This is a genomic window from Geodermatophilus sp. URMC 65 (assembly GCF_053502545.1).
Window position 1 is genome coordinate 1,200,852 of the sequence record NZ_CP199954.1, and the last position, 112,965, is coordinate 1,313,816.

At 73.3% G+C, this 112,965-nt stretch carries 110 protein-coding genes, 3 tRNA genes and 4 pseudogenes (2 of these 117 running past the window's edge); 60 read left to right on the forward strand and 57 right to left on the reverse strand.

The window, feature by feature from the left end; all coding sequences use genetic code 11:
- Positions 1-151: the 5' portion of an energy-dependent translational throttle protein EttA gene (gene ettA / locus ACWIX7_RS05670; protein ID WP_448620580.1), read on the reverse strand. It extends 1,520 nt beyond the left edge of the window; only the first 151 of its 1,671 coding nucleotides appear in the window; it begins with the start codon at positions 149-151; its stop codon lies off the left edge, out of view.
- A gap of 101 nt (positions 152-252) precedes the next feature.
- Positions 253-744 carry a single-stranded DNA-binding protein gene (locus tag ACWIX7_RS05675; protein ID WP_448620581.1) on the reverse strand — a complete coding sequence of 164 codons (492 nt, stop codon included), beginning with the start codon at positions 742-744 and terminating at the stop codon, positions 253-255.
- A gap of 242 nt (positions 745-986) precedes the next feature.
- Here ACWIX7_RS05675 and ACWIX7_RS05680 point away from each other — a divergent pair.
- The 3 genes from ACWIX7_RS05680 (at position 987) to ACWIX7_RS05690 (ending at position 3,766) form a co-directional block, all read left to right on the forward strand.
- Positions 987-1,059, forward strand: a tRNA-Arg gene (locus tag ACWIX7_RS05680).
- Between the two features lie 86 nt (positions 1,060-1,145).
- A complete protein-coding gene (locus ACWIX7_RS05685; RefSeq protein WP_448620582.1) occupies positions 1,146-2,255 on the forward strand; it encodes a tyrosine-type recombinase/integrase in 1,110 nt (369 codons plus the stop codon).
- A 1,229-nt stretch (positions 2,256-3,484) separates the two neighbouring features.
- Positions 3,485-3,766 carry a hypothetical protein gene (locus tag ACWIX7_RS05690; RefSeq protein WP_448620583.1) on the forward strand — a complete coding sequence of 94 codons (282 nt, stop codon included), beginning with the start codon at positions 3,485-3,487 and terminating at the stop codon, positions 3,764-3,766.
- Positions 3,767-4,204: 438 nt separating this feature from the next.
- On the opposite strand, the gene ACWIX7_RS05695 is transcribed toward ACWIX7_RS05690, so the two are convergent.
- From ACWIX7_RS05695 to ACWIX7_RS05715, 5 genes are all read right to left on the reverse strand, one after another.
- Positions 4,205-4,765: a hypothetical protein gene (locus ACWIX7_RS05695; protein WP_448620584.1), complete on the reverse strand. Its 561-nt coding sequence runs from the start codon at positions 4,763-4,765 to the stop codon at positions 4,205-4,207.
- 1,455 nt (positions 4,766-6,220) lie between these two features.
- Positions 6,221-7,033, reverse strand: coding sequence for a calcium-binding protein (locus ACWIX7_RS05700; protein WP_448620585.1), 813 nt, complete (start codon positions 7,031-7,033; stop codon positions 6,221-6,223).
- A gap of 333 nt (positions 7,034-7,366) precedes the next feature.
- A complete protein-coding gene (locus ACWIX7_RS05705) occupies positions 7,367-8,164 on the reverse strand; it encodes a response regulator transcription factor (protein ID WP_448620586.1) in 798 nt (265 codons plus the stop codon).
- Between the two features lie 714 nt (positions 8,165-8,878).
- Positions 8,879-9,517, reverse strand: a complete 639-nt coding sequence (locus ACWIX7_RS05710; protein ID WP_448620587.1) for a hypothetical protein — start codon at positions 9,515-9,517, stop codon at positions 8,879-8,881.
- A gap of 396 nt (positions 9,518-9,913) precedes the next feature.
- Positions 9,914-10,951 (reverse strand): LLM class flavin-dependent oxidoreductase, encoded by a 1,038-nt coding sequence (locus tag ACWIX7_RS05715; protein WP_448620588.1) that lies wholly within the window; start codon positions 10,949-10,951, stop codon positions 9,914-9,916.
- Between the two features lie 216 nt (positions 10,952-11,167).
- Here ACWIX7_RS05715 and ACWIX7_RS05720 point away from each other — a divergent pair, with 216 nt between their 5' ends.
- On the forward strand, positions 11,168-13,093 hold the full coding sequence (locus ACWIX7_RS05720; RefSeq protein WP_448620589.1) for a putative bifunctional diguanylate cyclase/phosphodiesterase: 1,926 nt from the start codon (positions 11,168-11,170) through the stop codon (positions 13,091-13,093).
- A 54-nt stretch (positions 13,094-13,147) separates the two neighbouring features.
- Here the strand turns inward: ACWIX7_RS05720 and ACWIX7_RS05725 are convergent, their stop codons facing one another.
- Positions 13,148-13,942: an SGNH/GDSL hydrolase family protein gene (locus tag ACWIX7_RS05725; RefSeq protein WP_448620590.1), complete on the reverse strand. Its 795-nt coding sequence runs from the start codon at positions 13,940-13,942 to the stop codon at positions 13,148-13,150.
- A gap of 155 nt (positions 13,943-14,097) precedes the next feature.
- Here ACWIX7_RS05725 and ACWIX7_RS05730 point away from each other — a divergent pair, with 155 nt between their 5' ends.
- The 7 genes from ACWIX7_RS05730 to ACWIX7_RS05760 all read left to right on the forward strand — a co-directional run bounded on the left by ACWIX7_RS05730 (position 14,098) and on the right by ACWIX7_RS05760 (position 21,926).
- The gene (locus ACWIX7_RS05730; protein WP_448620591.1) at positions 14,098-14,625 is read left to right on the forward strand and encodes an NUDIX domain-containing protein; all 528 of its coding nucleotides are present in this window, start codon (positions 14,098-14,100) and stop codon (positions 14,623-14,625) included.
- A gap of 129 nt (positions 14,626-14,754) precedes the next feature.
- Positions 14,755-15,267 carry a flavin reductase family protein gene (locus ACWIX7_RS05735; protein ID WP_448620592.1) on the forward strand — a complete coding sequence of 171 codons (513 nt, stop codon included), beginning with the start codon at positions 14,755-14,757 and terminating at the stop codon, positions 15,265-15,267.
- A 210-nt stretch (positions 15,268-15,477) separates the two neighbouring features.
- Positions 15,478-16,098, forward strand: a complete 621-nt coding sequence (locus ACWIX7_RS05740) for an RNA polymerase sigma factor (protein WP_448620593.1) — start codon at positions 15,478-15,480, stop codon at positions 16,096-16,098.
- Entirely contained in the window at positions 16,082-17,161 is a 1,080-nt protein-coding gene (locus ACWIX7_RS05745) for a hypothetical protein (RefSeq protein WP_448620594.1), read from the forward strand. The genes ACWIX7_RS05740 and ACWIX7_RS05745 overlap by 17 nt, the downstream gene beginning before the upstream one ends.
- The gene (locus ACWIX7_RS05750; RefSeq protein WP_448620595.1) at positions 17,158-18,162 is read left to right on the forward strand and encodes an ABC transporter ATP-binding protein; all 1,005 of its coding nucleotides are present in this window, start codon (positions 17,158-17,160) and stop codon (positions 18,160-18,162) included. Before ACWIX7_RS05745 ends, ACWIX7_RS05750 begins: the two co-directional genes overlap by 4 nt.
- Positions 18,159-19,016 (forward strand): ABC transporter permease subunit, encoded by an 858-nt coding sequence (locus ACWIX7_RS05755; protein WP_448620596.1) that lies wholly within the window; start codon positions 18,159-18,161, stop codon positions 19,014-19,016. The genes ACWIX7_RS05750 and ACWIX7_RS05755 overlap by 4 nt, the downstream gene beginning before the upstream one ends.
- 306 nt (positions 19,017-19,322) lie before the next feature.
- Positions 19,323-21,926, forward strand: a complete 2,604-nt coding sequence (locus tag ACWIX7_RS05760; RefSeq protein ID WP_448620597.1) for a bifunctional FO biosynthesis protein CofGH — start codon at positions 19,323-19,325, stop codon at positions 21,924-21,926.
- Between the two features lie 60 nt (positions 21,927-21,986).
- Here the strand turns inward: ACWIX7_RS05760 and ACWIX7_RS05765 are convergent, their stop codons facing one another.
- Positions 21,987-22,832, reverse strand: a complete 846-nt coding sequence (locus tag ACWIX7_RS05765) for an ATP-grasp fold amidoligase family protein (protein ID WP_448620598.1) — start codon at positions 22,830-22,832, stop codon at positions 21,987-21,989.
- An 85-nt stretch (positions 22,833-22,917) separates the two neighbouring features.
- Between ACWIX7_RS05765 and ACWIX7_RS05770 the strand changes: the two genes are divergently transcribed.
- From ACWIX7_RS05770 to ACWIX7_RS05785, 4 genes are read left to right on the forward strand one after another with little or no spacing between them, the layout of a single operon-like run.
- Positions 22,918-23,517 (forward strand): hypothetical protein, encoded by a 600-nt coding sequence (locus tag ACWIX7_RS05770; protein WP_448620599.1) that lies wholly within the window; start codon positions 22,918-22,920, stop codon positions 23,515-23,517.
- 36 nt (positions 23,518-23,553) lie between these two features.
- The gene (locus ACWIX7_RS05775; RefSeq protein WP_448620600.1) at positions 23,554-23,949 is read left to right on the forward strand and encodes a VOC family protein; all 396 of its coding nucleotides are present in this window, start codon (positions 23,554-23,556) and stop codon (positions 23,947-23,949) included.
- A gap of 42 nt (positions 23,950-23,991) precedes the next feature.
- The gene (locus ACWIX7_RS05780; protein WP_448620601.1) at positions 23,992-25,005 is read left to right on the forward strand and encodes an NADPH:quinone reductase; all 1,014 of its coding nucleotides are present in this window, start codon (positions 23,992-23,994) and stop codon (positions 25,003-25,005) included.
- Positions 25,006-25,017: 12 nt separating this feature from the next.
- Positions 25,018-26,151, forward strand: a complete 1,134-nt coding sequence (locus ACWIX7_RS05785; protein WP_448620602.1) for a glycerate kinase — start codon at positions 25,018-25,020, stop codon at positions 26,149-26,151.
- 27 nt (positions 26,152-26,178) lie between these two features.
- Here the strand turns inward: ACWIX7_RS05785 and ACWIX7_RS05790 are convergent, their stop codons facing one another.
- The gene (locus ACWIX7_RS05790; protein ID WP_448620603.1) at positions 26,179-27,033 is read right to left on the reverse strand and encodes a cyclase family protein; all 855 of its coding nucleotides are present in this window, start codon (positions 27,031-27,033) and stop codon (positions 26,179-26,181) included.
- Between the two features lie 120 nt (positions 27,034-27,153).
- Here ACWIX7_RS05790 and ACWIX7_RS05795 point away from each other — a divergent pair, with 120 nt between their 5' ends.
- The gene (locus ACWIX7_RS05795) at positions 27,154-27,510 is read left to right on the forward strand and encodes a TetR/AcrR family transcriptional regulator (RefSeq protein ID WP_448620604.1); all 357 of its coding nucleotides are present in this window, start codon (positions 27,154-27,156) and stop codon (positions 27,508-27,510) included.
- A 136-nt stretch (positions 27,511-27,646) separates the two neighbouring features.
- Here ACWIX7_RS05795 and ACWIX7_RS05800 read toward each other — a convergent pair whose 3' ends face one another.
- From ACWIX7_RS05800 to ACWIX7_RS05810, 3 genes are read right to left on the reverse strand one after another with little or no spacing between them, the layout of a single operon-like run.
- The gene (locus ACWIX7_RS05800; protein WP_448620605.1) at positions 27,647-28,801 is read right to left on the reverse strand and encodes an acyl-CoA dehydrogenase family protein; all 1,155 of its coding nucleotides are present in this window, start codon (positions 28,799-28,801) and stop codon (positions 27,647-27,649) included.
- 2 nt (positions 28,802-28,803) lie between these two features.
- Positions 28,804-30,786 (reverse strand): ATP-binding protein, encoded by a 1,983-nt coding sequence (locus tag ACWIX7_RS05805; RefSeq protein WP_448620606.1) that lies wholly within the window; start codon positions 30,784-30,786, stop codon positions 28,804-28,806.
- Positions 30,787-30,829: 43 nt separating this feature from the next.
- Positions 30,830-31,015 carry a hypothetical protein gene (locus tag ACWIX7_RS05810; RefSeq protein ID WP_448620607.1) on the reverse strand — a complete coding sequence of 62 codons (186 nt, stop codon included), beginning with the start codon at positions 31,013-31,015 and terminating at the stop codon, positions 30,830-30,832.
- A 98-nt stretch (positions 31,016-31,113) separates the two neighbouring features.
- Here ACWIX7_RS05810 and ACWIX7_RS05815 point away from each other — a divergent pair, with 98 nt between their 5' ends.
- Positions 31,114-31,638 carry a ferritin gene (locus ACWIX7_RS05815; RefSeq protein ID WP_448620608.1) on the forward strand — a complete coding sequence of 175 codons (525 nt, stop codon included), beginning with the start codon at positions 31,114-31,116 and terminating at the stop codon, positions 31,636-31,638.
- Positions 31,639-31,660: 22 nt separating this feature from the next.
- On the opposite strand, the gene ACWIX7_RS05820 is transcribed toward ACWIX7_RS05815, so the two are convergent.
- Entirely contained in the window at positions 31,661-33,274 is a 1,614-nt protein-coding gene (locus tag ACWIX7_RS05820) for a carboxyl transferase domain-containing protein (RefSeq protein WP_448620609.1), read from the reverse strand.
- 56 nt (positions 33,275-33,330) lie between these two features.
- Between ACWIX7_RS05820 and ACWIX7_RS05825 the strand changes: the two genes are divergently transcribed.
- Positions 33,331-33,951, forward strand: coding sequence for an SACE_7040 family transcriptional regulator (locus ACWIX7_RS05825; RefSeq protein WP_448620610.1), 621 nt, complete (start codon positions 33,331-33,333; stop codon positions 33,949-33,951).
- 83 nt (positions 33,952-34,034) lie between these two features.
- Here ACWIX7_RS05825 and ACWIX7_RS05830 read toward each other — a convergent pair whose 3' ends face one another.
- A complete protein-coding gene (locus ACWIX7_RS05830) occupies positions 34,035-35,855 on the reverse strand; it encodes a hypothetical protein (RefSeq protein ID WP_448620611.1) in 1,821 nt (606 codons plus the stop codon).
- A gap of 109 nt (positions 35,856-35,964) precedes the next feature.
- Positions 35,965-37,176: a hypothetical protein gene (locus tag ACWIX7_RS05835; RefSeq protein WP_448620612.1), complete on the reverse strand. Its 1,212-nt coding sequence runs from the start codon at positions 37,174-37,176 to the stop codon at positions 35,965-35,967.
- A 149-nt stretch (positions 37,177-37,325) separates the two neighbouring features.
- Here ACWIX7_RS05835 and orn point away from each other — a divergent pair, with 149 nt between their 5' ends.
- Positions 37,326-38,003 carry an oligoribonuclease gene (gene orn / locus ACWIX7_RS05840; RefSeq protein ID WP_448620613.1) on the forward strand — a complete coding sequence of 226 codons (678 nt, stop codon included), beginning with the start codon at positions 37,326-37,328 and terminating at the stop codon, positions 38,001-38,003.
- A 67-nt stretch (positions 38,004-38,070) separates the two neighbouring features.
- Positions 38,071-38,146: transfer RNA gene (locus tag ACWIX7_RS05845), tRNA-His, on the forward strand.
- Positions 38,147-38,273: 127 nt separating this feature from the next.
- Here the strand turns inward: ACWIX7_RS05845 and ACWIX7_RS05850 are convergent.
- The 3 genes from ACWIX7_RS05850 to ACWIX7_RS05860 all read right to left on the reverse strand — a co-directional run bounded on the left by ACWIX7_RS05850 (position 38,274) and on the right by ACWIX7_RS05860 (position 40,882).
- Positions 38,274-39,005, reverse strand: coding sequence for a GAF and ANTAR domain-containing protein (locus ACWIX7_RS05850; protein ID WP_448620614.1), 732 nt, complete (start codon positions 39,003-39,005; stop codon positions 38,274-38,276).
- 62 nt (positions 39,006-39,067) lie between these two features.
- On the reverse strand, positions 39,068-39,772 hold the full coding sequence (locus tag ACWIX7_RS05855; protein ID WP_448620615.1) for a GAF and ANTAR domain-containing protein: 705 nt from the start codon (positions 39,770-39,772) through the stop codon (positions 39,068-39,070).
- A gap of 126 nt (positions 39,773-39,898) precedes the next feature.
- Positions 39,899-40,882 (reverse strand): ATP-binding protein, encoded by a 984-nt coding sequence (locus tag ACWIX7_RS05860; protein WP_448620616.1) that lies wholly within the window; start codon positions 40,880-40,882, stop codon positions 39,899-39,901.
- Between the two features lie 557 nt (positions 40,883-41,439).
- Between ACWIX7_RS05860 and ACWIX7_RS05865 the strand changes: the two genes are divergently transcribed.
- The 4 genes and pseudogenes from ACWIX7_RS05865 (at position 41,440) to ACWIX7_RS05880 (ending at position 44,628) form a co-directional block, all read left to right on the forward strand.
- On the forward strand, positions 41,440-42,486 hold the full coding sequence (locus tag ACWIX7_RS05865) for a zinc-dependent alcohol dehydrogenase family protein (RefSeq protein ID WP_448620617.1): 1,047 nt from the start codon (positions 41,440-41,442) through the stop codon (positions 42,484-42,486).
- Between the two features lie 59 nt (positions 42,487-42,545).
- Positions 42,546-42,632, forward strand: a pseudogene (locus ACWIX7_RS05870) (hypothetical protein); the annotation flags it as partial.
- Positions 42,633-42,657: 25 nt separating this feature from the next.
- Positions 42,658-42,921, forward strand: a complete 264-nt coding sequence (locus ACWIX7_RS05875) for a hypothetical protein (RefSeq protein ID WP_448622209.1) — start codon at positions 42,658-42,660, stop codon at positions 42,919-42,921.
- 624 nt (positions 42,922-43,545) lie between these two features.
- Positions 43,546-44,628, forward strand: a complete 1,083-nt coding sequence (locus tag ACWIX7_RS05880; protein WP_448620618.1) for a heparan-alpha-glucosaminide N-acetyltransferase domain-containing protein — start codon at positions 43,546-43,548, stop codon at positions 44,626-44,628.
- A gap of 5 nt (positions 44,629-44,633) precedes the next feature.
- On the opposite strand, the gene ACWIX7_RS05885 is transcribed toward ACWIX7_RS05880, so the two are convergent.
- From ACWIX7_RS05885 to ACWIX7_RS05900, 4 genes are all read right to left on the reverse strand, one after another.
- On the reverse strand, positions 44,634-44,894 hold the full coding sequence (locus tag ACWIX7_RS05885; RefSeq protein WP_448620619.1) for a hypothetical protein: 261 nt from the start codon (positions 44,892-44,894) through the stop codon (positions 44,634-44,636).
- Between the two features lie 192 nt (positions 44,895-45,086).
- A complete protein-coding gene (locus tag ACWIX7_RS05890; RefSeq protein ID WP_448620620.1) occupies positions 45,087-45,872 on the reverse strand; it encodes an ANTAR domain-containing protein in 786 nt (261 codons plus the stop codon).
- Between the two features lie 286 nt (positions 45,873-46,158).
- A complete protein-coding gene (locus ACWIX7_RS05895; RefSeq protein WP_448620621.1) occupies positions 46,159-47,397 on the reverse strand; it encodes a globin domain-containing protein in 1,239 nt (412 codons plus the stop codon).
- A gap of 120 nt (positions 47,398-47,517) precedes the next feature.
- A complete protein-coding gene (locus ACWIX7_RS05900) occupies positions 47,518-48,855 on the reverse strand; it encodes a methyl-accepting chemotaxis protein (protein ID WP_448620622.1) in 1,338 nt (445 codons plus the stop codon).
- A gap of 159 nt (positions 48,856-49,014) precedes the next feature.
- Between ACWIX7_RS05900 and ACWIX7_RS05905 the strand changes: the two genes are divergently transcribed.
- Positions 49,015-49,260: a hypothetical protein gene (locus tag ACWIX7_RS05905; RefSeq protein ID WP_448620623.1), complete on the forward strand. Its 246-nt coding sequence runs from the start codon at positions 49,015-49,017 to the stop codon at positions 49,258-49,260.
- Positions 49,261-49,341: 81 nt separating this feature from the next.
- Here ACWIX7_RS05905 and ACWIX7_RS05910 read toward each other — a convergent pair whose 3' ends face one another.
- The 4 genes from ACWIX7_RS05910 to ACWIX7_RS05925 form a co-directional block, all read right to left on the reverse strand.
- A complete protein-coding gene (locus ACWIX7_RS05910; protein ID WP_448620624.1) occupies positions 49,342-49,623 on the reverse strand; it encodes a ubiquitin-like small modifier protein 1 in 282 nt (93 codons plus the stop codon).
- A gap of 2 nt (positions 49,624-49,625) precedes the next feature.
- The gene (locus tag ACWIX7_RS05915) at positions 49,626-50,705 is read right to left on the reverse strand and encodes an exo-alpha-sialidase (RefSeq protein ID WP_448620625.1); all 1,080 of its coding nucleotides are present in this window, start codon (positions 50,703-50,705) and stop codon (positions 49,626-49,628) included.
- Positions 50,706-50,774: 69 nt separating this feature from the next.
- Positions 50,775-51,248 carry a hypothetical protein gene (locus ACWIX7_RS05920; protein ID WP_448620626.1) on the reverse strand — a complete coding sequence of 158 codons (474 nt, stop codon included), beginning with the start codon at positions 51,246-51,248 and terminating at the stop codon, positions 50,775-50,777.
- A 62-nt stretch (positions 51,249-51,310) separates the two neighbouring features.
- Entirely contained in the window at positions 51,311-52,486 is a 1,176-nt protein-coding gene (locus ACWIX7_RS05925) for a L,D-transpeptidase (RefSeq protein WP_448620627.1), read from the reverse strand.
- 176 nt (positions 52,487-52,662) lie between these two features.
- On the opposite strand from ACWIX7_RS05925, the gene ACWIX7_RS05930 reads away from it, so the two are divergent.
- From ACWIX7_RS05930 to ACWIX7_RS05955, 6 genes and pseudogenes are all read left to right on the forward strand, one after another.
- Positions 52,663-52,735 (forward strand) — tRNA-Lys (locus tag ACWIX7_RS05930).
- Positions 52,736-52,927: 192 nt separating this feature from the next.
- A complete protein-coding gene (locus ACWIX7_RS05935; RefSeq protein ID WP_448620628.1) occupies positions 52,928-53,164 on the forward strand; it encodes a hypothetical protein in 237 nt (78 codons plus the stop codon).
- Positions 53,161-53,571 carry a type II toxin-antitoxin system VapC family toxin gene (locus ACWIX7_RS05940; protein ID WP_448620629.1) on the forward strand — a complete coding sequence of 137 codons (411 nt, stop codon included), beginning with the start codon at positions 53,161-53,163 and terminating at the stop codon, positions 53,569-53,571. Before ACWIX7_RS05935 ends, ACWIX7_RS05940 begins: the two co-directional genes overlap by 4 nt.
- Positions 53,572-53,955: 384 nt before the next feature.
- The gene (locus ACWIX7_RS05945; RefSeq protein ID WP_448620630.1) at positions 53,956-54,294 is read left to right on the forward strand and encodes a hypothetical protein; all 339 of its coding nucleotides are present in this window, start codon (positions 53,956-53,958) and stop codon (positions 54,292-54,294) included.
- 94 nt (positions 54,295-54,388) lie between these two features.
- On the forward strand, positions 54,389-54,751 hold the full coding sequence (locus ACWIX7_RS05950; RefSeq protein WP_448620631.1) for a hypothetical protein: 363 nt from the start codon (positions 54,389-54,391) through the stop codon (positions 54,749-54,751).
- Positions 54,752-54,938: 187 nt separating this feature from the next.
- Positions 54,939-56,142, forward strand: a pseudogene (locus tag ACWIX7_RS05955) (IS30 family transposase).
- Between the two features lie 86 nt (positions 56,143-56,228).
- On the opposite strand, the gene ACWIX7_RS05960 reads toward ACWIX7_RS05955, so the two are convergent.
- Positions 56,229-56,894, reverse strand: coding sequence for a DUF6875 domain-containing protein (locus ACWIX7_RS05960; protein WP_448620632.1), 666 nt, complete (start codon positions 56,892-56,894; stop codon positions 56,229-56,231).
- Positions 56,895-57,371: 477 nt separating this feature from the next.
- Between ACWIX7_RS05960 and ACWIX7_RS05965 the strand changes: the two genes are divergently transcribed.
- Complete coding sequence (locus ACWIX7_RS05965) at positions 57,372-58,598, forward strand: epoxide hydrolase family protein (protein ID WP_448620633.1); 1,227 nt, start codon at positions 57,372-57,374, stop codon at positions 58,596-58,598.
- 263 nt (positions 58,599-58,861) lie between these two features.
- Positions 58,862-60,118 carry an IS110 family transposase gene (locus ACWIX7_RS05970; RefSeq protein WP_448617358.1) on the forward strand — a complete coding sequence of 419 codons (1,257 nt, stop codon included), beginning with the start codon at positions 58,862-58,864 and terminating at the stop codon, positions 60,116-60,118.
- 225 nt (positions 60,119-60,343) lie between these two features.
- On the opposite strand, the gene ACWIX7_RS05975 is transcribed toward ACWIX7_RS05970, so the two are convergent.
- Both ACWIX7_RS05975 and mobF read right to left on the reverse strand, forming a co-directional pair.
- Entirely contained in the window at positions 60,344-60,559 is a 216-nt protein-coding gene (locus ACWIX7_RS05975) for a helix-turn-helix transcriptional regulator (RefSeq protein ID WP_448620634.1), read from the reverse strand.
- 204 nt (positions 60,560-60,763) lie between these two features.
- Positions 60,764-64,437: pseudogene (gene mobF / locus ACWIX7_RS05980) on the reverse strand (MobF family relaxase).
- A gap of 311 nt (positions 64,438-64,748) precedes the next feature.
- Between mobF and ACWIX7_RS05985 the strand changes: the two are divergent.
- The 5 genes from ACWIX7_RS05985 (at position 64,749) to ACWIX7_RS06005 (ending at position 67,395) form a co-directional block, all read left to right on the forward strand.
- Entirely contained in the window at positions 64,749-65,021 is a 273-nt protein-coding gene (locus ACWIX7_RS05985) for a thioredoxin family protein (protein WP_448620635.1), read from the forward strand.
- A 169-nt stretch (positions 65,022-65,190) separates the two neighbouring features.
- Entirely contained in the window at positions 65,191-65,580 is a 390-nt protein-coding gene (locus tag ACWIX7_RS05990) for an ester cyclase (protein ID WP_448620636.1), read from the forward strand.
- 82 nt (positions 65,581-65,662) lie between these two features.
- On the forward strand, positions 65,663-66,052 hold the full coding sequence (locus tag ACWIX7_RS05995; RefSeq protein WP_448620637.1) for an ArsR/SmtB family transcription factor: 390 nt from the start codon (positions 65,663-65,665) through the stop codon (positions 66,050-66,052).
- Positions 66,049-66,759, forward strand: coding sequence for a cation diffusion facilitator family transporter (locus tag ACWIX7_RS06000; RefSeq protein ID WP_448620638.1), 711 nt, complete (start codon positions 66,049-66,051; stop codon positions 66,757-66,759). The genes ACWIX7_RS05995 and ACWIX7_RS06000 overlap by 4 nt, the downstream gene beginning before the upstream one ends.
- Entirely contained in the window at positions 66,760-67,395 is a 636-nt protein-coding gene (locus ACWIX7_RS06005) for a methyltransferase family protein (protein ID WP_448620639.1), read from the forward strand.
- A 230-nt stretch (positions 67,396-67,625) separates the two neighbouring features.
- Here the strand turns inward: ACWIX7_RS06005 and ACWIX7_RS06010 are convergent, their stop codons facing one another.
- The 6 genes from ACWIX7_RS06010 to ACWIX7_RS06035 all read right to left on the reverse strand — a co-directional run bounded on the left by ACWIX7_RS06010 (position 67,626) and on the right by ACWIX7_RS06035 (position 73,297).
- Entirely contained in the window at positions 67,626-67,907 is a 282-nt protein-coding gene (locus ACWIX7_RS06010; RefSeq protein WP_448620640.1) for a hypothetical protein, read from the reverse strand.
- A complete protein-coding gene (locus tag ACWIX7_RS06015) occupies positions 67,904-68,203 on the reverse strand; it encodes a hypothetical protein (RefSeq protein WP_448620641.1) in 300 nt (99 codons plus the stop codon). Before ACWIX7_RS06015 ends, ACWIX7_RS06010 begins: the two co-directional genes overlap by 4 nt.
- 395 nt (positions 68,204-68,598) lie before the next feature.
- Positions 68,599-69,648, reverse strand: coding sequence for an alcohol dehydrogenase catalytic domain-containing protein (locus ACWIX7_RS06020; protein ID WP_448620642.1), 1,050 nt, complete (start codon positions 69,646-69,648; stop codon positions 68,599-68,601).
- A 39-nt stretch (positions 69,649-69,687) separates the two neighbouring features.
- Complete coding sequence (locus ACWIX7_RS06025) at positions 69,688-70,974, reverse strand: four-carbon acid sugar kinase family protein (protein ID WP_448620643.1); 1,287 nt, start codon at positions 70,972-70,974, stop codon at positions 69,688-69,690.
- Complete coding sequence (locus ACWIX7_RS06030) at positions 70,974-72,236, reverse strand: RuBisCO large subunit C-terminal-like domain-containing protein (protein ID WP_448620644.1); 1,263 nt, start codon at positions 72,234-72,236, stop codon at positions 70,974-70,976. Before ACWIX7_RS06030 ends, ACWIX7_RS06025 begins: the two co-directional genes overlap by 1 nt.
- A gap of 38 nt (positions 72,237-72,274) precedes the next feature.
- A complete protein-coding gene (locus tag ACWIX7_RS06035; protein ID WP_448620645.1) occupies positions 72,275-73,297 on the reverse strand; it encodes a 2-keto-3-deoxygluconate permease in 1,023 nt (340 codons plus the stop codon).
- A 159-nt stretch (positions 73,298-73,456) separates the two neighbouring features.
- Here ACWIX7_RS06035 and ACWIX7_RS06040 point away from each other — a divergent pair, with 159 nt between their 5' ends.
- The 5 genes and pseudogenes from ACWIX7_RS06040 to ACWIX7_RS06060 all read left to right on the forward strand — a co-directional run bounded on the left by ACWIX7_RS06040 (position 73,457) and on the right by ACWIX7_RS06060 (position 75,818).
- Positions 73,457-74,329, forward strand: a complete 873-nt coding sequence (locus tag ACWIX7_RS06040; protein ID WP_448620646.1) for a GntR family transcriptional regulator — start codon at positions 73,457-73,459, stop codon at positions 74,327-74,329.
- Positions 74,330-74,346: 17 nt separating this feature from the next.
- Positions 74,347-74,973, forward strand: coding sequence for a 3-oxo-tetronate 4-phosphate decarboxylase (gene otnC / locus ACWIX7_RS06045; RefSeq protein WP_448620647.1), 627 nt, complete (start codon positions 74,347-74,349; stop codon positions 74,971-74,973).
- Between the two features lie 30 nt (positions 74,974-75,003).
- A pseudogene (locus ACWIX7_RS06050) lies at positions 75,004-75,135 on the forward strand (glycosyltransferase); the annotation flags it as partial.
- A gap of 16 nt (positions 75,136-75,151) precedes the next feature.
- Positions 75,152-75,433 carry a glycosyltransferase gene (locus ACWIX7_RS06055; protein ID WP_448620648.1) on the forward strand — a complete coding sequence of 94 codons (282 nt, stop codon included), beginning with the start codon at positions 75,152-75,154 and terminating at the stop codon, positions 75,431-75,433.
- A gap of 172 nt (positions 75,434-75,605) precedes the next feature.
- Positions 75,606-75,818 carry a hypothetical protein gene (locus ACWIX7_RS06060; protein ID WP_448620649.1) on the forward strand — a complete coding sequence of 71 codons (213 nt, stop codon included), beginning with the start codon at positions 75,606-75,608 and terminating at the stop codon, positions 75,816-75,818.
- Positions 75,819-76,096: 278 nt separating this feature from the next.
- Here the strand turns inward: ACWIX7_RS06060 and ACWIX7_RS06065 are convergent, their stop codons facing one another.
- From ACWIX7_RS06065 to ACWIX7_RS06075, 3 genes are all read right to left on the reverse strand, one after another.
- On the reverse strand, positions 76,097-76,450 hold the full coding sequence (locus ACWIX7_RS06065; RefSeq protein WP_448620650.1) for a hypothetical protein: 354 nt from the start codon (positions 76,448-76,450) through the stop codon (positions 76,097-76,099).
- Between the two features lie 11 nt (positions 76,451-76,461).
- Positions 76,462-77,244, reverse strand: a complete 783-nt coding sequence (locus ACWIX7_RS06070; protein ID WP_448620651.1) for a GAF domain-containing protein — start codon at positions 77,242-77,244, stop codon at positions 76,462-76,464.
- Positions 77,245-77,331: 87 nt separating this feature from the next.
- Positions 77,332-78,090, reverse strand: a complete 759-nt coding sequence (locus ACWIX7_RS06075) for an ANTAR domain-containing response regulator (RefSeq protein ID WP_448620652.1) — start codon at positions 78,088-78,090, stop codon at positions 77,332-77,334.
- A gap of 343 nt (positions 78,091-78,433) precedes the next feature.
- Between ACWIX7_RS06075 and ACWIX7_RS06080 the strand changes: the two genes are divergently transcribed.
- Positions 78,434-79,150 (forward strand): Crp/Fnr family transcriptional regulator, encoded by a 717-nt coding sequence (locus tag ACWIX7_RS06080; protein WP_448620653.1) that lies wholly within the window; start codon positions 78,434-78,436, stop codon positions 79,148-79,150.
- A gap of 681 nt (positions 79,151-79,831) precedes the next feature.
- Here ACWIX7_RS06080 and ACWIX7_RS06085 read toward each other — a convergent pair.
- The 5 genes from ACWIX7_RS06085 to ACWIX7_RS06105 form a co-directional block, all read right to left on the reverse strand.
- On the reverse strand, positions 79,832-81,100 hold the full coding sequence (locus ACWIX7_RS06085; protein WP_448620654.1) for a PP2C family protein-serine/threonine phosphatase: 1,269 nt from the start codon (positions 81,098-81,100) through the stop codon (positions 79,832-79,834).
- A gap of 148 nt (positions 81,101-81,248) precedes the next feature.
- Positions 81,249-81,485, reverse strand: a complete 237-nt coding sequence (locus ACWIX7_RS06090; RefSeq protein WP_448620655.1) for a hypothetical protein — start codon at positions 81,483-81,485, stop codon at positions 81,249-81,251.
- A 315-nt stretch (positions 81,486-81,800) separates the two neighbouring features.
- Positions 81,801-82,235 carry an ATP-binding protein gene (locus ACWIX7_RS06095; protein ID WP_448620656.1) on the reverse strand — a complete coding sequence of 145 codons (435 nt, stop codon included), beginning with the start codon at positions 82,233-82,235 and terminating at the stop codon, positions 81,801-81,803.
- Positions 82,236-82,905: 670 nt separating this feature from the next.
- Entirely contained in the window at positions 82,906-83,658 is a 753-nt protein-coding gene (locus ACWIX7_RS06100; protein WP_448620657.1) for an ANTAR domain-containing protein, read from the reverse strand.
- A gap of 226 nt (positions 83,659-83,884) precedes the next feature.
- Positions 83,885-84,628 carry a transposase gene (locus ACWIX7_RS06105; RefSeq protein WP_448620658.1) on the reverse strand — a complete coding sequence of 248 codons (744 nt, stop codon included), beginning with the start codon at positions 84,626-84,628 and terminating at the stop codon, positions 83,885-83,887.
- A 20-nt stretch (positions 84,629-84,648) separates the two neighbouring features.
- Between ACWIX7_RS06105 and ACWIX7_RS06110 the strand changes: the two genes are divergently transcribed.
- The 3 genes from ACWIX7_RS06110 to ACWIX7_RS06120 all read left to right on the forward strand — a co-directional run bounded on the left by ACWIX7_RS06110 (position 84,649) and on the right by ACWIX7_RS06120 (position 86,697).
- Positions 84,649-85,149, forward strand: coding sequence for an STAS domain-containing protein (locus tag ACWIX7_RS06110; RefSeq protein WP_448620659.1), 501 nt, complete (start codon positions 84,649-84,651; stop codon positions 85,147-85,149).
- Between the two features lie 279 nt (positions 85,150-85,428).
- On the forward strand, positions 85,429-85,860 hold the full coding sequence (locus ACWIX7_RS06115; RefSeq protein ID WP_448620660.1) for an ATP-binding protein: 432 nt from the start codon (positions 85,429-85,431) through the stop codon (positions 85,858-85,860).
- Between the two features lie 594 nt (positions 85,861-86,454).
- Positions 86,455-86,697, forward strand: coding sequence for a hypothetical protein (locus ACWIX7_RS06120; protein WP_448620661.1), 243 nt, complete (start codon positions 86,455-86,457; stop codon positions 86,695-86,697).
- 394 nt (positions 86,698-87,091) lie between these two features.
- On the opposite strand, the gene ACWIX7_RS06125 is transcribed toward ACWIX7_RS06120, so the two are convergent.
- A complete protein-coding gene (locus tag ACWIX7_RS06125) occupies positions 87,092-88,225 on the reverse strand; it encodes a tyrosine-type recombinase/integrase (RefSeq protein WP_448620662.1) in 1,134 nt (377 codons plus the stop codon).
- A gap of 943 nt (positions 88,226-89,168) precedes the next feature.
- Between ACWIX7_RS06125 and ACWIX7_RS06130 the strand changes: the two genes are divergently transcribed.
- The 3 genes from ACWIX7_RS06130 to ACWIX7_RS06140 all read left to right on the forward strand — a co-directional run bounded on the left by ACWIX7_RS06130 (position 89,169) and on the right by ACWIX7_RS06140 (position 92,083).
- Positions 89,169-90,341 carry an IS701 family transposase gene (locus ACWIX7_RS06130; RefSeq protein WP_448620663.1) on the forward strand — a complete coding sequence of 391 codons (1,173 nt, stop codon included), beginning with the start codon at positions 89,169-89,171 and terminating at the stop codon, positions 90,339-90,341.
- Positions 90,342-90,579: 238 nt separating this feature from the next.
- A protein-coding gene (locus tag ACWIX7_RS06135) for an IS5 family transposase (protein ID WP_448620664.1) occupies positions 90,580-91,385 on the forward strand; the annotation gives its coding sequence in 2 pieces (ribosomal slippage) (positions 90,580-90,919 and positions 90,919-91,385; 807 coding nt in all).
- Between the two features lie 35 nt (positions 91,386-91,420).
- On the forward strand, positions 91,421-92,083 hold the full coding sequence (locus ACWIX7_RS06140) for a GAF domain-containing protein (protein WP_448620665.1): 663 nt from the start codon (positions 91,421-91,423) through the stop codon (positions 92,081-92,083).
- 338 nt (positions 92,084-92,421) lie between these two features.
- On the opposite strand, the gene ACWIX7_RS06145 is transcribed toward ACWIX7_RS06140, so the two are convergent.
- Positions 92,422-92,745, reverse strand: coding sequence for a hypothetical protein (locus ACWIX7_RS06145; protein ID WP_448620666.1), 324 nt, complete (start codon positions 92,743-92,745; stop codon positions 92,422-92,424).
- Between the two features lie 222 nt (positions 92,746-92,967).
- On the opposite strand from ACWIX7_RS06145, the gene ACWIX7_RS06150 reads away from it, so the two are divergent.
- Positions 92,968-93,708, forward strand: a complete 741-nt coding sequence (locus ACWIX7_RS06150) for a GAF and ANTAR domain-containing protein (RefSeq protein ID WP_448620667.1) — start codon at positions 92,968-92,970, stop codon at positions 93,706-93,708.
- Between the two features lie 419 nt (positions 93,709-94,127).
- Here ACWIX7_RS06150 and ACWIX7_RS06155 read toward each other — a convergent pair whose 3' ends face one another.
- Positions 94,128-94,904, reverse strand: coding sequence for a glycerophosphodiester phosphodiesterase (locus ACWIX7_RS06155; RefSeq protein ID WP_448620668.1), 777 nt, complete (start codon positions 94,902-94,904; stop codon positions 94,128-94,130).
- Positions 94,905-95,105: 201 nt separating this feature from the next.
- On the opposite strand from ACWIX7_RS06155, the gene ACWIX7_RS06160 reads away from it, so the two are divergent.
- Together ACWIX7_RS06160 and ACWIX7_RS06165 are read left to right on the forward strand one after the other, a co-directional pair.
- The gene (locus tag ACWIX7_RS06160) at positions 95,106-95,561 is read left to right on the forward strand and encodes a hypothetical protein (protein ID WP_448620669.1); all 456 of its coding nucleotides are present in this window, start codon (positions 95,106-95,108) and stop codon (positions 95,559-95,561) included.
- 306 nt (positions 95,562-95,867) lie between these two features.
- Positions 95,868-96,848, forward strand: coding sequence for a patatin-like phospholipase family protein (locus ACWIX7_RS06165; protein ID WP_448620670.1), 981 nt, complete (start codon positions 95,868-95,870; stop codon positions 96,846-96,848).
- Here the strand turns inward: ACWIX7_RS06165 and ACWIX7_RS06170 are convergent.
- From ACWIX7_RS06170 to ACWIX7_RS06195, 6 genes are all read right to left on the reverse strand, one after another.
- The gene (locus tag ACWIX7_RS06170; RefSeq protein ID WP_448620671.1) at positions 96,825-97,556 is read right to left on the reverse strand and encodes a GDSL-type esterase/lipase family protein; all 732 of its coding nucleotides are present in this window, start codon (positions 97,554-97,556) and stop codon (positions 96,825-96,827) included. The two genes, ACWIX7_RS06165 and ACWIX7_RS06170, sit on opposite strands and share 24 nt — an antisense overlap.
- Positions 97,553-98,659 (reverse strand): glycosyltransferase, encoded by a 1,107-nt coding sequence (locus tag ACWIX7_RS06175; RefSeq protein WP_448620672.1) that lies wholly within the window; start codon positions 98,657-98,659, stop codon positions 97,553-97,555. The genes ACWIX7_RS06170 and ACWIX7_RS06175 overlap by 4 nt, the downstream gene beginning before the upstream one ends.
- An 11-nt stretch (positions 98,660-98,670) precedes the next feature.
- A complete protein-coding gene (locus ACWIX7_RS06180; RefSeq protein ID WP_448620673.1) occupies positions 98,671-99,798 on the reverse strand; it encodes a glycosyltransferase family 4 protein in 1,128 nt (375 codons plus the stop codon).
- A gap of 123 nt (positions 99,799-99,921) precedes the next feature.
- On the reverse strand, positions 99,922-100,143 hold the full coding sequence (locus ACWIX7_RS06185) for a three-helix bundle dimerization domain-containing protein (protein WP_448620674.1): 222 nt from the start codon (positions 100,141-100,143) through the stop codon (positions 99,922-99,924).
- A gap of 188 nt (positions 100,144-100,331) precedes the next feature.
- Positions 100,332-100,460 (reverse strand): hypothetical protein, encoded by a 129-nt coding sequence (locus ACWIX7_RS06190; RefSeq protein WP_448620675.1) that lies wholly within the window; start codon positions 100,458-100,460, stop codon positions 100,332-100,334.
- An 88-nt stretch (positions 100,461-100,548) separates the two neighbouring features.
- Positions 100,549-104,880 (reverse strand): HAD-IC family P-type ATPase, encoded by a 4,332-nt coding sequence (locus ACWIX7_RS06195; RefSeq protein ID WP_448620676.1) that lies wholly within the window; start codon positions 104,878-104,880, stop codon positions 100,549-100,551.
- 727 nt (positions 104,881-105,607) lie between these two features.
- Between ACWIX7_RS06195 and ACWIX7_RS06200 the strand changes: the two genes are divergently transcribed.
- Positions 105,608-105,835: a hypothetical protein gene (locus ACWIX7_RS06200; RefSeq protein ID WP_448620677.1), complete on the forward strand. Its 228-nt coding sequence runs from the start codon at positions 105,608-105,610 to the stop codon at positions 105,833-105,835.
- A gap of 78 nt (positions 105,836-105,913) precedes the next feature.
- Here ACWIX7_RS06200 and ACWIX7_RS06205 read toward each other — a convergent pair whose 3' ends face one another.
- On the reverse strand, positions 105,914-106,435 hold the full coding sequence (locus ACWIX7_RS06205) for a hypothetical protein (RefSeq protein ID WP_448620678.1): 522 nt from the start codon (positions 106,433-106,435) through the stop codon (positions 105,914-105,916).
- A 488-nt stretch (positions 106,436-106,923) separates the two neighbouring features.
- On the opposite strand from ACWIX7_RS06205, the gene ACWIX7_RS06210 reads away from it, so the two are divergent.
- From ACWIX7_RS06210 to ACWIX7_RS06235, 6 genes are all read left to right on the forward strand, one after another.
- Positions 106,924-107,523: a hypothetical protein gene (locus ACWIX7_RS06210; protein WP_448620679.1), complete on the forward strand. Its 600-nt coding sequence runs from the start codon at positions 106,924-106,926 to the stop codon at positions 107,521-107,523.
- A 372-nt stretch (positions 107,524-107,895) separates the two neighbouring features.
- Positions 107,896-108,330, forward strand: coding sequence for a hypothetical protein (locus ACWIX7_RS06215; protein ID WP_448620680.1), 435 nt, complete (start codon positions 107,896-107,898; stop codon positions 108,328-108,330).
- A gap of 787 nt (positions 108,331-109,117) precedes the next feature.
- The gene (locus ACWIX7_RS06220) at positions 109,118-109,864 is read left to right on the forward strand and encodes a DUF2182 domain-containing protein (protein ID WP_448620681.1); all 747 of its coding nucleotides are present in this window, start codon (positions 109,118-109,120) and stop codon (positions 109,862-109,864) included.
- Between the two features lie 11 nt (positions 109,865-109,875).
- Positions 109,876-110,349 (forward strand): DUF1326 domain-containing protein, encoded by a 474-nt coding sequence (locus ACWIX7_RS06225; RefSeq protein WP_448620682.1) that lies wholly within the window; start codon positions 109,876-109,878, stop codon positions 110,347-110,349.
- Between the two features lie 130 nt (positions 110,350-110,479).
- Entirely contained in the window at positions 110,480-111,307 is an 828-nt protein-coding gene (locus ACWIX7_RS06230) for a helix-turn-helix domain-containing protein (RefSeq protein WP_448620683.1), read from the forward strand.
- Positions 111,304-111,720 (forward strand): VOC family protein, encoded by a 417-nt coding sequence (locus ACWIX7_RS06235; RefSeq protein WP_448620684.1) that lies wholly within the window; start codon positions 111,304-111,306, stop codon positions 111,718-111,720. The genes ACWIX7_RS06230 and ACWIX7_RS06235 overlap by 4 nt, the downstream gene beginning before the upstream one ends.
- On the opposite strand, the gene ACWIX7_RS06240 is transcribed toward ACWIX7_RS06235, so the two are convergent.
- From ACWIX7_RS06240 to ACWIX7_RS06250, 3 genes are all read right to left on the reverse strand, one after another.
- Positions 111,705-112,421, reverse strand: coding sequence for a hypothetical protein (locus tag ACWIX7_RS06240; RefSeq protein ID WP_448620685.1), 717 nt, complete (start codon positions 112,419-112,421; stop codon positions 111,705-111,707). The genes ACWIX7_RS06235 and ACWIX7_RS06240 overlap by 16 nt on opposite strands.
- Complete coding sequence (locus ACWIX7_RS06245; RefSeq protein WP_448620686.1) at positions 112,418-112,588, reverse strand: hypothetical protein; 171 nt, start codon at positions 112,586-112,588, stop codon at positions 112,418-112,420. Before ACWIX7_RS06245 ends, ACWIX7_RS06240 begins: the two co-directional genes overlap by 4 nt.
- A gap of 76 nt (positions 112,589-112,664) precedes the next feature.
- Positions 112,665-112,965, reverse strand: partial view of a potassium channel family protein gene (locus ACWIX7_RS06250; RefSeq protein WP_448620687.1) — the 3' end only. It continues 1,544 nt past the right edge of the window; only the last 301 of its 1,845 coding nucleotides appear in the window; its start codon lies beyond the right edge, outside the window; it ends in the stop codon at positions 112,665-112,667.

Consider the following 112,965-nt stretch of genomic DNA (forward strand, 5'->3'; position numbering starts at 1 on the left):
TGATCTGGAGGACGGTCGACTTGCCGGCGCCGTTCGGGCCGACGACGCCGATCTTGGCGCCGGGCAGGAACGACAGGGTGACGTCGTCCAGGATCACCTTGTCGCCGTGCGCCTTGCGCGCACGCACCATCGTGTAGATGTACTGAGCCACTGGGCTTCGAGGCCTTCCGTCGGTTCGCGAGTGGCGGGCGGGCCGGCAGACTGCCGGCCCGCCCCCGTGCGTTCTCTCCCCGATCCTCCCAGCCCGGGCGCTCAGCCGTGCACGGGCTCCGTGGCGAGGTCGGCAGGATCCACCGAGTGCAACGTCCCGGGACCGTCCTCGTAGTCCCGGCCGCGCACCAGCTCCTCGTTCCCCGCGTGCGCCGGCACGGGTTCGGCGGGGCGGGCCGACCGGCTCCGCTTGAACACCCCGATGCCGCGGGCCAGGTTGTGGCCGACCGCGGCGGCGCGGATGCGGGGGGTACTGCGCCGACCGTTCTCGGTCTCCCAGCTGTGCGTGGTCAGGGTGCCCTGGACGATGACCGGATCGCCCTTGCTGACGCTGCCGGAGACGTTGCCGGACAGGTCGTTCCAGCACTCGACGTCGACCCAGAAGGTTCCGGCGTCGACGAACTCCTGGGTCTGGGGGTCGAACCGACGCGCGGTGGAGGCCAGGCGGAAGTTGGTGACCGCGCCGTTCTCCAGGCTGACGCGGCGGGGCGAGTCGACGACGTTGCCGACGACGGTGACGTGGGTGTCGTTCACGGTGCTCCTCAGGGGCTGTCCGCCTGATCCGGCGGGGACCGGCGCGGTGCCGGTGCACCGAGGACCCTGAGCCGCCGTGGACCCACGCACAGTGCCGGAGAGCGATCTGTGGACGGTCCGGCGCGCTGTGGACGAGCAGCGCGTGGGTGTCCGGCCCGGCCGCTCGAGTGCTCGGCATGACGGACCCCACCTCGCCGCGCCGATCGGACCAGGACGGCGCGAGTGCGATGATCGGAGTGCGAGCGCCCGTAGCTCAGCGGATAGAGCAGGTGCCTTCTAAGCACTTGGTCGCAGGTTCGATCCCTGCCGGGCGCGCATAGAGCCTCTGAGCTGCAGGGATGTACGAATCAGGGCCCTTGGACTCTTAGCACAGCGCTCGGACACCAGATGTTTTCATCCCCATGCAGGAGGTCTGGGACGGCCTGGTCCGTGACTTCGTGCGCCACCTGAAGGGCACCAACCGGTCGGAGAGCACGCAGCGGATCTACCGACGTGCGGCCGAGGGGCTCGTCAGCTTCCTGCAGGAGTCCGGCCAGCTGGGCTCACCCACCGAGCTCTCACGCCGGCACATCGAGGCCTACATGGCCCACCTGATCGAGACCCACTCCGCCTCGACGGCCCACGTCGTCTACCGGGCGCTGCAGCAGTTCGTGAAGTGGCTGCAGGACGAGGAGGAGATCGACCGCTCCCCCATGGAGCGCATGCGCCCGCCCATCGTCCCGGAGAAGCCTGTTCCGGTCCTCACTGAGGTCCAGCTGCGGACACTCCTCGCTGGCGCCAAGGGCAACAGCTTCGTCGACCGCCGGGATAACGCGATCCTGCGCCTGCTCCTGGACACAGGTGGCCGTCTGTCCGAGGTGGCGGCCCTGACCGTCAGTGATGTCGACTTCGACAACGACGTCGTCCATGTGATCGGCAAAGGACGGCGTCCTCGAGCCCTCCCGTTCGGTCAACAGACCGGTCTTGCCCTGGGTCGCTACCTCCGTGCCCGAACCAAGGAGAAGCTCGCTGCACGTCCCGAGCTGTGGCTTGCAGAGAAGAACCGGGGACCGCTCGGGTCCAACGGCATCCACCAGATGCTTCGTCGTCGAGGGGACGCTGCCAGCATCCCCGGCCTGCACGCTCACCAGTTCCGCCACACCGCTGCTCATGAGTGGGTGTCCCACGAAGGCGGCGAGACCGACCTCATGCGCCTCATGGGATGGAAGTCCCGCAAGTGCTCCGACGCTACGGCTCTTCGATGGCTGACCAACGAGCCCGTGAAGCACACGGCAAGCCGGTCCCGGAGACCGTCTCCAGCGCGAGGACGTGGCTGCACGCTACTTCAGACACAGATCCGCCTCCGCCCTCCTGCTGTGGAGGGCGGAGGCCTGCGCTCTCGTGGGACCCGTCGGCTCAGTAGGTCCCAGGCTTGCCCGGCTCACTACAAGCCATACAGGGAGCCTCGGCGACGGCTGTGTTCGCAACACCGCCGCCCAGCAACGTCAACGTCAGCAGCACGGTCGCGATGACCCTGCGCAGGAGACCCGACTGCTTGCCTCTCATCTGGCCCTCCTTGGTCCGACGCGGTTCAGTGCAGTCGATGCTCCGGTGGAGCCTCGCTAGGCACCAGAGCAGAAGGCCCCGCCTCCTAAGGAGGACAGGCCCTAGCTGCCGATTACGCCGTCAGAAAGTTGTGCAGCGGTTGCACAGTCATCTGGGGCGGCTCGACTCCTCCTGGCATAGCCGGCAGCACTACTTCTCTAGCCCACGAGTCGTGATCAGCCTCAGACGCCCAAATCTCCATCACTTGCCAGCCGCCCGCAACCGGCCAGGCCGCATGAGCCATGAAGCCTGGCCTCTGAGCGAGAAGCGGGAGTAGTGCCGACGCCATCCCGTCGTACATGTCCTCGGTCATCCCTGGCTGGTTTGCGGTGATCATGACCGGCATTGCTGCCTCCGTGCCATCCGAGATGAGACGTCAAGCGTGGCACGGGTAAACCTGCCGCACTAGCCGTGGCGCTGCCACGCCGTGGTGCCTTGCAGAAGTCAGGGATCGCCAGGACAGGCCCAAGTCCCAGGAAGCAAACAAGCACAGGGTGTGGACAAGCCTGTGCAGCTGACCCCTGCCGGGTTGCAAGACCCCGGTGGTGATCAAAGCCGGTCGTTTCATCACTCCGTCAATCCCAAGAGAATAAGGGACCACTGCCACCGTCACTGCGACGTCGCGACGTCCGCTCCGGGGCGGAGGACATGGCCGGCTGGCGCTCCGGCGGACGTGCTGCGTCGATGTACTTCTGCAGCGCGGAACGCAGCAGTAGCCGCCACAGCCCGAGCCTGCGCAGCGGAGGCCTTCGCGCCTCAGCGCCCCCTGATCGCTACGTGAGCGGGTAACACCTGCGCCCTAATGTAAGCGAGTCGGAGGGCGGCGCCGGCCCGCGGTACGGAGAGGAGCTAGACATGGGCACCCAACCTGAGAAGGTTCGCTTGGATCAGCACGAGGGTCGGTCCGGCGCCGGTGACCTCAAAGGCGATGGGCGTGCCGTCCGTCGAATCTTCTCACGATCCTATGACGCCAAGACCCCAATATCGGTGCTCGATCCTAAGCACAACGGGGCTGTTGCGTACGACGTTTTCGCTGACTGGCTCATCAAGTACAACGATGACCAGAGGTAGATGCTGAAAGACTATGAGAAAACCAAACCTTGAGGATTTTGATCCCAACGCAAGAGTACGGAGCCTGGGCTTCCCACTCGACGGGATGCCCCAGATCGAGAAACCGCAGCAGGTCCAGACTGTCGTACCGCCGGCAACAAAGCAGTCAGCTGCAGTCGTACCCGAACGGCCGAACGCCTCAACGGTCGTTCGGGCGAACGGGAAGCGGATTATCACTAGAAACTCGTTCGAGATTTACGAAGACCAGATGGACTCCCTCCGTGAGCTCTCCTTCCAAGACAAGCGGCAGGGGAAGCTGGGGAGCATGAGCGCCATGGTGAGAGACGCCATCGACGAATACTTGAGAAAACACCGCATCAAGGACTAGACCCGTTCGGGCGAACGGGCGTTCGAGCGTTCGGGGAGTGTATGAGTGTAGACACTCATCGCTATAAGCCCTTCGCTACCCAGGCGTCCCGTACGGGGTCCTTCTGCCCTAGCTCGCCTCTGATCCCAGACTAACGATAGACCCGCACCACAGAACCACGTCGCACCAGGGGGAATGAGATGCAACGAAGCCGATCAGGTCTGAGGCGCAGGGTCATCGCTGGTGTACTGCTGGCGCTGACCATCTTCGGTGCAGGGGTTTCGACTGCGAGTGCTGCTGAGGCACGTCCATGCGATGCCTGCAGCTCCCGCGCCGGCTCGAGCTTCCCTGGTTCCGATTGAGCGGCTGACACCACCTGGAACTTTCGTGGCGCCCTCGGGCTCAACCCGGCTTGGGGGTGTCGCGTCCTGTGTGCTTAGCCCGAGCGCCTGGCGCCACTCAAGGCTGTGTGGCGTGCCTCCGTCTTCGAGCAAAGTAGGCAGACACGTCTCCTCGCAGTGCCCACAACCCCGTCCTCCGGCCCAGGATCATCGGCCGATACCAGCGCCGCCGGTCGGACAGGATCTCATCTAAGAAGACTGTCCCATCCATGGTCCGTGTCCGGAAGGCGAGCTCGCCGGTGCGGGATCTCTCGAGATGCGCGATCGTCCCGAACACCTGCAGTCGCGCCTGATCAAGGAGATCTTGATTGTCAGGCTCGTCCCACGGTGTGATCAGTTGTCCTGGTTCACTTCCGTCGACTACCCGGAAGCGAACAGCCGGCAGGCCGAACAATGCCTTGCGCGCCTTCTCTGTGTTCAGTCCTTCCCGGATGAACCAGCAGACCCGTGCCCCTTTGGCCTCGCGTTGGGAGGTGCGCTGGCGAAACTGTGTCGGTCGCAGCTGCACCTCCAGGCAGTACGAGCACTCATGGACGAACACGTCTGCTCTAGTCGGGGGGTGTTCTGGTGTGGCGGTGTATCCGAGGCTTGTCGCGACGCGGGTGAGGTACAGCTGCATTCACGCATGCTCAGGACTCGGCGGCCCGCCACCGCCGTGAGCATCCGGTCTCCAGTGGTTGCAGGAACTCCCGACGTGCTTGAACTTGAAGATCCGCGGGTTGTACTGGTTCTGAGGATTCTCGTAGGAGATCAGCTCAACGTCGCAACTCGGCTCGGGACAGACCAGCGGGGGACGCGGCTGCTGCCGGACAAGCGCCCAGTCGTCAGGATCGCCGACCCACAGCGGCGTCGCCCTCGGTTGGTGACGTAACTGGGCATGCCGCTTCAGCGGTTGATGAGTGCATGCCTCCATGTCCCCTCATCCCAACGACACAAAGATCACTCGAACGCTTGTACGAGGAGGTGTCCTCGTTGGGGTAGATCTCTCCTGTGCGTGCCATCGTCCGACTCCTGAATGAGCACCGGTACGACCCGCCGCGCCCGGTCGAGGTTGAGCACAGGGTCAGTGGTGGCAGGGCTTCCAGTCAGCCTGGCGGCTGTGCGACGACGGCCGGGGCTACATGGCACAGGTCGACTACTCCGTCCAGCACGAGTGGGGCATGGGCCAGCACCTGCAGACCGTGCCGCCGGAGCGCATCCGGCTCGTCTAAGGAGCTAGCGAGCTAGCCTGGTTTCGTCACGGCTTCTTCCCGTCGGGCTGGTGCAGGACACAGCTCGTCCCGTGAGCGCCAGCTCAGGGAGGACTCGTAGTCGTGGGTGTCGACAACCGGCTCTCTGCCGAGCAACTCGCTGCTCTCATGCCAGGGGACACCGTGACCATCGAGTCAGGTGCGGAGTTCAGCCGGCGGAAGTACCGCAGCGGCCAGGTGGTGCGGCTCGATCCGTCCTACGTCGTCGTGAAGGCCGCCGGTACCAGAGGTGGGAAGTTCATCGAGCGCTACAGCCTCCGGGACGGCGTCCGCGTCGGTGGTGTCAACCGAGCTGAACTCGTAAACGCTGACCCCACGATGGTGGAGCTCCCCGAGGCTCGACGTCGTACCTCACAGATCGACAGCCTGTTCCGTGAGTGGGCGAGGAACCGGACGGACACAGACAGACTCCGCCGACTTTACGCTGCTATCGGAGAGTGTCTGGACGGTGCGGACAGAGACGCTGCAGTGACCAGGCAACTATGGCACCTACGCTCACGTCTGAGGTGCAAACATGCAGGTCAGCACAGCATTTCGGCCCGGACAGCTTCTAAGCACTTGGTCGCAGGTTCGATCCCTGCCGGGCGCACTGCCTGCGGGAACGTGGTTCCCGACACGGCCACAGGGCTCAGCCAGCAGGTGCTTGCTCACCCAGCGGTCCGACAAGACCCGAGGAGACCTCGGGGACGCCTGGACGATCCCGCCGTCCACCACGAACTGGTCGCCGACTCCCACCAGCGGGCTCCGGCACCCCGACCGGGATGCCGGAGCCCGCTGCTCGGGCCGGGTCCCCCCGTCGCCCGGCCGTCTGGAGACCTGCTCGGTCAGAGCTCGCAGTTCACCTTCGTGTCGTTGCCGTTCTGGCACCTGTCCGTGCCATTGCCGCCGTCGAGGCGGTCCCAGCCTGGGCCTCCGATGAGGTGGTCGTCATGGTCGTCGCCGTTGATCGTGTCGCTGTGGGCGCCGCCCTCAAGGCGGTCGTTGCCGGGGCCGCCGTCGAAGGTGTCCCGTCCGGAGCCGCCGATGAGGTGGTCGTTGCCGAACACGCCGCCCGCGTCGTCACCGCCACGGAGGATGTCGTGGCCGTCGCCACCCTCGCCGTAGTCGTCGCCGTCCCCGGTGTTGAGCTCGTCGTCGCCGCTACCACCGAACGTGCGGTCCCTGCCCGCGTCACCGTTGAGCATCGGGTCGTTGCCACTGCCGCCCTCGATCCGGTCGTCGTACGAGCTGCCCATGAGGGTGTCTGCACCCGAGCCGCCCCTGATCGTCGCGGATGTGTCCCCCTGACTGACGTCGACCGTGTCGTCGCGGTTTCTGGTTTCGACGAGGACGTGGGTGATCCCGGCTGCCGAGCAGCGGACCATGTTGGGGTTCGGGGGGACAACAGCCGTGCATCCCGCGCCGGCGCTGACCGTGTCGACGTCGCTGACGAAGAAGTCAGCGGCATTCCTCCCTACCAGGATTTCGTTCTGCACGTTGTAGTCGGCCGAGACGCGCAGCGTGTTCCCGTCCTTCCAGACCGACGTGGTGTTCGCGTCCGCCTGGGCGGCACCGGCGACGCCGCACACCGCCACAGCCAAGGCACCCGCACAGCCGATCGCCAGCTTCCTCGTGGTTCTCCTGGTCCCGGTACTCATGTCGATCCTCCTCCTGGAGACCCTCACTCCGGTGCCGCGAGCAGCGGCACCGTCCTCCTCCACCGGCTCGCGTCGACCACCGGGATCCCCACCGGCCGGTCGTCGTCACGGCGGCGTCCCCGTGAGCGGCCTCGTCGGACAGGCGCTGACAGATGGAGCGCATCGGTGATCAGCTCTCTCGCTGAACGCTGGCAGGAGGACGGCGAGCCCGGTATCGGAAGGAGTACCGAGGGCATTGGTCCAGGGCCCGTGGTCCCCGGCGCGAGCTCTGCGCACCCACACGTGGCCTCGGGGCCGATCTCACCCGGTCGTCGTCGAGACGATCCGCGCCGCTCAGGCGCCGGGGCCCTGGCCCACCAGGAGGCCGCAGCGTTGGGCGCGCAGGACCGTGGCGAGCCGGTCCCTGGTGCCGAGCTTGCGGTACAGGTTCTCGAGGTGGGTGTTGACGGTGCGGACCCCGATGCCCAGGCGCCGGCTGATGGCCGTCGCGCTCAGGCTCTCGGCGAGCAGCTCCAGGACCGCGAGTTCGCGTCCGGTCAGCCGGGTCTCGTCGACGGCCGCCCGTCGGACGGCCTCAGCGAGGGCCCGGTCGTCGCGAGACCGCCACCGGAGCAGTTCGGTGACCTGTCGGTCCAGGCCGATCAGCACGGGCTGCACCAGCCGCGCCAGCTCCAGGTCGGCGTCGGTGAAGTCCCGGTCGGGCCGACCGGCGACGAAGATGCGATGTTCGTCGGCCGCCACGTGCAGCGGGAGGCAGAGCAGCTCGGTGATCCCGTAGGGGCGGCTGATCTCCACCCACGCCTGCACGCACCGCTCGTCGGCGATGGTGCGGGGCACCCGACCGGAGGTGTACGGGGCGGGCGACCGGGTGGTCCGGTACCACCGGGCGATGGGCTGGGTATCGACGGTCGCTCTGAGCCCCTCCATCCGCGCCTTGCAGAGGTCCTCGGGCCAGGCACGGAGCGAGTGCACGCCGTCAGGGGCGCGGCAGTGCAGAGCGGCGCCGTGGGCGTCGAACGTGGCGAGCAGTTCGGCGTTGATCGCGTCGATCGGCAACTCGACCAACGGCTTTCGGAGGAGCTCACCCAGCAGGTCCAGCCAGCGCGCCAGGCGCATCTCGGGCGTCTTCACACGGCCTCCACCACAGGAGCGGACGCGGCGTACCTCCACGAGACTGCTCAGGAGGATAGCGAGGGGCCGCTCCCCGACGGAACCGGCGCGGGCCCCCAGACCCTCCGTCGATGGAACCAGACCCGGCCTCCGGGTCCGGGCGACCACGAGGCCGACGTCGGCGCTGGTCTGGCTCAGTCGGGGTGTGCGGCCAGGAAGGCCCGAGCACTCCGGGCGTGCTGCCCGGTGCGGACTCCGGCCACGGCAGTCGGGACGGCGAACGCGACGGCTGGGCCCACGCGCCATCAGGCGGGGATCGCCACCGCCAGGCCGGTCAGAGCACTGCCATGCCGGTGTTGCGCTGCACGGCGAACTGCTGGACCAGCAGTTGCTCCGTCACACGTCGGGCCGGCCCCGTGTGCGCCGGGTCGACCGGGGCCGGGCCACGGACCCGTGCCAGCAGCTGCTCGCGCTGAGCGGAGTGAGGACGCACAGCGGCGCTGCGCGATGGTGGCGAACGCGGATCCCCCGACGCATCCGGACGACGGTCGTCCACGCCGTGAGGGTGACGGGACCCGTCGGTCACGGGCGGCAGCATGACCACCACCGACCCCGCAGGGGGGTCGACGGGGGCCGCAGCGCGGGAGATCTCACGTCGGGCGACCGGCCAGGTCAGCGAGGATTCGATGATCAGAGCCGGAGCGCCTCTAGCTCAGCGGATGGGGGACACCAGGTCTAGCAGTGCCCTCGGCTGGCTGCCGGGACGTCCGCGGCGAACGCCTGAGGTGCCGACGCCTGCGCTGCAGGTGCATCCGCCGGCACCGCGTTCAGGACGACCGTCCCCTCGTACGTGATCTCGACCTCGCCGTCCACCGCGACCGCTTGCATCGTGACGATCCCCCGAGCGCCGTGGAAGTCGTCAGCCCCGCCCGTGATCGGGTGCGTGCAGTTGCTCTCGATCAGCGCTCCCGTGGACGGGTCCAACGTCATCCACTCGACGAAGTCGAACCACAGCTCCCCGGACGGCTCGCTCGCGCCGCACGCTCCGTCGAGGTCCACGTCAACGCAGCCCACGAACCGCTCGCTGCCAGTTCCGATCACCCGGGAATCGGACTCGTAGAGCGGATCGAACGAGAGGATCCAGAAGTCCCCCAGTAGCCCGCCGTGACTCTCGTACAGCTCGGGGCTGACCTGGGTCTGCGTGCCCTCGACCTGCAGCGTCGTCGGCTCGTCGGTCGCGGCAGGCGCCGCAGTGGCGACAGTCGTCACTGCCATCAGTGTGCCTGCGACGACGGACAGGACCAGTGCAGTTCTCCGCGGAGTGGCGCTCACGTCATCGACCTTCCGATCGGGCGCAGCCTGGTGCGACGCCACGTTGCGCACCTCGGTCAACGGCGCGGCCCTCCGTCGCGAGCTGCTCCCGTGGCGCTCGCTCCGCGGTCGACTCCGGAGTCGTCCCCCATCGGAGCGCGGTCGGTTGCGGGACACCAGGGTCGAACGAACCGGGCTCGTCCGGGGACGGCCGGACGACCAGCGGTCGCGCCGATCCGGCTCAGTCGGGGTGCGCGGCCAGGAAGGGCCTCGCGTTGCGGGCGTCGCGTCCCGTCATGACGGAGCTGACCACGGACAGCACGACGGGGGCGAGCCTCCGCCCAGCGGGCGTCGGCGTCGCGGGGCAAGGCCTGGTCGTCGGACATCGGCCGCAGCATCACCGCGGACCGCGGCGCAAACCGACGTCCGGGCGCCACCCGTCCGGGTGACGCCCGATGGTCAGCGACCGCGCTGGTCCCGGTGCAGCCAGCCGATGGCCGGAGCGACGTGGCGGGCGATCGTCTCCAGCAGCCGGGCGTTGTACTCGACGCCGAGCATGTTGGGCACGGTCAGCAGCAGGGTGTCGGCCTCGCGGACGGCGGCGTCCTTGGCCAGCTCCTCGGCCAGCTGGTCGGGCTCGCCGACGTAGCTCTTGCCGAAGCGGGCCCGCACGCCCTCGAGCAGGCCCACCTGGTCCTCCCCCGAGCGCTCGCCGAAGTACTGCCGGTCGAGGTCGCTGGTGACCGGCAGGACGCTGCGGCTCACCGACACCCGCGGCGTGCGCTCCCAGCCGGCCTCGGCCCAGGCGGCCCGGTAGCGGGCGATCTGGTCGGCCTGCAGCTCGTCGAAGGGGACGCCGGTGTCCTCGCTGAGCAGCGTGGAGCTCATCAGGTTCAGCCCCTGGCGCGCGGCCCACTCCCCCGTCGCCCGGGTGCCCGCACCCCACCAGATGCGCTCGGCCAGACCCGGCGACTGCGGCTGCACCGCCAGCTTGCCGGGCATGCCGCCGGTCATCCGCGGGTCGGCGTCCACCAGCCGTTCACCCCGGACAGCCGCGAGGAACAGCGCGGTCTTCTGCCGGGCGAGGTCGGCGTCCGTCGAGCCCTCCGGCGGTACGTAGCCGAAGGCCTCGGAGCCGCGCAGCGCCGTCTCGGGTGACCCGCGGCTGACGCCCAGCTGCAGCCGGCCGTCGCTGAGCAGGTCGGTCGCCGCCGCCTCCTCGGCCATGTACAGCGGGTTCTCGTAGCGCATGTCGACCACGCCGGTGCCGACCTCGATCCGGCGGGTGCGCGCGGCCATGGCGGCCAGCAGCGGGAACGGGGAGGCCAGCTGCCGGGCGAAGTGGTGCACCCGCACGTAGGCGCCGTCGAGCCCGACCTCCTCGGCCGCGACCGCCAGCTCCACGCTCTGCACGAGCGCGTCCCGCCCGGTCCGCACCTGCGAGCCCGGGATCGGCTGCCAGTGCCCGAAGGACAGGAACCCGATCCGCTTCTCCATCACCCTCACCTCTCGTCGCTCTGCTGCGGTCGAGCACCAGGAACCCCGCGGCTGTTCCCGACGGCGGGCGACCCCACCCCCGCGGGGTCCCCCAGGCGCCCCAGCAGCCCCACCTGCCACACCGTGCACGCGCTGTCACGTTGTGTGACCGATCGACCACGACTCTCCGTCGACGGGTTCCCGGCCTGGAGGGATCCGGTCCCGCAGGCTGTCCGGGTGAACCTGAGCGCCCCCGACGTGTCGCGTCCCCGGGAGGGGACCGCCGGCGCCGCCGCCGGCTCGAGGCTCCGCGCGATCGACACCCTGCTGGCCGACCGCGGACAACTCTTCCGCGCCCTGTTCGTCGCCGCACCCATCCCCAAGGCCCTCGTCGACCTCGACGGCCACCTGCTCGTCGTCAACGACGCGCTGTGCGCCATGACCGGCCGCACGCCCGAGGACATGGTCGGCCGGCACGTCGACCTGCTCGCCCACCCCGACGAGGCGCCGGTGCCCGACCGCGGCGACGGCCCGCTGGACCCGTGGCTGCGCGTCGACGGCGAACGACGGCTGCGCCGCGCCGACGGCACGGAGCTGTGGGCCACCCAGTCGCACGAGGTCGTCCACACGAGCGCGGGGACGCCGCAGTTCGTCGTCCTCTCGCTGGTCGACGTCACCGACCGCCGCCGCGCCGAGGAGGACCTGGTCCGGCGGGCCTTCACCGACCCGCTGACCGGCCTGCCCAACCGGCGGGCGCTCAACGACCGGCTCAACCACGCCCTCGCGCTGTCCCGCCGCCGGGGGCTGCAGGTCGGGCTGGTCCACCTCAACCTCGACCGGTTCCAGGCGGTCAACGACGTCCTCGGCAACGAGGCCGGCGACCAGCTGCTCATCCAGGTCGCCGAGCGGCTGCGCTGGAGCACCCGCGTCGAGGACACCGCCGTCCGGCTGGGCGGCGACGAGTTCCTCATCCTCGCCGAGGACGTCGAGGACCTCGACGGGCTGCGCACCATGGCCGACCGGCTGCTGTCGGTGCTGGACGACCCCTTCCTCATCGGCAACCGCGAGATCGTGCTCTCGGCCAGCGTCGGCCTGACCCTCGGCTCCGACGTCGCCCCCGACGACCTGCTGCGCCAGGCGCACGCCGCGCTCACCCGGGCCAAGGCCGACGGCAGCCGTGCCCGCATCGAGGTGCACGACGGCGGGCTGTCCGACAGCGAGGTCGACCAGCTGCAGCTGGAGGCCGACCTGCGCAACGCCCTGGAGTCCGACGAGCTGCGGCTCTTCTACCAGCCGATCGTGTCGCTGCACGACGAGACGCTGCTCGGCTACGAGGCGCTCATCCGCTGGCAGCACCCCACGCGCGGACTGCTCCCCCCGGGGGCCTTCCTCACCGCCGCCGAGGACAACCGGCTCACCTCCCGGCTGGGTGCCTGGGTGCTCCGCCAGGCCTGCTTCGACGCCGCCGGCTGGCCGGCCGGCCTGCGCGTGCACGTCAACATCTCCGCCCGCCACCTCGCCGAGCCCGGCTTCCCCGAGCTGGTCACCGACGCGCTGGCCGAGTCCGGCCTGCCGCCCGAGCGGCTGGAGCTGGAGATCACCGAGTCGACGGCGCTGTTCGCCGCCGACGCCACGCTGCAGGCGGTCTCCGAGGTCACCGACGCCGGCGTCACCCTGGCGCTGGACGACTTCGGCACCGGCTACTCGGCCATCACCGCGCTGCACCGGCTGCCCATCCACACCGTGAAGATCGACCGGTCCTTCGTCGCCGACGTGGTGACCGAGCCCTCGACCGCGGCGCTGGTCCAGGGCCTGGTGCAGCTGGGCCTCGGCATGGGCCTGCAGGTCATCGCCGAGGGCATCGAGGACCTCGACCAGGCCGACTGGCTGCGCGAGCACGGCTGCGAGATGGCCCAGGGCTACGCCTTCGGCCGGCCGGCGCCGCTGCCCGCCACGGTCCCGAGCACCGGGGACGTCGACCTGACCGGCACCCTGCCGCCCGGCGAGGTCACCGTGCAGGACGTGCTCGCCGGCGAGGCGCTCGTCACCTCCGGGCTGCCGCCGGTGCCGCCGCCCAAGCCGCCGGCCACCCGGGCGATGACGGTCGACGAGCTGCTCGACGAGGGCCTGCCCACCGAGGACCGCCGCCTCGACCAGGAGTAGCGGGTGCGGAGGACGGGGTCCTCCCACGCGCGGTGGGGGGCAGAGGGTCCTTGCTCAGCCGCGCGGCAGCGCCAGCGGCACCGGCCGCTTGGCTGCGCGGCCGTCCCCCGAGGACCGGCCGCGCAGCCGCCGGCCGATCCACGGCGCGACGAAGCCGCGCACCCACGCCGCCTCCTCGGCCAGGGCCGCCCGCAGCGCGCGCGGCGGCTGGGGCGGCAGCGGGGTGCGCCAGTCGTCGTCCACCCGCAGGCCCAGCGCGGTGGCGGCGGCCAGCGCCGTGCGCCGGTGGCCCTCGGCGGTGAGGTGGATGCGGTCGCCGTCCCACATCCGCCAGTCCTGCACCCACCCGGCGCTCCACTGGTCGAGGACGACCGCGCCGTGCCGGACCGCGACCGACCACAGCGAGGCGTTGAAGACCGCGACCCGCCCGCGGGTGCGCCGGATGATCGGCGTCTGCCGCGGGTCCACGCCCGTCGCCAGCAGCACGTCGGCCCCGGCGGCGCGGAACCGGACGACGGCGTCCTCCAGGTCGGCGACCAGCCGGTCGGGGTCGGCGCCGGGGCGCAGCAGGTCGTTGCCGCCCGCGACCAGGCTCACCAGGTCCGGCTCGGCGGCCAGCGCGACCGGCACCTGCTCGGCGAGCACCTGGCCGAGCAGCCGGCCGCGGATGGCCAGGTTGGCGTACTCCACCTCGCCGTCGGCCGCGGCCGCCAGGTGCTCGGCCAGCCGGTCGGCCCAGCCGCGGAACTCGCCGGGGCGCTGCGGATCGGGGTCGGCCAGCCCCTCGGTGAAGGAGTCGCCGAGGGCGACGTAGCGGCGCCAGGAGGTGCGGGAGGGTCCGAGCTGCACGCCTCCACTCCAGCACGGTGACCGTTCGCACAGCCGCCCGCCCTGAGAGAGGACCACCCTGCCGCCGGCCCGTCCCGGGCCGGCCCCGTCCAGAGGCTCGCCGCGAGCCTGCGAGCGGTGAGGGGGACGGGGTCCTTCTGCTGCAGGATGGCCTCGTGCGGAGGACGGGCAGCAGGGAGGTCTACCGCAACCCGTGGATCCGGGTGCGGGAGGACGCGGTGGAGCGCGCCGACGGCAGCGCCGGGGTCTACAGCGTGGTCGAGAAGCCGAACTTCGCGCTCGTGCTGCCGTACGAGCGCGACGGCTTCTGGCTGGTCGAGCAGTTCCGCTACCCGGTCGGCCGCCGCGCCTGGGAGTTCCCGCAGGGCACCTGGACGGCGGGGTCCGACGGCTCGGCCGAGGAGCTGGCCCGCGCCGAGCTGGCCGAGGAGACCGGCCTGCGCGCCGGGTCGCTGCGCCACCTCGGGCACCTGGACCTGGCACCCGGGCTGTCCACGCAGGAGTTCGACGTCTGGCTGGCCACCGACCTCACCCAGGGGCCGACCGCGCGGGAGGCGACCGAGGCCGACATGCGGTCGGCCTTCGTCGGCGAGGCCGAGCTGCGGGCGATGGTCCGCGACGGCCGGTTCACCGACGGGCCGAGCCTGGCCGCCTACACCCTGCTGCTGCTCGACCGGGCCTGACGGCTGCCGCTGGCCCCAGCCGGCACCGGCACCGGCGACGATGTGCGGAGAAGTGCAGTCCCCGATCCCGGGACCTCGCTCCGGCGCACGCCGTTCGCCCCGGAGAGCGCGTGTGGTCGACTGGCCGCCATGCCGGTCGACCCCGCCACGTTCGCCGAGGCCCTCCGCCAGTACGCCGCCGCGGTGTGCCTGCTGACCGTCCGCGACGACATCGACGACGTCGGCACCACGGTCTCCTCGGTGATGAGCGTGTCGGCGCAGCCGCCGCTGGTCGCCGTCGGCCTCGCCGCGGGCGGGTACCCGGCCGAGGTGCTCGGGGAGGTGGGTAGCTGCGGGCTGACCGTGCTGGCCGCCGAGCACGCCATCGTGGCCAGCCGGTTCTCCTCGGCCGGGCGGCCCAGCGCCCGCCACCTGCTCGAGTCGGTGCCCTGGCGGCGGGCCGAGGAGAGCGGGGCGATCCTGCTCGAGGGCGGGCTGGCCGCACTGGACTGCCGGCTGGAGCGGCTGGTAGAGGCCGGCGACCACGTGCTCGCGCTGCTGGAGGTCACCGACGTCCCGGTGCTGGCCCCGGGAGGCGATCCGCTGCTGCGGCTGCGCGGCCGCTACGTCGACGCGACCGGGCAGGCCGCCGGACGGGCCTGAGCAGGGACCACCCTTCCCCACGCCTCGTAGAAGGACCCCGTCCTCCTCACCGCTCGCAAGCTCGCGGCGAGCCTCTGGACGGGCCCGGCGGGCCCCTGAAGAGTGGCCGTTCCAGTACGTCACCAGGCTCGCGGCGGGACCCTGCAGGGGCCGTGGGCAGGCATCCTCGGCGGGGTGTCACATCTCGGCCCCGGGCGGTGCTGTAGGGACATGGAGCTCGTTCGACACGCGCGACCCGAGGCCGTCCTGGCCCTCCCGGGCGCGGTCCACCGGGGGGCGACGGGCCGGGTCGGGGGGACCGACGGCGGAGCGGTACCGCGAGCGGCCACCGGGCCCGTGCGCGCCGACCTCGGCGAGGTGTTCCGCGCTGAGTACCCGCGGGTCGTCGGCGTGGCCGCCCGGGTGCTCGGGTCGCGGGACTCCGCCGAGGACGTCGCGCAGGACGTGTTCCTGTCCTTCGCCCGTTCCTCGGTGCCGGCCGGCGAGGCCCGCGGCTGGCTCTCGGTCGCCGCGGCCCACACCGCGCTGAACCTGCTCCGCTCGGGACGCCGCCGCGCGTCCCGCGAGGAGACCGCCGCCGCGGCGGACGACGTCGTCGCGCCCGACGTGGCCGACGCCGTCGTGACCCTCGAGGAACGCCGCCGGGTGCGGGCCGCGCTCGCCCGGCTGCCCCGCAAGCAGGCCGTGGCCCTCGTGCTGCGGCACAGCGGCATGGGCTACGCCGACGTCGCGGCGGCCCTCGACCTGTCCCCCGGGAGCGTCGGCACGACCGTGCGGCGCGCCGAGTCCGCGCTGCGGAAGGAGCTGGACCACCATGCGTCATCCGACTGAGGGCGTGCTGCGCCGCCTGGTCGACGAGCCGGCCGGGGTCTCCGACGCCGACCGGCAGCACGTCGCCGACTGCCCCGTGTGCCTCGGCGGCCTGGCCGCCGTGCGGGAGGACGCCGCGGCCGTGGGTGCCGCGCTGCGCTCCGACGGCGCCGCGCACCCCGACCCCGCGGCCGCGTGGCAGCGGCTGTCGTCGGCGCTGCCCGCCCGGGCCGCGACGCCTGCACCGGCGCCTGCCCGCCGGCGCAGCGGGTGGCTGCACCGCCCGGCCGCGGCCGCGCTCGCCTTCGTCGTCGTCCTCTCCGGCGCCGGTGTGGCGGCGGCGAACGACTGGCTGCCGATCTTCCGCACCGAGCAGGTCGCCCCGCTCGAGGTCAGCACCGCCGACCTCGTGGCGCTGCCCGACCTGACCGCCTACGGCGACGTCGAGCTGACCGGGGACGACGGCCCGCACGCGGTGCCCGACGCCGCGGCCGCCCGCGCCGAGACCGGGCTGGACGTCCCCGAGGTGGGTGCCCTGCCCGAGGGCGTGGCGGGCGAACCGGCGTACCAGGTGGTCGGCGAGCTGAGCGGCGTCTTCACGTTCTCCGCGGCGAAGGCCGCCGAGGCCGCGGCGGCGTCCGGGGAGTCCCTGCCGCCCCTGCCCGCGGGCCTCGACGGCAGCCGGGTGCGGCTCACCGCCGGTCCGGGTGCCGCGGCGGTGTGGTCGCAGCCCTCGGGGCTGCCCACGCTGGTCGTCGGCCGCGCGGTGGCGCCGTCGGCGTCCTCGTCCGGCGTCCCGTTCGAGACCGTCCGCGACTTCCTGCTCTCGCTGCCGGGCCTGCCCGACGACCTGGCGGCCCAGCTGCGCACCTTCACCGCCGACGGCTCGACCCTGCCGATCCCGGTGCCGGCCGACCTGGTGGAGACCTCCGAGGCGGAGGTCGGCGGCCTGCCCGCCACCGTGCTCGAGTCGCGCGACCAGACCCTGGCCGCCGTGGTCTGGGTCGACGACGGCGTCGTCACCCTCGTGGGCGGCACGCTCAGCACCGACGAGGTGCTCGACGTCGCCGGGGACCTGGGGTGAGCACGGCCGACGCACCAGCGCTCGCCGGCCCGGACGACCCCGCCGTCCGGGCCGCGGCGCGGCTGGTCCGCGACCTGCCGCCGTCCCCGGCCCTGTGGTGCGACGGCCTGCGCAAGCGGTACGGACGGCGCACCGCGGTCGACGGCGTCTCGCTGTCGGTGGGCCGCGGTGAGGTGGTCGGCCTGCTCGGCCCGAACGGCGCCGGCAAGACCACGGTCATCAAGATGCTGCTGGGGCTGGTCCGGCCCGACGCCGGTGAGGTGATGGTGCTGGGCCGGCCCGGCGGCCACCCGGCCGCCCGCGCCCGGGTGGGCTACCTGCCCGAGCTGTTCCGCTACCAGCCCTGGCTGACCGCGGCCGAGGTGCTCGACCTGCACGTCCGGCTGGCCGGTGCCGACGTCCCCCGGGACGAGCGGCACGGCTGCCTGGAGCTGGTCGGGCTGGCCGCCCGCGCCGACGACCGGGTCGGCGGCTTCTCCAAGGGCATGCAGCAGCGGCTGGGCCTGGCCGTGGCGCTGGTGGCCCGCCCCGAGCTGGTGGTGCTCGACGAGCCGACCAGCGCCCTCGACCCGCTGGGCCGCGCCGACGTGCGCGACGTGGTGCTCGCGCTCCGGGAGCGCGGCGTCGCGGTGCTGCTGAACTCCCACCTCATCGGCGAGGTCGAGCGGGTGTGCGACCGGGTGGTCGTCCTCGACCGCGGTCGCGTCGCCGCCTCCGGGACGCTGGCCGAGCTGCTCGGCCAGCGCGAGGTCCGGCTGCACCTGACCGGCGTGGTCCCCGCGGCCGAGGCGCGGCTGGCCATGGCCGGACCGGTCGAGCGTGCGGGCGAGTGGTCCACCGTCGCACTGCCGGCCGACGACGACGGGACCGCCGTGCCGGACCTCGTGGCCGACCTGGTGGCCCTGGGTGTGCGGGTCCACGCGGTGGAGCCGGCGCGGATCAGCCTGGAGGAGCGCCTGCTGGGCATCCTGCGGGCCGGCTCCGGGGACGGCCGGTCGTGACCGCGCGGACCGTGCTCACCGTCGCCGGGCTCACCCTGCGCGAGGCCGTGCGGCGACGGGTCGTCTGGGCGCTCCTGGCGCTGACGGTGGTGCTGCTCGCCCTGAGCGCCTGGGGCTTCTCGAAGCTGGTGGGACTGGACACCGAGCTCGGCACCATGACCAGCGGCGAGGCCCGCCTCGTGGCCTCGTTGCTGCTCAACCTGATCATGTTCGGGCTGAGCCTCATCGCGGCGATCGGCACCGCGTTCCTCGCCGGACCCACGCTCGCCGGCGAACTGGAGTCGGGACAGGCGCTGGTGCTCCTCGCCCGCCCGGTCCGCCGGTCGGCCGTCCTGCTCGGCAAGTGGCTCGGCCTGGTCGCCTTCGGCTGCGGCTACGTGGTGCTGGCCGGCCTCGCGCAGATCCTCGTGGTCGGTGCGACGGTCGGCTACTGGCCCCCGGCGCCCGCGACCGGTCTCGCGTTGCTCGGGGCCGAGACGGTCGTGCTGCTCACCCTGGCCCTCCTGCTGTCCAGCGTCGTCTCGACCATGGCGTCGGGGATCGTCGCCGTCGGGCTCTTCGGGGCGACCTGGGTCGCCGGTGTCGTCGGCGGCCTCGGGCAGGCGCTCGGCAACGACGGCGTGGCCCGGGTCGGCACGGTGTCGCGGATCCTGCTGCCCACCGACGGCCTGTGGCGCGGCGCCATGAACGCGTTCCAGGACCCGATCGCGCTGGTCCAGATGGGCCCGGGTGAGGGTGGGTTCCCGTTCCTGAGCGAGGCCGCGCTCTCCCCTGCCTACCTGGCGTGGGCCGCGGTGTGGCTCGCCATGGTCTGGGGACTGACCGCGCTGTCCTTCTCCCGGCGCGACGTGTAGCGCGACCGGCCCCGCGCCACCCCGCACCCAGCACGCATCCCTGGCCCCTGATCCGGACCTCGTTCGCCGATGATCATGGAGTTCGGGTGGCGACACGCCGGATGAACCGGGCCTGTCGCCACCGCGGCTCCATGATCGTCGGGAGGTCCGGCCGGAGGGGGACGTCGGGCAACCGGGACCCGGCGTCGTCCGGAGGCTCACCGCGAGCCTGCGAGCAGTGAGGAGGACGGGCGGCCCCCTGCAGGGTCCCGCCGCGAGCCTGCGAGCGGTGGGGGGCAGGGGGTCCTTCGTCTAGCGTCGGGACCGATGAGCCAGCCGCTGAACCCCTCGGAGTCCGCCGTCCGCCGCGCCCTGGCCCGTGCCGAGCGCGGGGTGACCCTCGACGCCGTCGAGGCCGAGACGCTGCTGCACGCCCGCGGCCTGGGTGAGGGCGAGCCGCTGGACCGGCTGCTCACCGCGGCCGGCCGGGTCCGCGACGCGGGGCTCACCTCGGCCGGCCGGGCGGGCGTCGTCACCTACAGCCGCAAGGTGTTCATCCCGCTGACCCACCTGTGCCGCGACCGCTGCCACTACTGCACCTTCGTGACCACGCCCGGCCAGCTGCGCCGGGAGGGCAGGGCGCCGTACCTCTCCCCCGACGAGGTGCTCGACATCGCCCGCGCCGGTGCCGCGCTGGGCTGCAAGGAGGCGCTGTTCACCCTCGGCGACCGGCCCGAGGAGCGCTGGCCGGTCGCCGCCGAGTGGCTCGAGGCGCACGGCTTCGACTCCACGCTGGGCTACCTGCGCGCGATGGCGATCCGGGTGCTGGAGGAGACCGGGCTGCTGCCGCACCTCAACCCCGGGGTGCTGAGCTGGGAGGAGATCCAGCGGCTCAAGCCGGTGTCCGCCTCGATGGGGATGATGCTGGAGACGACCGCGACCCGGCTGTGGTCGGAGCCCGGCGGCCCGCACCACGGCTCACCGGACAAGGAGCCCGCCGTCCGGCTGCGCGTGCTCGAGGACGCCGGTCGCTCCGCCGTCCCCTTCACCACCGGCGTGCTGCTCGGCATCGGTGAGGACTACGCCGAGCGGGTGGACGCCGTGCTGCAGATCCGGGGCGCGGCGCAGCGGCACGGGCACGTGCAGGAGGTCATCGTCCAGAACTTCCGGGCCAAGCCGCGGACGGCGATGGCCGCACACGACGACCTCGGGCTGCAGGAGTACGTGGCCGCGGTCGCCGTCACCCGGCTGCTGCTGGGCCCCAGGACGCGGGTGCAGGCGCCGCCGAACCTGAGCGACTCCACCGAGCTCGGCCTGCTGCTGCGGGCCGGGATCGACGACTGGGGCGGCGTCTCCCCGCTGACGCCCGACCACGTCAACCCCGAGCGCCCGTGGCCCGACACCGACAAGCTCGCCGCGCTGTCGGCCGAGGCCGGCTTCGAGCTCCGCGAGCGGCTCGCCGCCCAGCCGCCGTACGTCCTGCAGCCGGAGCCGTGGCTGGACCCGCGGGTGCGCCCGCACGTGGTCGCCCTGGCCGGGCCCGACGGGCTCGCCGTCGAGGGTCGCATCCCGGCCGGGCTGCCGTGGCAGGAGCCGGACGAGGCGTGGACGTCGTCCGGGCGGACCGACCTGCACGTCGAGGTCGACACCACCGGGCGCACCGACGACCGGCGCAGCGACTTCGACGCCGTCTACGGCGACTGGGCCGAGCTGCGCTCGCGCACCAGGAGCGCACGCGACGGGCACTCGACCGCGCTCGCCGCCGGCGACCCGGCGGTGCACGCCGCCCTGCGGTCCGCCGAGACCGACCCGGCGGGGCTGTCGGACGACGGGTACCTGGCGCTGCTCGGCGCGGACGGCCCGGACCTCGACGCGCTGTGCGCGCTGGCCGACGCCGTCCGCCGGGACGTCAACGGCGAGGACGTCACCTACGTCGTCAACCGGAACATCAACTTCACCAACGTCTGCTACACCGGCTGCCGGTTCTGCGCCTTCGCCCAGCGGCGCACCGACGCCGACGCCTACACGCTGTCCCTCGAGGAGGTCGGGACGCGCGTGGACCGGGCGTGGGCCGCCGGGGCCACCGAGATCTGCATGCAGGGCGGCATCCACCCCGACCTGCCCGGCACCGCCTACCTGGACCTCGCCCGCGAGGTGAAGCGCCGCCAGCCCGGCATCCACCTGCACGCGTTCTCGCCCATGGAGATCGTGAACGGGGCCGCCCGCACCGGGCTGTCGTTCGCCGACTTCCTGACCGCGGCTCGCGAGGCGGGTCTGGACTCCGTCCCGGGGACGGCGGCGGAGATCCTCGACGACGACGTCCGCTGGGTGCTGACCAAGGGCAAGCTCCCGACGGCGACCTGGCTGGAGATCATCACCACGGCGCACCGCGTCGGCATCCCGACGACGTCGACGATGATGTACGGCCACGTCGACACCCCCGCCCACTGGGTGGCGCACCTGCGCACGCTGGCGCGGGTGCAGGACGAGACCGGCGGCTTCACCGAGTTCGTGCTGCTGCCCTTCGTGCACCACAGCTCGCCGATCTACCTCGCCGGCGTGGCGCGTCCGGGGCCGACGGTGCGGGAGAACCGCGCGGTGCACGCCGTCGCCCGGCTGCTGCTGCACGGGCGCATCCGGAACGTCCAGACCTCGTGGGTCAAGCTCGGCGAGGTGGGCACGCGGGCGGTGCTGCAGGGCGGGGCCAACGACCTCGGCGGCACGCTGATGGAGGAGACGATCAGCCGGATGGCCGGCAGCGAGAACGGCTCGCTCAAGACCATCGCCGAGCTGGAGTCGATCGCCGCCGCCATCGGCCGCCCGGCCCGCCAGCGGACGACGGAGTACGGCACCCCCTCGGCCGAGCGCATCGCCACCGCGCGGTCCGAGGAGGGCCGCCGCGCGCTCGACCTCTCCATCACCCCGATGTGAACCCGGCGGTGATGTGCACTCGGGGCGCACAACGGCCGCAGGATGCGCCACGACCGCACATCACCGCGGGGCTCGCCACAGGGGCGGGAGGGTCCACACCGCACCGAGCCACGCGTCGAGGTCGGGCTCGAGCGGGGACAGCCCGGCGCCCGGGTACGGGGTGAGCTCGCCGAACCACAGCTCGCCGTCCACCTCGTAGCAGTCGACGCGCAGCATGTCGAAGCCGTCGGCGAGCGCGGTGGCGACCTTGAGCAGGTCCTCCAGGCGCTCGGGCGGGTCGGCGTCCGGACCGGGCCGGTAGCCGATCGTCCAGGGCAGCGGCGTCCACTCCGGGAGGTAGAGCCGGGTGCCGTGGTGGTCGTCCCGGCCGGTGTGCAGCTCGACCAGCCGGGGCTCCCCACCGACGACGAGCACCTTGAGGTCGGCCGGCACCACTCCCGGGACGCCGATGAACTCCTCGACCAGCAGGCACCGCCGGGCCCGCCGGTAGGCCCACTCCTCGCTCTTGCGCCAGTACCGCTCCCCCACCCAGCCCGCGGTGCGCCGACGCAGCTCGTCGACCTCGGCCGGACCGCGACCGAACAGCCGGCGGATGCACGAGTGGTTGGGCTTGAGCACCCAGTGGCCGGGCAGGTCGACGTCGGCCAGCTCGCCGACGTCGGTACCGCACCAGAGGGTCTCCGGGACCCGTACCAGGCCCGGCGCGACCCTGCGGGCGTGCTCCTTCATCGCCAGCTTGTCGCAGGTGGGTGCGAGCAGCTCCCGCCGGTCGAAGGTGATCCGCCAGTTCAGCTTCTCGGTGAAGGTGCGCGGCCGCAGCAGCGGCGGGAGCTGACCGGTCACCTGCCGGTAGAGCAAGGTCCGGCGCACCGGCGCGGGCAGGGCGCCGGAGCGCGGGACGAGCACCTCCCAACCCCAACAGCCGGGACGGCGACCGGCAACCGCACGCCGAGGGTCCGCGTGCCCCGTGGTCGCGGGGTATCCGACGGCGGTGCGGACGGCGACCGGAGGGTGCACCGCGGTCGCGGTCGCCCTCGGGCTGGCCGCCTGCACCGCGACCGCGGAGGGGACCGCCTCCCCCAGCGGGACGCCCGACCTCGAGTTCGCGCTCTCGGTGCCGGTCCCCGGTCTACGGCCGGTCGACCCGCCTCCGCCGCCCTGGCAGCTCTGCACGACGGCGCCAGGCACCCGGGCGCCCCGCCTGGACCCCGCGCTCGGGGAGCCGGTGGCCGTCGGTCACGCCGCCGAGGGGACGACCCTGTACGCCTACGCCTGGGCCACGTCGGCTCCGATGGTGGCGGAGGCGGTCCTCGACCAGGCGGAGACCGAGGCACCGGACTGCGCGTCGGCACCGCCGCCCGCGGACGCCGGAGCGGGTGCCCGGACCGCCCGGTCGGTGCAGGGCTGGACGGGATGGGGGTGGACCGGCGTCACCATCCGCACCGAGGCCCCAGGGCCGGACCCGGCGGTCGACGAGACCCGCCTGGTGCGCTCGGACGAGGTGGTCGTGCTCGTCGTCGCGACCAGGGACGAGCACCACCTCCGACTGGTCGACGACCACCTGGCGGCGGTCACCGACCGACTGGGCTGATCACTTCCGTCAGCAGCTCCCCCTACGGTGACCGCCATGCCGAAGCAGGTGACCCCCTTCCTCATGTTCCAGGGCGACGCAGGGCCGGCGCTCGACCTCTACACGTCGCTGTTCGACGACGCACGCGTCCTCGAGCTCACCCGGTGGGGGGCCGACGGCCCCGGCGCGGAGGGCACGGTGCAGGGCGCCACGTTCTCGCTCGCCGGGCAGGTGTTCCGCTGCTTCGACAGCCCGCCGGTCCACGACTTCACCTTCACGCCGTCCTTCTCGATCTGGGTCGAGACGGCGTCGGAGGACGAACTCGAGCGGCTGTTCGCGGGCCTCTCCGAGGGCGGCACGGTCCTGATGGAGCTCGGCGACCACGGCTTCAGCCGCCGGTTCGGCTGGGTGAACGACCGCTTCGGCGTCTCCTGGCAGCTCAACCTGGCCTGAGCCGCCCGCGCATGGCCGAGCCCGACCGGGTAGGACGGGACCGTGCGAGCCATCGTCTACACCGAGAACGGCGACCCCGACGTCCTGCGACTGGTCGAGCGCCCCACCCCCGAGCCCGGCCCGGGTGAGGTGCGGGTCCGGCTGGCCTTCTCCGGGGTCAACCCGACCGATTGGAAGTCCCGGCGCACCAACCCGCCCGGCCCCGACGGCCAGGTGCCCGACCAGGACGGCTCCGGCACCGTCGACGCCGTCGGCGAGGGCGTCGACCCGGTGCTGGTCGGCGAGCGGGTGTGGGTCTGGGAGGCGGCCTGGCAGCGCCCGCACGGGACGGCGGCCGAGTACACCGTCGCCCCCGCGCGGCAGGTCGTGCTGCTCGGCGCGGGGCCCGCGTTCGAGCTCGGCGCGGCGCTCGGCATCCCGTTCCTCACCGCACACCGCTGCCTGACCGTGGCCGAGTCGCTGCCCGACCGGCTCGGTCCCGGGGCGCTGACCGGCCACACCGTCCTCGTGCAGGGCGGGGCCGGCGCGGTCGGCAACGCCGCCATCCAGCTGGCCCGCTGGGCCGACGCCACGGTGATCGCCACGGTCAGCAGCCCGCAGAAGGCGCAGCTGGCCGCCGCGGCCGGGGCCTCGCACGTCGTGAACTACCGCGAGGAGGACGTCGTCCGCGAGGTCCGCAAGGTCGCCCCGAAGGGCGTGGACGCGATCGTCGAGGTCTCCGCCGCCACCAACGCCGCCGTCGACGCGCAGGTCATCGGCCTGCACGGGGCCGTGGCGATGTACGCCGACGACGGCGGCGCGGAGGTGACCGTGCCGGTGCGCGCCCAGATGGTGCCGAACGCGCGCTGGCAGTTCGTCCTCGTCTACACCGAGCCCGAGCGCGCCAAGGCGATCGCCGTCGAGGACGTCAACGCCGCCGTCCTCGACGGCGCCGTCCGGGTCGGCGAGGACGCCGGCCTGCCACTGCACGTCTTCCCGCTGGCCGAGACCGCGCAGGCGCACCGCGCGGTGGAGGACGGCACCGTCGGCAAGGTGCTGGTCGACGTCACGGCCTGACAGGATCGCGGTGTGCCTCGCGTCCTCGTCGCCCCGGACAAGTTCAAGGGATCGCTGACCGCCCCCGAGGTGGCCGCCGCGGTCGCGCGCGGGCTCACCGCCGGCCGACCGGACGTCGAGGTGAGCTGCCTGCCGGTCGCCGACGGCGGTGACGGCACCCTCGCCGCCGCGCTGGCCGCGGGCTACGAGGCGGTGCCGGTGCCCGCGACCGGCCCGACCGGCGAGCCGGTGCAGACGGCCTACGCCCGGCTCGGTGACGTCGCCGTCGTCGAGATGGCCGACGTCTCGGGGCTCGGCCGGCTGCCCGGCGGCCGCTTCGCGCCCCGCACCGCCACCAGTCGCGGCACCGGCGAGGTCGTCGCCGCGGCGCTGGCCGCGGGCGCCCGCCGGGTCGTCCTCGGCATCGGCGGCAGCGCCACGACCGACGGCGGTGCCGGGCTGCTGGAGGCCCTCGGCGCACAGCTGCTCGACGCGGACGGCGCACCGGTCGGGCCCGGCGGCGCGGGGCTGGAGCGGCTGGCCCGGGTGGACGTCAGCGGCGTCGCCGCCGCGCTCGAGGGCGCCGAGGTCGTCGTCGCCTGCGACGTGGACAACCCGCTGACCGGCCCCTCGGGCGCCGCGGCGGTGTACGGCCCGCAGAAGGGCGCCGACCGCGACGACGTCGCCTACCTCGACGGCTGCCTGGCCCGGCTGGCCGACGCGGTCGCCGAGGCCACCGGCCGGGACCTGCGCGACGAGCCGGGCGCGGGCGCCGCGGGCGGGGTGGGGTTCGCGGCCCTCGCCGTCCTCGGCGCGCAGCTGCGGCCGGGCATCGACCTGCTGCTGGACCTGCTCGGCTTCGACCGGCTGGTGGCCGGGGCCGAGCTGGTCGTGGTCGGTGAGGGGTCGCTGGACGAGCAGAGCCTGCGCGGCAAGGCGCCGGTCGGCGTCGCCCGCCGGGCCCGGGCGGCCGGCGTCCCCGCGGTGGTCGCCGTCTGCGGGCGCCGCGACCTGGACGACGCGGCGCTGCGGGCGGCCGGCATCGACGCCGCCGCCGCGCTCACCGACCTCGAGCCCGACCCCGAGCGCTGCATGGCCGAGGCGGGCCCGCTGCTCGAACGCCTGGCGCAGCGCATCGGCGCCGAGCACCTGCCGACCCCAGCCTGACAGGACGTCCGGGGCACGCCTGCGGGTTCACCAGGAGGCCAAGACGCGCGCGGGACCGCCCGAACCCTCCTCGAACGGGATCAGGCCGACCACGATCGTCGCGCCCGTGGGTGGGATGCGGTCGAGGTGGGCGAGGTTCTCCATCCCGTAGCGGTCGGCGCCGGTGAGCAGGAGGTGGGTGTCGAAGGTCGAGGACACGCCCGGGTCGATGCTGAGCGTGTCGACGCCGAGGCTGCGGATGCGTCGGCGTTCCAGCAGCCACTCGCAGGTGTCCGCACCGAAGCCGGGGAAGTGCAGCGTCCCCGCGGCGTCCGCGCCGCGGTAGGCCTCCGGATCGCCGATCCTGGTGCCCCAGCCGGAGTTCATGAGGACGGCGGCGCCGTCCGGGATGCGGCCGTGGCGCCGCTCGTGCTCGCGGACGTCGTCGATCGTCACGACGGTGTCGGGCTCGTCCGCCGCGCGCGTGCTGATGTCGAGGACGACGGCGTGCGTGACGAGCTCGTCGATCCGCAGCTCGGGCGCGAGGCGACCGCCCGGCGTGAAGTGTCCCGGCGCGTCGACGTGGGTGCCCGTGTGCTCGACGAGGCGCCACTCCTGCGCGTAGTAGCCGTTCTGCTCGATCGTCACGGCGGCGCGGCGCGAGGGCCCCGCGCCCGGTACGTACGTCGGCAGGCTCGTGGTGAACGGGTGCGTGAGGTCGCACAGGCCGCGTCGGCCCCAGCTCGGGGCTCGCGGTGTCCGGTCCTCGGCCCTAGCGGTACCGCTCAGCGCAGCGGTCACGGCCGCGGCCGCCCCGCCCACCAGCGCTGTCCGCCGGGAGAAGCCGCCCCCGGTCCCCTGGCGGCACTGCTGCGCCACCCTGCCTGTGTGCTCCGTGCACATGCGCGCCCTCCGTCGTGGATCGGGCCGCCCTGGGGTCGGGCGCCCGCGACCATAGCCCCGGGGCCGGGCGCGAGTCCGCACGTCGCTGCACGGTGCCGGTCGCCGCGCGGGGAGGAACAGGTGCCGGCGGACACCCGCTACTTCCGCACGCGGCTGGACCTGCTGCGCGCGATCGTCGCCCGCATGCCCGAACTGGACACGGCCGGCATCCCGACGTCCACGGACGCCGACCGCGAGGAGTTCGCAGAGGCCCTGACCGCTGCCCTCCACCGCGTGCTGACCGACGGCCGCGACCGCCAACTGGCGCGCTACGAGCTGACCCTGGAGGGGACCCGGCGGCCCGAGCTGCGCCAGGCGCTGCGCACCAACGCAGCTCCCGTCCACGACCGCCTCGCCCACCAGTTCGCCGTCCTCGGGGTCGCAGAGCCCCGAGAGCGCGCCCGAACTTCCTCGCTCTCGTCGACGGCCTGCTGCTGAGCCGGCTCACCGGCACCAACGCCGATCCCCCGTCGACACCGGAGGACACCCTCCGGAGGCTGGTCCGGCGCCTGCTCACTGCCCTCGGCGTCCCGCCGGCCCCGTAGCGGCGGGACCCTCCCTGCAGGGCCCTTCCTCAGCTGACGCCGAGGTCGCGGGCGATGAGCATCCGCTGCACCTCGCTGGTGCCCTCGCCGATCTCGAGGATCTTCGCGTCGCGGTAGAAGCGGCCGACCGGGAACTCGTTCATGAAGCCGTAGCCGCCGTGCACCTGGGTGGCGTAGCGGGCGTTGTCCATCGCCGCCTCGGAGCTGTACAGCTTGGCGATCGAGGCCTCCCGGCCGTACGGCTCGCCGCGCAGCATCTTCTCGGCCGCCCGGTAGTAGGCCAGCCGCGCGGTGGAGGCGCGCACCTCCATGTCGGCGATCATGAACTGGATCGCCTGGTTGCGGCCGATCGGCTGCCCGAACGCCTCCCGCTGCGCCGCGTACTTCACCGACTCGTCGACGCACCCCTGCGCGAGCCCGACGGCGAGCGCGGAGATCGCGATCCGGCCCTCGCCGAGGATGGAGAGGAACTGCGCGTAGCCGCGACCGCGCTCCCCCACCAGGTTCTCCGCCGGCACCCGGCAGTCGCTGAACGACAGCTCGCGGGTGTCCGAGGCGTTCCAGCCGACCTTCGAGTACCGCTTGCCCACGCTGAAGCCCGGCGTCCCCGACGGGATCGCGATCGCCGAGATCTCCTTGCCGCCGTCGGGCCGGGTGCCGGTGACCGCGGTGACGGTGACCAGCTCGGTCAGGTCGGTGCCGGAGTTGGTGATGAACGCCTTGGACCCGTTGACCACCCAGTGGCCGTCCTCCAGGCGCGCGGTGGTGCGGGTGGCGCCGGCGTCCGAGCCGCCGCCGGGCTCGGTCAGCCCGAACGCGGCCAGCGCCTCGCCGCTGCACAGCCGGGGCAGCCACTGCTGCTTCTGCTCCTCGGTGCCGAACCGGTAGATCGGCATCGCGCCGAGCGAGACGCCGGCCTCGAGGGTGATCGCCACCGACGAGTCGACCCGCGCGAGTTCCTCGAGGGCCACGCAGAGGGTGAAGTAGGTGCCCCCCGACCCGCCGTACTCCTCGGGGAAGGGCAGGCCGAACAGGCCCAGCTCCCCCATCTGCCGCACGATCGCGGTGGGGAACTCGTCGCGCTCGTAGAACTCCCCGATCTGCGGGGCGATCACGTCGTGCGCGAACTCCCGCACGACCTTGCGCAGGGCCTCGGTCTCCTCGTCGAGCCGGTAGTCCAGCACGGTCAGTCCTCCCCGGCCGTCACCACGGCCACCCGCTCGTCGAGCCGGACCTGCTGGCCGGCCGTCACGCCGAGCTCGGTGACCGTCCCCGCGAGGGGTGCGGTCAGCACGTGCTCCATCTTCATCGCCTCCACCACCAGCAGCGGGGCGCCGGCCTCGACCCGGTCGCCGACCGTTGCCCGCACCACCGTCACCGTCCCGGGCATGGGTGCGGTCACGGCGCCGTCCGCGGCCGCGCCCTCGGCGGCGGCGTGCAGCCGCTCGTGCTCGCGCAGCGCGGTCACCCGACCGTCGGCGGCCAGCCACACCTGCCCACCGGCGTGGACGACGGCGTACCGGGAGGTCACGCCGTCGAGGGTCACGGTCAGCTCCCCGCCGTCCCGCGCCGCCGACGCACGCACCGGCTCCCCGGAGCCGACCTGCACCTCGGCGGCGGACGACCGGCCGCGCACCCGCACGGTCACCGGGTCCCCGCCGGCGGCCTGCAGGCGGCGCACCGTCCACGCCGGCTCACCCAGCCGCCAGCCGTCGGGGACGTCCCAGCGGTCGACGACCGGCCCGGTCGGCTCGTCCTCCAGCAGCTCGTACAGCGCGGCGGCCGCGTACACCGACGGCGGCACCGGCTCGGCGGCGGTCAGCGCCTCGCCGCGCCGCTCGATGAGCCCGGTGTCCAGCCGCCCGGCGACCACGTCGGGGTCGGTGAGCAGCGCACGGAGGAACGCGGTGTTGGTCGGCACCCCCAGGACGGCGGTGTGCCCGAGCGCGCCGACCAGGCGGGCGCGGGCGGTGTCCCGGTCGGGACCCCAGGCGACCACCTTGGCCAGCATCGGGTCGTAGTCGGTGCCGACGACCGAGCCCACCGCCAGCGAGCTGTCCAGGCGCACGCCCGGACCGGCCGGCTCGCGCAGGGCGAGCACGGTGCCGGTCTGCGGCAGGAAGCCGCGGGCCGGGTCCTCGGCGTAGAGCCGGGCCTCGATGGCGTGCCCGTCGAGCACGACGTCGTCCTGGGTCAGCGGCAGCGGCTCCCCCGCGGCGACCCGCACCTGCAGCTCGACCAGGTCCAGCCCGGTCACCATCTCGGTGACCGGGTGCTCGACCTGCAGCCGGGTGTTCATCTCCAGGAAGAAGAAGTCGGTCGGCCGCTCGGCGTCGACGATGAACTCCACCGTGCCGGCGCCGGTGTAGCCGACGGCCCGGGCGGCCTCGACGGCGGCGGTGCCCATCGCGGCGCGGGTGCCGGCGTCCAGCAGCGGGGACGGCGCCTCCTCGACCACCTTCTGGTGCCGGCGCTGCAGACTGCACTCGCGCTCGCCGAGGTGGATCACGGTGCCGTGGGCGTCGCCGAGCACCTGCACCTCGACGTGCCGCGCCGACCCGACGTAGCGCTCCACCAGCAGGGTGTCGTCGCCGAAGGAGCCGCGGGCCTCGCGCCGGGCGGCGGCGATGGCGTCCCGCAGCTCGGCTCCGGCGCGCACCACCCGCATGCCCTTGCCGCCGCCGCCGGCGCTGGGCTTGAGCAGCACCGGGAAGCCGACCTCGACCGCGGCCGCCGCGACCTCGTCGTCCGACATGCCCTGCTCGGTGCGCCCGGGGACGACGGGGACGCCGGCGGCCATCACGGTCTGCTTGGCGCGGATCTTGTCGCCCATCGCCTCGATCGCGGCGACCGGCGGGCCGATGAAGACGACGCCGGCCTTGTCGCAGGCGCGGGCGAACTCGACGTTCTCGGACAGGAAGCCGTAACCGGGGTGGACGGCCTGCGCACCGGTGCGGGCGGCCGCGTCGAGCACCCGCTCGATCGACAGGTAGCTCTGGGCCACGGGCGCCGGGCCGATCGGGACGGCGACGTCGGCCTCCCGGGCGTGCCGGGCCCCGGCGTCGGCCGCGCTGTACACGGCCACCGAGCGGATGCCCATCGCGCGCAGCGTGCGGATGACCCGGACGGCGATCTCGCCGCGGTTGGCGACCAGGACGGTGTCGAACACGGCTCAGCACCCCCCAGCAGGGGCGCGCCGGGAGCGGAACGGGTCAGGCAGCCTTCCGGGTGCTCTTTGCGAGCACCTTGTCGGCCTTGTCCAACTTGACCAGGCGGCGCTTCTTGACCGTGTAGCCCGGCGGGAGCGTCCCCTCGGCGAGGGCCCGCAGGGGGCACCGCTTGCAGCGCGGCTTGTCCTGGCAGCACTTCTTCTTGGGCATGCGCACGGACTTGGCCACACGGTGAGGTTAGCCTCGCCTTCCCCGGTGGTCCACGGGCACCGGCGTGTCACCGGATAGCGTGCGGTGAACGCCACCTCACACGTCCGGGAGACCCGATGGCCGCCCCCGCCTTCGTCGAGCTGCTCAACACGCAGATCGGCAACGAGTTCGCCGCCCACCAGCAGTACGTGGCGTGCGCCGTCTACTTCGACGAGCTGACCATGCCGCGGACGGCACAGCTCTTCTTCGACCAGGCGCTCGAGGAGCGCGAGCACGCCATGATGATGGTCCAGTACCTGCTGGACTCCGACGCGCCCGTCCGCATCCCGGGCATCCCCGCCCCGGTCAACGAGTTCGCCGACGTCGTCGCCCCGGTCGCCCTCGCCCTGGAGCAGGAGAAGCGCGTCACCGAGCAGATCAACGCGCTGATCGGCGTCGCCCGGCGGGAGAACGACTTCGCCTCGGACCAGTTCATGCAGTGGTTCATCAAGGAGCAGATCGAGGAGGTCAGCAAGATGAGCGACCTGCTCACCATCGTGAAGCGCTCCACCCACGACCTCGAGACGATCGAGGACTACGTGCTCCGGGAGGTCACGGCCGAGGCCGCCGACCCCACCGCGCCACCGGTCGCGGGGGCCTGAGCCGACGGCGGTGCTCCCCGGCTCACATCCGGAAGACGCCATAGCCAACCTCTTCCAACGGGGCGTTCGCGCAGGCCGAGAGGGCCAGACCGAGCACGGTGCGGGTCTGGGCGGGGTCGATGACGCCGTCGTCCCACAGCCGGGCGGTGGCGTAGTAGGGGTGGCCCTGGGTCTCGTACTGGTCGCGGATCGGCTTCTTGAACGTCTCCTCGTCCTCGGCCGGCCACTCCTCGCCGCGGGCCTCGAGGCCGTCGCGGCGCACCTGGGCGAGCACCGAGGCCGCCTGTTCCCCGCCCATGACCGAGATGCGGGAGTTGGGCCAGGTGAACAGGAAGCGGGGCGAGTAGGCACGGCCGCACATCGAGTAGTTGCCGGCGCCGAACGAGCCGCCGATGACCACGGTCAGCTTGGGCACCCGCGCGCAGGCGACCGCGGTGACCATCTTCGCGCCGTGCTTGGCGATGCCCCCGGCCTCGTAGTCCCGGCCGACCATGAACCCGGAGATGTTCTGCAGGAACAGCAGCGGGGTGCTCCGCCGGTCGCACAGCTCGATGAAGTGCGCGCCCTTGAGCGCGGACTCGGCGAACAGCACGCCGTTGTTGGCCACGATGCCGACCGGGTGGCCGTGCAGCCGGGCGAAACCGGTGACCAGCGTCTGCCCGTAGAGCGGCTTGAACTCGGCGAACCGGCTGCCGTCGACCAGCCGGGCGATCACGTCGCGGACGTCGTAGGGCGTGCGCGGGTCCGGCGGGACCACGTCGTAGACCGACTCCGGCGGGTGCAGCGGCTCCTCGACCGGTTCGACGTCCCACGGCCGAGGGGTGCGCGGGCCGAGGGTGCCGACGATCTGGCGCACCAGCTGCAGGGCGTGCGCGTCGTCCTCGGCCAAGTGGTCGGTGACCCCGCTGACCCGGCTGTGCAGGTCTCCACCGCCGAGCTCCTCGGCGGTGACCACCTCACCGGTCGCGGCCTTCACCAGCGGCGGGCCGCCCAGGAAGATCGTGCCCTGCTCGCGGACGATGACCGCCTCGTCGCTCATCGCCGGCACGTACGCCCCACCGGCGGTGCACGAGCCGAGGACGGCGGCGATCTGCGGGATGCCGGCCTCCGACATGGTGGCCTGGTTGTAGAAGATCCGGCCGAAGTGCTCGCGGTCGGGGAACACCTCGTCCTGCATCGGCAGGAACGCGCCGCCGGAGTCGACCAGGTACACGCAGGGCAGCCGGTTGTGCAGCGCCACCTCCTGCGCCCGCAGGTGCTTCTTCACCGTCATCGGGTAGTAGGTGCCGCCCTTGACGGTGGCGTCGTTGGCGACGACGACGACCTCGCGCCCGGCGACCCGGCCGATGCCGGTGATGATCCCGGCGGCCGGCGCCTCGCCGCCGTACATGCCGTGCGCGGCCAGCGGCGAGAGCTCCAGGAACGGGCTGCCCGGGTCGAGCAGGGCGTCGACCCGCTCGCGCGGCAGCAGCTTGCCCCGTGCGGTGTGCCGCTCGCGGGCCCGCTCCCCACCGCCGAGCGCCACCCGGCGCAGCTGCTCGGCCAGGTCGGCGACGAGCGTGGCGTGCGCCTCGGCGTTGCGCGCGGCGGCCGCGCCGTCGGTCGTCGGCCTGCCGGCCAGCACGGGGGCGTCCACAGCCGGGATGTTAACGAGGGTTCACGCGCCGGGTCAACGAGCGTTAACATCCGGCCGTGACGGACGCCAACACCGCGCTGCACGCGGACGCGGCCCGCCCGTCGCGCCGCGAGCAGATCCTGAGGGCCGCCGCGCAGCTGTTCGCCGAGCGCGGGTCCCGGGCCGTGGGCGTGGACGACGTCGGCGCGGCCGTCGGGGTGACCGGGCCGGCGATCTACCGGCACTTCGCCAGCAAGGACGCGATGCTCGCCGAGATGCTGCTGCGGATCAGTGAGCGGCTGCTCGAGGGTGGCACCGCACGGGTGGCCGCCGCCGGCGACGACCCGATGGCGCAGCTGCGCACGCTGATCGCCTTCCAGGTCGAGTTCGCGCTGGACAACCCCGCGCTGATCACCGTGCACGACCGCGACCTCGGCTCGCTGGCCGACGAGGACGCCGCGCAGGTGCGCCGGCTGCAGCGCCGCTACGTGGAGGTGTGGGTCGACGTGCTGGGGCGGCTGCACACCGAGTCGGACGCCGCGACCAACCGCGCCCGGGCGCACGCCGTCTTCGGGCTGGTCAACTCGACCCCGCACAGCGCCGGCCGGCTGCCCCGCCGGCGGACGGCCGCGCTGCTCGCCGCGATGGCCGAGGCCGCCGCGACCACCGGAGCCGTCCCCGATGACCAGCTGAGCTGATCATCCACGGTCCTGTCTCACCACCGGGCGTGAGCCAGGAGCCGGGACGACGGGCTCAGCCGGTCGGTGCTGCGGGGTGCCGATCAGGGAGTGGGCTGCGGCATGGGCAGCACCAGCGCGGTCGAGGCGACGACGTCGAGGTCGGCGGTCGACCCGGCCGGCCCGGGTCCGGCCCAGGCGGTCTCGACGATCGTCACGCTGCTGCCCGAGACGGCGCTGGCGTACTGGGCGCCGGACAGCTGCGCGGGACCACCCGGGTAGCGGGCGCCCTCGCGCAGCAGGTCGCTGACGTTCCCGCTGCCGTTCCGGTCGGCCAGCGCGCGCAGCGCAAGGGCGCCGCTCTCCTCACCCATGTCGGCCAGCGACACCGAGACGACGACCGGCCGGCCGCCGACGTCGGTCGAGTACAGCGCCCGCGCCAGGCCCGCGCAGTCGGTGGTGGTGAAGAAGTCGGCCACCGTGCCGTAGGCGTTGCCGACGCAGGTGGGGTCGGTCTGCACCCGCTGGGCGACGAAGGTGCGGCCGTCGACCGTCTCGATCTGCCCGGGCTGCGGCCCGCCGACGGTCCCGGCGGACGCTCCGCCCTGCGCGGCGGTCGACGGCGACGCACCGGCGTTCGCCGCCTCGTCCCCGCCGAGGAGCGCGGTGACGCCCACGCCGAGGAGGACGACGAGCAGCAGCGCGGCCGCGACGAGCAGCGCGGTCCGCCGCCGCGAGAGCTGCCGCCGGCGCGGCCCCACGAGGGGGACGCCGGCCGGCCGGGCCCCGGAGGCGACAGGGAGCTCGACGGGGACCGGCGGCGCGGCGGGTCGGGCGGCGACCGGCTCGGCGGCCGGCTGGGGGGTCCCGGGCTCGGCGGCGTCGGCGAACAGCCCGCCGATGCCGCCCGAGTCCTCCTCGCGGACGCCGACGGTGGGCCCGACGAGGGTGTCCCGGACGACGGGAGCCGACGGTGCGGCGAGGACCGGTGCCGCGGTCGCGGTCGACGGCGGGGCCGCTGGCGCGACGGCGAGGTCCTGGGCGCGCGCGTAGGCGGGGGCCGCGGCGCGGGCGGCCTCCTCGTCGGCGCGGATCGCGGCGGCGGCCACGGCTGCGGCGGCCGCCGGGTCGACCAGGGGACGCATCGGCTCGGGCGCGGCGGCGTGCGGCGCCGGGTGGTGCGCCGCCGGCACCGGGACCGCTCCCCCAGCCTCCGTCCCCGCCACCGCCGCGGCCATGGCGGCCGGGGCGAGCAGCTCGGGTGTCCGCAGCACGTAGGGCGAGTACGGGAAGCCCTCGCCGTTGAGCTCCTGGGTGGTGGGCACCCGGCCGTCGAGCTCGAGAGCCTCCAGGGCGGCGCGCACGTCGGCCGTCGTCCACAGGCGCGGGTTGGCGACGCCGGTGTAGCGGGCCGCGCGGGCGATGCCCAGCAGCAGCGAGCGGGGCTCGAGCAGCGCGACCTGGTCGCCCTCGCCCAGGTCGCCGTCGGCGGGTACCAGGCCGGAGAGGTCGCCGACCAGCACGGTCAGCCGGGCGATCCGGCCGGGCTCCAGGCCGGCGCGGCGCAGCCGCACGGCGGTGTCCATGCCGGCGCGCATCAGCCCGTCCAGCGGGGTGGACCCGCCACCGGAGAGCTGCAGCACCTCGCCCGGGCGGCCGGCCTCGGGGCCGACGGTCCATGCCCCCTCGGGCAGCGCGGTGACCACGCCGCGCTGCCGGGCCACCTCGGCGATGCGCACCACGGCCAGGCCCTCCGGCACGAAGAGCACCGCGTCGGAGATCCGGCGACCCACCGGCCCGTCGAGGACCGGCAGGGAGGCGACGACCGCACCCCGGACCGCGCCGCCGGTGTCCCAGCGGGCCAGTTCAGCGAAGAGCGCACGCTCCCCCACCGTCTGCAGCGGCCTGGGGGTCAGGGCCAGCACGTCGGTCCTCCGGGGCGGGGAGCAGGGGGCGGTGGAGCGGCATCGCGGCGCGGTCACCGGGAGGGGCTGCCTCCGACGCTACGGCATGTGACGGGTCGGTCCGGGACGCTCAGCGGGTCGGCGCGCCGCCCGGCACCGGGACGGCGGGCGTCTCCCCGTGCTCGTCGAGGGGCGCGCACCAGGCGGTCAGCCACCGGCTCCGGGCCACCGCGTCGAGCAGCGTCCACAGGAGGGTCGCCGCCAGCGCGGTGGCCAGGACCACCTCCGGCCGCCAGTCCCAGGGCGGGAGGAGCCCGACGGCGTCCAGGGCCGCACCCGCGCCGTAGGTGACCGCGGCGACCAGCGGACCGGCCAGCCAGCCGGGCACCCGCCGGGTGAGGGCGAGGTCGACGGCGACCGCGCCGGCGAGCAGCGCCAGCGGCAGCACCGAGGGCGGGAAGCCGACCGCCACCAGGCCCAGCCACACGACCGCGCGGTAGGCCAGGTAGGCGGCCGCGACCGTCGTGGCGGCCCAGCGCAGCCCGGTGACCCGCCGGGCGACGACGAGGGTGAGCAGCCCGGCGCACAGCAGCCACGCCGGGTGCACCCAGGCCGGCACCGGGAGCATGAACGACGTCGGGCTCTGCGCCTGGGCGACGGCGAAGTCCAGCAGCTGCGGCTCGGCCGTCGTCCGCCCGAACTCATAGGCGCGCAGCGAGAGGACGCCGTACTCCTGGTGCTGGTTGGGGAACAGCGCGTTCTCCGCGAAGAAGAGCCAGAGGCCCAGCGCGACGGCGTCCCGCACCCGGCCGGGCGCGGCGTGGAGCCACCAGCCGCGCAGCGCCCCGGCCAGCATGACCGCCGTCCCGAGGTAGAGCAGCGCGTGGCTGGGGCTCCAGCTGGTGATGTCCAGCCCGTTGATCCGGTGGTTGACGATGTCGACCGGGACGGCGACCAGGAACAGCCCGGTGCCCACCTGCATCAGGCGCAGGGCGCGGCGGTCGACGCCGTAGCCGGTGTAGCTCGAGAAGAGGACCAGCGCGACGACCACGACGGTGCCGGCGGAGTTGAGCAGGTGCGGCGGGGCGAGGTCGTCACGCAGCCACCTGAAGTGCCAGGAGACGTCCCACGACGAGCCGAGCATCTTCAGCAGGAAGGCACCCAACCACGCGGTGTAGATCCAGCGCAGCTCCTGCTGGGTCGTCGGGCGGCCGGGGCGGCCCGGCGTGACGTAGGCCGGCCACAGCCACCGGAGCGTGGCAACCGGGTGGCGGAGGGCGGTCCTCGTCGAGCCAGGGGGCGACGGGGCCGCTCGGTCGACGACGGGGGCGGCGTGCGGCACGGTGGGTCTCCCTGGGCTCGAGGCCGTCGCGCCGGAGCCTAGCGAGGCGCGGGGCCCGTCCCCGGCTCCCGAGCGACGTCGGAGTGGCGGGTGCGGTACGGGGCCGGCGTGCGGGCGACCCGGACGGGTGGCACGTAGGGTCGGAACCCGTGGCGGACAGCGCGGGACACCTGGTCTGGATCGACTGCGAGATGACCGGGCTGGACCTCACCCGGGACAAGCTGATCGAGGTCGCGGTGCTGGTCACCGACTCCGAGCTCAACGTCCTCGACCCGGGCCTGGACCTGGTGATCTCCGCCGACGACGCCGCGCTGGGGGACATGGTCGACGTCGTCACCGAGATGCACGCCAAGTCCGGCCTCACCGAGGCGGTGCGGGCCTCGACGCTCACGGTCGCCGAGGCGGAGCAGCAGCTCCTGGCCTACGTGAGGCGGTTCGTGCCCGAGCGGCGGACGGCGCCGCTGTGCGGCAACTCGATCGGCACCGACCGCGGCTTCCTCGCCCGGGACATGCCCGAGCTCGACGACCACCTGCACTACCGGATGATCGACGTCTCCTCGATCAAGGAGCTGGCCCGTCGCTGGTTCCCGCGGGTGTACTTCGCCCAGCCGCAGAAGGGTCTGGCCCACCGCGCGCTGGCCGACATCATCGAGTCGGTGCGCGAGCTCGCCTACTACCGGGAGACGCTGTTCGTCGACGTCCCGGGCCCCTCGACGTCCCAGGCGCAGGCGGCCGCCGCCGAGGTCACGGCGTCCTTCGCCGAGCTGTTCACGGCCGAGGACGCCGGCGCTCCCGGGCAGACACCCCCGGCCGCGTCGGACGCCTGAGGGTCTCCGGTATCGTGGTACCGGTTCCCCGGACGACCCGCTGACGAGCGGCCGTCCGGGAGACGTGGTGGGTGTAGCTCAGCTGGTAGAGCACCAGGTTGTGATCCTGGGTGTCGCGGGTTCGAGCCCCGTCACTCACCCCACGCAGGGAGGCCCTGGTCAGGCGACTGACCAGGGCCTCTCCCGTTCCGGGGGTGGGCGCTGAGGTGCACGCCTGCCTGACGCTGCCCTCGTGAGGTGGCGAACCGGGCCCGTCCGCAGCGGCAGCGCTCAGCCCGGGTCGCTCACCGGCTGGAGGTCGTCGTGGTCCAGCGAGCCGGTCACGACGGCCTCGGCGACGGTCGTCAGCTGCTGGCCGGTCCGCCGGGCGTGGGTCCGCATCCGGCTGAACGCCTCGCCGACGCTGATGGCGGCCCGTGCCGACAGCACGCCCTTGGCCTGCTCGATCATGATCCGGCTGTGCAGCGCGGTCTGCAGCTGCTCGGCCAGCACGATATGGTCGCGCAGGGCCCGCTCGTGCAGCAGGCTGATGGTGGCGATGTCGGCCATGCCCTGGGCGACGGCGAGGTGGTCGCCGGTGAGCTCCGTGCGCTCGACGGTGAACAGGTTCAGCGCGCCGACCACCTGCCGCCGCAGTCGCAGCGGCAGCGCGTGGCTGTAGGCGAACCCGGACCCCAGCGCCGCCTCGGTGAACACCGGCCACCGACTCCCGGAGGCGGCCAGGTCGACGTTCGCGATGGCCTCACCGGTGGCGAAGCAGTCCAGGCAGGGGCCCTCCGCCTTCTGCAGCTCGAACAGTTCGAGCAGCCGGGCGGACTCGTCGGTGTAGGCGACCACCTGGAGCCTGCCGCGCTGGTCGTCGAGCATCAGCCCGGCTGCGTCGGTGTCGACCAGTTCGACACAGCGCTCGGTCAGGGTCTGCAGGAAGTCCACGACGTCGAACTCCTCGACCAAGGTGTCGGCGAGCTCGACGAAGACCTCCGCGAGGCGCTGTTCCCGCACCCTCACTCCCTCCCGCCCCGTCGACCGGGTCTCATCCTGCGTCCGGTGACCACGTCGTGCTGTCAACCACTGTCGCCGACCTCCCGGAAGTCCACCGTTCCAGAGAGGACGTCCCGCGCCAGGTCGCCGAGGGGCCGCTGGTCGGCGAAGGCCCGCGCACGGAGCAGGACCAGGGCCTCCGCCAGGCCGACGGCAGCCTGCACGGAGACGACCCCGGTCGCCTGGTGCACCTCGGCCCGGTCGTCGAGCACGGGGACCGCGCTCGACGCGGCGGTGCTGGCCTCCTCGTGCAGCAGGAGCAGTGTCGCCGCGTCGGCGAAGGACAGCGCCTCGGCGAGCTCGTCGGTCGACAGCGGGCCGGCCCGGTCCCGGTAGAGGTCCAGCACGCCGAGCCGGATGGCGCCCACGCGGAGGGGGAAGGCGAAGACGGCGCGGACTCCGGCCTCCAGCGCTCCTCCGGCGAAGCCGGGCCAGCGCAGCGGCGCGGTCCGGGCGAGGTCCGGCTGCAGCACCGGTCGGCCGGTCTGCGAGGCGTCCACGCACGGCCCCTCCCCCAGGGTGAACTGCAGCTCCTCCAGCTCCTGCGCCGCGCCGTCGGTCGCGGCGATGATCCCCGCCGGGCCGTCATCGGTCATCAGCGCCAGCCCCACCCCGCTCACCGGCAGGGAGCGGACGCAGGCGGCGGCCAGGCTGGCCGGCAGGCCGGTGCCGTCGGGTGACTGGGCCCAGGCCGCGCGGAGGATCTCGGCCACTCGTATCGACGCCACGTGCACCTCCAACCTGCACCCTGCCCGCCTGGCTCGGCGATCAGCATGCCGGGCGCCGGGAGGTCCGGCGGGGACGGCCGCCTGGCTCATGACGCGCGGCGCACCGGCGGCGGCGCTGCCGTCCGGTCAGCCCGACGGTCCGGGCCGGTTGCGCAGGACCACCGTCGTGCCGCGTGACCCGACGGTGAGCGTGGCGTCGGCCAGGACGCCGATCATCTGCAGTCCGCGGCCGCGGTGGCCCCCGGTGAAGGGTGTCTGCCAGCGACCGTGGTCCTGGACCACGATGCGAGCCCAGTGCTCCCCGACCTCGGTGAGGACGTCGAAGAAGGGCATCGTGGGGAGGCGGGCGTGCTCGACGGCGTTGGCGCCGGCCTCACCGGCGGCCAGCACCAGATCCTCGAGCTCGTCGTCGGGCAGACCGGACATGTCGAGGAGGGGGCGCAGCTCCAGCCGCATCGCACGGACCGATGTGGGGATCGACGGCCAGCGCCACTGCCGGCGCTGCCACCACGGCGGTCCGGGCGAGGAGGTCGACACCGGCGGCCAGGGCCCGGAGGCAGCGGCCGGGTAGGCAGCGGTGCCGTCGTCCGCCGTGTGGACGTCGAGCCCGGCAACGCGGGGCAGGACCTCGACCCCGACCGGGACGCGGAGGGATCCCGCCGCCGTGCCGTCGATCCGCCGATGTCCGTTGCGGTCCGCCACCGGCATCCGCGGCCAGCCCGGTCGCGGCTCGGGGGCAGCGGCCGTGCCCCGACCGGAAGGGCGGAGCGGTTCTACGGGAGCGCCGTGGTCCAGGCCGGCGTAGTAGCGGCGGAGCTCCTCCTCTTGATGTCGGTCCAGGCGCCCGGCGGACCCGTCCGCAGGCGGAGCACCGGAGACGTCGGCCGCCGTGTAGGACACCTGGACCGACCCGTCGAGCAGACATGCCTCCGTGAGCGGGACGACGACGGCGTCCCCGGGGGGAGGTCCGCAGACCACGGTTATGTAGGCCGGTTCGCTCGTCTGGACGTCCAGGACCACGTCCACGATGCGTCCCACGGACTGACCGGCGCTGTCGACCACCCCCGCTCCGTCGGCCATGACGGCGCGGATCTGCTGCCGCGTGATCACGGTGTCCTCACGACGGCGCTGCTCGGCCGGGCACCGTGGAGGGCGCGCAGGGGCCCGGGTGGTGCCTGCGACCGGCTGCCGCGATCCCGTGGCGACGGAGGGCGGCGGACCTGGCCGGGGACCGGCGGACCCCACTCGAGGGGCATGGAGGCGACGTCGGCGGAGGCGAGGTCGATGGAGGCGCGCACGGAGTTCTCCCCAGGAAACCGGTGAGGTCGCCGGGTCCGGGGCCACCCATGAGCGGCTACAGCCGCTCCCGGTGCCGACCCTACGCGGCGAGGTCGGCTTCCGACAGTCGGCGTCACGGTGTGCAGCCGGGTCGGGGACCACCGGGTCCTCACCGCCGCACGGTCATGCCCTCGGTCCATCAGCCGGGCCACCTGGAAGCGGCTGAGGCCGTACTCCGCGATGTCGACCTTCGACGCATCGTCGACGAAGCAGCGGCGCGCGACCGCGGCCGTCAGCACGAGTTGGGCAGGCCTCCTTTCCGGGAACACGTCCACGAGCCCGGCCGACTCACCCGCCGGAGCTCGCCCACAGACGACGGAGGAGAGCAGATGCCCGAGATGACCGGCGTCCGCCTGCCCGGCGACAGCACCGTCCAGCACGTCACGGTCACCGTGCCGGAGCCGGGACACGGTCAGGTGCTGCTGCGGATGAAGGCGTCCTCGATCTGCGGCAGCGACATCCGGGCCATCTACCGCGAGCACCTGGGCACCGGGCCGGAGGCCTACCAGGGCGTCATCGCCGGCCACGAGCCGTGCGGCCAGGTCGTCGCCGTCGGCCCCGGCGCCCGGCGGCTGCAGCCCGGCGACCGGGTCGTCGTCTACCACATCGCCGGCTGCGGCGTCTGCGAGGAGTGCCGCGCGGGCTACATGATCGGCTGCACGTCACCCCTGCGCGCGGCACACGGCTGGCAGCGCGACGGCGGGCACGCCGAGTACCTGCTGGCCGAGGAGGCGACCTGCATCCTGCTGCCCGAGCCGCTGACCTACGTCGACGGCGCGCTCGTCTCGTGTGGCTTCGGCACCGCCTACGAGGGCCTCCTCCGGCTGCAGCTCTCCGGCCGGGACCGACTGCTCATCACCGGCCTCGGGCCGGTCGGGCTGGCCGTCGCCATGCTGGGCCGGGCGCTGGGCGCCGGGCCCATCATCGCCACCGACGTCGCACCCGAACGGCTGCAGATGGCCGAGAACCTGGGCCTGGTCGACCACGCCGTCCCGGCCGACGAGCAGGCCACCACCACGATCCGGCAGCTCACTGACGGCCGCGGCTGCGAGGCGAGCATCGACTGCTCCGGCAGCGGCGCCGCGCGCGTGGTCGCCCTGGAGAACACCCGGACCTGGGGGCGCTGCGCCTTCGTCGGCGAGGGCGGGCAGATCACCTTCCCGGTGTCCGAGCTGCTGATCCACAAGCAGATCACGCTGCACGGCTCCTGGGTGACGTCCTTGCAGCACATGGAGGAGCTGCTGGAGCACCTGGTGCGCTGGGACCTGCACCCCGAGCGCATCGTCACCCACCGCTTCCCGCTCGACCGGGCCGACGAGGCCTACCGCGTCGCCGACCGGGGTGCCGCGGGCAAGGTCTGCATCGTCTTCGAGTGACCCGTCCCGGGAGGCGGTCCCCGCACCGCACGGCCCGGCCGTAGCAGGGGCAGGGGCAGGTGGAGGAGGTCACGACCGCCCGGCAACCGGCCTACGACCCGGCCTGCTACCTGTGCCCGGGCAACGAGCGGGCCGGCGGCGCGCGCAACCCCCGGTGCGGGCTCCACCCACGTGTTCGACGACGACTCCGCCGCTCTCGCGCCGGACGTGATCCCGGAGGAGGACGACCGGAAGGGTCTGCTGGTCGCGCAGAGCGAGCGCGGCATGCGCCGGGTGGTGACGGACCCGGTCGAGGCCGCCGAGCTCGACGTACTGGTGCCGTTCTGGGCGGTCTGGCCGTTCGAGAGCCTCGTCCTCCCGCGGACCCACGCCGGCGCCCTCCCCGAGCTCGGCCCGACCGACGGGACGGGCTGGCCGACATCCTGCGGCGCCTGACCCGCCGCTATTCGTCGACATCGCACTGGCCACTCCTGGGGTCCTCGGCGCCCGGCTGACCGGCGCCGGCTCCGTTCAGCGGCTGTGCCGTCTCCGTGGTCACCGCCGACAATGCCGAGCGCGCGGGCCGCGACGCTCCCCGCCCGCTACCGAGACGCCACTGGCCGACCCGGAACCGCGTCCGTCACCGTCCCCAGCGAGGGGACCCGCGTTCACTGGCCAGCCGGTGTACCGCACCAGCCACTGCGGGGCCCGCGACGACCGGAAGGGCGGGGCGCACGCGCATCCCGGTCGCCGGTGGAGCTGGGTGGATCGCCAGCGTGGTCACCGCGGCCCTCCTGAGGCCTGAGGCAAGACGGGGACAGGGAGAGGTAAGAAGTCGGCCACGCGGGACAAGAAGTCGGTAGAGGAGCGTACGAACTCGTCCCCGCCAGCCTCTGGATGCGAGAAAGGCAGCGCGACCTGATCGCGCCCGCCCGGCCGAAGCACTCGACCGGCCCGCAAACCTCCTCGACCTGACCGGAGCGACACGCCATGCCCCTGCTCTGCCCGCCCGGCGTCCCGACCGCCGCGCCACCCCCCGGCCGGCCTCCCGAGCCACGACGCGGCCAGCGGTCCGGCCGCGTGATCGGGCTGGACGTGGCGCGGGCCCTGGCGGTGTTCGGCATGCTGGGCGCACACGTCGGCGGGGTGTCCGCCGACGTGCTCGCCTCGCCGTCGAGCTGGCTGGGAGCGGTGCACGGCCGGTCCTCGGTCCTCTTCGCGGTGCTCGCCGGGGTGTCGCTGGCACTGCTGACCGGCCGCACCGTCGCCCCGGCCGGTGAGGACCTGGTCCTCGCCCGGACCCGGGTCCTCGTGCGGGCGGCGTGGGTGTTCGGCATCGGCGTCGCGCTGGAGGCCCTCGGCACCGACATCGACGTGATCCTGGGCGTCTACGGGGTGCTGTTCGTCCTGGCGCTGCCGTTCCTGCGCTGGTCGTCGCGCCGGTTGCTGCTCGCGGCGGCCGTGCTCGCGGTCCTGACGCCCCCGGTGGCGCTGCTGTCGACGGTGTGGGCGCAGGCCGCGGGGCTCGAGCAGTCCCCGGTCGTGCTGCTCCTGCTCAACGGCCCCTACCCGGCCCTGATCTGGTGGACCTTCATCCTGGTCGGCATGGCCGTGGGCCGCTCCGACCTGGGATCGCCGCAGGCGCGCACACGGCTGCTGACCGCAGGCGGAACCCTGGCCGTCCTCGGCTACGGCGCCGGCTGGACGACCACCCGCTGGTGGGGGCAGGCGGCGTCGACGCAGGCCTGGGTCGACGGCGACATCGAAGCCCGCACCCAGAGCCTGGCCTGGCTCAGTGGCGCGGCGCCGCACAGCGGCACGACCCCCGAGATCGTCGGTTCGGTCGGTGTCGCGCTGGTCGCCATCACCGCGTGCCTGGTGGTTGCCGAGCGACTGCCGAGGGCCACCTTCCCGCTGGTGGCGGTCGGCGCGATGGCGCTGACCGCCTACACCGGTCACGTTCTCGTGCTCACCGTGCTGGACTGGGACGTCGAGGGCAGTGCGACGTGGCTGGCGTTCATCGCCGTGATGGTCGTGCTCTCCACCTGGTGGCGGCTGACCCTCGGCCAGGGGCCACTGGAGAGGCTGCTGTCCACCACCTCGCGCAGGGCGGCGGCGCTGGCGGTCCAGCACCTGGCACCCCGGTCGCAGCCGTCGTCCTAGTCCGCTCACCGACCTGCGGAGCGCGCCACCGCGACGCCCGTCTCCAGCGCATCCGCCGTGTCGGCAGCGGCGGGCAGCAGCAGGGTGAACACCGTCGGTGCCGTGCGCGAGAGCGTCAGCCGGCCCTGCTCGGCCCCGGCGAGGCGGCGGGCCAGGGCCAGGCCGATGCCGTGCCCGTCGCGCCGGTCGGCCCGCTGGGCGACGACGGTGCCGCCGAGGTCTTCCACGCTCGGGCCCTCGTCGGAGACGTCGACTGGCCGTGCCACCGCACCGTCGCCCTCACCCGCGGGTTCGAGCCCCGTCACCCGCCCACGGGCCGAGGTTCTGAGCGGGCGGCTGACCGGGGCCTCCCCCGTGGCCGAGGTGGGTGCTGGGGCGGCCTCGTCGCCCGCGGTTCTGGAGCGGCGAGGCCTCACCGCCGGAGTTCCCCGGGAAACGCCGGCGGCTGATCAGGAGTGTCACGGGGCAACTGGTCCGGGGCGACCGGGACCGGACCACCGACGGTCGCCTCGCGGTGTCACGGCGGGGAGTTCACCGGTGTGCACGAGGTGCTCGGCGATGTCCCGCACCTTCCGGTTGGCGTTCATCGACGCCTGGGTCAACAGCTGGAACGCCTGGTCCGGGGCCATCTTGTAGCGCTCCGTGAGCACGCCCTTGGCCTGGTCGATGGCCGCGCGTGACTCCAGCGCGGCCTGCAGGTCGTCCGCCGTGCGGCGAGCGCTCCGGTACGCGTACAGGTTGCCGGCCGCCACCGCCGCGTACGGGCCGAACCTGGTGGCCGTCGCCCGGCTGTCCTCGTCGAACGCGTCGGCCTGGTCGGCGTAGATGTTCAGCGCCCCGGTGACCTGCTCGTCCTCGTCGATGGCGAGCGGGATCGACAGGGAGCTGAGGTTGCCGTGCTCGACGGCGCGCTGCACGTAGTCGGGCCACCGGGTCTCGGTGCGGGTGTCGGTGATCTCGATGGGCTCGCCGGTGCGTGCGGCGTGCAGACACGGCCCGTGACCGCGGTCGTACTGCGAATCGTCGAGCGCGAGAGCCATCCGGCCCGTGGTCGCGACGGTGGCGGGACGGTCCTCGACCAGCAGCGTTCCCGACGCCTCGGGATCGGCGGGCATCACCGTCTCGGCCAGGTCGGCCACCGCCTGCAGCAGGTCCTCCGTCGACAGCTCGCGGAACGACAGTCGGCCCAGGTGCTCCAGCGCCTCGGCGGCGTTCGCCGACTGCTCGTCCTGGTCCCTGACCACGGCACGGCCTCCGGTCTGCTGCACACCGGGGGTGGGTGACCTCGGCCGCGGAACCTCGATCTGGGGTCCCGTGCTCGCTGCACGCCGCTGCCGGACGTGCGCCGGCGCCGGACTCCCGCGCCTGACTGGAGGCTACGCGCGTCGGGGGTGCATGGGGCACCCGGGGCACCCGGCGTCCGGGTGTGCACCGGCCTGACGAACCCGCCGGGCGCACACCGGCTCAAGGGTGGCGGACGGCGCACCACCCGTCCCGGACGCGGCCGACGGGTACCGGGGGCCGGGGGCGTCAGGCCTCCGCGCCGCTGCTGGGTGCGGGTTCGGTGCGGAGGTCGGCCTGCCACAGGTCCGGCCCGAACACCTCGTACTGGATGTCCTGGGGTCGGATGCCCCGCTCGACGAGGGCGCTGCGCACCGCCTGCATGAACGGCAGCGGACCGCACAGGTAGTAGGCCGCGCCGTCGGGCAGGTCGACCGCGCCGAGGTCCATCGTCCCGGCGTGCACGCCGTCGACCGGCAGCGCGCTGTCGGCGCCGGACTCGTACCAGACGTGCACCGTGGCGTTCGGCAGCGCCCGGGCGTCGTCGAGCACCTGGCGGCGCAGGGCGAAGGACGCCTCGTCGGCGTCGGCGTGCAGCAGGGTGATCGGCAGCCCGGAGCCGGCGTGCCGCAGGTGGGAGAGCATGCCGGCCATCGGGGCGATGCCGATGCCCGCGCAGGCGAAGACCGCCGGACGCCAGTCGTCGAGCACCACGTCACCGAAGGGCAGCGAGAGGGTCAGGACGTCACCGACCTGCACGGTGTCGCACAGGTGGGTGGACACCTCGCCGGCGGGCTTGCCGTTGCCGCGGACCCGCTTGACGGAGAACTGGCGGTGCTCGCCGTCGTCGGCCGCGGTCAGGCTGTACTGCCGCGGCTGGTGCACCCCGTCGGGCATGCGCACCTTGACGGACACGTACTGGCCCGGCAGCGAGGTCTTGACCAGCCGGTCGTCGACCCGCCGGACCCGGAAGGTGACCACCTCGTCGGTCTCGGCGGTCTTCTCCTCGACCCGCCAGTCCCGCCACACGGTGCCCGGGCGCACCCCGCGCGCGCTGTACAGACCCCGCTCCTGGTTGATCAGGGCGTAGGCCATCAGCCAGTAGACCTCGTCCCAGGCGGCGGCGACCTCGGGGGTGACCGCGTCGCCGAGCACGTCGGCGATCGCCCAGAACAGGTGCTCGTGCACGATCCGGTACTGGTCGGGGTGCAGACCCAGCGAGGCGTGCTTGTGCGCGATGCGGTTCAGCAGCTGCTCGGGCAGCTGCTCCGGCGTCCCCACCAGCGCGGAGGCGAAGGCGGCCACCGACCCGGCGAGCGCGACCTGCTGGGTGCCCTCGGCCTGGTTGCCGCGGTTGAACAGCCCGTCCAGCAGCTCCGGTCGGGCGGCGAACATGTGCTGGTAGAAGCGGCGTGCGATCTCACCGATGTTGTCGGCCACCGCCGGCAGCGTCGCCTCGACAACCGGTCGGGCCCGATCGGACAGCACGTGGCACTCCCCCTCGTGTCGCACCCCGGAACGGCCCGTTGCTGGGCCGCCCGCCGCCCATCCTGCGCGCATCCCGGCAGCCGTGCCCACCGGGGTCCGTCGCGGCGGGGATCCCGCGGATCAGTGCTCGTCGGCGACGATCCGCTGCAGGTCGGCGGCCATGCCCGCGGCCTCGTGCGAGGCGCCGGCGATGGCCTGCTGCGCCTGGGCGGTGGCCGCGCTCTGCTCCTCGACGGCGGCGGCGATGGTGCTCTGCGCGTCGACGACGCCGCGGATGATGTCCTCGACGCTGCCCAGCGCGGTCCCCGCCGTGTCGACCTCGTGCCGGACGGCGTCGACGACGGTGCGGATCCGCTCCGTGGCCCGGGCGGTCTCCAGCGCGAGGTCCTTGACCTCCTCCGCGACGACGGCGAAGCCCTTGCCCGCTTCGCCGGCGCGGGCCGACTCGATGGTGGCGTTGAGCGCCAGCAGGTTGGTCTGGTCGGCGATCGCGGAGATGCTCCCGGCGATCTGGTCGATCTCGGCCATGGTCCCGGCCAGCCGGTCGACGGTGGCCGCGCCGGTGCGCGACTGCGCGCTCGCCTCTCGGGCGGTGGTGCTCGCGCCGCTGGCCGCGGCAGCGATCTCGGCGATCGCCGAGCGCAGCCCCTCCATCACCTCGGTGGCCGTGGCGACGTTGCCGTCCAGCCGGCGCCCGGCGTCCACGAGGCCGGAGATGCGCTGGCCGAGCCGCAGGGCGCGCTCCTCGGCCACCTGCGCCTGCCGGACGGCCTCGTCGGCGGCGCGCGCCCGCTCCTCGGCCAGCTCGACCTCCGCGCGGGCCTGGGCGACCTGCTGCTCCTCGGCTCGCCGCTGCTCTGCCCGCCGTCCGGCCTCGGACTGCTCGGCGAACCTCCACCCGTAGGTCAGGAAGGTCGCCTCCACCAGCAGGAACGCCGCGTGCAGGGCGGCGAAGGCCAGCGGGTGCTCGTGCGCCTGGTGGGTGGTGGACACCGAGGTGGGCAGCCAGATGCCGGTGACGGTGTGGTGCACGGCGACGAAGGCGACGGCCAGCAGGAACGGCGTCCACATCTGGTACAGCGCGACCAGCGCCAGCAGCACGTAGAACCAGATGTGCAGGTCGGTGAGGCCGCCGCCGACGTGCAGCAGCACGTCGGCGCCGATCACCAGGCCCAGGCTCACGGCCGCGGCCCGGGCACCCGGGCCGCGCAGCACCAGGCCCAGCACCGTCAGGACGACGATCACGGCGAGCTGGCCCCACAGCAGCCACCCGCCCACGTCGCGCACCAGGCCGATGAGCACCAGCGCGGGCACGTGGGCGGCCAGCACCCCGGTGGTCACGCGGTGACGGGCGGCGAAGCTGCGGGCGTCGAGCTGGGCACCCCGCGGGACGGTCGCCCAGAACCCGCTGCGGACGTCGTCGTCGGGGTGCGTCGCCGGCGGCTGCGTGGTGGTCACGACGCCTCTTCGGTCCCGGACCGGGGATTGTTGAGCCCGAACCGGTCCCGGATCCGAGGACCGCACCCGTGTGACGGCAGCGACTCCTGGGACGGGTGCACCGGACACGCACTCCCCGGGTGCTGGCCCGGCCCGGCTCCCGCTGGCGACGCTGGGGCCATGACTCTCGCCTACTCCTACGGGACCGCTCACGCCGTCGTGATGGTCGGCTCGGTGGGCAGCGCGGAGGGCCTCGTCCCGCGGCAGATCGGGCCGGCGCACGCGACGATCGGCCGCGTGACCGGCCGCAGCCGCAAGGCGCTGTGCGGTGCCTACGTCGCGGTGGACGAGGAGACCGTGTGGCCGCCGGAGGACTACGACAGCTCGCAGCTGTGCGCGGAGTGCGCCGCGCTCGCCGTCCTCTGACTCAGCGACCCCTTTCGCTCCCGCGGGGCGCTCCGCTCCTCGCTCGCTGTCGCTCGCTGTCGGGCTTCAGCCCGTGTCCGCTCACCCGCCGGCCACCGACGGCAGCACCTGGACGACCGCGCCGTCGGGCACCGGCGTGCCCAGCCCGCCGGCGTACCGGACGTCGTCGCCGTCCACGTAGACGTTGACGAAGCGCCGTACCGCGCCGGCCTCGTCGCGGATCCGGCGGGCCAGCGCCGGGTGCACGGCGGCCAGCGTGTCCAACAGGTCGGCGAGCGTGCCGCCGGCCGGCTCGACCTGCAGGTGCTTCGTGCCGCCGGCCAGGTCGGCCAGGACGCCGGGCAGCACCACCTCGACAGCCATGGTCACATCCGGGCGGCGCGGACGACGAGCACGTCGGGCAGGTGGTCGGCGACCAGGGTGAAGGTGTCGCCCTCGTCGGCGCTGGCGTAGACGCAGCCGTCGCGGGTGCCGACGTAGAGCCCGGTCGGGTCGGCCCCGTCGGCGCAGGCCGCGTCGCGCACGACGGCCGCCCAACAGGCGTCGGGCAGGCCGGTGGTCAGGGCGGTCCAGGTCTCCCCCGCGTCGCGGGTGCGGTGCACCTGCAGCCGGCCCTCCGGCGGCACGCGCTGCACGTCGGCGACCAGCGGCACCACCCAGGCGGTGCCGGGGATGGACGGCGAGGCGACGACCGGGAAGCCGAAGTCGGCCGGCAGGCCCTCGGCGATCGAGGTCCAGGACCGCCCCGCGTCGTCGGTGCGGAGGACGCCGAAGTGGTTCTGGGCGTACAGGCGGTCCGGACCGGCCGCGTCGACGGCGACCTTGTGCACGCACTGGCCGTATTCGGGCGCGGGCTCGGGCATGAAGACGGCGCTGATGCCGGAGTTGCGCGGCTCCCACTCCCCGCTGCCGTCCTCGCTGACGTAGACGCCGCCGGTGCTCATCGCGACGGTCACCCGGTCCGAGGCGGGGTCGGGCAGCACCGTGTGCACCGCTCCGCCCCCGGCGCCGGGTTGCCAGGTCGACCGGTGCGGGTGGTTCCACAGCCCGCGGACCAGCTCGAAGCTGCAGCCGCCGTCGGTGCTGCGCCACAGCGAGTGCGGCTCGCAGCCTGCCCACACGACGCCGGGCCGGTCGGCGCTGTCGGGGCGCAGCTGCCAGACGCGGGCGAGCGCGGCGCCGGTGTCCTCGGGGAAGTGGATGGCGCCGGTCTCGGTCTCCTGCCAGCTGGCGCCGAGGTCGTCGGACCACATCACGGTCGGGCCCCAGTGGCCGTACTGGATGCCCGCGAGCACCCGCGGGGTCGAGCCGCGGGTGTCGATCGACACCGCCGCGACCTCCTGGGCGAGCAGGTGTGGCTCGCCCAGCGTCCAGGTGCGGCGGTCGTCCTCGCTGCGGGCGAGCCACAGGCCCTTGCGCGTGCCGATGGCGAGCAGGTCGGTCATGGCGCCCCTCCGGGTCGGGAGGGCGTCGGTCGGCCCCCTCGGACGTCAGACCGTCCCGGGCGCCGGAACTCAGCGGCGGGTGGCACCGCCGGCGGGCTGGTCGGGACCGGCCTGATCGCCGGCGTGCTGACCGGAACCGGCCTGATCGCCGACGTGCTGACCGGGACCGGCCGCGCCGTCCGTGCGGTTGCCGTGGCCGTCGGCGAGGCCGGGAGCCAGCTTCTCGGCCTTGGCGCGCAGCTGCTCGGCCGCCGATGCGTGCTCCTGCGCGGTGGCCGCCCGCTGCCGGGCCTCCTGCTCGGCCAGCCGGGTGCGCTCCTCGACCTCGGCGCGCTCCCGCCGGGCACGGGCCGCCTGCTCCTCGGCGGCCGCCTGCTCCTTCTCGGCCTGCGCCCTGCGCAGCTCCGCCTCGCGCAGGTGGTCGCGGGCCTGCTCCCGCTTCCGGGCGCTGTTGATGCGGTTGCGCTTGGCCATGGTCAGGGCGAGCGCTGCCAGCAGCGCCACCACGACCACGACGATCAGCACGATCACCCAGGTGTCCACGGCACTCTCCTCGCGCTCGGGGGACGCGGTGATCATGCCCCTCCGAGCCGGGTGAGAAACGGTCAGTCGAGCGCGCTGCCGGCCTTCCACTCCTCCCAGGGGATGGTCCAGTCGTGGATGGGCGAGCGCAGCGTGCCGGCGTCGGAGCCGCGGATCTCCACGACGTCCCCGGGCTGCGAGAACTCGAAGAACCAGCGGGCCCGCTCGGTGGAGAGGTTGATGCAGCCGTGCGAGACGTTCTCCCGGCCCTGTTGAGCCACCGACCACGGCGCGGCGTGCACGAACTCGCCGCTGTCGGAGATGCGGACGGCCCACTTGACCGGCGTGCGGTAGCCGCCGGGGCTGTCGACCGGGACGCCGTAGGTGCTGGAGTCCATGACCCGGTCGGCGTTCATCTCGGTCACCACGTGCGCGCCGTTGTAGCTGGGGTTGTCCGGGCTGCCGGCGCTCATCGGCCAGGTCTGCACCAGCTGGTCGCCGTCGTAGACCTCCATCTGGTGGGTGCTCGCGTCGGCGATGGACACGTGCCGCTCGCCGATGGAGAAGGAGACCGTGCGGTCGGTCTCGCCCCACACGCCGTTGCCCAGGTCGACGCCGTAGAGGTCGGCATCGAGGGTGACGTCGGTGTCGGCCGGCCAGTACTGCGACGGGCGGAAGTGCACCTCGGTGTCGCTGAACCAGTTCCAGACCCCGTCGGTCGGGGTCGAGCTGGTCACCTTCAGCTTGCGCTCGACGGCGGCCTTGTCGATGACCGGCTCGCGGAAGTAGACGCGGATCGGCATGCCGACGCCGACCGTCTGGCCGTCAAGCGGGCCGATCGACGGCGTCAGCCGGGTCCGCGGCGTGACCGTGGTGAAGGTGGTCGCGGCCTCGACGGGCTCCGCGCCCTCCCCCTCGGCGGTGGCGGTCAGCGTGTAGGTGGTGCCGTAGGCCAGCGGGGTCTCCGGCGTCCAGACGTCGACGGCGGGGTCCTCCGGCGAGTCGGCCACCGCGCCGGGAACCTCGGCCCCGGCACCGTCGACGACGTCCACGTCCGTGAGCTCGCCGTCCGTGACGGAGATCTCCAACGGGATCGTGGGCGAGACGTCGGTCGCACCGTCGGTGGGCGAGACCTCGACCGTGACCGGGGGCGCCTCGGCGGTGGTCGGCGCCGCCGCCGTCCCGCCGTCGCCGCTGCCCTGGCAGCCGGCCAGCAGGGCCAGTGCCGTGGCCATGACCAGCGCCGACGTCCTCCGCATCACCATCTCCTCCGCGTCCTGGGCAGTCGTCTCCCAGGACGACGGCTCACACCGACCCACCAGTGTCCACGTCGATGTCGGGACGACCTCGTCCGCTGCGTTGCAGGACCACCCGTCGACGGGCCCGGGAGCGCTGGTATCGTTCTGCCCCGTCGCCCGGCGCACCCGGACGACACGCGCCATTAGCTCAATTGGCAGAGCAGCTGACTCTTAATCAGCGGGTTCGGGGTTCGAGTCCCTGATGGCGCACCCAGCAACAGGCCGCTGACCTGCGGCTTCGCCGAGCACAGCAAGATCATTAGAGCGCCGGACCGGCCAGCTGTCCGCAAACAGTCCGCAGAAGTGCACGATCAGCAATCCTCGGAACGACCTGCGCGGCCACGCCGAGCCGGTGCCCACGGCGCGGCGGTCGAGGCCGCCGGCTCTGCCACCCTCGGCCTCATGACCAGCCGCGAGGACATCCGCCGCCTGGTGGACGCGTTGCCCGCGGCGCGCCTGCCGGCGGTCGAGCGACTGCTCTGGGCCGGCCTCGCGGACACCGACCCGACCGGACGGCGTCGCTTCGCCGGCACCGGCACCCTGTCGGCCGAGCAGGACCTGGCCGAGCGGTCGGAGCACGTCCTGCGCAGCGACGGCGACCCGGACGCCGCCGGCGGGCGCGACGCATCCAGCGCGTGATCGTCGTCGACACCGGCCCGGTCGTTGCGCTGGTCGACGACCGCGACGACCACCACGAGCACTGCCGGGACTTCCTGGTGACCCATCTCGGTCCCCTGCTGCTGCCCGCCACGGTCGTCACCGAGGTGTGCCTGTTGCTGGAAGGACGGCGCGGCACGCAGGCGGAGCTCGCCTTCCTCGCCGACGTCCGGGCCGGCCGGTTTCGGCTGGTGGACGACCTCGAGCCGGACCTCGACCGCATCGCCGAGCTGGTCGAGCGCTACGCCGACCTGCCGCTGGGCACCGTGGATGCCTCGGTCGTCGCGCTCACCGAACGGCTCGAGCTGGGCGAAGTTGCCACGCTCGACCGCCGAGACTCCTCCGTCGTCCGCCCCCGGCACACGCGCGCCCTCACCCTGCTCCCGTAGCCGGCACGAGCCTGCAGTTCTCCCGCACTACGCCGGAGCCAGCCGAGCCAGGGCACCGGAGAGGTACTGGAGAAGTACCGGAGGACGACGTCAGGACGCCGGATCGGCGTGCCGCACCTCGGCGAACGCCCCCACCCACCGGGCGGCGCGACGTGCTGGGGCCTGTCCTGCGGATCCTGTGCGCCAGCACTGCCGTCTGTGTTCCGGAGCGGCCCACTTGGGGACAGGTCGTTCGCCTGTCCCCTGTACGTGCAGCGGCCGGGCGACCGTTCAGGCGACCTCACTCGTGCGACGGTCGGCCCCAGGTGATCATGACGGCGTGCCGCCACCGACACCCGTCCGCCGGATGACAGGGCCATGACGTCAGGTCAGAAGGCCGGTGTCGTGCTCACGATCGTGGCCGATGCCCTGTGGTTGGTCGTCGTCATCGCCATCCTGGCGACCCCGCCGGACGCGGGCGCGAACATCGGCGCGGGACTCCTCGGCCTACTCGCCCTGCCGCTGTCCATCGTGGCGGCGGTCGTGCTGATCACCACGGCGGACGCGACCGTACCTGGTGCGGCGAGTGCCGCCTCCATCGCCCTGTGGGCGCTGTTCGTGGCCCTTTCGTGGACTTTCGCCGCGGGGAACGGCGTGCAGATCATCGTCGGACTGGCGGCGATCCTGGCCCTCAGCACGAGCGCCGTGCTCGTCGGCACGACCCACCGACGCCAACGGCGCTAGTGGCCTCTCAACCACCGGCTGTCTACGGGCACTGAGCGGCCGGCGCTGCCGTCCTTCCTCGGGGGCGGTGGCGCCGTGCTGCCACAGTGGGCGCGTGTCCAAGGAGCGGTTCGCGCACGACGCGTTGCTGTCGATGGAGCCTGGCGCCGACGACCGTGCGCCGGGCGGCGTCATCACCGTCGCCCTGTGCGGCAGCTGGGAACACGAGCCGCCGTGCCCGCTCGCTCCGCACCACACCCGGGCTGAGCGGGTAGGGGACGAGGTTCGGCTGCGGGTCCTCTTCGTGGCCGAGCCGGACGAAGAATCGCGAGTGCGGGCCATGATCGACGACGCCCTGGCCGAGGGGACGAGCGCGACCCCGGCGGGCGGGACTGTCTCGTGGCGGCTCGTTGGTACGTGGGCGTCGGAGGTCCGGCCGGAGGAGCAGGAGCACGCTGAACGTCTGGCGCGGAGCTGAGCGCGCCGGTGCAGCAGCGGCGCGGCCATCTGACGGAGCGCTGCTGCTCGAGAGGTCGTTGCGGCCGGGCGGGTGCTCAGCCGAGTCGCCCTGTAGCCGCGCTCGAGGCGGACCCGGCGGTGATGTCCCCAAGCGGCCGACGCACTCAGGCGGTCGTCGCAACACCCGTCGAGCGTGAGGTGTTGTGGTGGTTTCGGAGTGGCGGCGGGTTCGGGATGAGCGGCAGGAGCGGTTCTGGGAGCTGGTGACGGCGGGATCATCCTCTCCGCAGGCTTGCGAGGCTGTCGGCGTGGATCGGCGGCAGGGATATCGATGGCAACGCGCCTCGGGCGGTCGACCGCCGTCGGCACCGCGGGTGGTGTCGGCGAGGTATCTGTCGCTGGAGGAGCGGCTGCAGATCGCCGACCTGCAGCTGGCCGGTGTGTCGATGCGCGCGATCGCTGCCCGGCTCGGCCGCGCCCCGTCGACGATCAGCCGCGAGCTACGCCGCAACGGGCCAGTGCCGGCGGCCGGGCGGGCGAGGCGGGCCAGATATGCCCCGTACGCGGCGCACAAGCGCGCCGGGCTGCGGGCGCGGCGGCCCAAGCCGTTCAAGCTGGAGGACGCACGGCTGGCCCTGGCGGTGCAGGCCAAGCTGTGCCTGAAGTGGAGCCCGGCCCAGATCAGCGCGCACCTGGCCGGCGAGCATGGCGACGAGGCGGCGATGCGGGTGAGCCACGAGACCATCTACCAGGCGCTGTTCGTGCAAGGCCGCGGCCAGCTGCGCACCGAGTTGCACCGGCATCTGCGTACCGGTCGGGCCTGGCGCCGGCCCCACGGGTTCTCCAGCGCGACCAAAGCAAAGATCTCCGGCATGGTCTCGATCAGCGAACGGCCGGCCGAAGCCGCCGACCGCGCGGTGCCCGGCCACTGGGAAGGCGACCTGATCCTGGGCCAGCACTGCCGCTCACATCGGCACTCTGGTCGAACGCCAGACCCGCTTCTGCCTGCTGGTCCACCTGCCCGACGGGCACGGCGCCGAGACCGTCCGCGACCGGCTGGTTGCAGCGATTCAGACCCTGCCCGAGCAGCTGCGCCGCTCGCTGACCTGGGACCAGGGCAGCGAGCTGGCCCAGCACCAGGCGATCACGCTCGCCACCGACATGGCGATCTACTTCTGCGATCCGCACTCGCCCTGGCAACGCGGCAGCAACGAGAACACCAACGGTCTGCTGCGCCAGTACTTCCCCAAGAGCACCGACCTTTCGGTCCACACCGCTGAGCACCTCGACGCCGTCGCTGCCGAACTCAACGGCAGACCCCGCCAGACCCTCGGATTCATCACCTCGGCCGAGGCCATGCAGCGGCTACTGTCCGACCCCGAAAAGCCAGTCGTTGCGACGACCGCTTGAAACCGCCGCCCACTCAGGGACATCTCGTCGCCTCGACACTGCGAGGCTGCCCTTGTGGCCGACGGCCCGCGAACCGATTGGCGCTCTCAGTCGCGCCGCGCGTTCCACGGGAGGCGGCGGAGTTCCGCAGCAAGCGCGCTGACGCCCCGCTCGCCGAACCGGCGGGCCCAGAGCGTCAGCCAGTCCTCCTTGTCCACGAAGAACTTCCAGTCGCTCACCACCCCATGCCTCACGAACATGAACGGCACCGGTGATTGGAAGGGGCGGAAGCCGTTGTTGTAGATCGCAGTCGCCTGATTGCCGTTGTAGAACGGCCCGAACACGATCCCGTCCTCGACGTATGACGGAACAGCGATCTCCCCGAGGACCTCGTCGAAGACGCTCTGCGCACGGTCGGCCGGAAGATCGGTGAAGACGACGGTGATCACGTCGTAGTCGGTTTCGTCGGCGTCAGAAGATCGAACTTGGAGGAGTCGGCGTTTGTAGCTGTTCATCAGTTCGATGACGTGTGCCGCGCTCCCGTCGCCGATGTGTTCGGCAGCGAGCCACATCGTCTGCCGTTCGACCGACGTAGGCATGAAGGGGCAGACAGTTCCGGGGCGGCCGAGCTCGGCGTCTGGCTGGAGGATGAAGTTCGTGATCCAGTCGGCCACGGCTTGGAGTGCTTCTCGGTCACGCTGCGCAAGATCACTTGCCCTTCCGTTGCCCTCGAGGTCCTCGAGGAGGAAGAGATCCGTGGTCTGTGTCGACATCGCGACCTCCGAGTAGGGCAGCAGACCTGGAAATGGTCCGTGAGGCGGCCAACAGTGCTCGTCTGTTCCGCACGTCGCACCCGTCGAAGGCCCTGGTCTGCTCCCTTGACGGCCCACCAGGGCCAGCGCCGGATGACAGGTCAATGCCGTGGCTGCACCATCACCTCGGCTGAAGGGTGCGGGCCCGTCGGTGGCTCGGTCTGTCCCTGGTGGCCTGTTCAGGGACGCCGGAGCAGGTCATTTCCGCTACTCCGGTTCCCGTCGGGTGGATCGTGCAGTGGAGGAGCGGGATCACCGTGCGCACGTCACTGGTGCACCCAGGGGCGGTCCAGGGACTTCCACTGGTGCGAGGAACCGCCCGAGGGCGTGACGGTTGTCGCGTCCCCGGAAGCCCAGTCCGGCCGGCGCTGCTGACGCTCGCGGTTCCGGTCCGGTCTGCGACTTCCCCGCATCCACGTTGAGGTGAAGGGCAGGGCCATGACCACAGTCGAACAACTGGCCGGCATCCGTCCGTTCCATGTGGAGGTGCCGGAGGAGGCGCTGGACGACCTGCGTCGCCGGCTCGCCGCGACGCGGTGGCCGTCGCGGGAACTGGTCGAGGACCGCTCGCAGGGCGTGCAGCTGGCGACGATGCAGGCGCTGGCCCGCTACTGGAGCACTGACTACGACTGGCGCAGCTGCGAGGCGAGGCTGAACGCGCTGCCGCAGTTCATGACCGAGATCGACGGGGTGGACATCCACTTCATCCATGTGCGCTCCCCGCACCCGGACGCGTTGCCCCTGATCATGACGCACGGCTGGCCCGGTTCCGTCATCGAGCTGCTGGAGACCGTCGGACCACTCACCGACCCGACCGCGCACGGCGGACGCGCCGAGGACGCCTTCCACCTGGTGCTGCCGTCGCTGCCCGGCTACGGCTTCTCGGGCGAACCCACCGAGCGCGGCTGGGATCCCGCCCGCAATGCACGCGCGTGGGCGGAGCTCATGAACCGCCTCGGCTACACCCGCTATGTCGCCCAGGGCGGCGACCTGGGTGCGCCGCTCACCGACGCGATGGGCCGCCTGGCACCGAAGGGATTGCTCGGCATCCACCTGAACCTGCTCACGAGCGCCGTGCCGATCAAGAATCAGATGCCGGCGGAGACGGACCAGGAGCGGGCGGTCCACGAGGCACTCACCACGTTCCAGACCGAGGGGCTGGCCTACTTCCTGGAGCAGACCCACCGGCCGCAGACGATCGGCTACTCGCTGCTGGACTCGCCGGTCGGGCTGGCAGCCTGGATCCTCGACCACGACACCGACGCCTACTACAAGATCGCCCGCGCGTTCGTCGACGACGAGCCCGCGGGAAACCTCACCCGGGACCACCTCCTCGACAACATCACGCTGTACTGGTTGACCGGCACCGGCGCCTCAGCCGCCAGGTGGTACTGGGAGTGGGGACGATTCGACGCGCCCGGCGGCGGATTCCACGACCTGCCGCCCGTTTCAGTGCCGGTCGCCTTCACCACGTTCCCGGGCGAGATCTGGCCTGCCACACGCAGCTGGGTCGAGGCGGTCTACCCGGGGCAGGTCGCCTACTTCAACGAGGTCGACCGGGGCGGCCACTTTGCCGCCTGGGAGGAGCCGGAGCTCTTCTCCGCCGAGGTGCGGGCCGCCTTCCGCCCTCTGCGCACAGCGGAGATCCCTGAGCCACGTCGCTGATCTCGGCCGGCGGCTTCAGGGACACGACCTGTCCCTGAAGTCCTGGGTGTCCCCTGTCGGGGAGTGCCGTTCCGGGCTGAAAATGGTGCGCGGCCGCCCGTCGACGTCGTGGTGGCTTGGTCGTTCGAGGCCGGTCTGAAGTCGGGCGCCGGGAGCTGCGCTGTGGGCCGTTGCGTGTGCTTCGAGCACGAGGATCAGATTCGCCCTTCCCTGCAGCTCCCACGGGTGGCCGCCTCCGGATCAGGGTCAAGGGGGCGAGGGCGATGCGGGTCGACACCGACGAGCCCGAGATCATCGAGCGGGTCGCCGCTCTCGACGTGGCCAAGGCCGAGGTGGTGTGCTGCGCCCGGGTGCCCGGCCCGGGCCGGCAGCGGATGCAGGAGGTCCGCACCGTCTCCACGATGACCGCCGCACTGCTGGGGCTGGGCGACTGGCTGGCCGAGCTCGGGGTGAGCCGAGTGGTGATGGAGGCGACCAGCGACTACTGGCGGGCGCCGTTCTACCTGCTGGAGGACCGCTTCGAGACCTGGCTGGTCAACGCGCACGACGTCAAGCACCTGCCGGGCCGGCCGAAGACCGACCGGCTGGATGCGGTCTGGCTGTGCAAGGTCGCCGAGCGGCAGATGCTGCGGCCGAGCTTCGTGCCGCCGCCGCAGATCCGGGCCCTGCGCGATCTGACCCGCTACCGGGTCGATCTGCTGGCCGTGCGCACCGCGGAGAAGCAGCGGGTGGACAAGCTGCTCGAGGACGCGCTGATCAAGCTGACGGCCGTGGTGAGCGATCCGTTCGGGGCCTCCGGGCGGGCGATCATGGCCGCGCTCATCGCCGGCGAGCGGGATCCGGTGGTGCTGGCGAACCTGGCCCGCGGCAGCCTGCGGTCCAAGACCGCTCGCCTGACCGAGGCGCTGACCGGGCGGTTCACCGACCACCACGCCTTCCTGCTGGCCCAGATGCTGCACCGGGTCGATGCGGTCACCGCCGACATCGCCACGGTGCAGGCCCGCATCGAGGCCCAGGTCGGCGAGTTGGCATCCGCGGTCGCCAAGCTGGATGCGATTCCCGGCGTGGGGCCGGTCGCCGCGCAGATGATCCTGGCCGAGATCGGTACGGACATGACCCGCTTCCCGACCCCGGCGCACCTGGCCTCGTGGGCTCGATTCGCGCCAGGAGTCAACGAATCCGCCGGCCGCCCCACGGGCAAAGCAGGCAGCGGCAAGGGCAACCGCTACCTGGCCCGGGTGCTCGGCGAGGCCGCCGTCAGCGCCGCCCGCACCGACACCTTCCTCGGCGAGCGCTATCGGCGGATCGCCCGACGTCGCGGCAAGAAGCGGGCCATCGTCGCGATCGGCCGCTCGATCCTGGTCATCATCTGGGCGCTGCTCTCCGACGAGCAGGCCCAGTTCACCGACCTTGGTCCGGACTACTACGCCGCGCGCAACAACCCCGAGCGCAAGGCCCGTCATCACATCCGCGAACTGCAGGCCCTCGGCTACTCGGTCACCCTCAACCCCGCAGCCTGATCCACATCCCGGGAGATTTTCGGATCAGCCACCTTCAGGGCCGAGGGCGATGGCGTACATGATCCGCAGGACAGGCCCCTACGCCCTCCGCGCGGGCCGCGGCCATCGCGTCGGCGACCTCGTCCCCGCTGGTCGGCGAACAGGTGCCCGGACTGGTCCACGGTCACGCTCGCCGATCGGCCGCGACGGGGCTCGAGACCTCGGCCGGAACCCCTACCGGTTGACTCACGCGTCGGTCGGCACGGCGGCCTCGCGCCGTGCGTCGATCCAGGCGTGGAGGTCGTCGCGCCGGTAGAGGACGCGCCGGCCGAGGCGGAAGCTGCGGGGGCCGGTGCCCAGGTGCCGCCAGTAGCGCAGGGTGGCCACGGGGGCGCGCAGCACCTCGGCGGCCTCGGTGATGGTGAGCAGCTCGGGCTGGTGGTCGGCGGTGCGGTCGGGCATGGCTGTCTCCGGGGCTGGTCGGGTGTGGTTGGCCGTGCACCTGCAGAAGGCGTCATCTCGGGCCGTTTGCTGACACCTACCGCCAGATCCTCCGGTCGCCCTGCAGTCCCTCCTCCAGTAGTTCTGCAGTCCTGCTCCGGTGAGGCCGAGGGCGCTCAGCACCGCAAGTCCACGGCCCGGTGTCGGAGAGCCGACAGGCCGCGTTCACCGGGGGATTCCCCGGCCGGGTGGAGGGCGGAGCCCGAGGGACGGAGGCGGTGGCGGGGGCACTCGGACGGCCGGCGTCCGGCCGGTCGGCGACGTCGTGCCTGCTCGGCGGGCGGCCTGCTCGGTCTCGCGGCTGGCGCGCCAGGCCTCGCGTTCGCGGTCGAGCCGATCCCGCGGCTGGGCCAGCAGCGAGGGCTCGGCCACGAGCCGGGTGATCTGCGCTCGGACGTCGGTGAGCTCCTGACGGTCTGCGGCCACGTCCCGCTCCAGCTCGGCGAGCCCGCTGGCGGGATCGGGCAACCGGGCGATCGACCCGAAGCGGGTGAGTCGCTGGTCCCGTCCGCGGCGCGCCTCAGCCAGGGCGTGCCAGGCGTGCTCGTGCGCGCGCTGGGCGGCGTCGGCGACCGCGCACAGCTCCCTGCGCTCGGGATGCGCCCGCTCGGCCTGACGACGGGCCGAGGCGTCGAGCGCCGCCCACAGCGCCGGCGGATCGTCGAACCGGCCGGCGACCTGAGCGATCCGGTCGGGGTCGGTGGGCAGGGTCGGCAGGTGGGGTCGCCAGCCGTCGGCCCAGGCGGTGAGCTGATCCCGGGCCCGGGCGACGGCGGCGCGCCGCAGCCCGAGTCGGCCCGGTCCCTGCTGGAGGGTCTGGGCGGCGGTGTGTGCCGCGCCGCGCTGCGCGGCCCATCCCGCGAGCAGCACGTCACGCAGGTGGTCGGCTTCGGCGGCGACGACCGCACCGCTGGCCTCGGCCCGCCCCGTGGCGTCGTCGGCGTCGTTGGCCGCCCGCTGGCAGGCGGCCTCACGGGCCAGGATCTGGGCGGCCGGGCCGAGATCGAGGGCGATCAGCTCGCGCAGCGCGTCACGGCGCGGCTCGGTGAGCGTGAGGCGATCGAGACAGCGCTGTTCGACCGTCCACGCCTGGCGCAGCTCGACCAGTACCTGATCCAGCGGACGGGGCCGGACGTAGCGGGCGGCCTCGGCGGCGGCCAGCTCGGCGGCGTGGCCGGGGCCGAGGTCGGCCCGGTCGCGGGCGAAGACCGCGACCCACTGCTCCCGCGCGTCGTCGAGATCTCTGGCGACGAGGTGGGCGGTGTTCGCAGTGCGGCCGCGGGTCATCCCGACATAGGCCGACCCCGCGCCCGTGTGCTGCCCGATCACCACGTGCGCGGCCGGAACGGTGTCGCCCTGCACGCCGTGTGCGGTGCTGGCATAGGCCAGCTCCACGTGCGAGGTGACGTAGTCCGCCGGCAGCACCCGCTCCCCCAAGGCGCCGGGGGGGACACCGCCGGGAGCAGGACCGCTCGGGGTGACACGGCTCGGGTTGGCGTCGGCCGGGGTGACAGCGAGCTCGCCGTGCGGGCCGACGGCGGTGACGGTCCAGGTGTCGCGGTTGGCGACGCGCAGGTCGCGGTCGTTGCGGCGGGTGGCGATCCGGTCGCCGGCGCCGATCCGCTGCCCCGCTCCGGTGGTGACCGCGGCACGGTCGTCGACGCGGCCGTCGGCGACCAGCCGGTCCCGGATGGCGGCGCCCAGCTCGGTGGCCTGCTGGCGGGTGTCCACCACGACCACCACCCGCTCGGCGTTGGCGTGGTGCTCGGCGGCGAGGCCCGCCAGCGCCTCGGACAGCGCCGCCTCATCAGGATGCAGGCGGATCTGGTCGCGGGCGGCCAGCGCGTCGAACACCGCGCCGGGGTCGTCACCGGTGCGCATGGCCAGGGTCAGGTCGGCGTAGGCGGTGTCAGGGACGAGGGCCCCGTCGTCGTCGGTGCGGGTGAATCGGTGCACCCCGTCGAGCGTCAGATGGCCGGTCGGGTCGAGGTGGCGGACGGCGAGGTCGAGGACGCCACCGCGGCCGACCGCAGCCAGCTGGTGCCGGTCGCCGAGCAGCGCCAGCCGGGCCAGGCACTCGTCGGCCACGGTGAGCAGGGCGCGGGCGGTGTCCTGGTCGAGCATCCCGGCCTCGTCGACGACCAGCAGGTCGCCCGGCCGCAGGGCTGCGGCGTCGTCCGGACCGGTGTAGGCGTTTCCGCGGACCGGGTCGGTCTGGCCGACGGCGAGCCGGGTCCAGGCGCCCTCGTCGGTCCAGCGCCAGCCGTGTTGGAAGGCCAGCCAGGCGGCCGACCCGGCGGCGGCACGCACCTCCGCCTGCGCGACCTTGGCCGCCTTCAGGGTCGGGGTGACCACCACCATCCGCCGCTCCTGGTGGCCGAGGAGCTGTCGGGTGATGGCGAGGGTGGAGGTCTTGCCGGCCCCGCCGCCCCCTCGACGACCACCAGCGGACGGTCACCGGCCAGCGCGGCCGCCGCCGCACGCTGACCTGCGTCCAACCGTTCGGTGTCGACCGCGCACACCGCATGAGGTGCCGGGTCCTCCGGAAGTGTGCGGTCGGTGTCGGGTCCGCCGGCTACGGCGGTGCGGGCGGCCAACCGGGCGGTCAGGTCGGCCTCGACGTCGAGCACCGACCGCGAGGTCCAGGTGCGGAGGTGCTCGGGCATGCCGTCGCGGTTCAACAGCGACAGGCACCGCTCGAGAGCGCGGGCGGTGAGGTCCTCGGCCAGCTCGGTGCGCATGGCCGGGTCGGCGATGATGCCGTCGGCGGCGATCAGCTGCTCCACTTCACCGCGGACGTCAGCCGCGTTCCAGGCCGAGCGGCCGGCGGCCAGCCGGGTCAACACCCGCTCCACCGCCGCGTCCCGGTCCAGACCGCCGATCGGGGTCGGGATCAGGTCGACGGCTCTGTCACGGTCGCGGTAGCCGAGGGCGGCCAGCTCGGCGAGCCACTGGGTGGTGATGTCCTCGCCAGGCTGCGGAACGACCTTGTCCGGTCGGCCGTCGGCCCACGCCCGAGCGTCCCAGGCTCGCCGCAGCGCCGGCCCGGGTCGTGCACCGGGGTGCGCGGCGGTCCATTCGGATTCGTAGCGGTCCAGATTGCGGGCGATCTGCGCCGACCGGGCACAGAACGCCCCCACGAACTCCGCGAGCTGCCGAATCTCGCCAGCGGCGTCCAACGCATATCCGTGAGCGGCGAGCGTGGCCCGGAATTGCGGGTCGCAAGCGACGGCAGCATGCCCGATCCCGTTGATCGCCGCGAGTGAATCGCGGACCCCGACGGTGTGCAACCCACGCCACTTCCCGGCGGCGAACACGCGGGCGTTGACCTGCAGGTGCAGATGTCGGTGCGGATCCCCGGCGCGGGAGGTGTAGTGCCGCACCGTCACCGCCTCCAACCGCTCGACCGGCGCTTGGACCTGTCCACCCCGCGGGCCCACCCTGGTGGTGGCGTGCTGGGACAGCCAGCCGATGACCTGCTCGGCGGCGCAGTCCTGCGCGGCGTCGTAGGCCGCGGCGATGTCCGGGTGCAGCGCGGCCGCCAGCGACCAGGACTTGGGGCCGTTGATCACCACCTCGACGAACCGCACCGCATGCTCGTCGGTGCGCAGCCAACCCCGCGGCTCCCCCGTGTCCGGGTCGAGGCCGGCCACCCACGCCTCGTAGGACTTCCCCGTCAGCGGCGCCGACTCCTCCACGCTCCCGGCCCCGGCGTTGTAGCGGCGGGCGATCCCGGTCCCCTCGGTCAGGTAGTAGTCATCCGCCCGACCCCGGTCCGCTTCCACGTAGTGTCGGGCAGCGGCCGGCGCGCCAGCGAAGAACTTGACTCCGCCACGCATACTCAGCGCCACCCAACAATGACCAACGCGCCATCCCCAGAAACGGCGATAGGCCCGGCGAAACGGGGCCCGGACTACCTCTATTGGTAGCATGCGTGCCCTTCTTCAGTGAAGAGTTGGAGGGCCCTGCCAGCCTAGGAAATGGCCGAGTGCTTGGCGCTCGTCGATTGCTTGATTGGTCGACGTTGGCGATGTGCGGTCGTAGGCAGGGTTCATCTTGGACAAGCGTCTGGGCGAGGACTTGTCTCACATCAGGCGGACCGGGATCGGTCTGCCTCCGCGATGCGCGAGGACTGCGCCACGATGGGCTCGTGAAGGTCACGCTGCTCTACTTCGACGGGTGCCTGCGCGCGGCGCTCGATGGGACCGGGACGTCGGACGTCGAGGTGACCTACGGGAAGGTCTTGACGCCGCGGGAGGCGGAGTCCGTTGAGTTCCGCGGCTCGCCGACGATCCTGATAGACGGTCGCGACCCCTTCCCCGATCGAGAGGCTCCCGTCGGGCTGTCCTGCCGGGTCTACCGCACCGGGGCCGGGTTGACTGGCGCCCCGACGGTCGAGCAGTTGGTAGCGGTCCTGCGGTGAGGCTGCTCGGGCGCCGCCGGATGATCCCGACTCAAGAGTCGGTGAGCTGCGGCTGCTGCGGCCGGGATCTGCGGCGTACCGCGGTGCACGAGCTGGGCGGCACGCCGGGGGTCTACGTCTGCCGGCGCTGCGCGCTGTGGATGGCCGCGCAAAATGGACGTCTGGAGCCGTGAGCGTCGAGGACAACAAGCGGCTGGTGGCCCGCGCGGTCACCGAAGTCATCAACAGCGGGAACCTCGCCGCGGTCGAGGAGCTGTACGCGTCGGAGATCGCGACCGCGGCGCGCGAGTGGGTGACCCCCTTCCGAGCGGCCTTCCCGGACGTGCGGATGGAGATTGTGGCCCTGGTCGGCGAGGGCGACACCGTGGTCGGCCACTTCCGCTGCTCGGGCACCCACACCGGGCCGTGGATGGGCCGGCCCGGCACCGGTCGGGCATTCCGCGACGTGCGGGAGGTGTACTGGTTCACCGTTCGCGGCGGCCGCATCGTCGACTGGTGGGGACTGGAGGACAACGACGACCGGCGCTGCCAGCTACGCGCCGGTGGCGCACCTGCCTGACGGGCACCGGGCGACGCAACAGCCACGCATGCACTCATCTTGGCGGAAATCAGGAGCTAGGCGATAACATCGCCGAATGTCGATGAGAGCGCCTGACCACGAGGCCAGCGTCGAGGCTCCCCTGCTAGAGACCTCCGGACTCTCGCCAGCGGCGTCTCTGTTCCACAGCCTGTCGGACCCGACGCGCTTGGCGATCCTGCGCCACCTGTCCCTCGGCGAGCACCGGGTCGTCGAGCTGACCAAGCACCTGGGCCTCGCGCAGTCGACGGTCTCCAAGCACCTCGCCTGTCTGCGCGACTGCGGTCTCGTCGAGTCCCGGCCACAGGGGCGCGCGTCGATGTTCTCGCTGACCACTCGCGACGAGCTGCTCGAGCTGCTCGCTGCCGCCGAGCGGCTGCTGGCTCTCACCGGCGACGCCGTTGACCTCTGCCCCACCTACGGCGCTGCAGCTCGCGCGGGGGCCGAGTCGTGACGATTGCGGCGCTGAACGCCGACCGCCGCGCGGTTCTCGCGCGGCGCATCCGCTTCCTGGTCGCAGCGACGATCACCTACAACCTGATCGAAGCCGTCGTCGCCCTCACCGCCGGCACCGCTGCCTCGTCGTCGGCCCTCATCGGTTTCGGGCTCGACTCGGTGATCGAGGTGTCCTCGGCACTGGCCGTCGCGTGGCAGTTCGCCGGCAGCGACCCCGAGGCGCGCGAGAAGGTCGCCCTCAAGGTCATCGCCGTCTCGTTCTTCGCCCTGGCTGCCTTCGTCAGCTTCGACGCGCTGCGGTCCCTTCTCGGCTCCGGCGAAGCCGAACACTCGACGGTGGGCCTGGTGCTCGCCGCGGTGAGCTTGGCGGTCATGCCCTTCCTCTCCTACGCCCAGCGCCGAGCGGGCCGCGAGCTGGGCTCGGCTTCGGCCGTCGCCGACTCCAAGCAGACGCTGCTGTGCACCTACCTCTCCGGCGTGCTGCTCGTCGGTCTGGCGCTCAACAGCCTCTTCGGCTGGTCCTGGGCCGACCCGATTGCCGCCCTCGTCATCGCCGGCGTCGCACTCAAGGAGGGACGCGAGGCCTGGCGCGGTGACAGCTGCTGCTCGCCGGCTGAGGCGCTCTTCGCTCATGCCGACGGCGCCCACGACGACTGCGCCTGCTCCCCTGGCTGTGCCTGCTGCAGCTCCACCCGGGAGGCCTGAGTGGCCATCACTGCGCTGCTGATCTACCTCGTGGGATTGGCGGTCATCTTCGGCCTGCGGACCTGGCTGCAGGTTCGTCGCACCGGCTCGTCGGGCTTCCACGGCATCTCCGGTGAGCCCGGATCGCTGCGGTGGTGGGCCGGTGTCTCCTTCGTCGCTGGGCTGGTGATCGGCCTTGCTGCGCTGGTTCTCGCCGTCGTCGACGTCGTACCGCGCCCGAGCGGATCGGTGGTCGACGCCACCGGGGTTGTCGGCCTGGTGCTCGCCCTCGTCGGCTTCGTCGGCGTCCTCGCCGCTCAGACCGGCATGGGCTCGTCCTGGCGGATCGGGGTCGAGGAGACCGAGCACACGGAGCTCGTGACCGCTGGCCTCTTCGCGCTGGTGCGCAACCCGATCTTCACGGCGATGGTGGTTGCCCAGCTGGGCCTGACCTTGATGGTGCTGACGTGGTTGTCGGCGGCAGCCCTTGTGTGCCTGGTGGCCGCTGTCGAGATGCAGGTGCGTCTCATTGAAGAGCCCTACCTGCTCACCACCCACGGCGGCAGCTACGCAAGCTACGCCGCGGTGACCGGCCGCTTCATCCCCGGCGTAGGCCGCCTGACAACCTTCGGTGTCACACCCCACAGCTGGCCGTGACCCTCGTGCCGACGACCGCTGCGATCGCGGCCCTGGCGCCAGCGGTTCGTCCCTCCGCCCAATCACCTTCCGGGCTCATTCCGACGATGACCCGTTCCTGCGCCTCGCCGCCGGCTGGCTCGTGGGCCACCCCGACAAGACGGCCACTGCCTACTGGCAGGCCGGCTGCCAGCGGGCCTGGCGGCTCTGCGATGACGACGATCGCGGTCGGAGGGCCCCTATTGAGTACGTCATGACCCCCGACCGGACCCCGGGCAGGCACCTCGAGCGCGTACCTCCAGTGAAGAGCTGGGGTCGTGAAGGAGTCCGACGAGCTCGCCCAGCTGGTCGTCGGTGAACGTCTGGCGCGTGCGGATGACGTACCGGAGATCGACCACCGAGGCGATGGACACGACGACGCCGTCGGTCGTCGCTGACTCCTCGAGGGCGTCGAGCGCCGCGGACGGGAGTCGCCGGTTCGGGTCGTCGAGCAGGTACCAGATCAGCGCGTGAGTGTCGGCGACGACCCTCACCGGGGCAGCAGGTCCCACGCGCCACCGTTGCTGTAGCACGCAGCCGATTCCTGGGCGGCGGCGGAGCTAGCTGCCTCGAAGTCCTCCCAGCTCGGCGCTGATCCCGAAGTGTTCGCGAGAGCGCCGCGGAGGGAGCGTCGGCGCGCCGTCGGTGCCGCGGTTGTCACGGGCACGACGCGCAGGTGCGCCCCCGGCTCGACTCCCCAGCGAGCCAGTTGCGCTGCGTCGATCACACCCGAGCCGTCAGCCCCGACGACGAGGTCCAGCGCCTCGAGGTGCTTCTCGGCCGACGACATGATCACAGGCTAGCGCTGCAGGCCCTCACGCAGTCAGCATCAGTGGCGGCTGTCCAAGGCACTGGAGGAGGACTGGACATCTTCGGCAGGTTGAGGGTGCGTGAGCCAGCGGATGCTCTCACCAAACCGTGCCGCACTTGTTGACCCTCGAGCAAGCCCCGTCCTACGCACTTTGGTAGCCACACTGTCAGGCTGTCATGATCGCGTTCGCAGACGTCCGCCGACGCTCGCAACGACGCCCCCAGCAGCAGATCTGCAGGGGTCCGAGACGGCAGCGGACGGCGGTGAACAGCCGTGGACTCCCTGCAACTGCAACCCAGAACTGCGACCACCACGAGCCGGTCCGTCAGCGCAACGGGGTCGGGCCGGCGGGGTGCCGGCCCGACCCCGCCGGATCACCGTCGGTCCGCGCCCGGGACGAGCAGCACCTTCCCGGCATCACCGGTGAGCAGCTCGACCGCGGCCTCTGCCTCGTCGAGGGGCAGGCGGTGGGTGATCAGCCAGTCGAGGTCGATGCGACCCGACTGCAGCAGGACCAGCAACTGCTCCCAGGTGTCCCACAGCCGGCGGCCGAAGATGCCGCGGAGGGTGATGCCCTTCTTGTTCACGAACGCCGCGATGTCGATCGCGGCCGGCTCGCTCGGGTGTCCGACCGTCACGAGCGTGGCCTCCCGCCGCAGCGCCTCCAGCAGCGGTGGCAGCACCCCGCGCACGCCGGAGACCTCGAACGCGACGTCGAAGCCGCCGCGCGGGCCGGCCAGGTCGCGGCACACGCCGACGACGTCGTCCGACGGGTCGAGCACCCGGGCGCCGATCGACTCCGCCTGCTTCCGGCGGAACGGGTTGGGTTCCACGGCGACGACGGCCGCGGCTCCCAGGGCGTGGGCGATCTGTGCGATGACCAGACCCACGGGCCCGCAGCCGTTGACCAGGACGTACTGCCCGGTCACGGCGTAGCCGGACCGCTGGACGGCGTGCATGGCCACCCCGGCCGACTCCAGCAGGGCGCCGGTCTCGAGCGACACCGATTCGGGAAGCGGCACGCAGATGCCCGCGGGGACGGCGACGCGTTCGGCGAAGACGCCGTCGATGTGCATGCCGAGGATGCCGGTCCGCTCGCAGGTGTGCGCGCTGCCGGTCCGGCACGGGTAGCACCGGCCACAGATGAGGTGGCTCTCCAGCGCGACCCGGTCGCCGGGGGTGACGTTCTCGACGCCCGCGCCCACGGCGAGCACCGTGCCGGAGCCCTCGTGGCCGAGGACCACCGGCGGGGTGAGGTTGAACGCCTGCGCCGAGGGCGTCCACTCGTAGAGCTCGCGGTCGGTGCCGCACAGCGAGGCGGCGGCCACCTCGAGCAGCACCTGCCCCGGGCCGGCGACGGGCTCGGCCCAGTCCTCGCGGACCTGGATGCCGCGCTCGGCTGCGTGCTTGACGACGGCCTTCATGGTGTCCTCCTGATCGATCGGTGGGGTGTCCCGCGCGGCTCAGATGAGGCCGGCGAAGCGGCGGAACAGGTCGGGGGGGCCGACCTGACCGCCCTTGAGCAGCACGCGGCAGCCGGCGACGGCCGCCGCGTCATCGGTGGTGCAGATGGGTCCGGCGGTGACGAACTGCTCGCTGACCCGCAGCTCGTCGACCCCCATGGCCAGCAAGGCGTGGCTGGAGGTGTCGCCGCCGCAGACGACGACGTCGCGGGTCAGTCCCCGGCGGGCCAGGTCGCCGGCGAGCCGGCCGATGGTCCCGCCCACCTCTGCGGCGGTGACGGAGCCGGCGCTCAGCCGGGGGTCGTCGGGACCCCGGGTGGTGTGGGCGACGACGTCCCGGCCGGCCCGGAGTGCCGCCTCGACGGCGGCCGACCACGGCTTCCCGGTGACGTCGCCGGCGAAGTCGCCGGCCGGGATCGGGACGTCGACCCAGCCGTGCCGGACGGCGTCGGCGATCTGGCCGGCGGTCGTGGTGGACGCGGACGCCGACACGACGAGCGTCGGGCCACGGGAGGCGGTGGGAGCCGGCGGCCTCCGGGGTGCGCCGCCACGGAGGCGGGCCAGCGCGGCCATGATGCCCCCGGAACCGACGACGAGCGCCGGTCCGGCGCGACGAGCGTCCCGGAGCAGGGCCTTGGCGGCGGTGTCCATCTGCGCCTCGTCGACGGCGTCCACGACGAAGGCCTCGGCGTCGGCCGCCCCGCGCAGTTGCGCCCACCGGTCGTCGAAGGTGCCGTCGGCGTGGGCCGGCAGCTGCAGGCCCGGGACGGGGCGCCGGCTCGCGAGCTGTTCGGCCAGGACCAGCCGCAGGTCGGCCTCGTGCATCGGCGTGGAGGGGTGGCGGGCCATCACGGGGTGCCGGTCCAGCCGGTATACCTCGCCTGCGTAGGCGCCGAAGTGCTGGCTGAAGGCGGTGTAGCGACCGAAGCCGGGCTGCGCGGGGACGACGGGCACCGGTCCGTGTCCGGGGAACCGCTCGTGCAGGAGCTCGATTCCCCGCCCGATGCTGCCGACGGTGGGCGAGGAGTCGAACGTGGAGCAGACCTTGTAGAGCAGCACGGACAGGTCCAGGGACGCCAGCGGGGCGAGGCCGGACCGCACCGCCTCGTCGAGCGCGTCGCCGGCCAGCGAGCGGGCCGGTCCGGCGATGCCCACGACGTCGGCGTCGTCCGGCATCGACCGTCCGGGGTCGAGGACCAGCATGGCGTCGAGCCCGTGGGCGTGTGCCTGCGCGAGGACGTCGCTGGCGCCCGTCAGGTCGTCGGCGAGGAACCCGATGTCGGCCATCAGGCACCTGCCGGGAACGTCTGCAGCGCGTGTGCGAGGGCGTGGTCGCCGCGAGCCGCGCGCGCCGCGGCCGCGTCCGCCAACGGGGCGCCACTCACCGCCGCGGTCCACGCCTGGCGCAGGCTGCGGACACCGGCGGCCGGCCCGTCCGGGTGGGCGGCGATCCCACCGCCGGCCAGCATGAGCAGGTCGGTCGACCCCACCGCCGCGAACGTCGGACCCGGCGTGTGCACGTTCTGCCCGGACGACAGCGTCGGGAGCGGGGCGATCGTGGTTCCCAGCGACGCCTGCAGGCTGCGGATGTTCGCCGCGACCTGCTCGTCCCGCTCGTAGAACTTGCTGCCCAGCCCGCTGGCGTGGACGTGGTCGGCGCCGGCCAGGCGGGCCAGCTGCTGCCAGACCGTGAAGTCCACCCCCAGGGCGGGGGAGCGCATCGAGGCGGCCAGTCCGGCCCGGTGGCCGTGGATGGGCACCTGGGCGAATCCGCGCAGCCACGCGAGCGCCGGCAGGCCCATGACCGGGACGTTGAGCATCACGCAGTTCCCGCCCGCCTCGACCACCAGGTCATGACGGCGCTGGAGGCCGGCGAGGTCCCCGGTGATGTTGAAGGCGTACATCGTCCGGTGCCCGGTGACCTGCTCGGCGTCGGCGATCTCCTCCAGCGCGACACGGACGCGGGTCTCCAGGGGGAGGTACGCCGGATCGGTCATCAGCTCGTCGTCCTTGATGAGGTCGATCGAGGCGCGGGCCAGTTCGCGCACCACGCCGCGGAACTCGTCCTCCACCAGGCCGACGTTCGGCTTGACGATCGTGCCGATCAGCACGCCGTCCGGCACGCCCATGAGCTTGCGGGTGCCCGCCACGCCGAAGGCGGGGCCGGGGTGGGCCGCGACGAACTCGTCGGGCAGCTCGATCGACTGCAGCCGGCAGGCGTACAGCTCGACGAGCTCGAAGAGGTTGCCGGCGACCGCGGTGAGCAGGGTCGCGATGTCGGTACCGATGTTCACCATCGGGAACTCGACGACGACCTCGGCCGCGGTCACCCGCTCCGGCCGGCGCCTCGACGGCAGGGAGGGCGCGCACTCGCCGAGCTCGCGGATCTCCACGACCTCGGCCGCATGGCGCTCGCGGATCCGGTCGGACTCTCCGGGGACGGCGATGAAGGTCCCGCTGGACTGCTCGCCGGCGAGAGCGGCCGCGGCCCGTGCGACGTCGACGGCCTCGATGTAGTAGGTGCAGCGGATACGGCGGGGGTCACGCATGTCGGGGTCCTCGGGTCGGTGCGGGCGGGATGGCGCGGTCACGCGTGGTGGGGTTTCGGCGGGACCACGGGCAGGGGCACGGGCTCGAGAGCTCCCGCCCGCTTCATGATCCAGGCCGCGACGGTGGGAGCCAGCAGGGCCGTGACGAGGACGGCCGTGGCGGCCTGGGCGGACGCGGAGGCGACGAAGGGCGCGAAGTTGGGGTCCGCGGCGGCGACGGCGGCAGGAACGGCCACCGCGTTGCCGGCCGTGGTGCCGGCCGCGAAGCCGATGCCGCTCTCGCGGCCCCGGCGGAGCAGGAACCGGTAGCCGAGGTAGGTGAGCCCGCCGGTGAGGACGACGACGCCGACACCCAGGACGGCACCGGCGGCACCCCCGGTGAGGACGGTCCGCAGGTCGATGCCGGTGCCCACCGCGAAGGACATGAACGGGATGACGACGTTCGGCACGGCGTCCAGGACCTTGGTCCACTCGCGGTCCACCGCGCCGATGAACAGGCCGATGAGGAAGGGCACCAGCGCGGCGACCAGCGCCAGGAGGGGGATGTCGGCCAGGCCCGAGGCGCCCAGGAACACCAGCGCGAGGAAGGGGCCGTCGTCGAAGGCGCTGGCGACGTAGGCGCCGCGGTCCCGTTCGTCCCCGTACTCGCCGGCGAAGGCGAGCCACATGGCGCCGTTGCTGTTCCCGAAGATGGCGATCAGCCCGAGGATCGAGACGCCGAGGATCCCGTCGACGCCGACCGTGAGTCCGAGGACCACGCACAGCGTGATGGGGATGAGGGTCTTGGCGAGGAGGACGACCAGCGTCGTCCCGGCGGCGCCCTTGCCGTTGTGCGTGCCGGTGATGGACGCCCCGGTGGCCAGGACCAGCAAGGCGATGAGGGCGAGGGCGCCCTCCTTGAACAGGGCGGTGGTGAAGCTTCCGATCCCGAGTGCGTCCGGCGCGAAAGTGTTCATGAGAACGCCGAGCGTCAGCGGGATGAGCATCAGGCCGCCCGGGACCCGGCGCATCGCCTCGAACATGGGGAACTTGGACGGGCTCGTCCTCAGGACATCGCTCACGGTGACCTCCATCAACCGGACAATCTGTCCGTACAATTTGTTCGTACGAAGGTAAGGTGACGGGCGCCACGTCGTCAACCCCCTGTGTCGGACAGGGCACGATGCTGGGAGGGACGGCGGCCGGTGCGTCGCCGCGGCGCTCAACGGGAGGAGGGCGGGATGTCCGTCGAGGGGTCCATGGCGTCCGAGGCCACGGACGACGTTCCGCCGCCGCTGGAGCTCGGCCGCGCCGCCGGTGTGCCCCTGTACGCGCAGATCCGCGATGCGCTCCGGCAGCAGATCGACAGCCACTCCCTGCCGCCCGGAGCACCGCTGCCGACCGAGGAGGCGCTGCAGGCGCGCTACGGCGTCTCGCGGAGTGTGGTCCGGCAGGCGCTGGGCGACCTCGCCGACCTCGGACTGATCGTCCGTCAACGCGGCCGCGGCAGCGTCGTGGCGCCACGCCCCGAGCACCGGCGGCGCGCGGACCAGGCCGGCGGCCTCCGCCAGCAGGTGGAGGCCAGTGGCCGCCACCTGCGCACGGACATCGTCGAGCTGGCGGTCGACGAGCCGCCGTCCGCTGCCGCCGCCGCGCTCGGGGTGACCGACACCTGGCGCCTCGAGCGGATCCGGCGGGTCGAGGAGGAGCCGCTGGTGTTCATGCGCACGTGGCTGCCGAGGGAGCTCTTTCCGCACCTGTCGGCCGAGGACCTCGACGGCGGCTCCCTGCACGACTGGATGCGAGCGCGGGGCGTCGAGCCGCAGGGCGGCCCGCGGCAGTTGCAGGCGGTGCCCGCGGACGAGGCCGTGGCGGCCCATTTGGACCTCCGCGTTGGCGTGCCGGTCCTGCTGCTGCAGGGGGTGACCCGGGACCAGTACGGGCGCGGGCTCGAGTGGTTCACCGCCTGGCACCAGCCGGACACCGTCTTCGACGTGGACGCGCACGTCGGGCCCCGTCCGCTCGGGCCGGGCGGGGGCGAGGAGCTCGGACGGGTGCGCGAACTGGTGCAGGAGTTGGCCCTGCTGCTCGGTACGCAGTCCCCGCGGGCCTGAGCGGACGGCGGGGGGACGTGACGGACCACACGGAGCTGCGCGAGCAGGTGGTCGCGCTGGGCGCGTCGCTGTTCGCCCGCGGACTCACGGCCGGGCGCACGGGCAACCTGAGCGTCCGCGTTCCCGGCGGGTTCCTGGTGACCCCGACCGGGTCGAGCCTCGGGCAGCTGTCGACCGACCACCTCAGCCTCGTCGACCTGCAGGGTCGCCACCTCGACGGGCCGCGGCCCTCCAAGGAGGCGTTCCTGCACGCAGCCGTCTACCGGGCCCGGCCGCAGGACTCCGCGGTGGTGCACACGCACAGCACCCACGCGTCCGCCGTGTCCTGCCTGGCCGACGTGGACCCCCACGACGTGCTGCCGGCCCTGACGGCCTACTACGTCATGCGGGTGGGACGGCTGCCGCTGTTGCCGTACCACGCTCCGGGCGACCGCTCGCTCGAGGAGCTGGCGGAACGGACGGCCCGCGCGTCGCACGCCATGCTGCTGGCCAACCACGGGCCGGTCGTCTCCGCCGCCGACCTCGCGTCGGCCGCCGATGCCGTCGAGGAACTCGAGGGGACCGCCCGCATCCACCTGCTGCTGCACGGGCGGCGGACGCGGCCGCTGACGCCCGAGCAGGTCGCGGCGCTCCGGCGGACCTGAGGCAGCGGGTCAGCGCCCCGCCAGGCGGCCGAGCTCGGAGTGGCCGAGTTCCTCCGCCTGCCCGGCCATCGGACCGACGCCCGCATGCTCCTGGACGCCGCGGACGTGTTCGTGCTGCCTTCTCGCCAGGAGGGGATCCCCCTGGCCGCGCTCGAGGCGATGGACGCCGGCCGCCCCCGTGGTCGCCACCGACGTCATCGGGACGGCGGAGGTCGTGGCGCACGGGATGACCGGGACGCTCGTCCCGCCGCAGGACCCACCCGCCTTCACCGAGGCGCTCGCCGAGCTGCTCGTCGACCCGGACCTGCGGCACCGCTACGCCCGAGCCGGGCGGCGCCGATGCGTGGCGCACTTCACGTCTCGACGAATGGCCGAGGACACCCTGCGGTCCACGAGGACGCCTGGCGGAGGTAGGCGCGCCGGTCGGCGGTGCCTGCCGTCGTGCCGGGGCGCCGGCTGACCTGCTCGATGCAGGCGTGGTCACGTCCGGAAGCCCGTCCACCCTCGGCTCCTGAGCCCAACAGCACCGTCCGGTCGCCCTGGGGTCGAGAGCGGCCGGGGGTGCCGGTGACGGGGCAGCGGGCTGCAGCGGCAGCCGTTGTTCCTCGCCGGTGAACCACTCCAGGACCACGATGCTCGCGTCGTCCTGGAGCTGGTCGGCCTGGTGGTCGAGGACGCGGCGCACCAGCCGCCGCACGGTCTCTGGCGCCGGATCGTCGGTGGCGGTGGCGGCGCTGATGAAAGTCGGCCAGCCGCCGCTCACTGGAGAACTCGTCGTCGGGAGAGCGGGCCACGGTGATGCCGTCGGTCATCCACCGGTGCTGCAGGTCGCCGGCGACGGCTGACCACATGTCTACACATGTACCGGAGGACAACTGGAGGTCTACTGCAGATGGGATGGGGCACCGGCACGGAGGCCGGGCTCCGGTGCATGCGGGCGCCGGAGTCCCCGTCGCGCTGCGCCCGGCAGCCGCAGGGGGCGCTGCCGGGGTGCAGCCGGTTGCGTGGTGCCCGATCTGGACAGAATGGGTGGCACGGCTGTCGTCACCGCTGGTGCCGACGGCCCAGGTCCGGCGGTCAAACAGCGGCCGCCGGACCGCCTGTTCGTCGGGCCGCGCCGCGCTCAGGCGGGGTCGGCGGCGGGCGGCTCGACGTCGGCCGAGGGAGCTGCCGGCCGGTCGTCGAGGAGCTCTTTGATGAGTCGGGTGAGCCCCTCGTCACCGGGATGGTCGGGCGGGGGTGGTGACAGCGGGATGCGGTAGGCGCGGTAGCTGTCCTCGAGTGCCTCGTTGAGGGCCTGGGCGAGGACGTCCTGCTGGAAGACCTCCAGCGGCACCAGTCCCTGCAGGTAGCCGTCGAGGTCGAAGGCGTCGCCGCTGCCACCGAGGGCCACGTAGCGCAACCACAGGTCCTGCACGGTCAGCTCCGCGCGGACCCGGGTGGCGTCCATGCGCCGGTGGCGCTCGTGGCTGGTCATGGTCACGGTTGTCAGGCGCCGGCGGGGCGGGTGTTGCGGGCGGCCACCGCGGCGACGAGGGCGCGGGCCACGTCCAGCACGGGACGGTCGGCCTGCCGGGCGGCGGCGGCGAGGGCGGCGAACGCCTCCCGTTCGTTGGCCGCGCCCTGGGCGAGCAGCACGCCGGTGGCCCGGGCAATCACGTCGCGGCCGGCCAGGGCCTCGGTCAGCTGCCGGCTGCGCCGGCGGGCCTCGGCCAGGCTCTGGCTGTTGGCCAGCAGGATCGCCGCCTGCCCGGCGAGCAGGCGCATGACGTGCTCGTCGTGCGGGCCGTAATTCATCGGGCGCTCGCAGTAGACCTTCATCGCGCCGATCGACTCCGCGCCCACCAGCAGCGGTGCGCTGACCACCGAGCGGACCCCGAGGGGGTTGACCGCCTCGTTCCACCGCGGCCAGCGGCCGTCGGTGGTCGTGTCGTCGATGCGCACCAGCCTTCGGGTCCGCCAGGCGGTCAGGCAGGGTCCTTCGTCGAGCTCGTACTGCAGGGCGTCGGCCTGCTCCACCGCCGCGTTGGACGCGGCGCGGGAGCGCTTGCCGTGTTCGTCGACGACGGTGACCGCGGCGCCCAGCGTGCCGGCGGTGGCGGTCGCCGCCAGGGTGGTGACCAGCTCGAGGGCGGTGTCGACGGTCTCCCGGGAGAGCACCAGCCCGGCCATCTGGTTCAACGCCGTGCCCAGATCCACCGACGGGGGCAGGACGGGCGCAGCGGACGGGACCGGTGAGGCATCGTCGGCGTGCTGAGCGGGGTTGGTCATGGAGTCCGTCCAGTGGGGTCGCACTCGGTAATGGCGGCGGCGGATGGCGTTTGCGTGCCACGGGCCGGTGGGTGCCGGCGGCCTGATTCAGGTGCCGAGGGCCGGCGGTGGTCGGCGGGTCGGGGGTGCGTCGGTCAACTCCCCGGTGAGCACCAGGTCCAAGGCGACGTCGCGCACCTTGCGGTTGGCGTGCATCGAGGACTCGACCAGCAGCCGGAAGGCCTGCTCGGCGGTCAGCCGGTGCCGCTCGATCAGGATGCCCTTGGCCTGCTCGATGACCGACCGGAACTCCATCGCCCTCTGCAGGTTCTCCGCGAGGTCCCGCGCGTTTAGCAGGGCGTCCATGTTGGTCAGCACAGCCCCGGCGTAAGCGGCGAACGCCACCAGGGCCGACCGGTCGTCGTCGGTGAAGGCCCGCGCTGTGCGCGCATACACGTTCAGCCCCGCGCTCAGGTGCGCCGCGGGCACCGGCGCGGCCAGCGCGCTCAACCCGCCGCGGTCGAGGAAGACCGGCACGAAGTCGGGCCACCGGTCCTCGGTGCGGGCGTCGGCGATCTCGGTCACCTGGCCGCCGACCGCGGCCTCCAGGCAGGGGCCGTAGCCCCGCTCGTACTGGGTCTCGTCCAGGTCCTCGGCCAGCCGTCCGGTGAACGCCGCGGTGGTCGGGTGCTCCCCGCGCACCAGCGTGATCGACACCTCGGAACCCGCCGGCATCGCCTGCGCCACCAGGTCGACGATCCGCCGCAGCACCGACGGCTGGGTGTGCTCGGCCAGCAGCAGCCGGCCGAGCTCGTCCAGCGCCGCCCGCGTGCGCGGCGGACTCGAACGGTCCACGGGACCGGTCACGTGCCTGGTCCTCTCGCCTCGTCCCGGCCGGCCCCGGACGCCCGCACCACCCGGCACCGGCGGAGGAAGCACCCGCTGCTGGAGTGTCACGCCGACGTGCGCCGCCGGTCGGTCCGCTGATCCGCCCGCGTCCGCCCGGCGTTGTGCACGGTACCCGGCATTGACGGTGGGGGCGAGTAGCACGCCGCCTCTGGCGGCCGGTGCCCGGCTGCGCCACGATGGTCATGCCCCGCCGTTCGAAGGGGGCAGCCTCCGCCCGAGCGCGTCGACCGCGGACGAGGGATCACCATCCCCCACCGTCCGGTCACGGCCCACCGCTCAACCGATACCGGAGGACCACAACGTGGCGACCCACGCCGGGCTGGCACGCCGCAACACCGTCCTGGGCGGTCTGGACGAGGCCGCCCTGGCCGCCCTGCTGCCCGACCTGTCCGAGACGCCGCTGCCCGCCGGGCAGGTGCTGCACGAGCCCGGGCAGGCGGTCACCGACGTGTACTTCCCGCTGACCGGGGTGGTCTCCGTCCTCGCCGACCTCGGCGAGGACCAGGTGGTGGAGGCCGCAACCATCGGCCGTGAGGGCGTGGTCGGCATCTCGGTCTACCTCGGCGCCGACGCCCCGACCGAGCGCTCCCAAGTGCAGGTGCCCGGCCGGGCGCTGAGCATGACGACGGAGGACCTGCGCGAGCACCTCGCCGACGTCGACGGCCCGCTCACCGCCATGCTGCGTCGCTCGGCGCAGGCGCTGTTCACCCAGGTCTCACGCAACGCCGCCTGCAACCGCGTCCACACCGTGCGCCAGCGCGCCGCCCGCTGGCTGCTCACCACCGCCGACCGGATGGACAACCCCAGCTTCGAGCTCACCCAGCACTTCCTCGCCCAGATGCTCGCCGTGCGCCGCACCTCGGTGAGCGAGGTCGCCCGGTCCCTGGCCGAGGACGGCTGCCTCACCTACAGCCGCGGCCGCATCACCATCACGGACCGGCCGCGCCTGCAGTCCCACGCCTGCAACTGCTACGAGGCAATCCGCCGAGCCACCGACGCCACACTGACGGCACGTTAGCCACCGCGGGGGCTGTACTCGCACCCGCGTCCTCGGGCGGCCGGGATCAGGGCGCAGACCCAGTGCGGCACAGATGTTGGCGCTGCCGGGCGGGTTGAGTGAGCCGACGACGGAGCACCTGCCAGGAAGAGCTCCGACGCCGGAACGAGTCGATGGACCCGGAACTCTGGCCACGACGGCGGCGCGGCCCGAGGCCACGGGACCCCACTTCGAATGCGAGATCACTCAGCTCGCTGAGCTCCGCACCGTGCGAGTCCGGCTGCGGACGTGAATGCCCAGCACCTTAGGGGCCTCGGATGCCGGCGCCTCCATCCTCGCCGAGGTCCTGCTGGTCGTCGATGAACTGACCGCCAACGGCCTGCGCCACGGTGGGGCACCGGTGCAGGTGGGCGCGTCTCCCGACGGCGGAGGGCCAGCTGGTCGACACCAGTGAGTCCGCACCACGGCCCCCAACCGTTCGTCGGCCGTGACCCCGCTCTCGGTGGCAGGGGACTGCACATCTTCGCCCACGTGACCATCGACCGCGGCTGGAGCGTCGCCGGCGACCGCAAGCACGTCTGGGCTTGCCTCCCTCCCAACTGAGCCCCGGCGGCCTATCCAGGCCGGAGGGGCCATCTGAACTCGACGTCCATCGTCCCCGCGTCGGAACTCCATGCAGGTCGGTCGACCTCCAGCGCAGGCTCAGGGGCGACGCAGGGACTGCGCGGACGACGCCAGACCGGTGTTGGCGCCGTGCGCGCTGGCACTGCGGCGCGGAGGGCCTCCGTACCAGTCCAGGCACAACATGGTGGCGTCGTCGCGGAGATCGCCTCCCGTGGCGCCCAGTACCGCTGCGCCGAGTTCGTGCACGACCTCGCGCGGGTGCAGGTCGGCGGTGTCACGGAGGGCGGCCGCGACGTCGAGCACCGCGGCGTTGCGCTCCTGCATGCCGTCGGTGAGGAACACGACCCGGTCGCCCGCACGGAGGGGGAGGTCCTGCAGAGGGAACGACCTGTCCGGCACGACACCGAACGGCGGTTCGATGTCGAGGCGGACCGGCTGTACCCGGCCGTTTCGCAGCCGGAGCGGGAACGGGTGACCGGCGTTGACGATCGCCGCTGTGCCGGTGGCCAGGTCGACGCGCAGGAGCTGTCCGGTGACGAACTGCCCCGCCGACCCGTTCGCGGCCAGCGCGTCGTTGGCGGATCGCGCCTGCGCAGCGAGGTCCAGCCCCTTGTGGCGGGCGTTGCGCAACGCCCCGACCAGCAGTGTGGCCAGCAGCGCCGCCTCCACCTCGTGACCGACGGCATCGGTGATGGACACGTGCAGGGAATCGCGATTGAGCGTGTAGTCGAAGGTGTCACCGCCCACCGAGGCGGCCGGCTCGAGCCACCCGGCCAGGGTGAACTGTCCGGCCTCACAGGTGTAGGAGGCCGGGAGCAGCCGACGCTGGATCTCCGCCGCCAGGGAGAACGGCGTGGTGCGCTGTCCCCACTCGAACACGTCGGTGTACCGGCGGGCAGCGATGACGACGTAGGCCAGCGCATGCGCGGCAGCGGCGACGTCGGCGACCGACGCCGGGGCAGGCTGCACGGGGACGACCAGCTCCAACAGCCCGATCGCATCCCCCCGGTCGGTCACCGGGGCGATGATCCGCGCCGCGTCGCCGTCCAGCGCCTGCACGTCGACGTCCTGGGTGCGGAGCACGCGCTCATAGACGCTGCCCGGCAACGGCACGGTCTCGGCCTGGGCCCCCGCTTGCCTCCGTGCGCCCTCGACCCCGGCGGCACCGCTCGTGAGCCGCACGACGGCGCGACCGCTGAAATCGGCGATCAGGAAGCTCAGCTCGTGCGCGCCGAGCATCCCCGCGAGCGCCTCCGCCGCGGCGCCCACCGCTTCGATCGGCGCGATGCCGTCGACCCGATCGAGCAGCGTGCTGACGTCGAAGCCGCGGCCCGGCGGGGTCCCCATGGAAAGACTTTATGTGGCGTGTTCGCCACCACGGCTTCGTCGCATCGACGTCAGCTGCCGCGATCGGCCGGTCGCCCCGCTGCCTCCCGCGCTCGTTGCGGCGGAGACCCCTGATCAGCCACTGGCCGCACGGCCCGCCTTCGGTACCTCACAGACACAAGGCGCGTCGCGTCCATCGGTCGTCGAGGTTGCAGTGCTCGGCGCCGACCTCGTGCTCGGTGAAGACCTTCGGCTGTCGCTCCGGGCTAGCGACCGCCCGCTCGTAGCTGCGGTGCGCGTACCGGACGGGGATCTGCCGGTCCTGCGCGCCGTGGACGACGAGATACGGCACGTGGATCCGCTCGACGACACCGTCGAGGTTGATCCGGTCCCAGAGCTTCTCCATCGATCGCGATCGCCGGTCCCGCGAGGCCCACATCCGCGAACACCATGGACCGCTCCACCCGCCCGGGGTCGACGGTGCGGTCCGTCGGCCCGCTCACATCCCCGGGATGACGAGCCCGGTCCCGTAGGCGAGCACGACCAGTCGGCGCGGTCGCGAGCGTCGAGCTTGGTCACCAGCCGCGAGACGTGGGTGCGCGCCGTTGCCGGAGGCTGGGTCCCGGTGGCCGCGGGCACGCACGAGCGCTGGGACGGGCCCGGGACCACGACGATGGCGGCTGACCGCTGCACCGGCCGCGCGGGTTCCTCGAGTCGGCGCTCAGGCTGCCTCGACGCACGCCCAGACGTGCTTGCGGTCGTCGTCGACGATCCAGCCGTGTGCCCGGCACAGCCGGGCCACCAGGTGCAGGCCCAGCCCCCCGTCGGCCGGATCCCGGTCGACGGCCGGCACCGGCGGGTGGTCGACGGCGGCGTCGGTGACGTCGACGAGCCAGCCGTCACCCGTGGCCGCGACGCGGACGAACACCGGCGACCGCCCGTGCCGTAGACCGTTGGAGGTCAGCTCCTCATAGACCAGGAGCAGCTCCTCCACGTCCACCGGCGCACGGTGCCGCAGCCACGCCGTACGCACCGTCTCCTGGAGCTCGCCACGGCTGACCGTGAGGTCGATGGGCGTACACAACTCCCGTGCCCAGACCACGAGGGCGGTACCGGGTACGGGCGGCGGCTGTTGGGTCCAGGACACCTGCTCCATCTGCACACCCTCTGCTCGGGCTGTAGGCAGGCCCTCCCGGGCGGAGTCGCTCCACCCGCGAGCCTGAGAGGTCTGCGAGGCGGCGTCAGATTGCCCCCCCGTGACCGATGTGGTTCCGGATCTGGAGCGTATGTCCGTGGCGGCTGGCCCCTCACCTGCCGCAGGGCTCCCGCGGCCAGGCGTGACCGCGCGGAACCGGCCGCTGTCTCTGCGGTGACGCGGCGCGGCACACGCTGCGCCGTCCGGTAGCTCCCTTCCGCAGCACCCCAGCCCAACCGCCGATCCGGACGCATCTGCGCCGCCGCATCACCGCCGGCTCTGCCGTGCGACGGACGAGAAGCGATAACGCCCCTCACCGACTACTGCAGGAGTCACAAGACCAAGAGGGGGCACGCCTTGCTCTGTCGGGTGGCGGAGACGCCATCTCGGGTTCGCGTGGAGGGCGAGAAGCGACTGAGGCCTCGTGCCGACTAGGAATTCTGCGGATCTTGTTCGTCCGATTGGGGTCGGCTCAAGGCTCTAGCCTGCGCCCTCGGGTAAGGGGCGGCCCCGCCACCCCACGGTCAGGAGTGGCGGGGCCTGACCGCGGCGAGCCCCCCGGGTGGCCGCCGCGGCTGTACAGGGACCGGCTGCGAGATGAGGCTATTGGTCTCGCTGCTCGATCGCCCGGTCAGCGGACCGGCGCCGACCGGGTCCGGACGAGTGGGAGTTCACCGGTGACGACCAGGTGCTCGGCGATGTCACGCACCTTGACGTTCGTGCCCATCGAGACGGTGGCCAGGGCTTCGAATGCCCGGTCGGCGGTCACCTTGTGGCGTTCGATGAGGATGCCCTTGGCCTGCTCGATGACCGCCCGGGATTCCAGCGCGATCTGCAGGTTGTCGGCCGTCCTCCGGGCGCTCCGGTATGCCTGGACGGTTCCGGCGGCGACCGCCGCATAGGGGGCGAATCCGGTGGCCACCGCCCGGCTGGCCTCGTCGAAGGCGTCCGGCCTCCGGGCGTAGATGTTCAGCGATCCCGCGACCGGCTCCTCCCCGGCGAGCACCAACGGCACGGCCAGCAGACTGAGGACGCCATGTTCGGCGACGTACCGGGCGTAGTCCGGCCACCGGCTGTCCTCGCGGGTGTCGCCGATCTCGGTCAGGACGCCGGTGCGGGCGGTGTGCAGGCACGGCCCGTCCCCGCGGTCGTACTGGACCTCGTCGAGGCCGAGTGCCAGTGGCCCGGTGTCGACGACGGTGCTCGGCTCGTCCTCGATCAGGAGGGTGACCGATGCCTCGGGGTCGCCGGGCATGACTCCCTTGGTGCGATCGGCCATCGATTGCAGCAGGCTCTCCATGGAGAGCTCCCGCAGGGACAACTGGCCCAGGTGCTCCAGCGCCTCGGCGGCTTCCGTGGATCGTTGCTTCTCGCTGCGGGCCACCGCGGGCCTCCGGTCCGATTGATACCGGGGAGCGACCTCGGCGGCGAACCCCAGGGTGGGCTCCGCAATGCGCTACGTCGGTGTGCGACGCAACATCGACGCCCAGGCTGCACCCGGCGTCGTGCAAAGCTTACGCACCTTCGCGGTTCATCCACCTCGGCACGTGGTGCTCCGGGTCACAAGCAATCGCCGGATGTGCCGTCACCGCGTTGGAGCCAACCCGGTGTCAAGAGCTCGCGCCGGATCTCGGGGGTGGTGGACCGGCACGTTGCGACGCTAGGCGACTCAGCGATGACGTCTGAGGCGGTGGTCCGACGTCCGCCCGGCACGAAATCCGCAGGACGGGCCTTAAGAAGCGGCGGCGGCGTGCGTGCGCCGTCACGCAGCCGCTGGCTGCGAACCGCCGTTCAGGGCGAACCCTGCCTGACACGGCCGGTCCTGAGTTCGGGTAGTCGTGTCGGATCCGCCGACGGATCTCATCCTGCCGGACCAGGTCGGGCAGCGGGGGTGGTCTCCGGCAGGTCTGCCAGCGAGTAGTCGGTGGGCTCGGCAGCCTGCGGGGGCCACTGGGCCAGCAGCCAGGCCGTCGGCAGCGACCCGTCGGCGGCCAGCCACCCGGTCGGGCGGCTCCTGGTCGGAGGCCAGTGGGCCGGCGGTTGCCGACCCGCCAGCTGAGCTCGACGGTGGCATCTCGACCGCCGACCAGCGCATGCCGGCGCAGCCCGACCGGCCGGGTGCGGTAACGCGGCTGTCCTCGGGGTCCGCGCCTGACGTAGGGCCACAGCTCGGGCACCGCGTCGCCGGAAAGCACAGTCGAATCGCCCTCGACCTGGCAGCCGTGAGGCGAGCCGCGTTCGGTGAGGCCGGCGCGGAAGGCGGCGTGGTAGCCGTAACCGGCGTCGGCCATGATCACCGGCGGGGTCAGCCCCAGCCGGCCGGCTCGTCGAGCACGTCCAGCGCCAGTGCCCACTTCCCGCAGTGCTAGCGAGCGTGATCACCGAGGCGACGGTGCTAGCCTCTGCACGGGTCGAAGGTCCGGCCCGGAGCCCGCTCGATCAGCGGGCGACATCCGGAAGTGCTCCCGGATCGGTCCTCAGGGGATTCCGTTCCATGAACTCGACGCTCGTTCCCTCCCCCTCTGCACCCGACCTCCCGGCACCGCCGTTCCTCCTCTCGATCGACCTGGCCGACGGCCGGGTCGCCGTGCACGGGGAACTCGACCGCCACCAGGTCCATCGGCTGGCCGCGGCGGTCGACGCCCTGAGGCACTCACCGTCGCACTGCTGGTCGATCGACGTCTCGGCCGTCACGTTCTGCGACGTGGAGGGGCTCCGCGGCCTGCTCGGAGCGCAGCGACTCGCGGCCTGCAGCGGCCATCGCCTCTTCGTGACGCGACCGCGCCCGTGGTTGCGTCGCCTGTTGCACCTGACCCTTCTGGACGTGCCCGGTACCGATGGTCCGGTCGGGACGTCACCGCTCGCGCCTGCGTAGGCCCTGCTCCGGGGACCTCCCAGCGCCCACGAGCACAACCGTCGTCACGCTGTTGGTCCGGAGCCGAAGGTGCATCGTCGTGCCGACCGCCGGTCCTGGCGCCCGCCCCGAGAGCGCCGGTCACCGGGGTTGCAGGTACGACGCGCGAGCCATCGTCCCCGAGATCGGGTCCAGATGAGGCAACAGCGCTCGCGTCGGCCGACACCACTGCAAGGCACCGTGTTCGGGGTGGCCGACGGCCGGGCATGTGCGGGGACACCACAACCCCGGGACGAGCCGATGGATCCGGAACTCTGGCCACAGCAGCCACATCCCGAGCCCGCGGGACCCCACTTCGACTGCGAGATCTCTCAGCTCGCTGAACTCCGGACCGTGCGACACGGCCTGCGGACCTGGTTGCCCGGCATCTACGAGGACTCGGACGCAGGCGCTTCCGTCCTCGAGCACGTCCTGATGGTCGTCGACGAGCTTATCTCCAACGGCCTCCGACACGGCGGGGCGCCGGTGCACGTGCACGCGGTCCGGACCGCGGAGGGGCTGCTGCTCGACATCAGCGACAGCGACCCGCACCACGGCCCCGAGCCCGCTGTCGACCGCGACCCTGCACTCGGCGGCATGGGACTGCACATCGTGGCCCATCTGACGATCGACCGTGGCTGGACCGTCACTGACGGCCGCAAGCACGTCTGGGCTCGCATGTCCGCCGGGTGAGACCTGTGGCCGCCCGACGCGCTCTGGGCCGTCGGGCGCCGGACGGCGCCCGACACACCTCGTCGAAGCCTCGTGGCTGGCGGTCGACCGCCAGCCCGCCTCCACCGACGACGTAGCGGCACTCCCGTCCGGCCGCCGTGTTCGGAAGCCGAGGGTGGTGAGGTCCACATCCGCGGCTCGATCCTGCATACGCCAGGTATCGCGCAGAGCACGCGCCTCCGGACGGTCGACGCTGCGCCCATCGGCCCGGTGGGCTACTCCAGTGGGACGGGGCCTGGGTGATCCGGCGGGTGGTCGGCCTGGATCCAGGACGCGACTCATCAGCCGAACGGGGGCGGTGCACCAGCAGCGTCCTCCCCTGAACCGCAGCGTCGGGCCGTGCTCGGGGCGGACGCCCTACGGCCCAGGACGAGCGTCGGCCGGCCGGGCGGCCAGTCGGATGAGGTCGTGAGCGGTGGGCCACTGTCGTCGCCCTGGCATCCGCCATGGCACGTGAACGGCTCCCCGAGTGGGCAGATCCCACGCTGTTCTGCCTCCGCGATGCGGGTTCGGTCAGGCACGCCGTGGCGCCCGCCCGACCCGAGAGGACACCCGATGAACGACGCCATCAACAGCTCGCGGAACGAGGCCATGCGCGGCCCGTGGATGACCCCGGCCCGGGCTCGGGGACTGGCCGCTGCAGCGTCCGACCTGTACCGCCAGCTGCGCGAGGCCGAACTCGCACGAGACGCCGACCCCGACCTGGCTCAGCGGCGCGCCGGCGGGCGGCTGGACGTGGCCGCCGGGGTCTGCACAGTGCCGCCGAGGAGCTACTGGGCCACCCCGGTGCTGCCGTAGCGCTTCGTCGTCATGGCTGTGGACGTCTCATCGGTCGTCCACAGCCTCGCTGGACGACGTGATCGGCGTCCGCCACGGCGGTGCACGACCGGCTCGAGTGGGGCCAGCGAGCTGGAGTTCGGTTCGGACGCCGGGTGGCATCCCGCACTCCTGGCCGCTCGCCACAACCCGCCCAATGCCGGCTGGCGCAGGTCGGGGGAAGGGTGGGCCGAAGGCCCATCGCGAAGCGACGCGCAGCGCCCTTCCGGCGACCCAGGCAGCCGGCACGCTGCTCGGGGTGGGCCGCGCGGCCGGGCCAAGGCTGCCGAGGGCGGCGGTCCCCGAGACGCCGCTGCCCGGGCGCCCGCGGAGCGGGGCCGGAACCCGCCGGGAGCCGCGACGCCCGCAGGTGGGGTCATCCCACCAAGCCCCCGGCCGAGTGCACCGTGGGCAGCGCCGCCACGGTCCCCGCCGGCCGACGCGCCGACGCCTCGGCGGCGCGCGCCGCGTCCATCGCGTCGGCGACCTCGTCGAGCTGGTCGTTGAGGAGATGGCCGTACAGGTCCAGGGTCATCGTTGCCGACTGGTGGCCGAGCATCGTCTGCACCACCTTGACGTTCGCTCCGCTGGCGATGGCCAACGAGGCGGCGGTGTGCCGCAGCGCGTGCGGGGTCAGGCCGTCCAGCCCGGCGGCGCGGACGGCGGGGTCGAAGCTCGTGCGGCGGAAGTTGCGTAGGTGCAGCACGCCGCCCTGCTCCGCCGCGAAGACGAAGTCCGAGGGCTCCTTGCCGGCGACGTGGGCGGCGAGCTCCTCGGCCAGGAACCGCGGGACGGGGACCTGCCGGCGTTGGTGGGTCTTCGGCGTGCCGAAGACCGCGTGCCCGTTGACGTCGGCGACCGCCTCGGCGATCAGGGCCCGGCGGCGCAGCAGGTTGAGGTTGCGCACCCGCAGGGCCGCCATCTCGCCGTAGCGCACGCCGGTGTAGGCCAGGAACAGGATGGCCAGCCGGTCGCGGCCGGCCGCCGCGGCCAGGTCGTCGACCTGCGCGTAGCTGAGGAAGATCTGCTCCCCGCGCACCGTCCGCGGCAGCGGCACGCCGACCGCCGGGTTGCGGGGCAGCCGGCCGTCGCGCACCGCCAGGCCCAGGACCAGTGACAGCACCCGGTGGGCGTGGCGCACGGTCGACGCGCCCTTCCCCGACCGGGACAGCTGGGCCACCCAGGAGGCGACGCCTTGGTGGGTGATGTCGCCGAGCCGCACCGGGCCCCAGACCGGGAGGACGTGCACCCGCAGCGAGACCTCGTAGCAGCGGTAGGTCGTCGGCTTGAGGTCGACCTTGCTCTCCAGCCACTGGCCGGCCCACTCGGCCAGGGTGACCCGGGTCCGCTTGGGGTCGACGTAGGCGCCGGTGAGCACCGAGGTGGTGACCGAGTCCAGCCACGCCTGCGCGTCGGCCTTCTTCTCGAAGTGCCGGGCGTGCTCCTTGCCCGCCGCGTCGCGGTAGCGGGGCCGCCACTGCCCGTTGGGGCGGCGGGCGAGGCTGACCACCGTCAGGCCCCCACGACGCTGCCGCAGGCGCCCGCCGCCGGCGCCCGCCGATCGCGGCCGCCAGCGGAAGGAACATTTGCAGCTGTCCGCACGGAGTCCGCAGCAGAGCCGTTTCCGACCATTCCTAGCCAACGACGCCCAGTCGCCACCAACATTCTCGTCACCACCTCGTCACTCACGTTACCGCAGGTCAGCGACGTGCTACAGCCCCCTGAGCAGCGGTGACGCGCGGTTCGGAATACACGCGGAATGGCGTCCAATTGCGGCTCTTAATCGGCGGGTTCGGGGTTCGAGTCCCTGATGGCGCACCCAGCGACAACCTTCCCGCGCTTGACCTGCGGGTCTGCGGGACGATCTCCCACTGTGATGATCCTCGGCCAGGTGGGGCCATGGAAAACCCATTGAAAACCTCTGCGCGTGGCACTCCGAGGACCCGGTGATGACTCTCCTCGGTGCAGCGGCCACCGGGTCGCCGACCGGGACGGAATCGACGGTCCTCTCGACGCCACGGACGTGGGCCCACGCCGTGGTGCCGGTTGCGCCCATCCACGAGGCGCTGAGGCAGCCTGGCGCCCTGCTGTGAGGGTCACCCCGCCACCAGATCGTCTCGACCACTCGCAACTCGGAGATGCGCCGATCCCGCGTGACCAGCGGCAGGAGGGCACACCGGTGTTCGGCCGACGGGGTTCACTTCACCCCTGGGGGTAGCGTGAGGTCGAGCGCCGGGCAGGTCCCGCGTTTCTTGTGCGTCACTTCGGCGGCGTACCCGAGCACCGGCCCCGGCTTGCGGGGTCTTGGAGCCGAGGTCGTTCAGCCGCTTTCGGTGGATGACCGGAAGTTGACGCCATGTCGAGTACCGACCCATCGGGCCCCCTTAGTACTGCAACGGCACTTGCGGGTGTCGTTGCCGGGATCGGCTGAGGGCTGGTAGCAGCGTGTGCCGATGCGCTGCGATGGCCTGGTGGCCGAGGTGCAGGACTGGGCGGCGGGCCTGGAGGAGGTCCACCGGCGGATCGCCGGCGTGTTCGCCCGCGCGGAGCCGCGGGCCCGGGTGCTGGCGTATCTGCGGGGGCTGCTGGGCCAGCTGGAGCGCAAGAACGGCTGGACGCTGGCCGAGGCCGCCGGCGAGATCTCACCCGATGGCATGCAGCGGCTGCTGCGCACCGCGGACTGGAACGCCGACGCCGTGCGCGACGAGCTGCGCTCCTACGTGAGCGAGGGGCTCGGCCCGGGCGGGGTGCTCATCGTCGACGAGACCGGGTTCATCAAGAAGGGCACCCGGTCGGCCGGAGTGGGCCGGCAGTACACCGGCACCACCGGCAAGATCGACAACTGCCAGATCGGGGTCTTTCTGGCCTACGCCACCGACATCGGGCGGGCGCTGATCGACCGGGAGCTCTATCTGCCGAAGGCTTGGACCGACGACCGCGAGCGGGCCCGCGCCGCCGGCATCGGCGACGAGGTCGGCCTCGCCACCAAGCCCGAGCTGGCCCGCAGCATGCTGCAGCGAACCCTTGACGCCGGGGTGGCGGTCGGCTGGCTGACCGCCGATGAGATCTACGGACAGGACAAGCGATTGCGGGTCTGGTGCGAACAGCACGGCCTGCCCTACGTGCTGGCCACCCGCAGCAACGACACGGTGGCCACCGTCGACTGGCGGCAGCGCCGGGTCCGCGCGCTGATCGCCGAGGTCCCGGCCGAGAACTGGCAGCGGCGCTCGGCCGGCGCCGGCGCGCACGGCCTGCGCCTCTACGACTGGGCAAGAGTCGAGCTGCTAGCCGGGTTCGATCCCGACTGGTCCCGCTGGGCGCTGGCCCGCCGCAGCATCCCGCAGACCCCGGAGGAGACGCCGGAGCTAGCCTTCTACGTCTGCGCCGGCCCGGCGGGCACCACCCTCGAGGAGCTGGTCGCCGTGGCCGGCGGTCGCTGGCGCATCGAGGAGTGCTTCCAGGCCGCCAGGAACGAGGCGGGGCTGGCCTCCTACCAGGTGCGCGACTACACCGCCTGGTATCGGCACATCACCCTGGCGATGCTCGCCCACGCCTATCTGTCCGCCACCCGCGCCACCGCGGAAAAAGGGGATCCGCAGCCAGAACCGACCAGCTCATCGCGCTGACCGTGCCCGAGCTGCGGCGCCTGCTCAACATCCTCATCCGCGCTCCCCGGCCCGACCTGGACCACGCCGCGGACTGGTCCTGGTGGCGCCGACGACGCCAGGCCCAGGCCCGCGCCGCTCACTACCGCGCCCGAGGCCAGGCACCCCCATAACTGCCGTTGCAGTACTAGAGATCGTTTCAAGATGAACTCGGCGTGCCTCCCGCGAGGATCGGGCCGACCTGCTGAGGCTGTGGTGGGTGATCGAGGAGCTCGTACCTGACGGGTTGTGGGAGCGGGTCGCTCCCCTGTTGCCGCCGCCGAAGCCACGCCGCTACCGCCATCCGGGACGGCGGCCGATCGATGACCGGGCCGCACTGGCCGGCATCGTGTTCGTGCTCAAGACCGGCATCAACTGGAACCAGCTGCCCACGTCGCTCGTCGGCTGCTCCGGGGTGACCTGCTGGCGCCGGTTGCGGGACTGGACCGCCGCCGGCGTCTGGCCGGCCCTGCACGAGCTGCTGTTGGCGCAGCTGCGCGCGCTCGGTGAGCTGGACCTGGACCGGTGCGCGGTCGACGGCTCCCACGTGCGAGCGCTCAAAGGGGGGACCACGTCGGCCCGTCGCCGGTCGACCGCGGCCGGCCCGGCTCCAAGCACCACCTGATCGTCGACGCCGCCGGCATTCCGCTGGCGGTCAGCCTGACCGGCGGCAACCGCAACGACGTCACCCAGCTCATCCCGCTGGTCGATGCCGTCCCGCCGATCCGGGGCCGGCGCGGCCGACCCCGCCGCCGACCGCGGGAGCTGTTCGCCGATCGCGGCTACGACCACGACTGTTACCGCCGACAGCTGCGCGCCCGCGGCATCACCCCGCGGATCGCCCGCCGCGGCGTCGCGCACGGCTCGGGCCTGGGCAAGCAGCGCTGGGTGGTCGAGCGCGGCTTCGCCTGGCTGCACGCCTTCAAGCGGCTGCGCACCCGCTACGAGCGCCGCGGCGACCTGCACCTGGGCCTGCTCCAGTTGGCCTGTGCGCTGATCTGCTACCGCCACCTGCTGTCAATCTGAAACGAGTTCTTAAGCCGGTCGAGGCTCTGGAGCGGTTGGGCCGCCTGGACTTCCGCGAGCACTGCCTGAAGTCCCTGCTGCAGGCGGTGGCCGAGCTGACCAGGGAGGTCATACCGGGCGACCTGGAGGCGTCGGTGTCCCTGCTGATCAACGACAGGGCCAGTACAGCGGTGTTCACTGGCTCGCTGGCTCTTGACTGCGATGAGAGCCAGTACGGCCGGGGCTATGGACCCTGCCTGCACGCCGCCAGCACCGGCGAGCTGGTCGAGGTCGCCGATGCGCAGGACGAGCCGCGGTGGCGGGAATATGTGGAGCAGGCCGTCGAGCACGGCGCTCTTAGCTCGCTGTCGGTTCCGCTGCCGATCAACGAGGGCATCGTCGGGGCGATCAACGTATACGCCCACAAGCCCCACGCCTTCGACGAGGACAGCCGCTCGGTGGCAACCCGGTTCGCCGCTTACGCCGCCGTGGCCGCCGCGAACATGTACGCCCACGAGGAAGCTCGCGACCTGATCGAGCACCTCGAGCGCAGAGTGCAGTCCCGGGCGGTCATCGAGCGGGCCACGGGCATCCTCATGGAGCGCTACGAGCTCACCGCCGACCAGTCGTTGCATGCCCTGGCCCGGGTGGCCAGGCGCACCGACACCAAGGTCAGGGACATCGCGGACACCCTCGTGCGGACCGGCGAGTTGTGGTGACCGCCCGCGTTGCGTCAGACACCGGGCCTGTTGTGAGGAAGCCCCTGGTCATCGACTGCTCGGGCCGTTGCGCCGGAGTTCGACCGAGCGGTTCGTGAACGAGACGGCCCCACTGGCCGCTGTTTAACCAGCGGAACCTCGGCCACCGGAGGGAACGGCGCCTGCCCCGGTGACCTGCCTCACACGGTAGCCCCGAGTGCCCTGGTTCACACACTCCACCGCCGCCCGGACGCTGAAGCAGGACCGGGACGGGCCTTGGGTCAGCATGTTGCCGTTCGCGGGGATTATTTGACCTGTGCCCGGCAGTGTCGAAGGCGGGCTTCGCTTGCCGTGCCGGATCAGCGGTCGAGGGGGCCCTTGAGCAGGGAGGAGACGCGCTGGCGGGTGACGCCGAACAGCCGGGCGATCACGTCCATGGTCAGACCCTCACCGTGCAGCGCGCGGGCCTCGGCGCGTCGCCAGCGACTGCCGACGTCGGCGAGCTGGGACAGGGTGTCGCTGATCAGTTCCACGATCAGCGGGCGCGGCTCGGCCGGCACGATCTCCCGGTAGGAGGCGCCGGTTGCTCGCTGATCCCGGATGTAGGCCGCGCGCTCGAGGATCTGCTCCCCATTGGTGATCATCTGGCGTGCGGTGGCGCACACCTCCTCCAGCGCCGTCATCGCCGGATCCTCCGAGGAATCTGGCCGCCGCACTGTGTCTCCCGTCGATCGAGAGCGACGCCGCTGCTCGGTGCTCGCGCTCCAGGATACTTGCCGCGCAAGGGGCATTGCAGCAAGGACCATTGCCGCAATGACCGCTGCCGCAAGACCTATTGCGGTTCGGAAGGTCGCGTGCCACCGTCGGCATGTCGCCAGTGGAAGCGGGGGCGTCGGAGGTGCCCGATGGCCGATCTCGCCCAGGTCATGTGTGACGTCGCAGCTCAGCTGCGCACCAAGCGGCATCCGCCGGTGCAGACAACGCTGGAGGCGATCACCGCCGCCGCCGTGGACGCCGTGCCCGGCGCCGAGGACGCCGGCATCAGCTTCGTGGTCGACCGCTCCCGGATCGAGGCCCGCGCGCCCACCGGAGAGCACCCCACGGCCTTGGACACGTTGCAGGACCAGCTCGATCAGGGCCCGTGCTACTCGGCGATCCGCGAGCACCGGACGGTGCACGCCCCGGAGTTGGCGACCGAGCACCGCTGGCCTCGCTTCGCCGCCGCCGCCAGCGAGCGTGGGGTGGGCAGCATGCTCACCGTGCGGCTTCACCACACCGCGGATTCGACGCTCGGCGCGCTGAACCTCTACGCCAGCACCCCGCACGCCTTCGACGCCGACTCCGAGGCCATCGCGCGGATCTTCGCCGTTCATGCCGCGCTCGCGTTGGCCGCCGCCGAACGCGAGGAGCATCTGGAGGCGGCGCTGCGCAGCCGCGACCGGATCGGTCAGGCCAAAGGCATCCTCATGGAGCGGTACAAGCTCACGCCCGAGCAGGCCTTTGCCGTGCTCGCCAACATCTCCTCAGGAACCAACCGCAAGCTCAGGAACATCGCCGACGAGATCGCCACCACCGGCGCCCTCCCCGCAGACCCACGCGATCGCCCGAGCCATGCCCGCGCGAGCAGCACGCAGACACCGTGCTGACCGCGCTCGCCAGCCTCGACCGACCACCCACAGCTACGTCGGGGACCGCCGAGTCCGGGACTGGAGATCGCCACGGCTCGGCCTGACTGCCTGAGGAGGCCTCTACGAGTTTGACGGCTTGCTCCCCAGAGCGAGGAGCTCCTCGAAGCAGGGAATCCTCGGGGGCGCTGAGGCCATCCAATAGAACGGTAATCATCTGGAATAGTCCCAGGGCGGCCGCCCACCAATCAGCCGAGTCGCAGCGTGAACAACCTGTCTGGTCGCGACACCTAGCTCCCCGACGCTGCGAAGCACGAAGGCCAGCAGGGGCCCACCGAACCGGTGGGCCCCTGACGAGCGCGGTCGACCTGATCAGTCAGTGAGCAACCGCGGCTGGTGATGCAGCCAGGTGACGCGGGCGGCCTGAGCCGCGTCCCGGGTCAGCCGGCGACGACCGCAGCGTCGGCGGAGGTGGAACCCGCCCGGGCGAGCCCCAGGCCGACCGGGTCGTCGGTGCAGAGCAGGTCGACGCCCAGGGCCGCGATCGCCTCGGCCTCGTCCGGGTCGTCGACGATCCCCACGGCGACCAGCAGGCCGCGGGCGTGTACCCGGTGGACCACGGCGGGGTCGTCCCGCACGTGGGTGACGTGCAGGTGGACGTCGGTCAGCCCGTGCGCCCGGGCCCGCAGTGCGGCCCGGTCCGGGTCGACCTCGGGTGCCACGATCAGCGCGCCGGAGACGGTGCCGCACCCGGCGAGCGACGCCGCAGTGGCCAGGTCGAACGACGTCGTCGTGATCCGGTCCGTGCCGGGCCGCCGGCGGCGCCGGTCCTCGAGCAGCGCGGCGAGCAACCGGGCCGTGCGCCGGGCGTTGGGGCCGCCGGCCTCCGGCTTGACCTCGGTCACCACGTGCGCTCCGTGGACGGCGGCGAGATCGAGCACCTCGGTGAGGGTCGGGACCCCGCTGCCGCCGGGCAGGCCGACGGAGCGGAGCTCCGCCAGCGGCGTCCCTGCGACCACCGGTCCGGTGCCGGCGCCGGTGCCGAGGACGCGCCCGAGGTCGCCGTCGTGGGAGAGGACGAGGACGCCGTCCTCGGTGGCCCGGACGTCGACCTCGACGCCGTCGACGCCCGCCTGGAGGGCGGTGCGGACGGCGGCGAGCGTGTTCTCGGGGTGAGTGGGGTGGATGGGCGTGCCGCGATGGCCGATGACGCGCATGGCCGCACGCTGTCGGCGCCGGATGCCGCGCCGGTGACGGCGACCCGAGCCCCGCGTGGCCCGCGCGTGAAGCTCTGCACCGGGCAGGAACTCGTCGTTCGGTCAGGCATCGGCTGCCGGGTGTCGACCCCCACAGGAGGGACAGGACCGCAGTCACACCGGAGCCGCTCACGGGCACGCCGACACACGGGAGCACGGGCCATGCGCCGCTGCTTCATCGTCGCCGACCAGACCCTCACCACCGACACGCTCAGCGAGGCCGTCGAGCAGCGGATGGCTGCCCAACCGCACGAGTTCTACGTCGTCGCCCCGGCCACACCCCTACGGGACGAGATCGACGCGCCCGGTGTCTACGCCGAACTGGGGGCCTCGCCGGCGGACCGCACGTACGCCCTGGCCCGGCAGCGCCTCGACCGTGCCCTCGACCACCTGCGCTCGCTGGGTGCCACGGTCGACGGCGAGGTCGGCGACCCGGATCCGCTCGAGGCCGTACGGGTGGCGCTCGGCCACTTCGCCGCCGACGAGATCCTCGTCTCCACGCTGCCCCGGGGGCTGTCCCAGTGGCTGCGCCGGGACCTGCCCGCCCGCCTGCGCAAGGGCTGCGGCATCCCGGTCACGCACCTCGTCGCCGAACGCGACGCCAACGCACGAGCTTGACCGCACCCCGGTTGCGGAGCCCAGCCGGACCGCCGCTCCCCTGCTTCTGAGCCCTGGCCTGAGCTGCGGCCCCGTCATCCGGTGCGAGGACCGGGCCAAGCACGCACAGAGCCAGGGCCACCGGCGTCATGACCACGAGCTCGGGTCGGCTGCGTGACTCGGGATCTGGCAGTTCAGCTGCTGCCCACCGGCTGCGGCCGGGCCTCGATGGTCGTCGCCGCCGGCCAACGCGGTCCTCGGTGACACGTCGCGGAGTGGCTTCCGCGGCCCTGCGCTCGGATCTCCCGCGTGGGGCAACATGACGGGATGTCCCCGCGCACCCACCTGGTCCTCGGCGGTGGTGCCGCGATGGGCGCCTTCCAGGCGGGGGCGCTGCTGGCCCTGTTCGAAGCCGGGCTGCAGGCGGACCTGCTGCACGGCAGCTCCGTCGGGGCGTTGAACGCGGCCTTCCTGGCGATGCGTCCGGACCTCGACCAGGGGCGGGAGCTGGCCCGGTGGTGGGGGGAACCCTCGATGATGGGGGTGCTCCGCCCCGGCTGGCTCCCGCGGCTGCGTGGCCTGACGGGCTCCGTGCGACGTGGCGGCGCCCTGGTGGACACCGGGCCCCTTCGGCGCCTGATCGAGCGTCACGTCCAGGCGGAGGACCTCTCGGAGCTGGCCGTGCCGGTCACCGTGACGACGACGTGCCTGGACTGCGGTGCCGCACGGCACCACGACGAGGGCGGCCTCACCGACGTGGTGCTGGCGAGCTGCGCACTGCCGGGGATCTTCCGGCCGGTCCGGCTTGCGGACGGTCATCTGCACGTCGACGGCGGCATCCTCGACGGCGTCCCGATCAGCGCCGCGCTGCAGATGGCGGCGCCGGAGGACCGCATCCTCGTCCTCGACTGCGGCCTGGCGCCGGTCACCGGGCGGGTGGACGTCTGTGCCGCCGCGTCCGACGTCCTGGCCGGCCAGGTCTGCGGAGTGCCGGTCGAGCCGGGCCTGCCGCCCTACGTGCCGCCGGTGGAGAGCGGCTTCGGCGCGCTGGACACCGTGCTGCGGGCCTTCACCGTGGCGCGTGCCGCGGCCAACCGCGGCGCCGTGCGCGAGGCCCTGGACGACCCCCGGGTGCACGTCGTCCCGCACGTCGCCGATGCGTGGGCGGCCGGGCTGCTGGAGGTGCTGCCGACCGGGCCGCGTGACGTGAGCCGGTCTGAGGATCTGCTGCGCGCAGGTCGGGCGGTCACGGAGCGGTGGTTGGCGGGGCAGTCCTGGGTCGGGTCAGCGGCGACCGAGCCCCGCTGACGCGATGGGGGCGCCGATCTCGCGGAGGTGTCCGGCCGCGTAGGGCAGGCCGTGCCGGACTGCCCACCAGCCGCGAGCGCTCCGCGAGGAGCCGCGCGGCACGACCACCTCGCCGACGGGTGTCACGGGATGACGGCCGGCGGCACCCAGGGCCTCGATCGCGGCGGCGGCCATCCCGTGGTGTCCGGCCGGGCTGGGGTGGATGCGGTCGACCGACCAACCGCCCGGCCGGCCGAGCGCCGGGACCACGCGGAGGGCGAGCACGCGCACACCCGGCCAGCGGGCCGCCTCGTCGACGGCGGTGTTCACCTGCTCGATCCTCCGTCGGGTGGCTCGCGCCACCCGGGCAGGGAGAGGCAACAGCGCCGCCGCGTCGTGCAGGCGTCCGAGCAGGACGTCGTTGGCCCGGCTGCGCAGCGCGGCCACGGTGTCGAGGAGGTCCGCACCGACCGTCGCCGCGTCGAAGCCGGACCGGGCGACGTCGTTCAGCCCGACCAGCAACGTGGCGACGTCGACGCCACCCGGCACCAGGGGGAGCTGATCGGTGCGGACGTCGGCGACCCGGGCACCGGGCACGGCCAGCCGCACGAGTCGCCCGGCGGGGAGGGCGCGGGCCAGCAGCGCGACCCAGGTGTTCTCGGGATCGACCCGGACGCCCACCCCCTCACCGCAGGTGACGCTGTCCCCCAGGGCGACGACGAGGGTCACGCCGCGCACGGCCTTCCGAACTCGTGCACGTGGAGGAAGCCGCGCACGGTGTCCGCCCAGGAGAACTCCTCGGCCCGGGCGCGGGCGGCGCGCCGGCGGTGCGCCTCCGGAATGGCCAGCAGGTCTTGCACCGCGTCGGCGAACGCAGCGCCGTCACCGGCGGCCGGCCGGCCGGCGTGCGGCCCGAGAACGCCCGGGAGCGCCGATCGCGCGTCCGCCACGACCGAGGTCCCGCAGGCGAGGGCCTCCAGTGCGGCCAGGCCGAAGGTCTCGATCGGCCCCGGAGCGAGGACGACGTCGGCGTCGGCGAGCAGGCCCGCCAAGCGGGCTCGGTCGGCGACGAAACCGAGCCACTCCACCGGCAGGTCCCGCGCAGCCGCCTGCAGTCGCGGCCGGAGCGGGCCGTCGCCGGCGACGACCAACCGGGCGGCCACCCCACGACGAAGCAGTTCACGCAGGGTGGAGAGCGCCGCCTCGGGGTGCTTCTCGCGGGAGAGGCGGCTGGCCAGGACCAGCAGCACGTCGCTCCGTGACGCGGCCGTCCCGTCGTCCACACGCCGGTCGGTGCGGGCGCGGAAGGCGGCGGTGTCGACGGCGAGCGGGACCAGCGCGAGGTTCGGCACCTGCAGCCGCCGGAACTCCTCCGCGGCCCAGTCCGTGGTGCACACGACGGTGTCGAAGTGCCGGGCGAGGGCGGCGTTGGAGCGGTCCGCCAGCACGGTCAGGGGCAGCCGGGCGGGCAGCCACTGGCCGAGCCAGCGGTCCAGCCGCTCGTGGCTGACGACGAGCGACGGCACCCCGCGGGCGCGGCTCCACCGTCCCAGGCCGCGCAGCGTCGTCCGGTCGTGCACCTCCAGGGCGTCCGGCGCGAGCCGGTCGAGTGCCCGCCGCAGACCGCTGCGGTCGAGCAGGAGGCGGTACCCCGTGGACCCGAGAGCGGGCGACCGCAGCACGACCTGCCGGCCCCAGGGGGTCCCGACCGCGTCGTCGATGGCCCCCGGTATGACCTGCACGACCTCGTGGCCGTGGTCGGCGTATCCCTCGGCCAGGTGGCGCAGCGTGGTGCGCAGACCGCCCGACGTCGGGGACACGAAGTTGGCCACCTGGACGATCCTCACGCCGCGGCCCGGTCGTGCGGGCTCTGCGCCTCGGCGATGACGTCGCGGTAGTGCGCGACGAGCTCCTGCCCGACGGCCTCCCAGGTGCGTCCTTCGACAGAGCGCCGGGCCTCCTCTCCCATGCGCCGGCGGAGCGCGGGCTGCTGCTGCAGGGTGCGCACGCACTCGGCCAGCTCCCCTGCGGAACCCGGTGCGAACAGCAGCCCGTTCTCTCCGGGCCACACCAGGTCGAGCAGACCGCCGGCGGCGGGCGCCACGACCGGGATCCCGCTGGCCAGAGCCTCCTGGGCGGCCTGGCAGAACGTCTCGTGCGGGCCGGTGTGCGTGAAGACGTCGAGGGAGGCGTACGCCGCGGCGAGACGGTCGCCGGTCAGCACCCCCGTGAACAGGGCCCGGTGCAGCTGGCGCTCCAGCTGGCGCCGCTGCGGGCCGTCCCCGACCACGACGAGCCGGACGCCGGGGAGGTCCTGGACGGCGGTGAGCAGGCCCAGGTCCTTCTCGTGCGCCAGCCGACCCACGTAGCCGACGACCAGCTGCCCGCCGGACCCCCACGCCTCCCGTAGGGACTCCTCGCGCCGGTCCGGCCGGAAGCGCTCCACATCCACCCCCCGGCCCCAGCGGACGACGCGTTCGATCCCGTGGGCCTGGAGCTGGCGGACCGCGGCCCGGCTGGGGGCCAGGGTCCGCGCCGCGGCCGCGTGCACCCTGACCAGCCGGCGCCACACCATCGACTCGGCCAGCCCCAGCCGATAGCGGCCGGCGTAGGCGGCCAGGTCGGTCTGGTACACCGCCACGCACGGGATGCCGAGCTCCGCGGCCGCGGTCGCGCCCTGCGCGCCCAGCACGGCCGGGGACGCCAGGTGCACGACGTCCGGACCGAACCGGTGCAGGGTCGCAGTCATGGCCGGGAAGGGCAGCGCCACCCGGAAGTCCCGGTACCCCGGCACCGGGCAGGCCGACGTCCGGACGACGGGCACGCCGCACCACTCCGCCGGGCCGGGGCCGGGGGCGATGACCAGGACGTCGTGACCGTGCCGGGTGAGCTGCTCGCAGACCCGCAGGACGGAGTTGGTGACGCCGTTGACCTGCGGGAGGAAGGACTCGCTGATGATCGCCGCGCGCACGCAGGCAGCGTGCCCGCACCCGGGTGCCCCCCCGCCGGACTACGGGCAGCGGTCGGCTGAACCTGTCGCGAAATGGCGGCGACCCAGCGGGGAACGCCGTCCCTGAGCGCCTGTCCGCGGCGGTCAGCCCGCCTGGTCGTCGACGGTTCTTCTCCGGAGCTGGTCGGCCGAGGCCCGTTCGACGAGCAACGGCATGAACTCGCGGATCGGCCGGCCGTCCAGCCGCTGCCTCTCTGCCCACACGATCCCGGACACGACCTCGGCCGGCACCTCCGGGAACCGGTCCGTCAGCCGGCGAAGTACCTCTTCGAGGGCCCGTAGCTCGTCTTCGGCGTGCCGCGACATGTCTCTCCGTCCGTTCGAGGCGTGGGCAGATCAGGGCTGCCGCGCGTTCTCACGGTCGAGCCGTCCGTGCTGCCGATCGGGCACGAAGCCCGGCTCGCGGTGCGACTTCAGGCGGTGGGTCAGGTGGTGGTCCGGTGAGGGTGCGCTCGGCGGCGACCGACGGCGACTCCGACGGCCGCGGCAGCCGGTCACTCGAGGATGTCGAGCGCGGCCCGTCCGGCGAGGCCGCCCCAGTGCATGACGGCGTCCGGACGGCGTGCCGTGGACGCGGTGTCGTCGGCCACCGCCTCGACCTCCTCCACCCGCAGGATGGCCATGCGCCCTGCCGTCCGGACGAGATCGGTGGTGTCGGGGGCGGGGCCCGGAGCAGCTGTGGTATCCGCCGCGGACTGGCTACCGGTCCCGTCAAGCGGCGACCGATCCGCTGTCCTGCTCCCAGTTCGGGATGGCGTCGGTGTGGGGCTCCTGTCCGGCGAGGAGGGCTGGGAAGAGCCTCGGTAGGACGGCCGACGTGACCGTGGCCGCGGTCGAGCACGCCAGGACGATGGCCCAGGACAGGGGGCCGAGCGGCGTGCAGCCGAACAGCTGGCTGGCCCCCGGCAGCTGGATGGTGGCCGCCAGGACTCCCGCCGATCCGAGGCCGGTGGCCAGGACGAGCGGGTTGCGGCCGCCCAGCAGCAGGGTCTGCCCCAGCTCGGCCCCGACCAGGGTGGCCAGGGCGACCGTGCTGGCTCGCCGCCCGGTCCCGGTGCGGCGGGCGATGAGCCAGGCCGCCAACGCGCCGGCGCTGGTGACGGTGCCGCGGAGCCCGATGTCGCGCAGCAGCGGCGCCCCCAGCGACGGCGGCTCGGCGGCCAGCAGGGTCCGTCGGTCCCCGGCCTCCCTGGGTGTCGGCGCCAGCGCCAGCGCCATCGACGGGAGCAGGTCGGTGAACATGTTCACCACCAGGAACTGGCGCGTGCTGATCGGCGCCCGGCCGGCCAGCGCGGTGCCGAGGAGGGTGAAGAGGATCTCGCCGGCGTTCCCGCCGAGCAGGACCGCCACCCCGTCCCGGACCCGTCGCCACATCGCCCGTCCCTCGACGAGTGCGTCGAGAAGCAGGCTGACGTCCGGCTCGGTGAGGACGAGGTCAGCTGCGCTGCGGGCCGAGGTGGACCCCTTCGCCTCCATGCCGATGCCCACGTCGGCCATCCGGATCGCCGCGGCGTCGTTGGCGCCGTCGCCCACCATCGCCACGACCCGGCCGCTCTTCCGTAGCGCGTCGACGACCTGCAGCTTCTGCTCCGGGGACACCCGGGCGAAGACCGACGCGCGGGCGACGCGGCGCACCCGCTCCGGTTCCTCGAGGTCCACCAGGTCGGGTCCGGTGACCAGCCCGTCGGCGGGGATGCCCAGGCCCTGGGCGACGGCGCGTGCGGTGACCGGGTGGTCGCCGGTGATCATCACGGCTTGAAGGCCGACCTCGCGGAGGCCGGCGACGGTGTCCGCCGCCTGGGGCCGCGGGGTGTCGGCGATGCCGATGAACCCCAGGAGGGTCAGGTCACCGATCGCGGAGACGTGGTCGGCGCTCAATGCGCCCTCGACCACGCCGTTCGCGTTGCGGCGGGCCACGGCCAGGACACGCAACCCCTGGACGGCCAGGGAGTGCACGGTCGCGGCGGCGCACTCCCGCTCGGAGCGGTCCAGCGGCCGCTTCCCGTCGTTGTCACGGACGTAGCCGCATCGGGGCAACAGCACCTCGGGAGCGCCCTTGAGCACGAGACGGGCCTTGCGCGACGTCCGGCCGAGAACGGCCGAGAACCCGCGCTCGCTGTGGAACGGCACCTCGACCAGTTCCTCCCAGGCCCGGTCGAGGTCGTCGCCGAGGACGGCGCGGGCCGAGTCGAGCACCGCCTGGTCGGTGGCGTGGGCCAGCGGCTGGCCGTTGGCCTGCGGCCCGGCCTGCGCGGCCGCGCGCAGCACACGGCGCGCTCGCGGGTCCTCCGGCGCCCACTCACCGTCGAACCCCGCCACCCGGACCAGGCGGAGCCGGCCCTCGGTGAGCGTGCCGGTCTTGTCGAAGCAGACCGTGTCGACCCGGCCGAGTGCCTCCACCGTCCGCGACGCCCGCACGAGCACGCCCCGTCCGGAGAGCCTCCTCGCCGCACCGAGCTGGGCGACCGTGGCCATGAGCGGCAGCCCCTCCGGGACGGCGGCGACGGCGACGCCGACGCCGGAGGCCACGGCGGTGCGCAGCGGGCTCCTCCGGAGCAGCGCCAGAGCCGTGACCGCCGCGCCGCCCAGCAGGGTGACCGGCAGCCCCCGGCTGGTCAGCTCCTCCAGCCGGCTCTGGATGCCCTCCGGCCCCGCCGCACGACCAGCCAGGGCCAGCGCCCGACCGGCCTCGGTGGCGGCGCCCACGGCCACCACCAGAGCGCGCCCGGTCCCCGCGACCACGGTGGTGCCCTCGTAGACCATGCAGGCCCGGTCCGGCAGCTCCGCGCCCGGGGTGGCCCCCACCTGCTTGCCGACCGCGGTGGACTCCCCGGTCAGCGTGGCCTCGTCCACCTCCAGGTCCTGTACGGCCAGCAGCCTGGCGTCGGCCGGGACGACATCCCCGGCCTGCAGGTCGATGACGTGGCCCGCGCGCAGAGCCGTGGCCGGCAGGCGCTGTGGCGCCCCGCCCCCGACCCGCGCCACGACCCGGGCGGAGAGCCGCTGCCCCTGGAGGAGCTCGCGCAGCGCACGGTCGGCGCGCATCCGTTGTGCGCCACTGATCGCCGCGCTGCCGGTGAGCACACCGGAGACGAGGAGCGCGTCGCTCGGTGAGCCGATGACCGCCGACGCCGCGGCCCCGGTGGCCAGCACCGGGGTCAGCGGATCGGCCAACTCTGCCCGGATGTTGGCCACCAGCGCGACGAGCGACCGCGCCGAGCGGCGGACCGGCGACCCATCGTGCTCGTCATCGCCCGCGGTGACCACCCCGGTGTCCGGTTCGGGCAGGCGGTCGAGCACCTCCTCGGGCTCCAGCGCGTGCCAGGGGGTGTGCCACACCGGGATGGGATCAGGCATCCGGGCGACCGACCGGGCGCCCTGCACGCCGGAGAGCATCGCGCCGGCTGCCGCCAGCGTCACCGGCCAGACGGCACGGCCGTCCCGCCCGCGGCGGCCGACGGCGAGGAGGAGGCCGCTGAGGAAGGTCGCCCCGGCCGCCACGCGTACCCCGCGCTCGCTCACCTCGCGCGCGGCGGATGCGGCGGCCAGCAGCCGAGGCATCTCCTCCAGCCCCGGGCCGATGAGCAGATCGGCGCCCCACGGCACCGGACCGGCCGCCGGCACCAGGCCGATGCCCACATCCGCCGCACCCAGGGCCGCCCGGTCCGTGCCGACCACGACGACGACCTCGCCATCGGTCTGCAGTCGACACACCTCCCGGCGCAACCACGTCGCGTTCCCCGTTCCGTCCCGCAGGACCTGGTCCGCCCGGCTGGCCAGGTGTGCGGCCGCGGGGTCCTCGGTCAGGACCAGCCGCAGGCCCGCGTCCCGGACCGCCGCCAGCACCGCGTCGGTGAGCGGGTCGAGCTCGCGGCCGACCAGGACCTCCCCCACCGTCCGGCCGTGCACGCTCAGCGCCCGGAGCGCCACCGCACCACCGCCGGCCGCAGACGCCGCCCCCGGTGCGTCCTCGAGCGGTACGAGCACCTCGTTGCGAGGCCGCCGATCCGGCCCGGCGTCAGCGTGGAGGAGCCGCTGAGCGTGCCGCCAGACCCGCTCCGTCGTCCAGTCGTCGACCGTCGACCGTGCCTCCACCACCAGCGGACGTGCGCCGTGCAGGAGCGTGCTCTGCACGACCACGCAGGTCACCCTGTCCAGTCGGCGCAGCGCCTGCGGGGCGACGACCAGGATCCCGCGGGAGCTCAACTCGACTCCGAGTTGATCGGCAAAGGCCTCCCGCGCTGCATGGGCCGATCGGGGGACGCCGGCGAGGAGCGCTCGGCCGGCGAGGTCGGGACTGCGCGTGGCCGCCAGCACCCCACCGGCTGCCAGCAGGGAGCCGGTGGCGGCGCGCTGGGTGAGGCGCTCGACCGGGCCGGGAGGCAGCGGCACGGGCCGCGCCTCGGCCGCCTCCGCTCCAGGACGCGGCGGACGGTGCCGGCCGAGGAGGTCCGGCTCGCGATCCGCCCAGGTCGCGCGTCGGGCGCGCTCCGCGCGGAGGGTCTGGCTGCGCTGGGCGACGTCGACGAGGAGGGCGGGCGCGCTGAGCGTCAGCCCGCTGGCGACGACCCCGGCGAGGGCCAGGGCTCGGTCGGCACCGGCATCCCCGAGACGGTCGACGAGCTGTTGGCGCAGCCACGGCTGCTGGTCGACGAGCGCGACCAATCCGGCGGCCCCGGTCGGCAGGCCCGGGACCCGCGCCAGGCGCGCGACGGCCACCGCAGCCAGTGCCACGAGGTCGGCCACGAGCGGTACCTCGACGTCCGGGGCGCCCGGCAGCGCTGGCTCGGACCGGGGGTGCTTGCGGGCTCCGTCGCCCGCGGCTCCCGGCTCGTCCGACGAGGCAGTGGGATGGGTCTGCGGCGCGGCGAGCACCCGCTCCTCTGCCGCGCTCACCACCCGTGCGACCTCCGCGAGGGTGCACCTCTCGCGGTCGTAGCGCACGGCCAGCACGGACGTCGTCGGGTCCACGAGCGCGCGGACGACCCCGTCGTGTGCGGCGACCGTCTCCTGCACCGCTGCGGCCGCGACCCCGCGCTCCACGCCGGCACGGTCGAGACCCCGGACCTCCAACAGCGCCCGATCCCCCACCGCCCAGACGGTCCGGTCGGTGCCCCCAGCAGCACCGGCGGACGTGGCCGCACGAACGGCTGTCGGCAGCGCGGTGGCCTCCCGAGCGACCCGCACCGGCACGGCCGCCGCTGCTCGCGTGAGTCGCCAGGATCCGCGCACCAGCGCAGGCGCCAACTCGAGCACCGTCGTCACACCGGCCTCCTCCCGGCCGCGTGGAACGTCGGTGACCGGCGCCCGCGCCGCTCGACGGGCAGCCGCCGGGTCGCGGCCGCAGAGGGTGACGATCCTGCCACCGTCGAGCGGCGGCAACTGGGGGTGTCAGGCCTGGGCGGCGCCCATCGCGCGCCGGATGGCAGTCAGCACCAGGCCCAACAGGACAGCACCCAACGCCTCGGCCAGGACAGAGAGCAGGATCTCCGACACGGTGTTCCTCCCGATTGGTCCGGAGCCTCGACTGTCGACCCGGAAGACAGCCGGAGGTCGTCCATGGGGTGTCGTGTCGGTGAACGACAGGCCATCCCCGGACCGGTGTCCTCCGGGAGGTGTCGGCTCACCGTGCGAGCGCACTCCCGTCGTCGGGGTGCACACGAGCCGGCAGTGGGGTCCACCGAGTGCCGGGATCGGGGCCGCACGCGGGCGATCCCTCCTCGACGCCGCTCGCCGACCGCTGCGCGGCTCCTGCTGACATGCACCGACGATGGCGGCACCCCAGGGCGTCGCCGACCGTGCGGCCGGCATCGCGGGTGCAGTTGCCGAGGTCGACCGGCCCCTGCGGGTGGCAGCCGCCCGGCTGCGCGCAGCCGGACTCTCGGTCGCGATCTCCCGCACCCAGGCGATGGAGCGCACGCCACCGCCCGGTGAGGCGCCGGTGCTCGATGTAGCCGCACGGGTCGAGAACCCACCGACGCCATGCGCTCAGTCGTGAGAAGGGATCGCTCCCGAGCATGTCCCTGGTCTCATGGCCGGCGGCAGGCCGGGTCGACACTGCCGCCGGCCACGAGTCTCAGCGGAGCGGGACCAGCTCCCGAGCACTGCCGCTGACCGTGAGAGCGAGGCGCCGGCTGACCCGCAGCCCCTGGTCGGCGAGGGAGTACGTCGCCTCGATCACGTCCTCGGGCCGCACCAGTGCCGCCGGGATGATGCTGCGGAGGATCGTGGTGACGCTGTGCACGACGCCGGCCACGGCGTCCTCGCTGTTGCGCGCGGCGTCGGCCAGCTGACGACGCGCCCGCTCCTGCTGCTCACGGGCCAGCTGCTCCTGCAGCTCGGACCGGGCGTCGGTGAGCATCCTTCCGACGCGGGCCTCGTCGCCACCGTCCGACTCGTTCTCGACGAGTTGTCGTGCGACGTGCAGGCGGACCTCCTGCGTCAGGTCCCCCTGCGCGCGCGCCAGATCGGCGAGCTCAGCCGGTGCCGAAGCAGCCTGACTGCCGTTGGGATCCTCGGCGCGCTCCTGCCCGTTGTCGCGGCGGTTCTTCGCCCCCGAGGTCTGCGCGGTGGACTCGTTGGTCGTGGAACTGGTCATCGGTGTCCTCCAGGGTGGGTCCGTGTGTGGACCGACCCAGCGTCCGTGCTGCAGGTGAACCGGATACGGGGGGACGGTGCCCGGCGCGCGAGCCGCCGCCGAACAGCTGCCGACGGACCATCTCGAGCGACACGTCCTCGCGCACAGGGCGGGGTTGGTGACTGACCTGGAATCCCTGACTGCCAGGGCGTAGTAGGGGCTCGCTGGGCTCCCTGCGACTTCGCGGCCACAGGTCGAGGTCGAGCAACGTCTGGTGAACGTCACCTCGCCGGTGTGGTTGCCGCCCGACGCGGCCGGCCGCATCGGTGTGCCCACACGGCAGGAGCTGACCCGTTGAGCGGGCTGCACGACGCCCCGGCAACCTCAGCGCGGTCTCTGGCCCTCAGCTCCGGACTCGTCACTGACAGCCAACGAGGCGCGGGGGTGTCCGCCCCGCAACAGTGGGGTGCGTCACGCGGAGGCGTATCTCGACGGCGTAGCGTCCGCACGTGCCCGACCTCCGACAGCGGGGGCTGCACGATGCGGCCACCGCCCATCCCCTCATCGCGGCCGCCCGCGACCTCGCCCACGATCTGCTCGGTCGCCTGGACGGCCGATGGCGGCACACCCAGGGCGTCGCTCGCGCCGCCGCCGCCGCCACGGCCGCGGTGCCGGCGGAGGACCGGCCGGTGCTCCTGGCAGCCGCGTGGCTGCACGACATCGGCTACGCCGCACCGCTACGACGCTCGGGGTTCCACCCGCTCGACGGCGCCTGGCACCTGCAGGAGGACCACTGGCCAGAGCCGTTCGCCGGGTTGGTGGCCCACCACTCGGCCGCCGGGTTGGTCGCCGCGGTGCGCGGGTTCGCCGACCAGATGACGTGCTTCCCGGCCGTCCGCTACGCCTGGGGCCCGCTGGCCGACGCGCTGACCTTCGCCGATCAGACCACCGGCCCCGACGGCGAGGTCATGGAGGTCGAGGACCGACTTGCCGACATGCTGCGCCGGCACGGCCCGGACAGCCCGAACGCGAGGGCTCACTCACAGCGGGCCCCGGCCATCCGCGCCGCGGTCCACCGCACCCAGCAGCGCCTCCGCGCGGCAACCTGACCAGCTCATCCGCCGCGGGGCACGACGCCGCGTGGAGCAGCCACGGCACCGCCTCGGGGCGTCCGGTGGCGGCACACACGAATGGGTTCACACGGTCGCGGCCGGGCGTCCATGCTCGGTTCATCTCCCCGCGCCGAGGAGGCGACCATGCCGACCGCAGCCCGCCGCACCACCACTACGGGCACCCCCAAGACCAACACCGCGACGACCGGGACCGCCACCGACCGACCAGCCGGTTCCGCCCTCACGAGCACGCCCGGCGAGACCCAGGGCGGGCAGCGGACGACCGGCGGGGAGAGGGCTCGCAGCGGAGCAGCCGCTGGGACCGGAACCGCCACGAGACAGCGGCCGACCGGTTCCGCCCTCACGTACGTGGCCGGCGCCCCCGTGGGCCCCGAGCAGGCCACCGGCAGGCAACCGGCGGCCCGCAGCGGGCCGGCCGGTCGGACCGGCACCGCCACGACCCAGCGGCCGGCCACCGCTGCTGCCACGAGCACCCCCGGCGCGACCCCGACCACGGACCAGGTCGCCGAGCAGGCCCAGCGGATGGCGCGCGCCACAGTCGAGAAGGTCGCCGCCCTCGGGTCGGGTGTCGCCCACTCGGCGCGGACGGTCGTCACGCTGCCGGCGACCGCGACCGTCGCCGTGGTCGACGACGTCGTCTCCGCCGTCCGCCGACCCGATGCCGTGCTGTACGGCGGCGCCCTGGTCGGCCTGGCCGCCTTCGGCATCCTCGAGTGGCCGGTGGCCGCCGCCGTCGGGGTGGGCGTCGCGGTCGCCAGCGGCGTACGACGCGCCCGCACCTGACAGCGGCATCAGGACGCGCTGCCGCCGGGTGACGATTCCCGGCGGCACGCCGCAGCTACCGGGGCAGCTGCAGCTGCACCGGCGGCCCCCCTCGAAGGCACAGGAGCCCGGGCAGCGCCTCCGTCCGATCACCCCGTCGACGCGGTCCGGTTCCTCGTCCGCCAGCTCACGCAGGAGCTGCGGTCCATGCCGCTGCTCGAGGGGGCAGGTGGCAGTCAGCGCACAGTCGCAGCTGTTCACAGCCGCCGGCCCAGCGGGCGGTTCTCATCGAGTACTCGAGCCCGCCGGTGATGTGGCCAGGCGCCGATCACCGACGGGCTGTGAAGTCACTGCACGGGTGCTGAGAAGTCGCCCGGCGTGGCCCACCCCAGCACGGTGAGCGCGAAGTCGAACAGCAGGGCGGGGTCCTCCGAGCTGGTCGTGGCCGGGAGGGCGCGCAGTCGTAGCAGCCCTCTCGTTCTGTCAACATTCAACGGCGATCGGCTTGTGCGATTTCTTGACCAGCGGGTTCGGGGTTCGGGTCCCTGATGGCGCACCCCCGGGCTCGCCTCTCCCGGTCCCCGGGCCGGTCCGACGCCCCGACGCGGCCCTCGGGCACAGGAGACCCACACCCCGGTCGGTGGCCGACCCCGAGGCGGAGGGTCCCGGGAACGGAGGTGTGGTGGTCCCGCGCTCCTCGCGGATGTGGGCCGGGGCGACGCGGATGTGGGCCGGGGCGACGACCCCGCAGGAGGCGGCCTTGTCGGGCTACCGGGGACGGGGCTAGCGTTCGATCCCCGAGCCCGGGGTGACCACGAACCCCGCACCGCCGACACCGGGCCGCACCGGCCGTCTCGCGCAGGACCGGCTCCTCATCGCCGTCCTGCCGGCGGTCGCCGCCGCCTGTTGGTGGTTCATGCTCCGGTCGGACATGGCCATGGACGCTGTGCTGGCCGGCTTCCTGCTCGCTTGGCTGGCGATGATGGCCGCGATGATGCTGCCGGCGGTGCTGCCCGCCGTCCGGCTGTACGCGCGGGCGAGCGCGCGCACCGCGGCACCGACGCCGTTCTTCCTCGCCGGTTACCTCCTGGTGTGGACCTCCCTCGGGGTACCGGCGTACCTGGCGTGGCGGGTGGTCTCACCGGCCGTCATGGACGGCGAGGCCTGGGCCGGCCGCGTCGCCGGGGCGGCGCTGCTGGTGGCCGCCGCGCACCAGCTCAGCCCGCTCAAGGACGTCTGCCTGTCCCGGTGCCGTACGCCGCTGGGGATGTTCATGCGGGCTCGCGGGAACCTGCGCAACCCGCTCACCGCGGTGCGGCTGGGAGCCGGTCATGCCGCGTACTGCGTGGGCTGCTGCTGGGCCTTCATGCTCGTCCTGGTCGCGGTCGGGGTGATGGAGCCGCTGGGGATGGCGGGCGTGGCCGGGTTGATCTTCGCGGAGAAGGTCCTGCCGTTCGGCGAGCGCGTCGTCCGGCCGGCGGCCCTCCTGCTCGCCGCGGGAGGACTGCTCCTGCTCGTCGCACCGCACCTCCTGTCCACCCTCACCACCGCCTGAGAGGCACCACCATGACCGCCACCGTGCCGGACAGCGCCAACCGGACCAGCTACCGGCTGCGCGGCGTCGGATACGAGTTCTGCAACTGCAAGCCCGGTTGCACCTGCAACTCCAGCGGCTTCCCCAGCTCCTCGGACAACAGCTGCAAGGCGATGGTCGCCAACGTCATAAGCGAGGGCCGTTCCGGCGACGTCGACCTGAGCGGGGTCACCGCGGTCGCCCTCCTCGACTGGCCGAAGGCCATCCACGACGGGAACGGCCGTGCCGTCTTCGTCGTCACGCCGGAGACGACCGACGAGCAGATCGGCGAGCTCGCCAACATCTACTCCGGGGCCTACGGCGGGCTGCCGTGGGAGATCCTCGGCTCGACGTTCCAGGTCAGCGGCCTGGTCAAGGCCCCGATCACGATCGAGGCCGAGGGGTTGGACCTGTCCTTCCAGGACACCAACTGGATCCTCTACGAGTTCGACTGGTCCAACTCCTAGGGCAGGCGTCCGGAGGCCGGCCGGCCGGAGGAGGACGGCTCCCGGACGGGGGTCGGCGGGCTCCCCGGCTGGCCCGCCGAGCGGCAGGATGGCGCCGTCCACCGGCCGCCGAGCGGGGGAGGTCCGACCCGTGTCCCTCGTGCGCCACGTCGTCCCGGCGCCGCTGCGCCCGTTCGTCGCGGCGGCACACGGCTACCGCTCCCCCGCTCTGCCGACGGGGCTGCACCGCGGGCTGCCCTCCCGCCACCTGACGCTGGTCGTCGAGCTGGCCGCACCGCTGCGGGTCAGCGGCACCGGCCCCGCCGTGGCCGCGCACGCCGTGCTCGGGGGCCTGCACACCCGGCCGGCGCTCATCGACGCCACCCGGCCCCAGGAAGGCCTCCAGTACGCCCTCACCCCACTGGCCGCGGCTGGCCTCCTCGGGCTGCCGGCGGCCGAGCTCGCCGAGCGCACCGTCGACCTGGCCGACGTCCTCGGCCGGCCGGCGGACCGGCTCGTGGACGACCTGGCCGCGGCTCCCGGCTGGGCCGAGCGGTTCACCCGGCTCGACGCGGCGCTGCTCGACCGGCTCTGCGGGGACGTCGCGCCGGTACCACCCGAGGTGCGCGAGGCCTGGCGCGTGCTGCACCGCAGCGCCGGCCGCTGCCGGGTCGAGGACCTGGCAGCGCACGTCGGCTGGAGCCGGCGCCACCTGAGCGAGCAGTTCCGGCTGGTCACCGGCGTCCCGCCCAAGCAGGCGGCGCGGATCGCCCGGTTCGAGGCCACCCGCCGGCTGCTGCTCGACCCGCGGCGTCCGCCGCTGGCCGAGGTCGCCGTCCGGTGCGGCTACGCCGACCAGCCGCACCTGGCCCGGGAGTGGCGGGCGCTGGCCGGGTGCAGCGTCGGCACGTGGCTGCGCGAGGAGCTCCCGTTCGTCCAAGACAGCGCCCCGGCCGAGGGGGCATCCTCCCCGGCATGACCGATGTGAGGACGACCACCGCCCCTGCTCCCACCGTCTGGCCGAGCGTCGGCTTCACCGACGTCGACGCCGGCGTCCGCTTCCTCACCGAGGGACTCGGCTTCACCGTCACCGCCTGCTACCGCGACGAGGACGGCACCGTCGCGCACGCCGAGGCACGCTGGCCGGACGGCGGGGGCGTCATGTTCGGCACCCGCGGCAAGCCCGGTGACTGGGGCGCCCTCGGACCCCAGGGCGTCTACGTCGTCGCGGCCGAGCCGGCCACCGTCGACGCCGCCTGGGAGCGCGTCCGCGGCATGGCCGGGGTCGAGGTGCTGCAGGAGCTGCACGACACCGACTACGGCTCGCACGAGTTCGGCGTCCGCGACGCCGACGGCAACCTCTGGACGGTCGGCACCTACCGCGGCGCCTGACCGGGCGGCGGCGAGGCCCGGCACACCAGCCAGACGAGGGTCGCCTGCCACAGCACGAAGCAGGCGAGCGCACCGAGCCACCCCGCCGGGGTGATGCCGAGGAGCACCGGCCGCGGGACCACGGCGACCGAGCACAGCACCAGGACGCCGGCCAGCCACACGGCCAGCGCGGTCCAGCGGTAGCGCGGCGCCCGGCTGGGGCGGACGGCGACGCCGAGGGCCGACAGGTCCTCGGGCGGGTGCCGGCGCAGCATCCGCCGCCGCGACCGGTACACGAGCACCCCGGGGTAGCGCTCGGCCAGCAGCCGCTCGCAGCGGCGGCGACGTCGGCGGGAGAGCCGAGCGCGGCGAGGGAGGCTGACGGCCTGGACGCGGGCCGCGGCGGCGCGGAAGCCGGTGTCGCCGAGGACGATCCGGCCGCGGGCGGCGACCACCGCGGTCACGTCCCCCCAGCCGGTCCCCAGGCCGGTGTGGCTGGGGTGGTACCAGCCGTAGAGGCCGCAGCCGCACCCGCGCGCCGGCGGCAGGTGCCCGTCGTCCACCATGCAGCGGGCGTGCTCGACCGGCCAGCTCCAGGGGCCGGCGCCGACGTGCACCGGTGGGCGCAGCCCGTCCTCGGCCAGGCGGAAGCGCCGGTAGCCCTGCAGCTCCCCCGGGACCAGCGCCGGCGGGTCCGCGCCGGGGTCGACCGGGAGGGTCACGCCGGGGCGGGTGCCGCTGGAACGGGTTCGGGGCTCGGCGCGGCCGGGGCCGGGTCGGCCACCGGCTCGCACTCGATCTCCCGGCGTTCGGGGCCGATGTCGCCGGCCACGCAGGGCTCGGCCGCCAGGACGGCTCGGAGTGTCAGCGGTGCGGTCAGCGTGTGCATCTGCGGCTCCTCGCCGTGCGACCCGTGCCGTCAGTGAAGCACCGGCCGAGCCCGCCGGGAGGTGCTCCCGTCGCGGTCAGGACGGCGTGGGCGCGGTCGGCCGCGTCTCCTCGTCAGCGGCCGCTGCCGCCGGGGCGCCGTGGAGCTTCCGCCACAGCCAGCCCGACGGCACCCGGCGGCCGGTCACCAGGTACTCGCGGACCGCGTCGACGACGAGGGTGACCTCCAGCGCCCGCCGGGCGGCCGGCCAGCCGGCGAGCAGCAGCTCGTCCCCGGGTGCCAGGACGCAGTCGGGGCCCGGTGCCAGCGTTGCGTCGTCCCCCCGGAGCAGGAGCAGCGGCACCGCGTGGAGGGGCTCGTCGCGGTTCTCCGGGTTG

Excerpts from the sequence above, each read along its gene's own strand:
- ACWIX7_RS05690 (WP_448620583.1), top strand. The coding sequence starts at position 3,485 with ATGCCCCAGATCGAGAAACCGCAGCAGGTCCAGACTGTCGTACCGCCG.
- ACWIX7_RS06155 (WP_448620668.1), bottom strand. The coding sequence starts at position 94,904 with ATGCGCGTCATCGGCCATCGCGGCACGCCCATCCACCCCACTCACCCC.
- ACWIX7_RS06245 (WP_448620686.1), bottom strand. The coding sequence starts at position 112,588 with ATGCACACGCTGACCGCACCGCTGACACTCCGAGCCGTCCTGGCGGCC.
- ACWIX7_RS06085 (WP_448620654.1), bottom strand. The coding sequence starts at position 81,100 with ATGGGGACCCCGCCGGGCCGCGGCTTCGACGTCAGCACGCTGCTCGAT.
- ACWIX7_RS06090 (WP_448620655.1), bottom strand. The coding sequence starts at position 81,485 with ATGGAGAAGCTCTGGGACCGGATCAACCTCGACGGTGTCGTCGAGCGG.
- ACWIX7_RS05960 (WP_448620632.1), bottom strand. The coding sequence starts at position 56,894 with ATGTCGACACAGACCACGGATCTCTTCCTCCTCGAGGACCTCGAGGGC.
- ACWIX7_RS06115 (WP_448620660.1), top strand. The coding sequence starts at position 85,429 with ATGGATCCGGAACTCTGGCCACAGCAGCCACATCCCGAGCCCGCGGGA.
- ACWIX7_RS05740 (WP_448620593.1), top strand. The coding sequence starts at position 15,478 with ATGGAGCTCGTTCGACACGCGCGACCCGAGGCCGTCCTGGCCCTCCCG.
- ACWIX7_RS05965 (WP_448620633.1), top strand. The coding sequence starts at position 57,372 with ATGACCACAGTCGAACAACTGGCCGGCATCCGTCCGTTCCATGTGGAG.
- ACWIX7_RS05700 (WP_448620585.1), bottom strand. The coding sequence starts at position 7,033 with ATGAGTACCGGGACCAGGAGAACCACGAGGAAGCTGGCGATCGGCTGT.
- ACWIX7_RS05790 (WP_448620603.1), bottom strand. The coding sequence starts at position 27,033 with ATGTGCACGGAGCACACAGGCAGGGTGGCGCAGCAGTGCCGCCAGGGG.
- ACWIX7_RS06070 (WP_448620651.1), bottom strand. The coding sequence starts at position 77,244 with ATGACCAACCCCGCTCAGCACGCCGACGATGCCTCACCGGTCCCGTCC.
- ACWIX7_RS06065 (WP_448620650.1), bottom strand. The coding sequence starts at position 76,450 with ATGACCAGCCACGAGCGCCACCGGCGCATGGACGCCACCCGGGTCCGC.
- ACWIX7_RS06015 (WP_448620641.1), bottom strand. The coding sequence starts at position 68,203 with ATGTCGTCGGCCGAGAAGCACCTCGAGGCGCTGGACCTCGTCGTCGGG.
- ACWIX7_RS05935 (WP_448620628.1), top strand. The coding sequence starts at position 52,928 with ATGACCAGCCGCGAGGACATCCGCCGCCTGGTGGACGCGTTGCCCGCG.
- ACWIX7_RS05775 (WP_448620600.1), top strand. The coding sequence starts at position 23,554 with ATGCCGAAGCAGGTGACCCCCTTCCTCATGTTCCAGGGCGACGCAGGG.
- ACWIX7_RS06040 (WP_448620646.1), top strand. The coding sequence starts at position 73,457 with ATGTCCGTCGAGGGGTCCATGGCGTCCGAGGCCACGGACGACGTTCCG.
- ACWIX7_RS06120 (WP_448620661.1), top strand. The coding sequence starts at position 86,455 with ATGAACGACGCCATCAACAGCTCGCGGAACGAGGCCATGCGCGGCCCG.
- ACWIX7_RS05975 (WP_448620634.1), bottom strand. The coding sequence starts at position 60,559 with ATGCCCGACCGCACCGCCGACCACCAGCCCGAGCTGCTCACCATCACC.
- ACWIX7_RS06130 (WP_448620663.1), top strand. The coding sequence starts at position 89,169 with ATGCGCTGCGATGGCCTGGTGGCCGAGGTGCAGGACTGGGCGGCGGGC.
- ACWIX7_RS05760 (WP_448620597.1), top strand. The coding sequence starts at position 19,323 with ATGAGCCAGCCGCTGAACCCCTCGGAGTCCGCCGTCCGCCGCGCCCTG.
- ACWIX7_RS06205 (WP_448620678.1), bottom strand. The coding sequence starts at position 106,435 with ATGACCAGTTCCACGACCAACGAGTCCACCGCGCAGACCTCGGGGGCG.
- ACWIX7_RS06030 (WP_448620644.1), bottom strand. The coding sequence starts at position 72,236 with ATGCGTGACCCCCGCCGTATCCGCTGCACCTACTACATCGAGGCCGTC.
- ACWIX7_RS05685 (WP_448620582.1), top strand. The coding sequence starts at position 1,146 with ATGCAGGAGGTCTGGGACGGCCTGGTCCGTGACTTCGTGCGCCACCTG.
- ACWIX7_RS06235 (WP_448620684.1), top strand. The coding sequence starts at position 111,304 with ATGACCGATGTGAGGACGACCACCGCCCCTGCTCCCACCGTCTGGCCG.
- ACWIX7_RS06165 (WP_448620670.1), top strand. The coding sequence starts at position 95,868 with ATGTCCCCGCGCACCCACCTGGTCCTCGGCGGTGGTGCCGCGATGGGC.
- ACWIX7_RS06200 (WP_448620677.1), top strand. The coding sequence starts at position 105,608 with ATGGCGGCACCCCAGGGCGTCGCCGACCGTGCGGCCGGCATCGCGGGT.
- ACWIX7_RS06160 (WP_448620669.1), top strand. The coding sequence starts at position 95,106 with ATGCGCCGCTGCTTCATCGTCGCCGACCAGACCCTCACCACCGACACG.
- ACWIX7_RS06025 (WP_448620643.1), bottom strand. The coding sequence starts at position 70,974 with ATGGCCGACATCGGGTTCCTCGCCGACGACCTGACGGGCGCCAGCGAC.
- ACWIX7_RS05865 (WP_448620617.1), top strand. The coding sequence starts at position 41,440 with ATGCCCGAGATGACCGGCGTCCGCCTGCCCGGCGACAGCACCGTCCAG.
- ACWIX7_RS06060 (WP_448620649.1), top strand. The coding sequence starts at position 75,606 with ATGCTCGCGTCGTCCTGGAGCTGGTCGGCCTGGTGGTCGAGGACGCGG.
- ACWIX7_RS05925 (WP_448620627.1), bottom strand. The coding sequence starts at position 52,486 with ATGCGGAGGACGTCGGCGCTGGTCATGGCCACGGCACTGGCCCTGCTG.
- ACWIX7_RS06185 (WP_448620674.1), bottom strand. The coding sequence starts at position 100,143 with ATGTCGCGGCACGCCGAAGACGAGCTACGGGCCCTCGAAGAGGTACTT.
- ACWIX7_RS06150 (WP_448620667.1), top strand. The coding sequence starts at position 92,968 with ATGGCCGATCTCGCCCAGGTCATGTGTGACGTCGCAGCTCAGCTGCGC.
- ACWIX7_RS05915 (WP_448620625.1), bottom strand. The coding sequence starts at position 50,705 with ATGACCGACCTGCTCGCCATCGGCACGCGCAAGGGCCTGTGGCTCGCC.
- ACWIX7_RS06225 (WP_448620682.1), top strand. The coding sequence starts at position 109,876 with ATGACCGCCACCGTGCCGGACAGCGCCAACCGGACCAGCTACCGGCTG.
- ACWIX7_RS05735 (WP_448620592.1), top strand. The coding sequence starts at position 14,755 with ATGCCGGTCGACCCCGCCACGTTCGCCGAGGCCCTCCGCCAGTACGCC.
- ACWIX7_RS05745 (WP_448620594.1), top strand. The coding sequence starts at position 16,082 with ATGCGTCATCCGACTGAGGGCGTGCTGCGCCGCCTGGTCGACGAGCCG.
- ACWIX7_RS05970 (WP_448617358.1), top strand. The coding sequence starts at position 58,862 with ATGCGGGTCGACACCGACGAGCCCGAGATCATCGAGCGGGTCGCCGCT.
- ACWIX7_RS05910 (WP_448620624.1), bottom strand. The coding sequence starts at position 49,623 with ATGGCTGTCGAGGTGGTGCTGCCCGGCGTCCTGGCCGACCTGGCCGGC.
- ACWIX7_RS06190 (WP_448620675.1), bottom strand. The coding sequence starts at position 100,460 with ATGGCCATCCTGCGGGTGGAGGAGGTCGAGGCGGTGGCCGACGACACC.
- ACWIX7_RS06095 (WP_448620656.1), bottom strand. The coding sequence starts at position 82,235 with ATGGAGCAGGTGTCCTGGACCCAACAGCCGCCGCCCGTACCCGGTACC.
- ACWIX7_RS05695 (WP_448620584.1), bottom strand. The coding sequence starts at position 4,765 with ATGCAGCTGTACCTCACCCGCGTCGCGACAAGCCTCGGATACACCGCC.
- ACWIX7_RS05995 (WP_448620637.1), top strand. The coding sequence starts at position 65,663 with ATGAGAGCGCCTGACCACGAGGCCAGCGTCGAGGCTCCCCTGCTAGAG.
- ACWIX7_RS06145 (WP_448620666.1), bottom strand. The coding sequence starts at position 92,745 with ATGACGGCGCTGGAGGAGGTGTGCGCCACCGCACGCCAGATGATCACC.
- ACWIX7_RS05905 (WP_448620623.1), top strand. The coding sequence starts at position 49,015 with ATGACTCTCGCCTACTCCTACGGGACCGCTCACGCCGTCGTGATGGTC.
- ACWIX7_RS05815 (WP_448620608.1), top strand. The coding sequence starts at position 31,114 with ATGGCCGCCCCCGCCTTCGTCGAGCTGCTCAACACGCAGATCGGCAAC.
- ACWIX7_RS05715 (WP_448620588.1), bottom strand. The coding sequence starts at position 10,951 with ATGGAGAAGCGGATCGGGTTCCTGTCCTTCGGGCACTGGCAGCCGATC.
- ACWIX7_RS06020 (WP_448620642.1), bottom strand. The coding sequence starts at position 69,648 with ATGAAGGCCGTCGTCAAGCACGCAGCCGAGCGCGGCATCCAGGTCCGC.